This window comes from Bacillus sp. PPSBB_11 (assembly GCF_038023285.1).
In the GTDB taxonomy this organism is placed as follows: Bacteria; Bacillota; Bacilli; order Bacillales; family Bacillaceae; genus Bacillus; species Bacillus altitudinis.
In genome coordinates this window covers 959278-1074620 of the sequence record NZ_CP150633.1, presented here as the reverse complement: position 1 = coordinate 1074620, position 115343 = coordinate 959278, and the positions used below count along the sequence as shown (strand labels likewise).

Annotated in this window: 120 protein-coding genes (2 of these 120 only partly in view); 75 read left to right on the top strand and 45 right to left on the bottom strand. The window is 41.7% G+C overall.

The genetic code is table 11. The annotated features are described in order from the left end of the window. From rho to V7L95_RS05415, 5 genes are all read left to right on the top strand, one after another. Window positions 1-83: the final stretch of a transcription termination factor Rho gene (rho, locus tag V7L95_RS05435; RefSeq protein WP_007497667.1), read on the top strand. Its footprint begins 1201 nt before the window's first position; only the last 83 of its 1284 coding nucleotides appear in the window; the start codon falls outside the window, past its left edge; the stop codon is at window positions 81-83. A 130-nt stretch (window positions 84-213) separates the two neighbouring features. Then, window positions 214-414: a 50S ribosomal protein L31 gene (gene rpmE, locus V7L95_RS05430; RefSeq protein ID WP_003215407.1), complete on the top strand. Its 201-nt coding sequence runs from the start codon at window positions 214-216 to the stop codon at window positions 412-414. Window positions 415-501: 87 nt separating this feature from the next. Continuing rightward, a complete protein-coding gene (locus V7L95_RS05425) occupies window positions 502-1104 on the top strand; it encodes a thymidine kinase (RefSeq protein WP_007497666.1) in 603 nt (200 codons plus the stop codon). Window positions 1105-1383: 279 nt separating this feature from the next. Beyond that, complete coding sequence (gene malS / locus V7L95_RS05420; protein WP_017368215.1) at window positions 1384-3084, top strand: oxaloacetate-decarboxylating malate dehydrogenase; 1701 nt, start codon at window positions 1384-1386, stop codon at window positions 3082-3084. 91 nt (window positions 3085-3175) lie between these two features. Beyond that, a complete protein-coding gene (locus V7L95_RS05415) occupies window positions 3176-4132 on the top strand; it encodes an AEC family transporter (protein ID WP_017368214.1) in 957 nt (318 codons plus the stop codon). A gap of 35 nt (window positions 4133-4167) precedes the next feature. On the opposite strand, the gene racA is transcribed toward V7L95_RS05415, so the two are convergent. Further along, window positions 4168-4719, bottom strand: a complete 552-nt coding sequence (gene racA, locus V7L95_RS05410; protein WP_048001108.1) for a chromosome-anchoring protein RacA — start codon at window positions 4717-4719, stop codon at window positions 4168-4170. Between the two features lie 210 nt (window positions 4720-4929). Here racA and prfA point away from each other — a divergent pair, with 210 nt between their 5' ends. The 21 genes from prfA (at window position 4930) to V7L95_RS05305 (ending at window position 21910) form a co-directional block, all read left to right on the top strand. Continuing rightward, window positions 4930-5997 carry a peptide chain release factor 1 gene (gene prfA / locus V7L95_RS05405; protein WP_008343422.1) on the top strand — a complete coding sequence of 356 codons (1068 nt, stop codon included), beginning with the start codon at window positions 4930-4932 and terminating at the stop codon, window positions 5995-5997. Beyond that, window positions 5987-6874, top strand: coding sequence for a peptide chain release factor N(5)-glutamine methyltransferase (gene prmC / locus V7L95_RS05400; RefSeq protein ID WP_129547940.1), 888 nt, complete (start codon window positions 5987-5989; stop codon window positions 6872-6874). Before prfA ends, prmC begins: the two co-directional genes overlap by 11 nt. A gap of 137 nt (window positions 6875-7011) precedes the next feature. After that, complete coding sequence (locus V7L95_RS05395) at window positions 7012-7491, top strand: hypothetical protein (RefSeq protein ID WP_035389802.1); 480 nt, start codon at window positions 7012-7014, stop codon at window positions 7489-7491. Between the two features lie 157 nt (window positions 7492-7648). Next, window positions 7649-8302, top strand: a complete 654-nt coding sequence (spoIIR, locus tag V7L95_RS05390) for a stage II sporulation protein R (RefSeq protein ID WP_129547939.1) — start codon at window positions 7649-7651, stop codon at window positions 8300-8302. 63 nt (window positions 8303-8365) lie between these two features. Next, the gene (locus V7L95_RS05385) at window positions 8366-8809 is read left to right on the top strand and encodes a general stress acyl- n-acyltransferase (protein ID WP_007497650.1); all 444 of its coding nucleotides are present in this window, start codon (window positions 8366-8368) and stop codon (window positions 8807-8809) included. Window positions 8810-8970: 161 nt separating this feature from the next. After that, entirely contained in the window at window positions 8971-10023 is a 1053-nt protein-coding gene (locus V7L95_RS05380; protein ID WP_081298178.1) for an L-threonylcarbamoyladenylate synthase, read from the top strand. A 60-nt stretch (window positions 10024-10083) separates the two neighbouring features. Further along, window positions 10084-10638, top strand: coding sequence for a manganese efflux pump MntP family protein (locus tag V7L95_RS05375; protein ID WP_017368209.1), 555 nt, complete (start codon window positions 10084-10086; stop codon window positions 10636-10638). Between the two features lie 63 nt (window positions 10639-10701). Next, window positions 10702-11160: a low molecular weight protein arginine phosphatase gene (locus tag V7L95_RS05370; RefSeq protein WP_017360042.1), complete on the top strand. Its 459-nt coding sequence runs from the start codon at window positions 10702-10704 to the stop codon at window positions 11158-11160. 141 nt (window positions 11161-11301) lie between these two features. Beyond that, on the top strand, window positions 11302-11751 hold the full coding sequence (gene rpiB, locus V7L95_RS05365) for a ribose 5-phosphate isomerase B (RefSeq protein ID WP_003214714.1): 450 nt from the start codon (window positions 11302-11304) through the stop codon (window positions 11749-11751). Window positions 11752-11763: 12 nt separating this feature from the next. Beyond that, complete coding sequence (locus tag V7L95_RS05360) at window positions 11764-12303, top strand: TIGR01440 family protein (RefSeq protein ID WP_048001104.1); 540 nt, start codon at window positions 11764-11766, stop codon at window positions 12301-12303. A gap of 177 nt (window positions 12304-12480) precedes the next feature. Continuing rightward, a complete protein-coding gene (glyA, locus tag V7L95_RS05355) occupies window positions 12481-13728 on the top strand; it encodes a serine hydroxymethyltransferase (RefSeq protein ID WP_024718755.1) in 1248 nt (415 codons plus the stop codon). A 147-nt stretch (window positions 13729-13875) separates the two neighbouring features. Continuing rightward, a complete protein-coding gene (gene upp, locus V7L95_RS05350; RefSeq protein ID WP_003214553.1) occupies window positions 13876-14505 on the top strand; it encodes a uracil phosphoribosyltransferase in 630 nt (209 codons plus the stop codon). Window positions 14506-15002: 497 nt separating this feature from the next. Next, window positions 15003-15386 (top strand): ATP synthase subunit I, encoded by a 384-nt coding sequence (locus V7L95_RS05345; protein ID WP_007497639.1) that lies wholly within the window; start codon window positions 15003-15005, stop codon window positions 15384-15386. A gap of 7 nt (window positions 15387-15393) precedes the next feature. Next, window positions 15394-16128, top strand: coding sequence for a F0F1 ATP synthase subunit A (gene atpB, locus V7L95_RS05340; RefSeq protein ID WP_007497637.1), 735 nt, complete (start codon window positions 15394-15396; stop codon window positions 16126-16128). Between the two features lie 48 nt (window positions 16129-16176). Next, window positions 16177-16389 carry a F0F1 ATP synthase subunit C gene (gene atpE, locus V7L95_RS05335; RefSeq protein WP_003214968.1) on the top strand — a complete coding sequence of 71 codons (213 nt, stop codon included), beginning with the start codon at window positions 16177-16179 and terminating at the stop codon, window positions 16387-16389. A 120-nt stretch (window positions 16390-16509) separates the two neighbouring features. Further along, the gene (gene atpF, locus V7L95_RS05330) at window positions 16510-17022 is read left to right on the top strand and encodes a F0F1 ATP synthase subunit B (protein WP_007497634.1); all 513 of its coding nucleotides are present in this window, start codon (window positions 16510-16512) and stop codon (window positions 17020-17022) included. Beyond that, entirely contained in the window at window positions 17019-17564 is a 546-nt protein-coding gene (locus V7L95_RS05325) for a F0F1 ATP synthase subunit delta (RefSeq protein WP_007497632.1), read from the top strand. The genes atpF and V7L95_RS05325 overlap by 4 nt, the downstream gene beginning before the upstream one ends. A gap of 16 nt (window positions 17565-17580) precedes the next feature. Further along, window positions 17581-19089: a F0F1 ATP synthase subunit alpha gene (gene atpA / locus V7L95_RS05320; RefSeq protein ID WP_008343398.1), complete on the top strand. Its 1509-nt coding sequence runs from the start codon at window positions 17581-17583 to the stop codon at window positions 19087-19089. 88 nt (window positions 19090-19177) lie between these two features. Continuing rightward, the gene (locus V7L95_RS05315; protein ID WP_007497628.1) at window positions 19178-20044 is read left to right on the top strand and encodes a F0F1 ATP synthase subunit gamma; all 867 of its coding nucleotides are present in this window, start codon (window positions 19178-19180) and stop codon (window positions 20042-20044) included. Between the two features lie 24 nt (window positions 20045-20068). Next, the gene (atpD, locus tag V7L95_RS05310; protein WP_008343395.1) at window positions 20069-21490 is read left to right on the top strand and encodes a F0F1 ATP synthase subunit beta; all 1422 of its coding nucleotides are present in this window, start codon (window positions 20069-20071) and stop codon (window positions 21488-21490) included. 24 nt (window positions 21491-21514) lie between these two features. After that, window positions 21515-21910 carry a F0F1 ATP synthase subunit epsilon gene (locus tag V7L95_RS05305; RefSeq protein WP_008343393.1) on the top strand — a complete coding sequence of 132 codons (396 nt, stop codon included), beginning with the start codon at window positions 21515-21517 and terminating at the stop codon, window positions 21908-21910. A 42-nt stretch (window positions 21911-21952) separates the two neighbouring features. Here V7L95_RS05305 and V7L95_RS05300 read toward each other — a convergent pair whose 3' ends face one another. Beyond that, a complete protein-coding gene (locus V7L95_RS05300) occupies window positions 21953-22426 on the bottom strand; it encodes a hypothetical protein (RefSeq protein WP_019743250.1) in 474 nt (157 codons plus the stop codon). A gap of 170 nt (window positions 22427-22596) precedes the next feature. On the opposite strand from V7L95_RS05300, the gene V7L95_RS05295 reads away from it, so the two are divergent. From V7L95_RS05295 to V7L95_RS05270, 6 genes are all read left to right on the top strand, one after another. Continuing rightward, a complete protein-coding gene (locus V7L95_RS05295) occupies window positions 22597-22827 on the top strand; it encodes a DUF1146 family protein (protein WP_008343389.1) in 231 nt (76 codons plus the stop codon). 128 nt (window positions 22828-22955) lie between these two features. Next, entirely contained in the window at window positions 22956-23690 is a 735-nt protein-coding gene (locus V7L95_RS05290; protein ID WP_008343385.1) for a YwmB family TATA-box binding protein, read from the top strand. Between the two features lie 32 nt (window positions 23691-23722). After that, the gene (gene murA, locus V7L95_RS05285) at window positions 23723-25030 is read left to right on the top strand and encodes a UDP-N-acetylglucosamine 1-carboxyvinyltransferase (RefSeq protein WP_007497616.1); all 1308 of its coding nucleotides are present in this window, start codon (window positions 23723-23725) and stop codon (window positions 25028-25030) included. Between the two features lie 256 nt (window positions 25031-25286). Beyond that, a complete protein-coding gene (gene spoIID / locus V7L95_RS05280) occupies window positions 25287-26309 on the top strand; it encodes a stage II sporulation protein D (RefSeq protein WP_008343381.1) in 1023 nt (340 codons plus the stop codon). 324 nt (window positions 26310-26633) lie between these two features. After that, on the top strand, window positions 26634-27332 hold the full coding sequence (locus V7L95_RS05275; RefSeq protein WP_080964606.1) for a VWA domain-containing protein: 699 nt from the start codon (window positions 26634-26636) through the stop codon (window positions 27330-27332). Window positions 27333-27413: 81 nt separating this feature from the next. Then, on the top strand, window positions 27414-28088 hold the full coding sequence (locus V7L95_RS05270) for a VWA domain-containing protein (RefSeq protein WP_026050166.1): 675 nt from the start codon (window positions 27414-27416) through the stop codon (window positions 28086-28088). Window positions 28089-28139: 51 nt separating this feature from the next. Here the strand turns inward: V7L95_RS05270 and V7L95_RS05265 are convergent, their stop codons facing one another. Both V7L95_RS05265 and V7L95_RS05260 read right to left on the bottom strand, forming a co-directional pair. After that, entirely contained in the window at window positions 28140-30488 is a 2349-nt protein-coding gene (locus V7L95_RS05265; RefSeq protein ID WP_113746901.1) for an FdhF/YdeP family oxidoreductase, read from the bottom strand. 82 nt (window positions 30489-30570) lie between these two features. Next, on the bottom strand, window positions 30571-31836 hold the full coding sequence (locus V7L95_RS05260; protein ID WP_265784650.1) for an OFA family MFS transporter: 1266 nt from the start codon (window positions 31834-31836) through the stop codon (window positions 30571-30573). A 134-nt stretch (window positions 31837-31970) separates the two neighbouring features. On the opposite strand from V7L95_RS05260, the gene fdhD reads away from it, so the two are divergent. Then, window positions 31971-32759: a formate dehydrogenase accessory sulfurtransferase FdhD gene (gene fdhD / locus V7L95_RS05255; protein WP_340968354.1), complete on the top strand. Its 789-nt coding sequence runs from the start codon at window positions 31971-31973 to the stop codon at window positions 32757-32759. A gap of 10 nt (window positions 32760-32769) precedes the next feature. After that, complete coding sequence (moaA, locus tag V7L95_RS05250) at window positions 32770-33777, top strand: GTP 3',8-cyclase MoaA (RefSeq protein WP_048001100.1); 1008 nt, start codon at window positions 32770-32772, stop codon at window positions 33775-33777. Between the two features lie 254 nt (window positions 33778-34031). Here moaA and rpsN read toward each other — a convergent pair whose 3' ends face one another. From rpsN to V7L95_RS05230, 4 genes are all read right to left on the bottom strand, one after another. After that, complete coding sequence (gene rpsN, locus V7L95_RS05245; protein WP_265784654.1) at window positions 34032-34301, bottom strand: 30S ribosomal protein S14; 270 nt, start codon at window positions 34299-34301, stop codon at window positions 34032-34034. A 16-nt stretch (window positions 34302-34317) separates the two neighbouring features. After that, on the bottom strand, window positions 34318-35514 hold the full coding sequence (locus V7L95_RS05240; RefSeq protein WP_265784656.1) for a GTP-binding protein: 1197 nt from the start codon (window positions 35512-35514) through the stop codon (window positions 34318-34320). A gap of 80 nt (window positions 35515-35594) precedes the next feature. Continuing rightward, on the bottom strand, window positions 35595-35744 hold the full coding sequence (gene rpmG / locus V7L95_RS05235) for a 50S ribosomal protein L33 (RefSeq protein ID WP_003214771.1): 150 nt from the start codon (window positions 35742-35744) through the stop codon (window positions 35595-35597). Between the two features lie 140 nt (window positions 35745-35884). After that, window positions 35885-36307, bottom strand: coding sequence for a DUF5362 family protein (locus tag V7L95_RS05230; protein WP_007497598.1), 423 nt, complete (start codon window positions 36305-36307; stop codon window positions 35885-35887). Between the two features lie 288 nt (window positions 36308-36595). Here V7L95_RS05230 and V7L95_RS05225 point away from each other — a divergent pair, with 288 nt between their 5' ends. Both V7L95_RS05225 and V7L95_RS05220 read left to right on the top strand, forming a co-directional pair. Beyond that, window positions 36596-36790: a hypothetical protein gene (locus tag V7L95_RS05225; protein WP_072367358.1), complete on the top strand. Its 195-nt coding sequence runs from the start codon at window positions 36596-36598 to the stop codon at window positions 36788-36790. A gap of 33 nt (window positions 36791-36823) precedes the next feature. Continuing rightward, window positions 36824-37222, top strand: coding sequence for a hypothetical protein (locus tag V7L95_RS05220; RefSeq protein ID WP_007497596.1), 399 nt, complete (start codon window positions 36824-36826; stop codon window positions 37220-37222). Window positions 37223-37270: 48 nt separating this feature from the next. Here the strand turns inward: V7L95_RS05220 and V7L95_RS05215 are convergent, their stop codons facing one another. Beyond that, window positions 37271-37780, bottom strand: coding sequence for a hypothetical protein (locus tag V7L95_RS05215; RefSeq protein ID WP_017360027.1), 510 nt, complete (start codon window positions 37778-37780; stop codon window positions 37271-37273). Between the two features lie 98 nt (window positions 37781-37878). Between V7L95_RS05215 and V7L95_RS05210 the strand changes: the two genes are divergently transcribed. From V7L95_RS05210 to V7L95_RS05200, 3 genes are read left to right on the top strand one after another with little or no spacing between them, the layout of a single operon-like run. Beyond that, a complete protein-coding gene (locus tag V7L95_RS05210) occupies window positions 37879-39678 on the top strand; it encodes an ABC transporter ATP-binding protein (RefSeq protein WP_206115815.1) in 1800 nt (599 codons plus the stop codon). Window position 39679: 1 nt separating this feature from the next. Further along, entirely contained in the window at window positions 39680-40249 is a 570-nt protein-coding gene (locus V7L95_RS05205; RefSeq protein WP_206115813.1) for a MauE/DoxX family redox-associated membrane protein, read from the top strand. Then, window positions 40246-40776 (top strand): thioredoxin family protein, encoded by a 531-nt coding sequence (locus V7L95_RS05200; protein WP_340968344.1) that lies wholly within the window; start codon window positions 40246-40248, stop codon window positions 40774-40776. The genes V7L95_RS05205 and V7L95_RS05200 overlap by 4 nt, the downstream gene beginning before the upstream one ends. A gap of 33 nt (window positions 40777-40809) precedes the next feature. Here the strand turns inward: V7L95_RS05200 and V7L95_RS05195 are convergent, their stop codons facing one another. Next, window positions 40810-41307 carry a GNAT family N-acetyltransferase gene (locus V7L95_RS05195; protein ID WP_017360024.1) on the bottom strand — a complete coding sequence of 166 codons (498 nt, stop codon included), beginning with the start codon at window positions 41305-41307 and terminating at the stop codon, window positions 40810-40812. A gap of 127 nt (window positions 41308-41434) precedes the next feature. Between V7L95_RS05195 and V7L95_RS05190 the strand changes: the two genes are divergently transcribed. Further along, window positions 41435-42331: a M23 family metallopeptidase gene (locus V7L95_RS05190; RefSeq protein ID WP_035389779.1), complete on the top strand. Its 897-nt coding sequence runs from the start codon at window positions 41435-41437 to the stop codon at window positions 42329-42331. 86 nt (window positions 42332-42417) lie between these two features. Here V7L95_RS05190 and V7L95_RS05185 read toward each other — a convergent pair whose 3' ends face one another. The 5 genes from V7L95_RS05185 to V7L95_RS05165 all read right to left on the bottom strand — a co-directional run bounded on the left by V7L95_RS05185 (window position 42418) and on the right by V7L95_RS05165 (window position 46544). Beyond that, window positions 42418-42765 carry a P-II family nitrogen regulator gene (locus V7L95_RS05185; protein WP_007497589.1) on the bottom strand — a complete coding sequence of 116 codons (348 nt, stop codon included), beginning with the start codon at window positions 42763-42765 and terminating at the stop codon, window positions 42418-42420. Between the two features lie 19 nt (window positions 42766-42784). Next, window positions 42785-43993, bottom strand: a complete 1209-nt coding sequence (locus V7L95_RS05180) for an ammonium transporter (RefSeq protein WP_008343343.1) — start codon at window positions 43991-43993, stop codon at window positions 42785-42787. A 193-nt stretch (window positions 43994-44186) separates the two neighbouring features. Beyond that, window positions 44187-44927 (bottom strand): amino acid ABC transporter ATP-binding protein, encoded by a 741-nt coding sequence (locus V7L95_RS05175; RefSeq protein WP_008343342.1) that lies wholly within the window; start codon window positions 44925-44927, stop codon window positions 44187-44189. 10 nt (window positions 44928-44937) lie between these two features. Next, window positions 44938-45615 carry an amino acid ABC transporter permease gene (locus V7L95_RS05170; protein ID WP_007497584.1) on the bottom strand — a complete coding sequence of 226 codons (678 nt, stop codon included), beginning with the start codon at window positions 45613-45615 and terminating at the stop codon, window positions 44938-44940. A 41-nt stretch (window positions 45616-45656) separates the two neighbouring features. Then, a complete protein-coding gene (locus tag V7L95_RS05165; RefSeq protein WP_340968343.1) occupies window positions 45657-46544 on the bottom strand; it encodes a transporter substrate-binding domain-containing protein in 888 nt (295 codons plus the stop codon). 176 nt (window positions 46545-46720) lie between these two features. Between V7L95_RS05165 and V7L95_RS05160 the strand changes: the two genes are divergently transcribed. Then, window positions 46721-48112 carry an MFS transporter gene (locus V7L95_RS05160; RefSeq protein ID WP_046526712.1) on the top strand — a complete coding sequence of 464 codons (1392 nt, stop codon included), beginning with the start codon at window positions 46721-46723 and terminating at the stop codon, window positions 48110-48112. A 33-nt stretch (window positions 48113-48145) separates the two neighbouring features. Here the strand turns inward: V7L95_RS05160 and V7L95_RS05155 are convergent, their stop codons facing one another. The 3 genes from V7L95_RS05155 to V7L95_RS05145 form a co-directional block, all read right to left on the bottom strand. After that, window positions 48146-48745: an undecaprenyl-diphosphatase gene (locus V7L95_RS05155; RefSeq protein ID WP_008343330.1), complete on the bottom strand. Its 600-nt coding sequence runs from the start codon at window positions 48743-48745 to the stop codon at window positions 48146-48148. Between the two features lie 109 nt (window positions 48746-48854). After that, the gene (locus tag V7L95_RS05150; protein WP_340968340.1) at window positions 48855-50042 is read right to left on the bottom strand and encodes an MFS transporter; all 1188 of its coding nucleotides are present in this window, start codon (window positions 50040-50042) and stop codon (window positions 48855-48857) included. A 15-nt stretch (window positions 50043-50057) separates the two neighbouring features. After that, window positions 50058-50471 (bottom strand): MarR family transcriptional regulator, encoded by a 414-nt coding sequence (locus tag V7L95_RS05145; RefSeq protein ID WP_216099246.1) that lies wholly within the window; start codon window positions 50469-50471, stop codon window positions 50058-50060. A 347-nt stretch (window positions 50472-50818) separates the two neighbouring features. Here V7L95_RS05145 and spoIIID point away from each other — a divergent pair, with 347 nt between their 5' ends. From spoIIID to V7L95_RS05125, 4 genes are all read left to right on the top strand, one after another. Further along, on the top strand, window positions 50819-51097 hold the full coding sequence (gene spoIIID, locus V7L95_RS05140; RefSeq protein WP_008343327.1) for a sporulation transcriptional regulator SpoIIID: 279 nt from the start codon (window positions 50819-50821) through the stop codon (window positions 51095-51097). A gap of 185 nt (window positions 51098-51282) precedes the next feature. Next, a complete protein-coding gene (gene mbl / locus V7L95_RS05135; protein ID WP_007497573.1) occupies window positions 51283-52284 on the top strand; it encodes a cell shape-determining protein Mbl in 1002 nt (333 codons plus the stop codon). Between the two features lie 134 nt (window positions 52285-52418). Further along, on the top strand, window positions 52419-53258 hold the full coding sequence (locus V7L95_RS05130; protein ID WP_017360018.1) for a flagellar hook-basal body protein: 840 nt from the start codon (window positions 52419-52421) through the stop codon (window positions 53256-53258). A 30-nt stretch (window positions 53259-53288) separates the two neighbouring features. Continuing rightward, window positions 53289-54107: a flagellar hook-basal body protein gene (locus V7L95_RS05125; RefSeq protein WP_007497568.1), complete on the top strand. Its 819-nt coding sequence runs from the start codon at window positions 53289-53291 to the stop codon at window positions 54105-54107. 14 nt (window positions 54108-54121) lie between these two features. On the opposite strand, the gene V7L95_RS05120 is transcribed toward V7L95_RS05125, so the two are convergent. Continuing rightward, window positions 54122-55177, bottom strand: a complete 1056-nt coding sequence (locus tag V7L95_RS05120) for a tetratricopeptide repeat protein (RefSeq protein ID WP_165379176.1) — start codon at window positions 55175-55177, stop codon at window positions 54122-54124. Window positions 55178-55396: 219 nt separating this feature from the next. On the opposite strand from V7L95_RS05120, the gene fabZ reads away from it, so the two are divergent. After that, on the top strand, window positions 55397-55831 hold the full coding sequence (gene fabZ / locus V7L95_RS05115; RefSeq protein ID WP_007497564.1) for a 3-hydroxyacyl-ACP dehydratase FabZ: 435 nt from the start codon (window positions 55397-55399) through the stop codon (window positions 55829-55831). A 126-nt stretch (window positions 55832-55957) separates the two neighbouring features. After that, complete coding sequence (gene mscL, locus V7L95_RS05110) at window positions 55958-56353, top strand: large conductance mechanosensitive channel protein MscL (protein ID WP_007497563.1); 396 nt, start codon at window positions 55958-55960, stop codon at window positions 56351-56353. A gap of 224 nt (window positions 56354-56577) precedes the next feature. Here the strand turns inward: mscL and V7L95_RS05105 are convergent, their stop codons facing one another. Beyond that, a complete protein-coding gene (locus V7L95_RS05105) occupies window positions 56578-56988 on the bottom strand; it encodes a YwpF-like family protein (RefSeq protein WP_003215215.1) in 411 nt (136 codons plus the stop codon). Window positions 56989-57105: 117 nt separating this feature from the next. On the opposite strand from V7L95_RS05105, the gene V7L95_RS05100 reads away from it, so the two are divergent. From V7L95_RS05100 to V7L95_RS05090, 3 genes are all read left to right on the top strand, one after another. Beyond that, window positions 57106-57462 carry a hypothetical protein gene (locus V7L95_RS05100; RefSeq protein ID WP_008343305.1) on the top strand — a complete coding sequence of 119 codons (357 nt, stop codon included), beginning with the start codon at window positions 57106-57108 and terminating at the stop codon, window positions 57460-57462. A 400-nt stretch (window positions 57463-57862) separates the two neighbouring features. Beyond that, the gene (locus V7L95_RS05095; RefSeq protein ID WP_208970838.1) at window positions 57863-58723 is read left to right on the top strand and encodes a Cof-type HAD-IIB family hydrolase; all 861 of its coding nucleotides are present in this window, start codon (window positions 57863-57865) and stop codon (window positions 58721-58723) included. Window positions 58724-58876: 153 nt separating this feature from the next. Then, window positions 58877-59665: an STAS domain-containing protein gene (locus tag V7L95_RS05090; protein WP_035389764.1), complete on the top strand. Its 789-nt coding sequence runs from the start codon at window positions 58877-58879 to the stop codon at window positions 59663-59665. Window positions 59666-59738: 73 nt separating this feature from the next. On the opposite strand, the gene V7L95_RS05085 is transcribed toward V7L95_RS05090, so the two are convergent. Continuing rightward, complete coding sequence (locus V7L95_RS05085) at window positions 59739-62516, bottom strand: DEAD/DEAH box helicase (protein WP_340968335.1); 2778 nt, start codon at window positions 62514-62516, stop codon at window positions 59739-59741. Then, window positions 62503-64110, bottom strand: a complete 1608-nt coding sequence (locus V7L95_RS05080; protein ID WP_017360013.1) for an SWIM zinc finger family protein — start codon at window positions 64108-64110, stop codon at window positions 62503-62505. The genes V7L95_RS05085 and V7L95_RS05080 overlap by 14 nt, the downstream gene beginning before the upstream one ends. A 186-nt stretch (window positions 64111-64296) precedes the next feature. On the opposite strand from V7L95_RS05080, the gene V7L95_RS05075 reads away from it, so the two are divergent. Both V7L95_RS05075 and V7L95_RS05070 read left to right on the top strand, forming a co-directional pair. Continuing rightward, complete coding sequence (locus V7L95_RS05075; protein ID WP_003214884.1) at window positions 64297-64440, top strand: hypothetical protein; 144 nt, start codon at window positions 64297-64299, stop codon at window positions 64438-64440. A 114-nt stretch (window positions 64441-64554) separates the two neighbouring features. Continuing rightward, window positions 64555-65874 carry a UDP-glucose/GDP-mannose dehydrogenase family protein gene (locus tag V7L95_RS05070; protein WP_041091431.1) on the top strand — a complete coding sequence of 440 codons (1320 nt, stop codon included), beginning with the start codon at window positions 64555-64557 and terminating at the stop codon, window positions 65872-65874. Between the two features lie 40 nt (window positions 65875-65914). Here the strand turns inward: V7L95_RS05070 and V7L95_RS05065 are convergent, their stop codons facing one another. The 5 genes from V7L95_RS05065 to alsS form a co-directional block, all read right to left on the bottom strand. Beyond that, window positions 65915-66448 carry a chromate transporter gene (locus tag V7L95_RS05065; protein ID WP_007497548.1) on the bottom strand — a complete coding sequence of 178 codons (534 nt, stop codon included), beginning with the start codon at window positions 66446-66448 and terminating at the stop codon, window positions 65915-65917. After that, on the bottom strand, window positions 66448-67008 hold the full coding sequence (locus V7L95_RS05060) for a chromate transporter (protein WP_058337158.1): 561 nt from the start codon (window positions 67006-67008) through the stop codon (window positions 66448-66450). The genes V7L95_RS05065 and V7L95_RS05060 overlap by 1 nt, the downstream gene beginning before the upstream one ends. 37 nt (window positions 67009-67045) lie before the next feature. After that, window positions 67046-67522 carry an Lrp/AsnC family transcriptional regulator gene (locus V7L95_RS05055; protein ID WP_017360010.1) on the bottom strand — a complete coding sequence of 159 codons (477 nt, stop codon included), beginning with the start codon at window positions 67520-67522 and terminating at the stop codon, window positions 67046-67048. 154 nt (window positions 67523-67676) lie between these two features. Continuing rightward, on the bottom strand, window positions 67677-68429 hold the full coding sequence (gene budA, locus V7L95_RS05050; RefSeq protein WP_223255608.1) for an acetolactate decarboxylase: 753 nt from the start codon (window positions 68427-68429) through the stop codon (window positions 67677-67679). 53 nt (window positions 68430-68482) lie between these two features. Beyond that, the gene (gene alsS, locus V7L95_RS05045; protein ID WP_017368183.1) at window positions 68483-70183 is read right to left on the bottom strand and encodes an acetolactate synthase AlsS; all 1701 of its coding nucleotides are present in this window, start codon (window positions 70181-70183) and stop codon (window positions 68483-68485) included. A gap of 150 nt (window positions 70184-70333) precedes the next feature. On the opposite strand from alsS, the gene alsR reads away from it, so the two are divergent. Beyond that, window positions 70334-71221: an acetoin biosynthesis transcriptional regulator AlsR gene (gene alsR / locus V7L95_RS05040; RefSeq protein ID WP_025208109.1), complete on the top strand. Its 888-nt coding sequence runs from the start codon at window positions 70334-70336 to the stop codon at window positions 71219-71221. Window positions 71222-71280: 59 nt separating this feature from the next. Then, window positions 71281-71898 (top strand): flavin reductase family protein, encoded by a 618-nt coding sequence (locus V7L95_RS05035; RefSeq protein ID WP_024718717.1) that lies wholly within the window; start codon window positions 71281-71283, stop codon window positions 71896-71898. 232 nt (window positions 71899-72130) lie between these two features. Here V7L95_RS05035 and rbsB read toward each other — a convergent pair whose 3' ends face one another. From rbsB to V7L95_RS04990, 9 genes are all read right to left on the bottom strand, one after another. Beyond that, window positions 72131-73048 (bottom strand): ribose ABC transporter substrate-binding protein RbsB, encoded by a 918-nt coding sequence (gene rbsB / locus V7L95_RS05030; protein ID WP_079920191.1) that lies wholly within the window; start codon window positions 73046-73048, stop codon window positions 72131-72133. A gap of 13 nt (window positions 73049-73061) precedes the next feature. Continuing rightward, window positions 73062-74015 carry a ribose ABC transporter permease RbsC gene (rbsC, locus tag V7L95_RS05025; RefSeq protein ID WP_008343271.1) on the bottom strand — a complete coding sequence of 318 codons (954 nt, stop codon included), beginning with the start codon at window positions 74013-74015 and terminating at the stop codon, window positions 73062-73064. Window position 74016: 1 nt separating this feature from the next. Further along, window positions 74017-75498, bottom strand: coding sequence for a sugar ABC transporter ATP-binding protein (locus tag V7L95_RS05020; RefSeq protein ID WP_191218997.1), 1482 nt, complete (start codon window positions 75496-75498; stop codon window positions 74017-74019). 15 nt (window positions 75499-75513) lie between these two features. After that, window positions 75514-75906, bottom strand: coding sequence for a D-ribose pyranase (rbsD, locus tag V7L95_RS05015; protein ID WP_017360008.1), 393 nt, complete (start codon window positions 75904-75906; stop codon window positions 75514-75516). Further along, window positions 75903-76781: a ribokinase gene (gene rbsK / locus V7L95_RS05010; RefSeq protein WP_025208105.1), complete on the bottom strand. Its 879-nt coding sequence runs from the start codon at window positions 76779-76781 to the stop codon at window positions 75903-75905. The genes rbsD and rbsK overlap by 4 nt, the downstream gene beginning before the upstream one ends. Further along, window positions 76778-77764, bottom strand: coding sequence for a LacI family DNA-binding transcriptional regulator (locus V7L95_RS05005; protein WP_008343265.1), 987 nt, complete (start codon window positions 77762-77764; stop codon window positions 76778-76780). The genes rbsK and V7L95_RS05005 overlap by 4 nt, the downstream gene beginning before the upstream one ends. A gap of 117 nt (window positions 77765-77881) precedes the next feature. Next, window positions 77882-79024 (bottom strand): Ger(x)C family spore germination protein, encoded by a 1143-nt coding sequence (locus V7L95_RS05000; protein WP_008343264.1) that lies wholly within the window; start codon window positions 79022-79024, stop codon window positions 77882-77884. Beyond that, entirely contained in the window at window positions 79014-80111 is a 1098-nt protein-coding gene (locus V7L95_RS04995; RefSeq protein WP_008343263.1) for a GerAB/ArcD/ProY family transporter, read from the bottom strand. The genes V7L95_RS05000 and V7L95_RS04995 overlap by 11 nt, the downstream gene beginning before the upstream one ends. Further along, on the bottom strand, window positions 80101-81582 hold the full coding sequence (locus tag V7L95_RS04990) for a spore germination protein (RefSeq protein ID WP_048001903.1): 1482 nt from the start codon (window positions 81580-81582) through the stop codon (window positions 80101-80103). Before V7L95_RS04990 ends, V7L95_RS04995 begins: the two co-directional genes overlap by 11 nt. 747 nt (window positions 81583-82329) lie before the next feature. Between V7L95_RS04990 and pgsB the strand changes: the two genes are divergently transcribed. The 5 genes from pgsB to V7L95_RS04965 all read left to right on the top strand — a co-directional run bounded on the left by pgsB (window position 82330) and on the right by V7L95_RS04965 (window position 86658). After that, window positions 82330-83511: a poly-gamma-glutamate synthase PgsB gene (gene pgsB, locus V7L95_RS04985; protein ID WP_007497522.1), complete on the top strand. Its 1182-nt coding sequence runs from the start codon at window positions 82330-82332 to the stop codon at window positions 83509-83511. Window positions 83512-83526: 15 nt separating this feature from the next. Continuing rightward, window positions 83527-83976, top strand: a complete 450-nt coding sequence (gene pgsC, locus V7L95_RS04980) for a poly-gamma-glutamate biosynthesis protein PgsC (protein WP_007497520.1) — start codon at window positions 83527-83529, stop codon at window positions 83974-83976. 18 nt (window positions 83977-83994) lie between these two features. After that, window positions 83995-85161, top strand: coding sequence for a CapA family protein (locus tag V7L95_RS04975; RefSeq protein WP_017360004.1), 1167 nt, complete (start codon window positions 83995-83997; stop codon window positions 85159-85161). Continuing rightward, window positions 85158-85328: a hypothetical protein gene (locus V7L95_RS04970; protein WP_008343253.1), complete on the top strand. Its 171-nt coding sequence runs from the start codon at window positions 85158-85160 to the stop codon at window positions 85326-85328. The genes V7L95_RS04975 and V7L95_RS04970 overlap by 4 nt, the downstream gene beginning before the upstream one ends. Before the next feature lie 106 nt (window positions 85329-85434). Next, window positions 85435-86658, top strand: coding sequence for a C40 family peptidase (locus tag V7L95_RS04965; protein WP_017368176.1), 1224 nt, complete (start codon window positions 85435-85437; stop codon window positions 86656-86658). Between the two features lie 56 nt (window positions 86659-86714). Here the strand turns inward: V7L95_RS04965 and V7L95_RS04960 are convergent, their stop codons facing one another. Beyond that, window positions 86715-87596: a Cof-type HAD-IIB family hydrolase gene (locus V7L95_RS04960; protein WP_017360002.1), complete on the bottom strand. Its 882-nt coding sequence runs from the start codon at window positions 87594-87596 to the stop codon at window positions 86715-86717. 347 nt (window positions 87597-87943) lie between these two features. After that, on the bottom strand, window positions 87944-88909 hold the full coding sequence (locus V7L95_RS04955) for an LCP family protein (RefSeq protein ID WP_035389731.1): 966 nt from the start codon (window positions 88907-88909) through the stop codon (window positions 87944-87946). A gap of 271 nt (window positions 88910-89180) precedes the next feature. Between V7L95_RS04955 and V7L95_RS04950 the strand changes: the two genes are divergently transcribed. Continuing rightward, window positions 89181-90545 (top strand): sugar porter family MFS transporter, encoded by a 1365-nt coding sequence (locus V7L95_RS04950; RefSeq protein WP_100218329.1) that lies wholly within the window; start codon window positions 89181-89183, stop codon window positions 90543-90545. Between the two features lie 136 nt (window positions 90546-90681). Further along, window positions 90682-92079, top strand: coding sequence for a bifunctional glycosyltransferase family 2 protein/class I SAM-dependent methyltransferase (locus tag V7L95_RS04945; protein WP_108611042.1), 1398 nt, complete (start codon window positions 90682-90684; stop codon window positions 92077-92079). Window positions 92080-92268: 189 nt separating this feature from the next. Here V7L95_RS04945 and V7L95_RS04940 read toward each other — a convergent pair whose 3' ends face one another. From V7L95_RS04940 to kduI, 5 genes are all read right to left on the bottom strand, one after another. Further along, window positions 92269-93414, bottom strand: a complete 1146-nt coding sequence (locus tag V7L95_RS04940; RefSeq protein WP_340968319.1) for a Ger(x)C family spore germination protein — start codon at window positions 93412-93414, stop codon at window positions 92269-92271. Further along, window positions 93411-94511 carry a GerAB/ArcD/ProY family transporter gene (locus tag V7L95_RS04935; protein ID WP_072367375.1) on the bottom strand — a complete coding sequence of 367 codons (1101 nt, stop codon included), beginning with the start codon at window positions 94509-94511 and terminating at the stop codon, window positions 93411-93413. The genes V7L95_RS04940 and V7L95_RS04935 overlap by 4 nt, the downstream gene beginning before the upstream one ends. A gap of 3 nt (window positions 94512-94514) precedes the next feature. Next, window positions 94515-95981 carry a spore germination protein gene (locus tag V7L95_RS04930; RefSeq protein WP_340968316.1) on the bottom strand — a complete coding sequence of 489 codons (1467 nt, stop codon included), beginning with the start codon at window positions 95979-95981 and terminating at the stop codon, window positions 94515-94517. 103 nt (window positions 95982-96084) lie between these two features. Beyond that, complete coding sequence (gene kduD, locus V7L95_RS04925; protein ID WP_340968314.1) at window positions 96085-96858, bottom strand: 2-dehydro-3-deoxy-D-gluconate 5-dehydrogenase KduD; 774 nt, start codon at window positions 96856-96858, stop codon at window positions 96085-96087. Window positions 96859-96862: 4 nt separating this feature from the next. After that, window positions 96863-97690, bottom strand: a complete 828-nt coding sequence (gene kduI / locus V7L95_RS04920) for a 5-dehydro-4-deoxy-D-glucuronate isomerase (protein WP_048001909.1) — start codon at window positions 97688-97690, stop codon at window positions 96863-96865. A 257-nt stretch (window positions 97691-97947) separates the two neighbouring features. On the opposite strand from kduI, the gene V7L95_RS04915 reads away from it, so the two are divergent. The 12 genes from V7L95_RS04915 (at window position 97948) to V7L95_RS04860 (ending at window position 112200) form a co-directional block, all read left to right on the top strand. Further along, window positions 97948-98958 carry a LacI family DNA-binding transcriptional regulator gene (locus V7L95_RS04915; protein WP_098680714.1) on the top strand — a complete coding sequence of 337 codons (1011 nt, stop codon included), beginning with the start codon at window positions 97948-97950 and terminating at the stop codon, window positions 98956-98958. 86 nt (window positions 98959-99044) lie between these two features. Next, window positions 99045-100061 carry a sugar kinase gene (locus tag V7L95_RS04910; protein ID WP_340968313.1) on the top strand — a complete coding sequence of 339 codons (1017 nt, stop codon included), beginning with the start codon at window positions 99045-99047 and terminating at the stop codon, window positions 100059-100061. Beyond that, entirely contained in the window at window positions 100033-100641 is a 609-nt protein-coding gene (locus tag V7L95_RS04905) for a bifunctional 4-hydroxy-2-oxoglutarate aldolase/2-dehydro-3-deoxy-phosphogluconate aldolase (RefSeq protein ID WP_025208095.1), read from the top strand. Before V7L95_RS04910 ends, V7L95_RS04905 begins: the two co-directional genes overlap by 29 nt. A 109-nt stretch (window positions 100642-100750) precedes the next feature. Then, window positions 100751-101206: a GNAT family N-acetyltransferase gene (locus V7L95_RS04900; protein WP_025208094.1), complete on the top strand. Its 456-nt coding sequence runs from the start codon at window positions 100751-100753 to the stop codon at window positions 101204-101206. A gap of 70 nt (window positions 101207-101276) precedes the next feature. Next, the gene (locus tag V7L95_RS04895; protein ID WP_165379169.1) at window positions 101277-102278 is read left to right on the top strand and encodes a sugar-binding protein; all 1002 of its coding nucleotides are present in this window, start codon (window positions 101277-101279) and stop codon (window positions 102276-102278) included. After that, the gene (locus V7L95_RS04890; RefSeq protein WP_050826668.1) at window positions 102275-103717 is read left to right on the top strand and encodes a sensor histidine kinase; all 1443 of its coding nucleotides are present in this window, start codon (window positions 102275-102277) and stop codon (window positions 103715-103717) included. Before V7L95_RS04895 ends, V7L95_RS04890 begins: the two co-directional genes overlap by 4 nt. After that, window positions 103711-105132, top strand: a complete 1422-nt coding sequence (locus V7L95_RS04885; RefSeq protein ID WP_050826667.1) for a response regulator — start codon at window positions 103711-103713, stop codon at window positions 105130-105132. The genes V7L95_RS04890 and V7L95_RS04885 overlap by 7 nt, the downstream gene beginning before the upstream one ends. 99 nt (window positions 105133-105231) lie before the next feature. Beyond that, complete coding sequence (locus V7L95_RS04880) at window positions 105232-106500, top strand: ABC transporter substrate-binding protein (protein WP_050826666.1); 1269 nt, start codon at window positions 105232-105234, stop codon at window positions 106498-106500. A gap of 58 nt (window positions 106501-106558) precedes the next feature. After that, entirely contained in the window at window positions 106559-107530 is a 972-nt protein-coding gene (locus V7L95_RS04875; RefSeq protein WP_017359986.1) for a sugar ABC transporter permease, read from the top strand. Next, window positions 107527-108348, top strand: a complete 822-nt coding sequence (locus V7L95_RS04870) for a carbohydrate ABC transporter permease (protein WP_007499907.1) — start codon at window positions 107527-107529, stop codon at window positions 108346-108348. Before V7L95_RS04875 ends, V7L95_RS04870 begins: the two co-directional genes overlap by 4 nt. Before the next feature lie 147 nt (window positions 108349-108495). Beyond that, window positions 108496-109446: a mannose-6-phosphate isomerase, class I gene (gene manA / locus V7L95_RS04865; RefSeq protein ID WP_007499909.1), complete on the top strand. Its 951-nt coding sequence runs from the start codon at window positions 108496-108498 to the stop codon at window positions 109444-109446. Between the two features lie 123 nt (window positions 109447-109569). Continuing rightward, window positions 109570-112200 (top strand): N-acetylglucosaminidase, encoded by a 2631-nt coding sequence (locus V7L95_RS04860; RefSeq protein ID WP_326114925.1) that lies wholly within the window; start codon window positions 109570-109572, stop codon window positions 112198-112200. Window positions 112201-112217: 17 nt separating this feature from the next. Here the strand turns inward: V7L95_RS04860 and V7L95_RS04855 are convergent, their stop codons facing one another. Then, a complete protein-coding gene (locus V7L95_RS04855; RefSeq protein ID WP_340968302.1) occupies window positions 112218-113405 on the bottom strand; it encodes a CDP-glycerol glycerophosphotransferase family protein in 1188 nt (395 codons plus the stop codon). 11 nt (window positions 113406-113416) lie between these two features. After that, on the bottom strand, window positions 113417-114187 hold the full coding sequence (locus V7L95_RS04850; RefSeq protein ID WP_024719265.1) for a WecB/TagA/CpsF family glycosyltransferase: 771 nt from the start codon (window positions 114185-114187) through the stop codon (window positions 113417-113419). A 370-nt stretch (window positions 114188-114557) separates the two neighbouring features. Between V7L95_RS04850 and tagD the strand changes: the two genes are divergently transcribed. Together tagD and V7L95_RS04840 are read left to right on the top strand one after the other, a co-directional pair. Beyond that, on the top strand, window positions 114558-114947 hold the full coding sequence (gene tagD, locus V7L95_RS04845) for a glycerol-3-phosphate cytidylyltransferase (protein WP_008343212.1): 390 nt from the start codon (window positions 114558-114560) through the stop codon (window positions 114945-114947). 97 nt (window positions 114948-115044) lie between these two features. Beyond that, on the top strand, window positions 115045-115343 hold the 5' end (the start) of the coding sequence (locus tag V7L95_RS04840; RefSeq protein ID WP_035389701.1) for an alpha-glucosyltransferase N-terminal domain-containing protein. It continues 1168 nt past the right edge of the window; the window shows 299 of its 1467 coding nt (coding positions 1-299); its start codon is at window positions 115045-115047; its stop codon lies off the right edge, out of view.

Here is a 115343-nt window from a genome sequence, read left to right as displayed (position 1 = left end):
GAAAAACAAAGACAAACCAAGAATTTTTCGATATTTTAACGCAAGAGTGGAAACAAGCAAATATGTCTGCATCAAGAAGATAGCTTCCTGAAAAAATACATTTGCAATCATAGACTTACACTGTTATAATTTTATCATGTGCGTTTCAGAATTTATTCTGAGATATTAACTCTGTTTCCGAATTGGATTCAGGGCGGAAGGAGATGACAGTAGATGAAAACAGGAATTCATCCTAACTACAAAAAAGCTACAGTCAAATGCGCTTGTGGAAATGAGTTTGAAACTGGATCAGTAAAAGAAGAGGTACGCATCGAGATTTGCTCTGAGTGCCATCCTTTCTATACAGGCCGTCAAAAATTCGCTTCTGCTGATGGACGTGTTGACCGCTTTAACAAAAAATACGGTCTTAAGTAATAATAGATACAATAAACAGGCAGGAATCCGTTCTTGCCTGTTTTTTTACGTGGATTGATGGAACTTTAAAACGGGGGAGAAGACCTTATGTATGTGATGAAACAAAGCGGTTGGCTTGAAGTCATCTGCGGAAGTATGTTTTCTGGAAAGTCGGAAGAATTGATTCGGAGAGCCAAAAGAGCCACCTTTGCCAAACAAGAAGTAAAAATATTCAAACCAGCGATTGATAACCGGTATAGCACAAGCTCAGTTGTGTCACATAACGGTTCATCCGTCGATGGGATTGCAGTAACCTCACCAAAAGACATAATAACGCACATATCAGAACGAACCGATGTCATTGGCATTGATGAGGTGCAATTTTTTGATGAGACAATTATTGATATTGTCACTCAGTTGGCTGATAAAGGCTACCGAGTCATTGTTGCAGGCCTTGATCAAGACTTCAGAGGAGAGCCATTTGGTGTTGTTCCACATTTAATGGCATGTGCAGAGCTTGTAACAAAACTTCAAGCAGTTTGTTCGGTATGCGGCTCCCCAGCGAGTAGAACACAACGCTTGATCGACGGTAAACCCGCATCCTATGATGATCCCATTATTTTAGTAGGTGCGCAGGAATCATACGAAGCACGATGCAGACATCACCATGAAGTACCAAAACTAGATGTTGGTACAACACTTGACAATTAAAAAAATAGCAAATGCCGCTGTGTTTCGTTTTTCGAGTTTTTGGCTGAACACCCATCATTTGTACTTAAATAAATTAAATAACGCTACGAAAAAATTATCTAATTTTCAACGCTTGCGTTTTGGTATAAGCAGGCATAAAATGACTAACTGTAGTGTAAAGCATTTAAACGAAAAGTTCGATTTCTTGTCATAATTTTTTTGATTAAGGATTTTTCTCCTTGATCGTTCTTTGTATTAATAGTTCACTTTATTTATATTTTAGAAAGAGGGTAGTTTTTGATGAACAACGTGAAGAAAACAAAAGAAGGGTACCTCGAAACCACTTTGACAGGTAAAGATGTATTATCGATTCCAACGTTGAACAAAGGCGTTGCTTTCTCTGAAGAAGAAAGACAAGAGCTTGGACTAGAAGGATTACTCCCTCCAACTGTTCTGACTTTAGAACAGCAAGCAGAGAGAGCATACAAACAATTTCTAGCTCAGCCAGATCGTCTTCGTCAAAACGTATACTTAAGTGATTTGCAAAACCGTAACGAAGTATTATTCTATAAGCTTCTAACGGACAAGCTTCGTGAAATGCTTCCTGTTGTTTACACACCAACTGTTGGTGAAGCGATTCAAGAATACAGCCATGAATACAGAAGACCTCATGGTGTCTACCTTTCAATCGACAACATTGACGGTATTGAGAAAGCATTTGAAAACTTACATGCAACAGCAGGCGACATCGACCTCATCGTAGCAACTGACTCTGAGAGTATTCTTGGAATTGGTGACTGGGGTGTTGGTGGTATCAACATCGCAATTGGTAAATTAGCTGTTTACACGGCTGCAGCAGGGATTGATCCAAGCCGCGTGATTCCAGTTGTATTAGATGTTGGAACTAACAATGAGAAATTATTAAATGATCCATTGTACATCGGGAACCACCACAAACGTGTACAAGGTGAAAAATACGAAGAGTTCATTGATGCGTATGTAAAAGCAGCACTTAAATTCTTCCCGAAAGCATTGCTTCACTGGGAAGACCTTGGAAACAAAAATGCGCGTAACATCATGAAAAAATACAACGACAACATCTTAACATTTAATGATGATATCCAAGGTACTGGTGCCATTACTTTAGCGGGTGTTCTTGCAGCTGTCAAGAAAACTGGTACTCAATTGAAAGATCACCGTGTGATGATTTTCGGAGCTGGATCAGCTGGAATCGGAATCGCCGATCAAATGCGTGACACAATGGTTCTTGAAGGTCTAAGTGAAGAAGAAGCAAACAATGCATTCTGGACGTTAGACTACAGAGGATTGCTAACAGATCAGTTTGAAGATGAAGTGCTTGATTTCCAAAAACCATACCTTCGTTCTTCTGATGAAGTAGAAGGCTGGGCTCGTGATGAAAAAGGACAAATCTCATTTGCTGAAGCTGTTCGCAAGGTGAAGCCAACTATTCTTATTGGTACATCAGGTCAAGGCGGCGCATTCACTGAAGAAATTATTAAAGAAATCGCAGCTCATACAGAGCGTCCAGTGATCATGCCGATGTCTAACCCAACACCACTTGCTGAAGCAGTACCGGAAGATCTATTCAAATGGACAGACGGTCGTGCGCTTGTTGCAACTGGAAGCCCATTCGAAAATGTCGAGTATAACGGAATTGAACATGAAATCGGACAATCAAACAATGCGTTCGTTTTCCCTGGACTTGGTCTTGGTTCAATCGTAACGGAATCAAAAATCATCACAAAAGGCATGTTCGTTGCTTCAGCGGATGCGATTGCTGAAATGGTTGATCATGATAAACCAGGTGCTGGTCTACTTCCAAGCATTGATAAGTTACAAGAAGTTTCTATCAAAGTAGCTATTGAAGTGGCAAAAGCAGCAATTAAAGATGGTGTCGCAAGAAAAACACCTGAAAACATTGAACAAGCTGTGAAAGATGCTATGTGGATTCCTGAATATAAAAAAATTGTAAGAGCATAATAAAATGTGTAACGCGGCATTGTTTCGGGTAATGTAAGCAATGCCGCTATAAAATAAGAAACATGTAAAGGATTCAAGGAGGAATAGTAAGATGGACTTTTTAAATATTTTGATCCTCCTAGCACCGATTTTTTTCGTTATCGCGCTGGGTTGGTTCGCAGGGAACTTCGGCAGCTATGACGCTAAATCTGCAAAAGGTGTAAGTACACTTGTTACAAAGTATGCTTTGCCAGCGCACTTTATCGCCAGCATTCTGTCAACACCAAAAGATAAATTCTATAGTCAAATTCCATTTTTCGTTGCATTGATTTTCGGAATCGTAGGCTTTTATATCATTATCCTTTTAGTTACGAAATTTGCTTTTAAATATGATTTAACAGATTCATCTGTTTTCTCATTAAACTCAGCACAACCGACCTTTGCATTTATGGGGATTCCGGTCTTGGGCAGTTTATTTGGGGCTCAAGAAGTTGCAATTCCGATTGCTATTACCGGAATAGTTGTAAATGCATTGCTTGATCCAATTGCTATTATTGTGTCAACTGTCGGTGAAAAAACAAAAGGAAAAGCCAAAGACGGCGAAAGTTTCCTAAAAATGACGACGAAAGCGATTTTACACGGCTTATCAGAGCCGCTTGCGCTTGCACCGTTAGCAAGTATCATTCTTGTTCTTTTAGGATTTAAACTTCCTGAAATCGGACATGAAATGCTAGAGGAAATTGGAAGTGTGACATCAGGGGTTGCGCTCTTTGCAGTCGGTGTCACAGTCGGTATCCGCAAGATTAAACTGAGCTTACCAGCTTTCAGTATCGCATTGCTCAAAGTAGCTGTACAACCGTTACTTATGTATTTTATCGCCATTCTTATGGGTCTTTCGGCGGATGAAATTACAAAAGCTGTATTGCTTGTTGCCTTCCCAGGTTCAGCTGTTGCGGCCATGATCGCCACTCGATTTGAGAAACAGGAAGCAGAAACAGCATCCGCATTTGTGATCAGTGCGATCATGTCACTCATTACGTTACCGATCATTATTGCACTTACCGTATAATATAGTAGAAAGGCTGCCTCGTTAGGCAGCCTTTCTTAGCGAAATGAATGAAACAGAGGGAAGAGCGCACGCTTTTTTTTCATTTCGGGGTGTGCCTTTTCCTTTTCTTCTTCTTTTGATGGTTTTGGTTTTGTCAATGTGGCTGTGAGGCGTTCTAATTTTGCAGTTAATTCTTCAATTTCTCTTCTGTGCTGGAGGAGCTGGTAGGAAACGCCTTCATCTGCTTTCTTAGCGAGTTTCCGTTCCATTTCTTGAAAACGCGCTTCAATATGACTGACGTGTGATTGCTCTTGAAGGAGCTGTTTCATTTGTTTTTCTAAGGCTTCTATCCGTTTTGATGAGTCAGAAGTTTCTACAGTAGGTGATAATTGCTGGGCGGTTTCTTCATGGATCGGCAGTCTAATGTCATGGAGAATCACACCTTCGTTCATTTGGTGTTGGACCTCTTTGAGCAGCTGGACAATGTCATCATGAAATTCATAATGTCCTAGTTCATTCCGGGCGACAGGGATGTTGAGCTGTTTGACCCAGCGCTGAATGGTTTTTGAAGATACACCAATTTCCTTTGCAACCTCATTTGTATTCAAACCAAATGCCCTCCCTTTTTTCAATTACAAGTACCATTCTCTTTCGTGAGCATCCGTTCCTTCACGTTAGACAAAACAAGTAACCAATCGCCAAAGATCGTGTTTTCTAGTGAAAAATTGCAGAAAATCAATTGTTTTGGAAATTTTTTTGACTGTCATACCCCGCTATACTATAATTAGACTGTTACGCACAAAACAGAGGTGAAGACCATGTTAGACCGTTTAAAATCAATTGAAGAACGCTATGAAAAGCTAAATGAATATTTAAGTGACCCTGAAGTGGTGAACGACCCTAAGAAGCTTCGTGAATATTCGAAGGAACAATCTGATATTCAAGAAACTGTTGAGGTATATAGACAATATCGTGCGGCATATGATCAGCTAAGTGATGCGAAAGCCATGCTGGAAGATAAGCTCGATGCCGATATGCGCGACATGGTCAAAGAAGAAATTTCAGAGCTCACAGAGGAAACAGAACGTTTAGAAGACGAGCTGAAAATCTTACTCATCCCGAAAGATCCGAATGACGATAAGAACGTTATTGTGGAGGTTCGTGGTGCAGCGGGCGGAGAAGAGGCTGCACTGTTTGCAGGAAACCTGTACCGGATGTACAGCCGTTATGCTGAAATGCAAGGCTGGAAAACGGAAGTCATGGAAGCGAGTGTCACTGGAACTGGCGGTTATAAGGAGATCATCTTTATGATTAGCGGTAAAGGAGCATATTCTAAACTAAAGTTTGAAAACGGTGCACACCGCGTGCAGCGTGTTCCTGAAACAGAATCAGGCGGCCGAATTCATACATCAACAGCGACAGTTGCTGTATTACCAGAGGCTGAAGAAGTTGAAATTGATATCCACGAAAAAGATATTCGTGTGGATACATTTGCATCAAGCGGACCAGGGGGACAAAGTGTTAATACCACAATGTCTGCTGTTCGTTTGACTCACCTTCCAACAGGTGTAGTGGTTTCCTGTCAGGATGAGAAATCACAAATCAAAAACAAAGAAAAAGCGATGAAAGTTTTGCGTGCGAGAATTTATGATAAATTCCAGCGTGAAGCACAAGCTGAATATGATCAAACCCGTAAATCTGCTGTTGGAACAGGGGATCGTTCAGAACGTATCCGTACGTACAATTTCCCACAAAACCGCGTGACGGACCACCGCATTGGATTAACGATTCAAAAGCTTGATCAAATTTTAGAAGGAAAACTTGACGAGGTCATTGATGCATTAATTATGGAAGACCAAGCAAGAAAACTTCAAAATGCAAAATAAAGAGCGAACGATCTTTGAAGCCCTTAAATGGGCTTCTTCTTTGTTAACGGAAGCGGGCAGAGACCAAAACGCAGCAGAGTTAATGTTGATGCATGTGCTTGGATGGAGCAGAAGTGAACTTCTTGCCCGTTTTCATGATCCACTGCCAGAGGAGCAAGATTCACAATTCAGCGAGTTCGTCGCGCAGCACAAGCGTGGAGTGCCTGTGCAGCATTTAACGGGTGTTGAATTTTTTTATGGGCGTCCTTTTGAAGTAAACAAACACGTTCTGATTCCTCGTCCTGAAACGGAGGAAGTGGTGCTGGCGGCATTGAATATGATGAATCGTGTGTTTCCTGATGATCAACCGCTCAAAGCAGTTGATGTAGGAACAGGTAGCGGTGCAATTGCGATTACGTTAGCTCTTGAAAAAGAATCTCTCACTGTGACAGCGACGGATATTTCACATGAAGCACTTGAAGTAGCAAAGCGAAATCAAGAAGCGCTTGGTGCAGACGTTCATTTTGTCCAAGGGGATTTACTTGAACCGATTATGGCTCAAGGCATCAAAGTCGATGTGTTTATTTCCAATCCGCCTTATATTGCGGCAGAAGAAATGGATGGTTTATCAGAGGTTGTCACAAAGCATGAACCTGTCAATGCGCTGACAGATGGGCGTGATGGCCTGTGGTTTTATGAGCGTATCGCCTGTGATCTCCACAAGGTACTTCATCAGCAAGCGGTGGTTGTCTTTGAAATAGGACATACACAAGCACAAGATGTAAAAGCGCTTCTTTTGCAGGCGTTCCCTTCAGCTGATGTTCATATCATCAAGGACATCAACGGAAAGGATCGAGCAGTTTGCGCACACATTCAAAACGGAAGTCCGGCTGAATAAAGTCGGACTATTTTATTATGTAAAGATGAAACTTATGGTAAAAGGGAAACGTATATATAGAAGAATGAACATTCTGATCATGATTTTTTACATAAATTTGTTTTGAAGGAGCGAATGGTGTGAACAGAAGGTATGCGATGGTGTTGGTCATCGTCAGTGTACTATTGATTGTGAGTGCTTGCGGTAAACCGAGCTTTAAAAAAGAAGCAGCAGCATTTGGGGAAAACTATAAAAAAGCACAATACACAGTGAATCGAACGGATGACCTATCTGACATGAAGGAGAAGTTGAAGGATTATTTAACCGAGCATGAATATCAAGAATATACACAAGACAGCATGTTTCCAAGTGTATTAGAAGCGGCAAAAGATCAAGATTGTCAAATTAAACTGAAAAAAATTACGTTTACACCTTCAGATGAAAGCGATGACAGGATTGAATTTGACTATGAAATGATCATTCAATTTATTGACCATAAAGGAAAGGTCAAAAAGGAAATCGAGAAAAAAGGCGCAATGACAGTCATCAAAACAGATTCGGGTTTAAGAATCAGCCGAGATTGGGATGGGAGATTGTACCCTTCCGATTACCAATCCTCACTAAAAAGCCGTTCATAAGTTGAACGGCTTTTTGCGTGCAGGAGAAATGTTGATTCGCTCCCCTCATAAAGAGGCTGACCTCATAATCTATTAAAAAAATCATTTTTGCTGTTTACGAGATGCGTTTCCTGGACACAATGTTTGTAGCGAAGAGAAAAAGTGGGGGGAACACATCATGTTCAAAAGTAAAATGATGATTTGTCTTTATATGTTTCTATTATTATGTGGTGCTTTTGCAAACCTTGGAAAAGAGGAGACGGCTGCTGCTTCTGCCAATCAGCCTGTTGTGATTCCAGATGAAGCCATTCGGTTACGCATTTTAGCCAATAGTGACCGGTCGGCAGATCAAGATGTGAAACGAAGTATTCGAGATGAGGTCAATGCCAATATAACGGAGTGGGTGAAAGACCTCACATCCATTGAAGAAGCTAGACGTGTGATTCGTTCAAAGCTTCCAGACATCAATCGTATTGCCAAAGCAAAATTAAAGGAACAACACATTGATCAATCCGTATCGGTCAGCTTTCAAAAAGCCTCATTTCCAACAAAGCTATATGGCAACTTTGTTTATCCTGCTGGGAAATATGAAGCCATTTTGATTACGTTAGGGGAAGGAGACGGAGCCAATTGGTGGTGTGTGTTATTCCCACCTCTCTGCTTTATCGATTTTTCAAACGGAGAAGCGATCGCCTCACCAGAAGGAGATGATAAAGAGCAGGTAGCCGCAGAGCCATCAAATGAATCTGTCAATGAAGTGGTAAAAGAAGAAGAAGAGACGGGTGAAGTGAAATTCTTTCTGTTCGAATGGGTCTCTAGTCTTTTCTCTTAAAAAAGGTCTAAATCTGTTTTTGCCTCATAGAGTTGAAGTAAGAGAACAAAAAGAGGTGAAAGCATGTATTATCAATTAAGAATAGCGACAGAAGAAGATGCCCCGGCCATTAATGCTTTTCTTGAAAAAGGCCAAGCAAAAGGCGGGGTGACGATTGCAGAGCGTACGTCATTTGTGGTCATGGAAGATGCAGACGGTGAGCTTGCAGGCTGTTTAGGTCTTGAACGACTAAATGAACAAGAAGGATTGTTAAGATCACTTGTGATATCAGATAAACTCGGCCAAGGGCATATCGTTTCTTTGTTCCAAAGTGTTCAAACGCTAGGGGAAAAACAAGGTGTGGACACCTTTTATGTTGTAGCCAATCACTCCTCCTCGCATGATTTTTTAGCGCTGATGGGTTTTACGCCTATAGAGGAAATCCCAGAAAGTGTGTGGGTATCTGCGCATGCTAAAGAGTCGTTGGGAAAAGAGCAGGCGGTTGTGCTACAAAAAACAGCTAGTTAATCACAAAACACCGGACTTATTCACATACTTATCCACTGTAAAACAAGCGTTATCCACAAATTGTGGACAACGCTTGTTTTATTTAGCATCATCTTTTATACTTTCAAAAGGATAATTGAGATATATCAACAGTTTTATCTTTTTTAAAAGGAGTTTGTATGATGTTAAATACAAAAAGGTGGTCTGTGGATTTAAAAAAGGATTTATCCACATACTATCCACAAATTGAACAAGCAGCTCTGTTGTTGCGGCAGAATGAAGTGGTCGCTTTTCCGACAGAAACGGTTTATGGACTAGGGGCAAATGCAAAAGAGACAGAGGCTGTGAAGAAAATTTATGAAGCGAAAGGACGCCCAAGTGATAATCCGTTGATTGTTCACATTGCGGACGTTCAACAGCTTCATGAATTTGCGCAAATAGAAAATGAAAAAGTAACAGCGCTGATGGATGCCTTTTGGCCAGGCGCTCTCACCATTGTTCTACCTTGTAAGCCGGGCACATTATCAAAGCAGGTGACGGCAGGTTTAACGACAGTAGGCGTAAGAATGCCTGATCATCCTGTTGCGCTTGAACTCATCCGAGCAGCTGGTCTGCCAATTGCCGCACCAAGTGCCAACCGTTCGGGAAAACCGTCGCCGACACTTGCGGACCATGTCGCGAGTGATCTTGATGGGAGAATTGCTGGCATTGTCGATGGTGGTTCAACAGGTATTGGTGTGGAGTCAACGGTTGTATCCTGTATAGACGAGATTCCAGTGATCTTAAGGCCGGGCGGTATTACAAAAGAAGCGTTAGAAGAGGTCGTAGGAACAGTCAACATAGATCCAGGGCTGACGAAAAAGGATGAGGCGCCTGTATCGCCGGGAATGAAATACACACATTATGCACCTGAAGCACAAATGTATATATTTCATGGAAGTGATGAAGACATGCAGCTGCACATTCAGAAGTACCGAGCTGAAGGGCTAAAAGTAGGTGTGCTGACGACAGAAGAAAAGAAGGAATGGTTTGCGGCAGATGTTATCTTTAGCTGTGGATGGAGAGAAAAGCCTGAAACGGTTGCGGCAAACTTATATCGTGTGCTGAGACAATTTGATGAAACGGATGTAGACTTAATCATTTCAGAAGCCTTCTCAGAGCAGGGAGTTGGTTCTGCGATCATGAACCGTCTGCAAAAAGCGGCAGGAGGGCGCACTCTCTCTTCGTTCAAATAGTTCTAACCTCTCTTGGACAAACATAGGTTAAAGGAGAATGCGTGTCCAAGGGGGATTTACATGAATGAACTAGCTGGCGAATTGCTGACACTCAGTATCATGGCTTTTGCACTTGGAATGGATGCCTTTTCGGTTGGACTCGGCATGGGGATGATTCAGCTGAGATTCCGCCAGATCCTTTATATTGGACTTGTCATTGGGATATTTCATATGTTTATGCCTCTTTTTGGCATGCTGACAGGTCAGTTTTTATCTGGCTGGCTTGGGCTCCTAGCAACCTATATTGGCGGGGCGCTGCTTTTGGTGCTGGGTCTGCAAATGATCATCGCTTCTATCCGAAAAGAAGATAAGCCATTTATCGCACCTGTTGGGGCCGGTCTCGTTCTTTTTGCAACAAGTGTGAGTTTAGATAGTTTTTCCGTTGGCTTAAGCCTGGGGATTTACGGTTCTCGGGTGTTGATGACCATTTTATTGTTTGGCTTTTTTAGTATGATGCTCACATGGCTTGGATTATTACTCGGTAAACAGGTTCGGTCATGGGTAGGTTCATACAGCGGGGCGCTTGGCGGGTTTATTTTACTAGCCTTTGGAATCAAATTATTATTTCCGCTCTAGCCAGTCTCCTTACATAACATGTAGAATGAAATGCTATATAATAGAAGAAAAGGAGGTCGAAAGATGAATATCTTATTTGTTTGTACGGGAAATACTTGCAGAAGTCCGATGGCTCAAGCCCTTTTTTCCTCCATTGCAGATGAAAAAGGCTTACAGGTCACTGTAAAATCAGCGGGCATCTTCGCCTCTGATGCAGGGAAGGCTTCTCCTCAAGCAGTCGAAGCATTATTTGAGAAAAGCATTCCACTGAATCACTCATCGTCTAAACTAACAGAAGAACTTCTTCATGAAGCAGATTATGTCTTCACCATGACGATTCAGCATAAGCAGTTGATTGTGGAGCAATATGCTCATGTGAAAGACAAGGTCTTCACTCTAAAAGAATTTGCGACAGGATCAGAAGGTGACGTGTCGGATCCATTTGGAGGGAGTCTCTCCATTTATCAGGAGACACGAGATGAACTAGAAACGCTATTGTATCAACTTGCTAAAAAGCTTAAACAGGATCACAAATCCTCATAAATGGACAACCTGTAAAACCGTTGCGCAAACGGTTTTTCTGCTTTTGTTTGCAAATGACTAGGCAGAGGTTAAAATATAACTGTAAATAAAGAATGAATGTAAGACATGACAGATCAACTCACCCTTAGGAGGAATTGCCCGATGAAAGTAGCCATTGCATCCGATCACGGCGGAACAAATATTCGTGAAGAAATCAAACAACTAATGGATGAATTAAAGATTGAATACATTGATATGGGTTGTGAATGTGGATCAGGTTCTGTAGACTACCCAGACTATGCTTTTCCTGTAGCCAATATGGTGGCAAACGGAGAAGTCGATCGTGGCATTTTGATTTGCGGGACAGGTATTGGTATGAGCATTTCAGCAAACAAAGTGAAAGGCATCCGCTGTGCACTGGCGCATGATACATTCAGTGCAAAGGCGACGAGAGAACATAACGATACAAATGTTCTTGCGATGGGAGAACGAGTCATTGGACCAGGATTGGCAAGAGAGATTGCTCACATTTGGCTGACAACAGAATTTACTGCAGGACGTCATGCTGTGCGGATTGGTAAAATCGCTGATTACGAAGAAAAGCACCTGTAAGGAGCGCTTAACATGAACATTGGTCAAGATTGGCTTGAGATGTTAAAAGAGTTTCATCAAACAGTTGAACTGCGAGCCGGCCACATTTTAGTGATTGGCTGCAGTACGTCAGAAGTGGCTGGCGAGCACATTGGGACAGCGGGAAGTGAGCAAATTGCTGAAGCTATTTATCAAGAGCTCGATCAACTGAGGCGCGAGATAGGAATTGAATTGGCCTTCCAATGCTGCGAGCATTTGAATCGTGCCCTCGTTGTGGAAGAAGAGGTGGCTTACCGGCTTAACTTAGAGATTGTAGCGGCAGTACCTGTCCGTCAGGCGGGTGGTTCTATGGCGGCTCATGCGTATCAGCAAATGGAACACCCTGTGCTGGTTGAATCCATTTCAGCGCATGCAGGTATTGATATCGGTGATACATTCATCGGCATGCACTTAAAGCGGGTAGCCGTACCGGTCCGTCTCAGCCGTCATCAATTAGGACAAGCACATGTGACGTTTGCAAAAACTCGTCCAAAGCTGATTGGCGGAGAACGAGCCGTTTATACAAGATCATAGTTCGGATATATTTCTAATATAATGTTGAATGATGAAGACGCTTCACCCCTTGAATATTCGGGTTTTCATAAAAAAGAAGTCGATTTTCCAAAAAAAACTTTTACATTTTACTCAAAAACCGTGTACAATGAGATGGTGAAAACATCGAATGGAAATAGATTGGAGAGGATTTCGCTGATGAAACATTTACCTGAGCAAGACGCACAAGTATTCAAAGCAATTCAACTAGAGCGGAAACGCCAGCAGGACAAAATCGAATTAATTGCATCAGAAAACTTCGTAAGCGAAGCAGTCATGGAAGCGCAGGGCTCTGTCTTAACAAACAAATATGCAGAAGGTTACCCTGGTAAACGCTACTATGGCGGCTGTGAACATGTAGACGTTGTAGAAGATATCGCACGTGACCGCGCAAAAGAAATTTTTGGCGCTGAGTATGTGAACGTACAGCCTCACTCAGGAGCTCAAGCGAATATGGCCGTATACTTTACAATCCTTGAGCATGGCGATACAGTGCTAGGCATGAACTTATCACATGGCGGGCATTTAACACATGGAAGCCCTGTAAACTTTAGCGGCGTACAGTACAACTTTGTAGAATACGGTGTAGATAAAGAAACACAACATATCGACTACCAAGATGTACTTGAAAAAGCACGTGAGCATAAGCCGAAACTAATCGTAGCGGGGGCAAGTGCTTACCCACGTCAAATTGATTTCAAAAAGTTCCGTGAAATTGCCGATGAAGTCGGTGCTTACTTTATGGTGGACATGGCTCACATCGCGGGTCTTGTTGCAGCAGGTCTTCATCCAAATCCAGTTCCTTACGCTGATTTTGTGACAACGACAACTCACAAAACATTGCGCGGACCTCGCGGCGGAATGATTCTATGCCGTGAAGAGTTTGGTAAAAAGATCGACAAATCGATCTTCCCTGGTATTCAAGGTGGACCACTCATGCATGTGATCTCTGCAAAAGCTGTTTCTTTCGGTGAAGTATTGAACGGAGATTTCAAAACATATGCACAAAACGTGATTGATAACGCAAAACAACTAGCTGAAACCCTTTTATCTGAGGATATTCAGCTTGTATCTGGTGGAACAGATAACCATCTTGTTCTCATCGACTTGCGCTCTCTTGGCATTACAGGAAAAATTGCAGAAAACGTTCTTGATGAAATTGGTATCACGGTGAACAAAAATGCAATTCCATATGATCCAGAGAAACCATTTGTTACAAGTGGTGTACGTGTAGGTACAGCAGCAGTGACAAGCCGTGGCTTCGATCAAGAAGCGATGAAAGAAGTCGGTTCCATCATTGCGCTTGCTCTGAAACATCATGAAGATGAAGCGAAATTAGAAGAGGCGAAAAAGCGTGTATCTGATCTGACAGCTCGTTTCCCTCTATATCAAGAATTAGATTATTAAGATGTAGACCCATTTGCCTATTTTTGGCATGTGGGTTTTTTTTGTAGGATTTGCGAATCATATTGAAAGATGATGTCTTTTTATGTAGAATTGTAGGAAGTGTGCAAAGTTCACCGGAAGATGACAGAAAAGGAGTTGTAGCAAGCAATGGCAAAGGTTTATGTATTTGATCACCCGCTTATTCAGCACAAACTTACATATATTCGTGACGTTCATACAGGAACAAAAGAATTTAGAGAGCTAGTGGATGAAGTCGCAACATTAATGGCATTTGAAATCACAAGAGACTTACCGCTAGAAGAGGTAGATGTAGAAACACCTGTACAAGTCGCTAAATCAAACGTGATCTCAGGTAAAAAACTCGGAGTTGTGCCGATTTTAAGAGCAGGTCTTGGAATGGTAGACGGGATTTTGAAACTCATTCCAGCTGCCAAAGTGGGACATGTCGGTTTATACCGTGATCCGAAGACATTAAAGCCTGTTGAATATTATGTGAAGCTTCCATCTGATGTGGAAGAGCGTGAATTTATCGTAGTAGACCCAATGCTTGCAACGGGCGGATCAGCAGTAGAAGCATTAAACAGCTTGAAAAAACGCGGTGCGAAAAACATCCGCTTCATGTGTCTGATTGCTGCGCCAGAAGGTGTAGAAGAAATGCAAAAACATCATCCAGATGTTGATATCTACATTGCGGCATTAGATGAGAAGTTAAACGAAAAAGGTTACATCATCCCAGGTCTTGGTGATGCTGGTGACCGTATGTATGGAACAAAATAAGAATGATTCATGAAAAGCCCACATGCAAACGTGCATGTGGGCTTTTTTGAAAAATATGACAAACGGTTGATATCGTTCTTAGAAAAATCAATGTATACTGAACATTAGCAGTTTTTTTGAATGAATGTCACAGCTCTCCTAAAGTTTGATGAAATTGTGAACATTTTGTGTGCTCTCTCATTATAGAAAAGTTTTTTAACTTTCAACGGATTGACACATCATAGACGCTATTGTATGCTAAACGAGGGTATTATGGTAAGGTTTTCATAGCCTATAGCACTCTACTAATCCTCATTGTGAACCCTTTAATAATCAGGGTTTGTATCAGCGAATGAAGCAGAATCCCATAGATCTAAAGATTTCAAGTCTGATTGCACAATTAGACCGATGGGTGATTGATTTTTTCAAATAGGACGTCTTATCATAAGCGTCTTCTACGCAGTTTTCATCACCATTTATCACCTTTTTTACAATATTTTTCATCGGGAGTCAGATGAATGAACGATCCAAACGTCATTTTCCGCAGACAGAGTAAATATATGTTCTATTTATTGGCAATTTTTGTGTTTGGCTATGCCATGCCTGGTTTTAAACCACTGTTTCTTGGTTTCATTATCGGCACAATTTTTGCTTTCTTTAATTTATTCCTGCTTATTCGGAGAATGCATGCTTTTGATCGAGCAGTTAAAAAAGGAAAATCTATTCGTTCAATGGGAAGTACAGCCAGGTGGGCCAACGCAATTCTCGCAGTAGCGATTGCTTGGCGTTACCCTAACGAAGTTCATCTGGCAGGTGTTGTTATAGGATTAATGACAATATATCCTGTCATTATGATAGATTCCTTCATTCAACTTAAACGTTCTACTATGGAAGAGAGGTGAATACTCTTTGGGTCACAGTTCAAAAACTACAGAATTTTTAGGGTTAACGTTCAACTTATCCAATGTTCTCATGATTACGATTGCTAGTATCATCGTTCTTCTCATAGCGGTGCTGACTACTCGTGTTCTGGCTATTCGTCCGACAAAGGCGCAGAACTTCATGGAATGGATTGTTGATTTTGTTCGAAATATCATAGGTAGTTCGATGGACATGAAAACAGGAGCCCCATTTCTAGCGCTTGGCGTTACATTACTCATGTACATATTTGTTTCAAACATGCTTGGACTGCCATTCTCGATTACGGTCGATCACAACTTATGGTGGAAATCACCAACTGCTGATCCTGCAATCACAATGACACTAGCGGTTATGGTCATGGGATTGACACACTACTATGGTGTTAAAGCAAAAGGAGTCAAGGAATATACAAAAGACTACTTTAGACCAATCCCACTCTTAGTACCGCTGAAAATTATTGAAGAATTTGCAAACACATTAACACTTGGTTTGCGTCTTTATGGAAATATTTTCGCTGGAGAGATTCTTCTTGGTTTACTTGCAGGACTTGCGACTAATTTCTATTCGCAAAACCTTGCACTAGGTATCATTGGTACATTAGGTGCCATCGTGCCGATGATTGTATGGCAGGCATTCAGTTTGTTTGTCGGAACCATCCAGGCATTTATCTTCACCATGCTGACAATGGTGTATATCTCCCATAAAGTCAGCGACGAACACTAAAAAATTGAGAGTCCAAAATGGACGTTATTTTAAAGGAGGAGCTTTTTAATGAATTTAATAGCAGCAGCAATTGCAATCGGTTTAGGAGCACTAGGAGCAGGTATTGGTAACGGTCTAATCGTATCTAAAACAGTTGAAGGAATCGCTCGTCAGCCAGAGGCTGGTAGAGAACTAAGAACACTTATGTTCATCGGGGTAGCTTTAGTTGAGGCACTTCCAATTATCGCTGTCGTTATCGCATTCTTGGCATTCTTTGGTTAATATGTGAGAAGCGTTCTAATATGAATTTTAATGGCGAAGATCAGATTAGTTCGAAACTTCGCCATTCCTTTATGTTTTGTTTCTTAACATATTATTTAAAGAAGGGAGTTGCCGTACTAAATGTCTCAGTTACCAGTAGTTTTAGGAGCAGGTCTAAACACCGGAGATATCATATTCCAGCTGATCGCTATGCTCATCCTGCTTGCACTTTTAAAGAAATTTGCGCTTAAGCCTTTATTAGGGATTATGAAACAGCGTGAAGATTATATAGGAAATGAAATTTCAAGTGCTGAAGAAAAGCACGTTCAAGCTGAAAAGCTTCTTGAAGAACAACGTGTCTTATTAAAAGAAGCACGCGAAGAATCACATACACTCATCGAAAATGCGAAAAAGATTGGTGAGAAACAAAAAGAAGATATCATTCAAGCAGCGCGTCAAGAATCAGAGCGCTTGAAAGAGTCTGCTAGAACTGAAATCGTGAAAGAAAAAGAACAAGCTGTGGCTGCACTGCGTGAGCAAGTTGCATCACTATCTGTATTAATTGCTTCTAAAGTGATTGAAAAAGAACTTGATGAGCAAGCACAAGAGAAATTGATTCAAGAGTATCTTAAAGAGGCAGGCGAAAGCCGATGAGCGTGACTATTGTCTCTAAGCGTTACGCTTCTGCTCTTTTTGACATCGTTCTTGCTTCTTCGGCAGTAGACGAAACTGAAAAAGAGCTGAATGAGATCAAAAAAGTTCTGAAGGCTGACCAAGAATTAAATGACTTTCTTGTTCATCCGAAGATTACGGCAGACAAAAAGAAACATCTGATTGCAGAAGCTTTCAAAGGTGTTTCGACATATGTTTTGCACACAATGTATTTACTGATTGACCGCGGGCGCACGAATATTTTTCCTGAAATGGCGTCTGAGTTTGTGAAACTTGCAAACCGTACGAAACAAATAGACGATGCGATCGTGTATTCAGTTAAACCGCTCAGCGGAGCTGAAATTCAATCTTTATCTGAAGTATTTGCCAAAAAAGCCGGAGTCACATCACTGCGTGTTGAAAACGTGATTGACAAGGATCTAATAGGCGGAGTGAAAATCCGTATCGGAAACCGCATTTATGACGGCAGTGTCAGCGGAAAGCTTTCCCGCATTGAACGTCAGCTTGCAGGCGAAAATCGTTAGAAGGGGTGAAACCTTAGTGAGTATCAAAGCTGAAGAGATTAGCGCGCTGATAAAGCAGCAAATCCAAAACTATCAATCTGAAATTGAAGTAAAAGATGTCGGTACAGTCATTCAAGTAGGGGACGGTATCGCGCGTGTACATGGCCTTGACAACATTATGGCAGGAGAGCTTGTTGAGTTCTCTAACGGTGTAATGGGTATGGCTCAAAACCTTGAGGAGTCTAACGTAGGTATCGTAATCTTAGGACCTTACAAAGATATCCGTGAAGGTGACGACGTAAAACGTACAGGTCGTATCATGGAGGTTCCAGTAGGAGAAGAGTTAATCGGACGTATTGTGAACCCACTTGGTCAGCCTGTTGATGGACTAGGTCCAATTTTAACAAGCAAAACACGTCCAATTGAAAGTGAAGCACCAGGCGTTATGGATCGTAAATCGGTACATGAGCCGCTTCAAACGGGAATTAAAGCAATTGATGCCTTGATTCCAATCGGACGCGGACAGCGTGAATTGATCATTGGGGACCGTCAAACAGGTAAAACATCTGTTGCAATCGATACGATCCTGAACCAAAAAGATCAAGACATGATCTGTATCTATGTAGCGATCGGACAAAAAGAATCAACTGTTCGTGGTGTTGTTGAAACACTTCGTAAGCATGGTGCGCTTGACTACACAATCGTTGTCACAGCTTCTGCATCACAGCCAGCTCCACTTCTTTACCTTGCTCCATATGCAGGTGTAACGATGGGTGAGGAATTCATGTATAACGGCAAGCATGTGCTTGTAGTGTATGATGACCTTTCTAAACAAGCGGCAGCTTACCGTGAGCTTTCATTATTGCTTCGTCGTCCTCCAGGTCGTGAAGCATTCCCTGGTGATGTTTTCTATCTTCACTCTCGTTTATTAGAGCGTGCAGCGAAGCTTAGTGATGAAAAGGGTGGCGGTTCTATCACAGCATTGCCTTTCGTAGAAACGCAAGCTGGTGATATCTCTGCATATATCCCAACAAACGTTATCTCAATCACAGATGGCCAGATCTTCTTACAATCTGACCTCTTCTTCTCAGGCGTACGTCCAGCGGTAAACGCAGGATTGTCTGTATCTCGTGTAGGTGGTTCTGCACAAATCAAAGCGATGAAAAAGGTAGCAGGTACACTTCGTCTGGATCTTGCTTCTTATCGTGAGCTTGAAGCATTCGCTCAGTTTGGATCTGATCTAGACCAAGCGACTCAAGCCAAATTAAACCGTGGTGCTAGAACAGTTGAAGTCTTAAAACAAGACTTGAACAAACCGCTGAAAGTTGAAAAACAAGTAGCGATTCTTTATGCACTGACAAGAGGATACTTAGATGATGTAGCGATTGCTGATGTCAAACGCTTTGAAGCTGAGTTATTCATGTACATTGAAGAAAACCATAAAGACTTGTTTGACACAATCTCTCAAACAGGAAACATGCCTGCTGATGAAGAGTGGAAAGCAGCGATCGAAGGCTTTAAACGTACGTTTGCACCAAGCAACTAATTAGTAATCTTTCCGAGAGAAAAAGATTCTCTTTTTCTCTCTTTTCACGTAAATGAACACGGATTCCTGAAAAAAGGTGGTGAAATCTTTGGCCTCATTACGCGATATTAAGTCAAGGATCACGTCAACAAAAAAATCGAGTCAGATCACAAAAGCGATGCAAATGGTATCAGCTGCGAAACTGAATCGTGCTGAAAATAATGCGAAGTCCTTTGTTCCTTACATGGAGAAAATCCAAGAAGTCGTTGCGGCAATCGCAACTGGAACAAGTGCTAAGCACCCAATGCTTCTTTCAAGACCTGTTAAGAAAACAGGGTATCTCGTCATTACATCTGATCGAGGACTTGCAGGACCTTTTAACAGCTCGATTTTACGTGCCGCTTACCAAGCCATTCAATCTCGTCATCAGTCTGCTGATGAATATGCGGTGATTGTGATTGGTAAAATCGGACGCGACTTCTTCAAAAAGCGTGGTATTCCAGTTATTTCTGAAGTAACAGGGCTTGGAGACGAAGTAGCGTTTGCTGATATTAAAGAATTAGCAAGCAGTACAGTGCAAATGTTCTCTGATGAAGCGTTTGATGAGCTTTACATGTTCTATAACCATTTCGTCAGTGCCATTTCACAAGAAGTAACAGAGAAAAAATTATTGCCGCTAACGGACCTTTCGGCCGCAGCGACACCAAATAAACGTTCCGCATCTTATGAGTTTGAGCCTTCTGAAGAAGAAATTCTTGAAGTTCTCCTTCCTCAATATGCAGAGAGTTTGATTTTCGGTGCGCTTCTTGACAGCAAAGCAAGTGAACATGCTGCAAGGATGACAGCAATGAAGAGTGCAACAGACAACGCAAAAGAATTGATCGACAGCCTGACACTCTCTTACAACCGTGCTCGTCAAGCAGCGATTACACAAGAGATTACAGAAATTGTCGGCGGAGCAGCTGCCTTAGAATAGAAATAATTGTCAGGAGGGAATGCAATGAAAACAGGACGCATCAGTCAGATCATGGGACCAGTCGTAGACGTTCGTTTTGAAGACGGTCACTTGCCTGAGATTTATAATGCGATCAAAGTTTCGCATAAAGCGGAAAGCGAAAGTGAAGTTGATATCGACTTAACTTTAGAAGTAGCACTACATTTAGGTGATGATACAGTGAGAACCATCGCAATGGCATCAACAGATGGTGTGAAGCGCGGTATGGAAGCTGTAGACCTTGGAAAACCAATTTCAGTACCAGTTGGTAACGTAACACTTGGACGTGTATTCAACGTACTGGGAGATAACATTGACTTAGATGAGCCACTTGGTGTGGAAGCGCAAAGAGACCCAATCCACAGACAAGCGCCTTCTTTTGATCAACTTTCTACAGAAGTTGAAATTCTTGAAACAGGTATCAAAGTTGTAGACCTTCTTGCTCCTTACATCAAAGGTGGAAAGATCGGTCTATTCGGTGGAGCCGGTGTTGGTAAAACCGTTCTGATTCAAGAATTGATCAACAACATCGCACAAGAACACGGCGGTATTTCTGTATTCGCTGGTGTTGGAGAGCGTACACGTGAAGGAAATGACCTTTACTACGAAATGAAAGATTCTGGCGTTATCGAAAAAACAGCGATGGTCTTCGGCCAAATGAACGAGCCACCAGGTGCACGTATGCGTGTAGCTCTAACTGGTTTGACAATGGCAGAGCATTTCCGTGATGAACAAGGTCAAGACGTATTGTTCTTCATCGATAACATCTATCGTTTTACACAAGCAGGTTCTGAAGTATCAGCCCTTCTTGGACGTATGCCTTCAGCGGTAGGTTATCAGCCAACTCTTGCAACAGAAATGGGTCAGCTTCAAGAGCGTATCACGTCTACAAACGTAGGATCGGTTACATCGATTCAAGCGATCTATGTACCTGCGGATGACTATACAGATCCAGCTCCAGCTACAACGTTCGCTCACCTTGATGCAACGACAAACCTTGAGCGTAAGTTGACAGAGATGGGGATTTACCCAGCGGTAGATCCACTTGCTTCAACATCTCGTGCCCTTGCACCTGAGATTGTTGGCGAAGAGCATTATGCGATCGCGCGTGAAGTTCAGCAAACATTGCAACGTTATAAAGAATTGCAAGATATCATTGCCATTTTAGGTATGGATGAATTATCTGAGGACGATAAGCTTGTGGTACACAGAGCTCGTCGTGTTCAATTCTTCCTATCTCAAAACTTCCACGTAGCAGAACAGTTTACTGGTCAAAAAGGTTCTTATGTGCCATTGCAAGAAACTGTTAAAGGCTTCAAGGAAATCTTATCTGGTAAATACGATCACCTTCCAGAAGATGCATTCCGCTTAGTCGGTCGCATTGAAGAAGTGGTTGAAAAAGCCAAAGAGATGGGTGTAGAGGCCTAATCTGGTCCTTAGGAGGGTAAAAGCATGAAGACCGTTCAAGTCAATATCGTTACTCCCGACGGCCCAGTGTATGAAGCGGATGTGGAAATGGTCAGTGTAAGAGCAGAAAGCGGTGAGCTTGGAATTTTAGCTGGCCACGTTCCAATGGTTGCTCCGCTAAAAATCGGTGCAGTTCGCTTAAAACATAGTGGATCAACTGAATTGGTTGCAGTAAGCGGTGGATTTGTTGAAGTTCGCCCCGAAAAAGTAACCATTCTTGCTCAGGCTGCTGAAACATCAGACAAAGTTGATGTCGATCGTGCAAAGTCAGCGAAACAGCGTGCTGAAGAGCATTTGAACCACCCGAATGAAAGTGATGTACGCAGGGCGGAACTCGCATTAAAACGGGCATTAAACCGTTTAAATGTAGCAGGGAAATAAAACAGAAAATCCTTCTTATCATTGCGATAAGAAGGATTTTTTTTAGGATGACATGAGAGACTGATACATCGACACATACGGATGAGATGCTTGCTTTTCAAGATATAAATGCTCGCAAAAATGCGTACTATGCCACGTTTTATTGTTTCGGCGCAAGCCAAGGGTATATTGATGCGAAGAGTCCATATAAGGCCGCACGACCCAATCAGCATCTGAATGATGCTTGATGACAACCTCTCCCATGTACACACTCAACATCGCTTCCAATGCATCAATAGGCATTTTCCACTCAGCAAAAAGCTGCTGACGGAAGGCATCGAAGTATAATGACTCTAACTGATAAAGGCTTTCCTCTGAGTAATCCAAAGAAATGTTATGAAAATGACACAATTGTGCTAATTCTTCTAGCTGTGTCTGTCTATAATCAAAGTAGAAAGCAATGGCTTCCCATTCATGTTCAAATGAGGGAACCAGTTCTCCGTACAAATCAACAAAGTCAGGAAAAGAATCTTTCAAATATGATCAGCTCCTTCCACCGCAGTATATCATCTCCTTCGCATCAGAATAAGAGGGGATTCACTCTAAATGTAGCTCTTTTTTCCAAATGATTCATCTTTCCGATTTTGGAGGATATAATGAAAGGGAGTTTTCCTTTACAGAAATCAATAAAAGGAGGATTCAAGTGTATGGAAGACGTAGGACAACAAGCAATTGTCAGTATTGTGATCCACCTATTTTTTATCGCCATTACGTGGTGGGCATTGCTTGCGGTGAATATCGATCCACTGATTAAAAAAGGAAAAATTATTCAAGCTAGATTGCTCATGATGCTGCTCACGATTGCTATTGCATCGGCAGTCAGCAATTTCTTCCTTGATTATTTAAATTTCTCCAGACAAATCCCTTATATGTTTTAACATAAAAGGTTTGGTCACTGCCTTCTGCGGGAACGTAAAAAGAAGTGTCAAAAATATGGCCTTTGATGACTTTTCCACGTATGCATTGATCTCCTTGCGGCAACACTTGTAGCAAGGGGGAATGACAAGTGAGAAAGTATTTAAAAGGTTGGCCATTATTTGCATTTATTCTTTTTTTTGTTCTGATGATTCAAGGTGTTCGGGCGGAAGAAACATCCACGCTCGCCCAAATAGCAGAAGGTATGAAAAACCAGCAAATCGAAGTAAGTGGATGGACGCTTCATGCCAAAACAAATATAGACATTTCATCCGAACAATTTTCAAAAAAAGTGAAACGTTTGAAAGACGAACTACGACAGTATGAGTGGACCGAAAAAAAAGAGAAACATGTCACCAAAGTCACAGGAATTTACAAAGATGAAAAAAATGATACATTATCGAAAATTTTACTCGTGAAGACCGACACAAAATCAAACCAAAAGTCGTATTTATTATATGAGCAAAAAGGTGCTCGCCCACTGAATACCTGGGAGCATACATATGATCAGTTCGTACGTCATGCAAAAAGCATATTACAAGAAAAATTTGTGATTTTTACTTGTCTCGATGGTCATGTAAATGGTATGATGGATGTTGTTTTGCAAAAAAAAGCTGAAATGATAGCAAATGAATTTCAAGCAAAACCAGTTGAGTATCTCGTTGAGTCTAATTTTGTGTCGCTTTCCGCTTACACAGAGAAGTGGGAACAGTTCATTATGACTTCAAATGATAAAATGAATGTTCAAATTGCCATCAGAAGTTCGGAAATGAACGAAAATCATACGATTACGGTTGGCACACCAATCGTAACGACTGAATATTAATATAGAGAATTTGGGACGCGGAGGGGAAGACCTTGGAAAAAATCATCGTCCGCGGCGGTCAAAAGTTAAACGGCACAGTTAAAGTAGAAGGCGCAAAAAATGCCGTTTTACCAGTTATCGCTGCATCTTTGTTAGCAAGTACAGAAAAAAGCGTAATTTGTGATGTACCTACGCTCTCCGATGTATATACAATCAATGAAGTGTTACGTCATTTAGGAGCAGAAGTACATTTTGAAAATAACGAAGTATCAGTAGATGCATCTCATGCACTAGAAACTGAGGCTCCGTTTGAGTATGTCCGTAAAATGAGAGCATCTGTGCTCGTCATGGGACCACTTTTAGCTAGAACAGGTCATGCAAGAGTTGCATTACCTGGTGGTTGTGCGATTGGTTCAAGACCAATTGATCAGCATTTAAAAGGCTTTGAAGCAATGGGAGCTAAAATTCAAGTAGGTAATGGTTTCATCGAGGCTGAAGTAAATGGCCGTTTAAAAGGTGCAAAAATCTATTTGGATTTCCCAAGTGTAGGGGCAACTGAAAACATCATCATGGCAGCAGCATTGGCTGAAGGAACGACGATTTTAGAAAACGTAGCAAAAGAACCTGAAATTGTTGATTTGGCAAACTATATCAATGCCATGGGCGGTAAGGTTCGCGGTGCTGGAACTGGTACAATCAAAATCGAAGGTGTAGAAACACTTCACGGTGCAAAACACAACATCATCCCTGACCGAATTGAAGCTGGTACGTTTATGGTGGCAGCAGCCATTACTGAAGGAAATGTTCTTGTAAAAGGCGCTGTGCCTGAGCACATGACTTCACTTGTGGCGAAAATGGAAGAAATGGGTATTCAGATCATTGAAGAAGAAGAAGGTTTAAGAGTCATTGGACCATCTGAGCTCAAGCCAATCGATCTAAAAACAATGCCGCATCCTGGTTTCCCAACGGATATGCAATCTCAGATGATGGCGCTATTGCTTCGTGCGAACGGAACAAGCATGATCACAGAAACTGTGTTTGAAAATCGTTTTATGCATGCTGAAGAATTCCGCCGCATGAATGGCGATATTAAAATTGAGGGTCGCTCTGTGATAATCAATGGACCTGTTCAACTTCAAGGTGCTGAAGTGGCAGCGACTGATTTAAGAGCAGGAGCAGCACTTGTACTTGCTGGATTAGTGGCAGAAGGTCATACACGTGTCACTGAATTGAAGCATATTGACCGTGGATATGTGAACTTCCACCAAAAACTAGCAGCAATCGGTGCAGACATTGAAAGAGTAAATGATGAATCAGCAGATGTGACACAAGAACAAGTTGTATCAGATCTAAACGCATAATCATAAAAGAAATCAGTGTGTCCATTTGGGCATGCTGATTTTTTTTAGAATCATAGACTGGTTGCATTTTCAAAAGCTTATCATTAGTGTATCCAATCGTTTTAAATTTTATTCATAAAGACGAACAGTAAATCAAATGAAGAAGAGCACAAACATATCAGCAAAAGACTTGTCCAATGAATGAAAGAAGCTGTCATATTAGCTTGTCCTTGCCCATAGGATAAAAGAGATTCAATGACAAATGGGGGCAGCCAATATGAAACCAATGATATGGACAATCGCAGGAATTTGCATCATCATTTTAATGATTCCAACCTTACTCGTGTTGCCAACGTTCCAAGGAAAACCAGCAGCCAGCCAACACGTAGCAGCAGAACCATCAGTTAAAAAAGAAGTGAAAGGTTCAGTCAAATTGAAACAATCACCCGTCTCCATTCCCGTCTACCGTTCAGCGCATCAGCAGGTAGAAAACATCCCCTTAGAAGAGTATGTGATCGGTGTCGTCGCTTCTGAAATGCCAGCCGATTTTGAAATTGAGGCGCTCAAGGCACAGGCACTCGCCGCTAGAACGTATATCGTCAGACAAATGATCATTGATAAAACCGTCAAATCTCCACAAGGTTCTCTTGTAGATGACACTCAAATGTTCCAAGTGTACAAAAATAAACAGGAACTGAAGAAAATTTGGGGAAAAGCGTACAATTGGAAATTAAAAAAGGTCACAGAAGCGGTCGCCAGTACACAAGGGAAAGTACTGACGTATGACGAAAAACCAATTGATGCTTCCTTCTTTTCAACAAGTAATGGGAAAACCGAAAATGCAGAAGCTTATTGGAAAAATGAAATCCCTTATTTGAAAAGCGTCTCAAGCAAATGGGACGAAAAATCACCCAAATTCCAAAACAAGAAAACCATCACAGTGAGCGAATTTCAGCAAAAACTGGGTGTGACCCTTGGCCAGCAGCAGGTGGGAGAAATTGTAGAACGAACACCAGGCAATCAAGTAGCCAAAGCCGTCATTAACGGAAAAACATTGTCGGGCAGAGACATTCGCGAATCACTAGGATTGCACTCTGCAGACTTTACATGGGAACGAAAGGGTCAGCAAATCGTGATTACGACAAAAGGGTATGGCCATGGTGTGGGCATGAGTCAGTATGGTGCACATTATATGGCACAGTCAGGCAAAAAAGTAGAGGCGATCGTGAAACATTATTATCAAGGGATAAAAATTGAATCAGCTGATCGCTTTCTGAACACATATATGGCTAAGAAATAAAAGCAAAGGTGCCTCAAAATGGGGGCATCTTTTTTTATGTGTGAAGAGGTTTGAACAGAATGTGACAAATTGCGACTTAAGACGCACCTCAGGAAATCTTAAACATTTACATCCCGACAAGAACCGATGGCCGATACAAAGCCCCTCGAAAGAATGAGAAAACGTGGGTGACAAAAGAGTCGTTAGGTGAATATATCTAGACATCTGACAGAATTTTAGTGATTTTGATGAAAGAGAAAAAGGGATCGAGTCCTATACCATTCCAAGACAGAATATTTTACGATTAAGATGTTTCAATCAAATACATAAGGAGGAAGGAAAAGCATGTTGAAAAAAGTATTTACACTCGTAACCTTAGCTGTATTGACATTATCAATGTCAATCTCTTCACCAGTATTTGCAGAAGCAGCATCAGCCAAAAAACATAAGAAAGATGTAAGAGTGACGATCTTACTTGATGCAAGTGGAAGTATGGCAAGAAAAGTGGATGGAGAGCGTAAATTCGATTTAGCAAAACAAGAGGTATTTAAATTTGCTCAGTCTCTTCCGAAAGATGCTAAAATCCGTATGAGCTTGTTTGGATCTGAAGGAAACAACAAAAACTCAGGTAAAACTCAATCATGTGAAGTCATTAGAGGCGTTTATGGCGTTCAGCCTTACGAAAAGGATAGTTTCGAAAACTCTCTAAACGGTCTTGGACCAAATGGCTGGACACCGATTGCACGTGCTCTTGAAAGTGCAAAGCAAGCGGATAAGCAGCTTCATAAGGGAACAAAACACATTGTGTACTTAATTACTGATGGTGAAGAAACTTGTGGTGGAGATCCAGTGAAAGTAGCGAAAGAGCTTCATAACTCAAAAGGATCTACTGTAGTCAATGTGATTGGATTAGACTTTAACGATGGCTATGAAGGTCAATTGAAGCAAGTAGCTAAAGCTGGTAAAGGTCATTACTACCAAGCAAGCACTGGGAAAGAAATGGGTTCTATCCTTACAGCAGAATCATTAAAACTACACGAATAACTTGCTGAAGAAAAGGGAAACGATTGATTGATGCTTTCGTTTCTCTTTTTCTGTACAAATGAAAAAAAGGGAGATTTTTTAATGAAAAGAAATATTATATTAACCATTTTAGCGAGTCTTGTTCTGCTTCTTTCTTCACCAGCTCATGCTGTAACGAAAAAGGAGCCTGCTCATGTGGTGATTTTACTTGATTTAAGCGGAAGCATGGCACAATCGGTTGAAGGCGAAAAGAAAATCGATATCGCAAAACGCTCGATCCAAAGTTTCGCAAGTATTTTATCAGAAGATACACAAGTCTTGCTTCGTGTTTTTGGTCATGAAGGAACGAATAAAAATGCAGGAAAAGCCGTTTCTTGTGCAAGTTCCGAAGCAGTTTATGGATTTGGAACATATGAGCAAGCAGCCTTTCAACAAGCGCTGAATGTGTATGGTCCAACAGGCTGGACACCACTTGCCAAAGCATTAACTGATACGAAACAAGATTTTGAAGATCACCAAGCTGAAGGAAAAAATATTGTATATGTTGTCAGCGATGGTGAGGAAACATGTGGCGGAAGCCCATCACAAGCAGCGAAGCAATTACATGAAGAAGGTATTGACACAATCGTCAATATCATTGGCTTCGATGTAAATGAAAAAGAAGCAAAAAGTCTAAAATCTGTTGCCAAAGCTGGTGGTGGACAATATCAACCAGCAGCAAATGCAGAAGAATTGAATCATATTCTTCAAAAAGAAGCGAACTCTTTTGGTCAATAAGATGTGAATAGACAGCTGGGGAGAAACCCCCAGCTGTTTTTTCATAAAGGATCAATTTAAAGTCGTTTCTAATTCATCAATCCGTTTCTCCACGTAGTGCTGATCTTTTCTTGCATGAAAGGTTTCGGCTTTTTCTAATATCGCGGTGGTATTGTATTCTGGAATCTGGGAATAGCTTTCGTAAACTCCTTTTGGTATTAACACGTTTCCTTCAGGCCAATAAACTGCAATATTTCCACGTTTCAGCTCTCCGAATTGAGCAACTCCTTGGTAGGATCCATATTGATTGAAAAGGACAACAGGATCGCCTTCTTGGACGTAAAGCTCTTTCGCATCTTCTTCATTCATCAAGATAGAATGCCGCTTTCCGCCATTAAAGGCATCCTTTTCACTGTAAATCATAGAGTTGAATTGCTTGCCTCGTCTTGTCGTGATATTGAAATGCCCCTCAGTTTTTCGATATTGGGGAAGCTGTGCTGGGAGCAGGTGTCCTTTTCCATCCGGTGTTGGACACACCCCATCTTCGCAAAGCCATGCGCCACCCCATTGAAAGACATCCCCTTTATGACGCAAATGCTGGATCCCATCATAGTTCCGATTTGCGATGGCAATCTCACGACGAATGTCTTCAGCATGGTCAAAATGAATCAGCTTCGCATCTTCTGGGCGAACCCTTTTTGCTAGGTCAATATAAATGTCCCATTCAGCTCTAGCTTCTTCAATGCGAGGTCCTTCAATTTCCGGACTGAAATACACCATGCGTTCCGTACTGGTTGATGTACCGCCGCCTGGCTGTTCATATCTTGTCATGGCAGGCAGAACAATCACAGTCTCTTCTGCTTCTACCAGTGTAGAGGTGTTCAAAATAATATCTTGATGGACACGGAGTTCAAGCTCGGATAGTGCTTTTTCAATCGCTTCAGGATTTGGCATTGTTTCTAAAAAGTTTCCACCGCTAGTAAACAGCATCTTCAGCTTTTGCGGGTGTTCTTTTGGAAGAGCCATTTTTTCAAATGATTGCCCAATCGTGTCACCATGCCATTTTGGAATATCAAATCCCCATATCTTCTCGATTCTTTTAATATTCTCTTCATCAAAATCACTGCCGGGCAATACGAATGGATCGGCACCCATTTCGCCTGAACCTTGGACACCGCTATGGCCACGAATAGGCATAACGCCACAATGTTTTCTGCCAATAAACCCGCGTAACATGGCAAGGTTTGCGACTTGTGATATATTATCAGTGGCAAAGCGATGCTGAGTGAGACCCATACTCCAAATAAACACCCCTGAATTGGCATTGGCAAGCAGTACAGCGAATTCCTTCATTCTTTCTTTAGATAATCCTGACGATGCTTCGAGATCCGACCATTTTAACTGAGTGACATGCTGCTTTACATCTTTTATGCCGGTTGTATGCGCTTGGATAAATTCATGGTCAAGAGCGGAATGGGGCGCTTGCTCCTCCATATCAAACCAATGTTTGATGACACCATTCATAAACGCAATATCGCCGCCTATATTGACTTGATAAAAATCATCCGCTATTTTTGTGCCGAATAAAGCACTTTCTGGAATAGAAGGGACCCAATATTTTTCCATTGCAGGCTCTTTATATGGATTGATGACAATGATCTTGGTTCCTTTCTTTTTAGCGGCGTACATATATTTAGTGGAAACCGGCTGGTTGTTTGCTGCAACAGAGCCCCAAAATATCAATACATCTGTTCCAATCCAATCACTGTAATTACAGCTGGATGCACCTATACCCAGGGAGCGTTTAAGAGCGGTTTTGCTTGGTGAATGGCAAATACGAGAAGCATTATCGATATGATTTGTTCCAATAAATCGCGCAGCTTTCGCCGCAGTATAGTACACTTCATTCGTAATCCCTCTAGCCGTTAAATAGAAAGCAAGCTGACGTTTATCAATCGATTTGATTTTAGCGGCGATTTGATCTAATGCACCATCCCAAGAAATGCGTGTAAAGGCATTCTCACCTTTTTTTCGAATCAGGGGATAAGGAATACGCCCAAGTTTTCGAAGAGACGTGCTATCCATTTGTTTGAGCCGCTCAATATCTTCGAACCATTTTGGATCAATAGCTGGCATTGTGTTAAGCCGTAGCACATTCAGTCTTGTTGTGCATATATGGGGTCCTGCTAGTGTTTGATCGTATAAACCTGATACACCAAGAGCGCAGCCGTCACAAACGCCCTGAGTCAATATACGGTACGCATAGGGGAGGTTATCTTTGTTCTCCCATGCCACTTTCATTGTGTCTCGAATGTGTTTCGGTTTTACTTTTCCAAGCCCCATAGGAGCAAAAGAGGCCCATAGCTTTGGTGAGGGTTTTTTGTTGAGTTTAATAGGCCCCTTGTGTTTTGTTTTTCCCATGATATCGTCACCCTCCTATCACTTTGTAAAGCGTTTTCATATCTAAAAATTACCTGTAGATTGTCATTCTGTCAAATTCATCTTAAGAGCGGACCGTGACAGAAGAAGGAGCAGTAAGATTTGATTCACGAAGTTGTTTAATATCCTTCCGAATGAGAAGAGATATGATAAACGCAATGAAAAATAGGCCAGAGAAGACCATGAGACTTTGTGTGTAATTGCCTGTAATGTCACGAATAAAGGAGGAAAATAAAGGTCCTGCTAAACCAGCAGCGGCCCAAGCGGTGAGAATATAACCGTGTATGGCACCTAGCTGCTTCGTACCAAATAAATCTCCGATATAGGCTGGAATTGAAGCGAACCCTCCTCCATAGCACGTATAAATGATCGCCATCACGACTGAAAAGATGAGCGGATCTTTTAAGTAGGGAAGTAAGGGAAAAGCAATAAGCTGTATAGTAAAGAAAATCGTGTACGTATTTGGCCTTCCAATATAATCAGAGAAAGACGCCCATCCGATCCGTCCTAGCCCATTAAAGGCACCTAAAATTCCAACAAGAGTAGCTGCTGCACCGGCCGTGAAACCAACACTTTCTTGAGCAAGCGGTGATGCTACAGAAATAATGGCAATTCCGCATGTGATATTAATAAAGAGCATGACCCACAAATAATAAAAGCGCCGTGTTTTAATGGCTTCATTTGCTGTGAGCTGTGATAAATCTTGAGGAATTTTCCTTTGGTTTGTTTTTAGCACGTTAAATTGTTTGACATCATCAGGTGTTGGTGGTGATAAATAAAGAGATGAAACGACCATGATGATAAAATAAGAGATTCCGAGAATATAGAAGGTATTTGCAATATCAACTTTTTCAATGAGAAATTGAATAATGGGACTGCAAATCAGAGAAGCAAACCCAAAGCCCATAATGGCTAAACCCGTTGCGAGTCCTCTTCGATCTGGAAACCATTTGACTAATGTGGAAACTGGAGCAATATAGCCTACACCTAATCCGATTCCAGCGAGTACACCATAAAATAAATAGAGGAGAGGTAATGAAGACATATGGACAGCAAACCCTGATCCAGTCATCCCAATGCCGAAGAAAATAGCTGAGAAGAGCCCTGATGCCCTCGGCCCATACTTTTCAACGAAATGCCCCATAAAGGCAGCCGATAAACCTAAAAATAAAATAGCGATGCTAAATGTCAGGCTTATTTCTGTTAATGACCATTGAAAGGTTTGATGTAAAGGATTCGTAAAAACACTCCATGCATAAACAGATCCGATAGATAAATGAATCCCCACAGCACTTGTAGCGATCAGCCAACGATTTTTTGTTTTATTCATTGTGTTCCCTCCATATAAAGCAAACAAAAAGTTTGATAAGATAGAAATATGTTACATTTTTATGACTTTTTAAAATAATATCACAATTCGTCTGGTTCATATAACTAAATTTGTGTTGAAAGGAAGATCAGATCATGAATCCTTCTGTTAAAACGAAACGACGCATACACCAATATCGCAAAGGTCAAATGACATGTAAAACAGATGAAGTTGTAGAAGAATTCCCTTTAACCGTGCTGGTGAATGGTGAAGAGTTTGTCACACTCGTTTGTTCACCGGATCATTTGAAAGAATTGGTGATCGGTTTTTTAGCTTCAGAAGGAGTCATTCGATTTGAAAAAGAGATTAAAAGGTTTACAATAGATGAAAGTATGGGTTTTGCATATGTTGACTTACATCACTCAACTCAGTTCCAATCCGCAGATTTTACAAAACGAGTGATCGGATCTTGCTGTGGGAAAGGAAGGCATTTTTATTTTCTCCAAGATGTGAAGACAGTAAAAACAGCCATTGACCGAATCAGTATTTCTGCTGAAACTTGTATTCATTTAATGAAATGTTTACAGGAGGAAAGTCAGTTATTTCAACATACTGGTGGTGTCCATAATGCTGGACTGTGTGATACAGAAAAGCTATTCATCACTAGGACGGATATCGGACGGCATAATGCGTTGGATAAAATCTATGGATATTGTTTACTTCATAAAATCCCACTGAGAGATAAAATCCTTGTATTTAGCGGCCGGATATCATCTGAAGTTCTGTTGAAGGCAGCAAAATTAGGAGTATCAATCGTCATATCAAAATCAGCTCCTACTGAGTTAGCACTTAAAATGGCAGAAGAATTAAATATAACAACAGTTGGATTCGTAAGAGGAGAATCTTTTAATATCTATACTCATTATCAGCGTATTACAGAATAGGAGGCTAAGTATGGTCAGTATTTTGGATAAAAGACATCGACCATTGCGCGATTTAAGAATATCCGTAACAGATCGCTGTAATTTTAGATGTACGTACTGTATGCCTGCTGAAATCTTTGGACCAGATTATCCTTTTTTAGATAAAGAAGAGCTGCTTAGCTTTGAGGAAATTGAACGACTTGCTGCGCTTTTTGCAAAGGAATTAGGTGTGGTGAAATTACGTATTACGGGTGGTGAACCTTTAATGCGTAAAGATTTGCCCGTTTTGATAGAAAAACTCGCAAAAATTCCAGGTATTGAAGACATCGCGATGACAACCAATGGAACGCTGTTACCTTTGTACGCAGATAAGCTAAAGAAAGCAGGTCTGAATAGAGTCACCATTAGTTTAGATTCTTTAAATCCAGATCGTTTTAAGCAGATGAATGGAAGACACATTTCTATCCAAAAAGTATTTGATGGGATAGAGGCTGCAAAAAAAGCTGGACTTGCTATTAAGATCAATATGGTTGTCCAAAAAGGTGTGAATGATCAAGATATCTTACCAATGGCAGCCTATTTTAAAAAAGAAGGACACATTCTACGATTTATTGAATTCATGGATGTTGGCAATACGAACAAATGGAATCTCAAGCATGTATTGACGAAAAAAGAGATTATGGAGCTAATTCATTCAAAATACCCTATCAAACCAGAACCCCCTCGATATCAAGGTGAAGTAGCCAAGCGTTATTTTTATGAGGATGGGTCAGGAGAGATTGGCATTATTTCTTCCGTTTCAGATGCTTTTTGTGGATCGTGTAATAGAGCTAGACTATCTGCACGTGGCGAATTATTCACCTGTCTTTTTGCATCATCGGGCTTTGATCTGAGACGATTCACCCGTAATTCAGAAAATGATGAATATCTAGTGAACATATTGAAGGAACTTTGGTCAAACAGACAGGATCAATATTCAGCTGAGAGAGAGCAAAAGAAAGATCAGAAAAAAGTTGAGATGTCCTACATCGGCGGGTAATGACAACAAAGTATCATGATCATCGATTTTTGAAAAGAAGAGAAAATGCTATAATCACTGTTGAAAATCTTCTTTTAACATCAGGACAATCTTTCCTATAAGCTCATCCCCATAAAAAAACAGCAGAGATTCTGCTGTTTTTTTAAAATGCTATTTTGTACCTCAAAATTGACGGAGTAAGGATGAAAAAAAGATTTTTATTCATTTTGTCCTGCTTTACATTTACAGGAACTATGCTAAGATCAAATCAATCTTTACCAACTCGATTTTTTCACTCCTGGAATCTGTCCTTTATAGGCAAGCTCACGAAAAGCAATTCGAGACATTTTAAATTTTCTCAAGTAACCTCTAGGACGGCCAGTTAATTCACAGCGGTTTTTTAAGCGAGTGGGTGAAGAGTCTCTAGGTAGTTTCTGCAAAGCTTCATAGTCACCTTTTTCTTTTAGCTCTTTCCATAATTGTGCATATTTCAAAACGAGCTGCTGCCGCTTTTTTTCTTTTGCTATTTTTGATTTCTTTGCCATTTAAAACCCTCCTGGTTTAAGTGTGTATGTTCCATTGAAAGGGGTCTTCAAACGTTGTCCAATCTTGATCAAATTCTTCAGGTGTGAGTAAGCATTGATCTAGTGTACGAATAATATCTGCTTTAGGTAAATCTACACCGATAAAGACAAGTTTTGTATGTCGATCACCAAACTCTGCATCCCACTCATCTAAAATTTCTGGTTCCTGATTTAAGATCCGTGATCGTTCTTGCTCAGGCAAGGCAGCAATCCAGTATGCGATTGGTTCAATTGCAACAGATTTTCCGGCTTGTGAAATTAAAATGGTTAAATCATGATGTGTCGCTAGCCATGTAAATCCTTTCGCTCGAACAATCTGCTCTGGCATTTGATCTAACCATGCATTCAGTCTGCCAGTATGAAAAGGAAGCCTTCTTTCATAAACAAAAGATGAGATTTGGTATTCTTCTGTTTCAGGCGTATGCTGAGAGTGTCCAGCATTAATTTCTTTGATCCAGCCCGCAGAAGCACTAGATTTTTCAAAATCGAATAAACCAGTATTCAAAATATCACTAGGATGTACGTTACCTTTAGAGGTTCTAATAATGGCTGCTTCTGGTTGAAGTTTGGTTAACACGTGCTCAAGCCGATCTAGTTCTGATGCTGATACAAGATCACATTTATTGATAATGAGCACATCACAAAATTCAATTTGATCAATAAGTAAATCGGAAATCTCTCGTTCATCATCATCTGAAACTGCTTCTTTACGATCCAATAAACTTTCTCCTGACTGGAAATCTGTCCAGAAACGGTTTGCATCTACCACCGTTACCATCGTGTCTAATCTGCAAAAACGTGTCAAATCTATGCCCATTTCTTCATCAATGTAAGAGAAAGTTTGAGCGACAGGAATTGGTTCACTAATACCTGTAGATTCAATGACAATATAATCGATATTCCCAGCCTTACAAAGGCGTTCTACTTCAATTAATAAATCTTCTCTCAATGTGCAACAAATACAACCATTAGATAGTTCAACCAGTTTCTCATCTGATCGAGAGAGTTCTCCGCCTTGCTTAACTAATTCTGCATCAATATTTATTTCGCTCATGTCATTGACAATAACAGCTACTTTTAGCCCTTTACGATTCTGTAGAACATGATTTAATATCGTGGTTTTTCCAGCTCCTAAAAAGCCGCTTAGAACTGTGACAGGTATTCTCTTATCCATTCGGTTTAGTCCTTTTGAACATAATCATTTTGTATGCCGCCTCTCTTAAATAGTAATTGTTACGATTTGAATCCCAAAAATTATTTTGTTTCCCGATGAAGGGTGTATTTCTTTAATCGTGGAGAATATTTTTTTAACTCCAATCTGTCTGGGTTCGTTCGTTTATTTTTTGTAGTGATATAGTTTCTGTCACCTGTTTCTGTACAGGCTAAGGTGATTTTCACGCGCATAAGTGCTATAACCCTCCTTTATTCCGTAATGATTACGATTTGTATTTTAAAATGATAAAGGCTGATTGTCAAGTTTAGTATCAAGGCTATGCCAACTCAAATAAAAAAGGGGTATCGCATTTTATTGATACCCCTTTCTATTAATAAAAGTCACCAAGTTCTTCTTCGTAATAATCTTCGTACTGTTGGACATCGGTAGGAAGCTCTTGGAGAAAGGCTAGCCCGCCTAGTATAAACATCAAAACGATAGCGATGAATGAGAGAATAACTGCGGCAATACTTGAAATGGCAAAAAGTGTCTGCATTTTCATCATCTTAGCATATTGTTCCAATAATTCTTCGTAAGAAGTATCAGGCGCTTGAATCAATTGTTCAGCTGCTTTCACGGATTTTTGGACATGAATTCCCATCATAATCAGAAAAACGCCAATGGCAGCAGGAAGAACAAGCCAAAATCCACTGAGGATGGATAGACCACCTGAAATATAAAGAAAGATGCTCCCAACCTTTCCCCACTTTGTTATTGAATGAAGAGATTGAATGATTTTCTCAGTTTGTTGCAATTGTGTTCACTCCTTTATGTATTCACTCTATATCATACTTGAGCAAGTAGTACTTTAGGAAGAGTGAATTGACCTTATTTCTATCTTTTATTTACTTTTTATGGATAAATAAATTATTTTCGAATAAGAAAAAAGTAACAATTACTACAATTATAATCGAAAAATTTTGTCATAAATAAGAAAAGTAGTTTGAAGTAATTAGAAAATTTATCAAAATATGTTGTTAGTTGTCTATCAATTGGTTATTATTGTATTGTATTACCATAAAAATTGGAAGGTGGAATTCATATGTTAGATCGAATTTTAAACAAAATGACCAATGTTCAACCTGCAGCTGCTAGATGTATTTTGCAAAGATTGGTCACTTCTTGCCAATCAGCACCAACTTGTTTCCTTCAAGGCGTTGGAACTTTCCGTTACTATGTGGATCGTGACACAGGTGAGATTTGTACTAGCCAAGAACGCGTTAAATGTGGCTGCTAAATTTAAGTATCTTATTTATTAGGGTGTGAACGCATGAGCATAACTCCAATTTCATTAGTAACAAATGCTATGCAGACGTCAAATAAGCGTCAAGCTGGCCATACATCAAATTCTTTTTTGACCCAAGCAGCGCAAATTGTTCAAGGCGACCATTCTCCAGAAGAGAGAAAGGCGTTATTTCAACAACTGACTTTAGTTCAGCAAGGAAAAGATTTAGAGCTTCATGTTTCTAAATTAAAGGAACTAGAGAAAGAGGTTCAAAAAGAGGGGTCTTCTTCCGTTACTGTGAATCAGCACGGTGATCAAGTTGACATTTCAAATGAAGCTCGCAGTGAGTTTGAACAAGCTGAGGAACAAACATCCGCTTCAAGCGAAGCTAATGAAATCGCTGCAGAGGAAAAAGGGAAGGATGTTCAGCCAAATTCACAGTAATAAAAAATGAGGCATGTGTTTGATGCTCTTCACATGCCTCATTTATCTTTAGTTTGCAGCTAGTCTTGAATAAAGACCGTCTGGAAAAGGTGCTGCATATGAGATGGTATCATTGTCTTCTACCATGATGTAGAACGGAAACTCCTGAATTTGGAATGCGTTTATCAATTGTTCGTCTACCGGAATAATTCGCAAGTTTGTTTCGTTATCACGATATAATTCTTGGTCCTTTTTTTGCCCGTTTTTCAACAAAATACTCAATGAAACGTTTAGTTTACGCTGCTTTTTTGTTTCTAGGAATTGTTCGAGTGATGGAATGCAGTGCGGACATGCTGTGTCAGTGAAGATCAGTAATTGTTGTGTACGATTTGTTTGCAGCAGATCATTCATGTGAATGGGTGATGGCTGTTCGAGAAGTGGATGCGCAAGTTTCTGCCCCACGTGTTCTATAGGTAAGATGATAAGCTGCATCTGTTGTTTTAAATAGATGATAATTCCAGCCGTTAATAGAAGACTGCAAATCATAAGAGCGAGCTGTATAAGAAAAATTGAATTCATCGTATATCGTCCTCTCAAAGTGAAGTTACGCAAAGCTATCATATTACAAATATCAAAAATATGTCAATTATACTAAATGGTGTAAGGTGGAGCATCTCATGAGTACAGTGAACCATTGTTTATATGCAATCTCCTATACTTGGAAAAAAAGTCGTTCTTATCTTCTTTTAACTTTGTTCATTCAAGTGATCGTTGGTTTTATGCCTTTGGCTAGTGTCTGGATTATTCAAACTTTGATTAATGAAATTATTTTATTTATGACGTCTTCAGGTGACATCCAAAAGGTTTTGTGGTTATTTGGACTGCAAATGGTCATTGTGATTTTAGGATATGGGCTTCAATTTATTCTTCAGCTTAGTCAACAGAAAGCAACAAATCTGATTGGTCTCCATTTGAAAGGTGAATTGCTTCAAAAAGCGATAAGACTGCCGTTTATTACGTTTGAGCACCCGTCCTTTTACAATGAAAGTCAACGTGTGATGAACAGTCATCAGCATGTTCTCAGTATGGTGAGAAGTATTTTTACAATGATGAGCGCGTTGATTACTGTTGTATCACTTCTTATTTATATGATCGGTATTCATTGGGGCTTAGCGGTCATATTGTTCTTGTTTACCTTGCCTGTATTATGGATTGAACTTTTCTTTGGAGGCGCACGTTATCGATTAAATCGTTTGTTAACGGCTAATGATCGAAGAGAAATGTATGTATCTGATCTCGTCGCACAGCGAGATTCTTTAAAGGAAGTTCGTTTATATGGAATAGGGAATTATCTTCTTCAAAAGTGGAGAGGTCACTACATTAAAAGTGCAGATGAAAAATATAATTTGCTGAAACGCCAAGTGCGCTGGGAGATGGCAGGCGGGTTGCTCATGACATTGGCCTATGTGTGCTGTGGTTTATTGATTGTCTTTCTTATTTTTCAAAAAAAATTAGCAGCGGGTACGTTTGTTGCAGTGCTACAAGCTGTACAAAACATTCAAAGTGGGTTTCAAGATTTAACAAGGGAATGTTCTAGTTTATATGAAACAAGCCTATATGTTGATGAAATGAGAGCTTTTCAAAAGAGAGAAGAGGAAATGCATGAACAGACGGAAGAGGCAGCGTCGCTTGAGGGAATTGAGCATATCCAGTCCATTACATTAGACAATCTCTCTTTTACTTATCCGAATATGAAAAAACCAGCGATTGAGCATATTCATTTTCATATGAATAGAGGTGAACGAATTGCATTAGTAGGAGATAATGGGTCCGGTAAAACCACTTTAATCAAATGTTTAACCGGCTTATATGATCCAGATCAACAGAATATGCACAAAGTCAATGGAGAGGATATTTCCACCATCCATAAAAAGACCTATCATGCGAGAATGGCTGTTCTTTTTCAAGATTTTATGAAGTACGAATTCACTGTGAGAGAAAACATAGGGTTTGGCCGTATTGATGATATAGAAGAGGAAGAGCGGTTGATTTCAGCCGCCCGCCAAGCAGGTATAGAGAAAAGAATTAATCAAATGGAAGACACATATGATGCGCAGCTAGGTCGCTTTTTTGAAGAGGGACATGAATTGTCTGGCGGACAATGGCAAAAGCTTGCGATGGCTAGAACCTTCTTTAGAGAAAGTGATTTTATTATTTTAGATGAACCGACCTCTGCTCTCGATCCATTGTCGGAGATCTCACTCATTCGAAAGTTGTTCGATCATACGCAGGATCAAGGGGTTTTGTTTATTACACATCGTATGGGAGCGGCCCGCTTAGCAGACCGTATCATCGTCATGAAAGATGGTGCTTTCATTGAAGAGGGCAACCATGATGAACTGATGGCGTTGCACGGAGAGTACAAAAGGCTTTACGAGGCACAATCTCAACTATTTCAACAAAAGGAGATGGTGTAAGGTGAGTGTCTTTTATTTCATAGGCGTCTATTTACTAGGAATCATTTTTGCGGGTGCATGGCTCGATAAAGCAAGGAAACAGAAGGCACATGTCCAGCAGATCAATGCTTATCGGCTGCTGCCGCCTTCTTTCGCGGCACCTATGTTTTATTTATTTTTGTTGATTGAATTGGTTTGTACGGTTTATTTGTTTATATGGAACATGTCTGTCCTGCCTGCAATTGGCTTTACAGCCCTGTTATGTATTTATACTGGAGCGGTTACGTTCAATTTAATGAGGGGGCATCGTGATGTTTCGTGCGGTTGTGGAGGATTACTGGAAAACGATCGCCTGCATTGGGGGATTGTGATTCGTAATCTGCTGATGCTTACTCTTGTGGCTGGGTTATTTTATGTACATCCTAGTGTTGAAATGATTTCATTGCGGTTGAAAATGATTTGTTTTCTCATTGCAGCGGCTGTCTGTTTGATCATAGCGGTCAGCCAAGAAATTGTGCTATTGAAGCGAAAGTGGATCGACTCATTCCAGATTGCAGATGGATCAATTATAGAAGGAGATAAAATGAAATGACAGATATTTTATTAATCATTGTGTTATTAATTGTCATTACCCAGCTGGCTGTCGTGTTTTTGCTTGCCCGTTTTATCGGGAGATTTATGAATAAAATAAAATCTCTTGATGGAATTGAATTGAAGGAAGCGGATATTGGTGACCCGGCTCCGTTATTTCGCAGTTATTCGCATGTAGGTGAAAAGGTGATCTTGAAGGAGTATTTGCAAAATGGGCGAGCTGTGATGCTGTTATTTGTGAATTCTACTTGTATGACTTGTAAAAGTATTTTGTCTGATGTGCAGCCTCAAACTTCACATGATGATGCTCATGTGATTGTTATTAATGGAGATGAACAAGCCGATGATGCCTCGCTTCTTCAATTGCTGCCGGAGCAAGCTGTTTATATGCGCTCATCACAAATTATGGAGTTGTATGGAGTAACAGTTGTTCCGCAAGCGCTTCTGATTGATGAACATGGTATCATTCTGAAAAGAAAATCGCTTCAAAATGCGAAGCAATTTGAGCAGTTGGTGCATGCTTCATAAAAAAAGCGTCTCTTTCTTCAAGAGACGCTCAGTTTATAATTCTTTTCCTAAAATATCTAAGTCGTACCGATTGCCGTCCATTTCTGCGATGCGTGGCAAATGTCCCCAAGTCTCAAATCCGTGCTTCTTAAATAATTTGATGCTGGCTTCGTTGTGGCCGAAAATAAAGGCAAGTAACGTTCGGATGCCTAATGAGGGTGCCAATTCGAGCGCCTCTTGTAAGAACAGTGACCCTAAACCTTTTCCTCGATAGTTTTGGTTCAAGTAAATACTCATTTCAACAGTACCGTTGTATGCAGGTCTGCCGTAAAACGTTTCAAAACTGAGCCAGCCGTAGATATTTCCTTCCTCATCTGTTTTCACATAGAGAGGACGTTTCTCTGAATGATGCAAAAACCACTGACGGCGGTCTTCTACTGTAACAGGTTCTGTATCGGCCGTTACTTCTCTTGAAGCAATCGTTGAATTGTAGATATCGACGATCTCTTTGAGGTCATCTTCTGTTGCCATGCGGTTGAAAGTTTTCACCATATGTACCCCCATCTTTTTTCATTCATCATACATATTATTGATGCGATTGCGCAAAATAAAAAGAAAAATAATTTCGTGTGTATATATTTTTTGAAAAGTGTTCAGAATGTTGCTGAGGTGATGAAAAATGAGAGAGGAAGAAAAGAAACGTACTTCCAAAATCACAAAAGTTCAGCAATTTTTCCGTAAGCGCTGGGTATTCCCTGCTATTTACTTGGTCAGCGCAGCGGTCGTGTTAACAGCCGTTCTTTGGTATCAAGCTGTATCGAAAGATGTGAAAGACCAACTATCTGATGGAAATCAAACAGGACAAGAACAGCGTGATGATGCCGTTGAAGTTGGAAAGCCAATTGAAAATGTTGCTATGCCGGTCCAGAATTCTGAGAATGTTTCTGTCGTGAAAAAGTTCTATGAAGCAGATGCTGATCAAAAAGAAAAAGAAGCAGCACTTGTAAACTATAATAACACCTATACCTTAAGCAAAGGTATTGATCTTGCAGATAAAGATGGCAAAGTGTTTGATGTCACAGCTGCTCTTAGTGGAACAGTCGTTCAGGCGAAAAAAGATCCAGTTCTCGGTCACGTTGTTGAAATTGAACATGAAGATGGATTGTCTACTGTTTATCAATCGTTGTCTCAAGTGAGTGTAAAAGAAGGCGATGAAGTGAAACAGAATGATGTCATCGGTGCTTCTGGTAAGAATCTATATGGTGCTGAAAGCGGCAACCATGTTCACTTTGAAATTCGTATGGAAGGTTTAGCGCTTAATCCACTTAGCTTCATTGATAAGCCTGTTTCTTCCATTGAAAAAGCAGCGCAAGAAGTGACGGAAGAAGCAAAAGAACCTGCTCAGCCAAAAGCTGATGACAAAATGAAGGAACCTGCTGCTGACGATAAGGCAAAAGAGCCGGCTGAAGAAAAATCTGAAGATAAGTCTGATGAGAAGGGGAAATCCTCTGATCAAGAAAAGTCTTCTGATTCCTCTAAAGACCGCAGTCAGTCAGAAGAAACAAAACAATCTTAATGTCATGTCAGATCCTCTGTGTAGATAAATGCACAGAGGTTTTTTTCTGTCTTTAAAAAAACCTCCGCCATATGGCGGAGGGGATGCTATAAGGCGGCAGGTCCTTCTTCACCTGTCCGAATGTTGATTGTATTTTCTATCTCATATATAAAAATCTTCCCATCCCCTGGTTCGCCTGTACGCAGTACTTTCTGTGCTGTTTCCACGACCTGTTCAACAGGTACTTTGCTTAAGACGATTTCAATCTTTAAACGTTCGTACACATTGCTTTCCTTTTTGACGCCACGGTATAGTTCCGTATGTCCCTTTTGTAATCCGCAGCCGTGCACATTGGAAAAGGTAATCGAGGTGACACCAATCTTTCCAAGCTCCACCTTTAATGTTTCAAAATTAGCTGGACGTGTGACAATCTCCACTTTATACATTTTGCTCATAGAGACACCCCTTTTTTCTTTAATCTTGATATGCTTTTTCGCCGTGCATCGTTAAATCAAGACCGACTGATTCTTCTTCTTCAGTTGCGCGGATCTTGAAGAAAATGTTGACGACTTTGATGATCACGTATGTGACAACTGCAACAAAGACGTATGTGGCCACGATGGCGACAACTTGTTTCCAAAGTAAGCTTGGATCGCCGTAAAATAAGCCGTTGGCTCCGCCATCATTGACAGATGTAGTGGCGAAAAGGCCTGTAGCAATGCCTCCCCACGTACCGCCGATTCCGTGGAGACCGAATGCATCCAGTGCATCGTCATAGCCGAACTTGGCTTTGAGTGAATAGACGCCCCAGAAACAAACGATTCCGCCGATGATTCCGATGATGATCGAAGCGAATGGTGTGACAAAGCCTGCGGCAGGTGTAATCGCTACTAGGCCTGCAATGGCTCCAGAGATTGCACCTAGCATCGTTGGTTTTTTGTTGATCATCCATTCGACTAACAGCCAGCCGATGATTCCTGCAGCAGCTGCTGTATTGGTGTTAATAAAGGCATACATGGCGACACTGTCTAATGTGAGGGCACTTCCTACGTTAAACCCAAACCAGCCAAACCAAATCACAGCTCCACCAAGAAGTGTGTAGATCAAGTTATGCGGAGAAGAACTTGCCGCTTCTTTTCGCTTCCCGAGAACAATGGCTACGACTAGACCAGCCACACCGGATGATATGTGGACGACGTTTCCACCGGCGAAGTCAAGTGCTCCCATTTCTCCAATCCAGCCGCCGCCCCATACCCAGTGTGCGACTGGAGCGTATACAAATGTGACCCAAAGGAGTGTAAACACGACCACCGCTGAGTAACGAATACGTTCAGCGAAGGCACCAGAGATAATGGCTGTTGTGAGGACGGCAAAGGTCATTTGGAACATCATGAACAATGAATGTGGAATCGTGTCACTATATGAACCAGGTTCAAAGCCAACGCCTTTTAGTCCAACCCAGTCAAAGCCTCCGATCCATGCATTGCCTGGCGCAAAGGCGAGTGAATACCCAAACACGATCCAGACGATAGAGACAATGGCTAGTGAGGTTAAGCTGTGCATTGTCGTACTTAACACGTTTTTACTTCTCACAAGTCCTCCGTAGAATAAGGCTAAACCCGGTGTCATTAACCACACGAGTAGTGCGCAGAAGAACATAAATACTGTATCACCCATTTGCATGCTGCATTCCCCCGAATCATTCAGAATTAATAGATTTCTTAATTCTTCATTATAGAGAGAAAAGTCATATATAACATATTCATGTAAGTTTATCTAACATGGTTTTTTGGTCATTATCAATATAAATGGATGAAAAGTTCGTAAAAAATGAGAATAAACGTGCATGAATCACGAAAAATAAAGGGCGTTTGACCTATAAAATCGAACTGAGAAACAATTTGGTTCGCTCCTCTTGAGGAGAATCAAATAATTCTGATGGGGTACCTTGTTCGACGATTCGTCCTTCATGCATATAAACAACTCGGTCAGCTACTTCTTTTGCGAAGCCCATTTCATGAGTGACGATGACCATTGTCATGCCTTCTTTGGCAAGACTTTTCATGGTTTGCAGCACTTCGCCTACAAGCTCTGGGTCCAGCGCAGAAGTAGGCTCGTCAAATAACATGACATCGGGCTTCATGGCGAGAGCTCGTGCGATGGCAACGCGCTGTTTTTGACCGCCTGATAGCTTTGAAGGGTACACTTTTGCTTTATCCGCTAGTCCGACTTTCTCTAATAAGACATTGGCTTCAGTTATCGCTTGTGCTTTCTTTGTTTTTTTCACCATGACCGGTGCTTCGATGATGTTTTCAAGCACGGTTTTGTGCGGGAAGAGATTAAAATGCTGAAACACCATGCCTATTTTCTGCCTCATTTCGTTTAATTGATCTCGTTTTGGATGAACGGGACTGCCATCAATGATGATCTGACCGTCATTTTTTATTTCTAAAAAATTCATACAACGGAGCAAGGTGCTTTTCCCAGAGCCGCTTGCACCAATTAAGACGACGACATCATTTTCATATACAGTGAGATCGATATCTTTTAAGACATGCAGCTCTCCAAAGTATTTATTCAGTTTTTCAACACGAATGATCTCTTTTGATTCTGTCATGCTTCTCCTCCTAATGATCACTGACTGAAAGTTTCTTCTCAACGGTTTGCACAGCGAATGTTAACAGCAGGACAAGAACTAAGTAATAGACAGCCACGACAAGTAAGTACGTCATGTTGTCAAAACTGTTGGAACCTTGAGTGGTGGCTATGTTAAAGAGTTCATTGACGCTGATGAAGGCGGCAAGTGATGAATCTTTTAAGCCGATAATAAACTGATTGCCGAGAGGGGGAAGGGCACGCCGCATCGCTTGCGGGAGAATGATACGTCTCATGGTTAGAAATCGCCCCATGCCAAGAGAACGTCCTGCTTCTTTTTGACCTTGATCGATTGATTGAATCGCACCTCTAAATATTTCTGCTATATAGGCACCGTTATGGAAGGCAAGCGCAATAGAGGCTGCCCAAAAGTCGGGTATATTTAATTCTGTAAGCCCAAAATACAGGATAAAAATCTGCACAATGAGTGGTGTCCCGCGTACAAGGAAGATATAGGCATTTGCGATATAACCGAAAACGGCTACGCGGGATATTTTTAGTAAGGCAAAGAAAAGCCCGATGAACATGCCGATGAAAATACTGATGACAGTGAGTTGTAAGGTAAGCAGCATTCCTTCTAAGAAAACGCCTCTAGAATCAATCAGCGTTTGAAAAAAGTGTGATAAGGTAGGCAAAACAATCATCTCCATTTGAAGAAAGTGCGCCTAGAGAAAGGCGCACAATCGTGGTTTTAATCCTGTTTGACGGTAATATCTTCGTCAAAATACTTTTCGCTAATTTGTCTTAATATTCCGTCTTTTTTGAGTGCATCAATCGCATCATTGATCTCTTTCATGAGCTCTTTATTGTCTTTAGAGACAGCGATTGCTTGCTCACTTTGCCCGAGTCTTTCTTGTGCTTCAATTTTAAGTTTTTTCTTCATGGCTTCTGCACCCGTGGCAAAATCAGTGACGACCGCATCGTGTTTGCCGTTGGCTAGTGCTTCTAAAGCGACAACATCACTGTCGTAATATTTTGGTTCCTGCCCGCTATGTTCTTTGGCAATATCCGCATAGGACGAACCTTTAGAGACAGCGATTTCCTTGTCTTTTAAGTCATCTGCACTGTGAATGTCTGCGCCGGGTCTTGTGAAGATTTGCGGACCGGAGTAGTAATACGGTTGAGAAAAAAGGACGTGTTTTTTTCGTTCCTCGTTGATGGTATGACTTGCAACGGCCGCATCAAATTTGCCTGCTTTGACGCCTTCGACGATGCCTGCGAATTTATATTTTTTCTGTACAGGCTCGAGGCCCATCTTGTCGCTAATCGCATTGCCGACATCAATATCAAAGCCGGACATCTGGTTTCCATCCATGTAACTGAATGGATGGAATTCACCTGATGCTGCAAAAATAAATTTCCCATCTTCCAAAATCGGCGACCCTTTCGCTGTAGAATTACGTTTATCTCCGTTCCCATTTGTTTCATTTGAACCGCACGAAGACAGAAGTAATACTGCAACCGAGAAAAGGGCTGGGACCCAAAACCGTCTTTTTTTAATAATAAGCTTCTCCTCCTTTTCAGCCGTTCTCCGTATAAGGAGAAAGTAGGCTTTTAAATATGTGTAGCATCTTACCATTTGTTCCTCATATTCTCAATTTTATATGCGCTTTTCCAACACTTGCCCTTTTTAGAATGTATGTCTTGCTTTTCGGAGAGAGAACTTGAATTGCTAAGGGTAAAAAAGGGAAATGAATCTCATAATAACGAGGAGATAGACAAAGAACGTGTATGTCAAAAGAAGGGGGCGGGTGTATGATCAAATGGAAAGACAACCGGAATGTTTTTTTAACGGCGATTGCTTTTGGCACGATGTTAAATCCACTGAATTCCTCGATGATTTCTTTAGCCTTGCATCAAATTCAGCATGAGTTCGGTTTGTCGTTTACGACGGTATCTTGGCTCATTTCAACCTTTTATTTGGCCAGCGCGGTCACGCAGCCGGTGAGTGGACGAATTGGAGATCATGTGATGAGCCGGAGAACCTTATTTTTATTTGGACTAGTTCTAGTGGCAGTCTCAGCCATTTGTGCGCCGTTTGCCCCGACTTTTGCGGTGCTGATTGTGATCCGGCTTCTTCAGGCGATTGGAAGCAGTGCGATCTATCCTTCAGGTGTTGGACTGATTCGGGATCATGTGAAGGAACGACAAGCTTCTGCTTTAGCGGTATTGTCCATCTTTGCTTCAGCGATGACAGCACTCGGGCCGACACTTGGCGGGTTTTTGATGACGATCGGCAGCTGGCCGGCGATCTTTTTAGTAAATCTGCCATTCATATTGATCAGTTTTTTTCTAGGCTTTTCCTTATTTCCTAAGGAGAAGAAGAAAAAATTGCGTATAGGAGACACTGTCCGAAAGCTTGATTTGCCAGGGATGTTGCTATTTACAGTTTGTATTGTCCTTTTGCTTTCTTTTTTATTATCACTATCTGATGGTATTCAGTATGTACAGGGCATTCTCTGTCTTGTGAGTGCGGGTGCTTTTATATGGTGGGAGCATCAGGTGGATGAGCCATTTATCCAAATTCGGATGTTCAGGCAGGAGAAACGGCTTTCACTTGTGTATGTGCAATTTATCATTTTAAATATTTTCTTCTATTGTCTCTTTTTTGGCTTGCCAAGTTATTTTCAGGATGAATTGGGCTGGCGTGTGGAGATGACGGGTCTCTTTATGCTTTGCATGTCTGGAGTGAGCATTATGGTATCGCCGCTGACTGGCAAGTGGGTAGATCGCGGCGATGAACGGCATCCTGTTTTGGCAAGTGCTGTGCTCATGCTGGCCGGCGCTTCCGCCATGACTTTCTTTTTTATTCCTGCGCCATTCTGGGGGAAAGGACTGGTTCTTGCTTTGCTTGGACTCAGTTACGGGATTGGAAATGTTGCGCTTCAAGCTGCGATGTTAAAAGCGAGCCCTCAACAAATGATTGGCACGACCTCTGGGCTTTTTCAAACATGCAGGTACCTTGGTTCCATTCTGTCATCTGCCGTGCTTGGCATGCTGTTTGGTGAGGAAATTGCAGGTTCTCATTTTGACCAATTAGGCTGGACATTGATCATGATTTCTCTTGTCGGCATTAGCGTCAGCCTTTATTTTTCGAGTATGGTCAGAGGAAAACAAACAATGAAAAAAGCGGCTGGGATAAAGTAGAAGAGAGGTCTTCCATACTTTATCGCAAGCCGCTTAAGAGTTGGACAGGTCTGACCCTTGGTCCTTTTGCTTCCTTCTGAAAATTTTGCCCACAATGTTCTCGTAAAATGTCACGATACGGTCAATTGGAGAGTCAAAGAACTTCCATAATTTATTCATGATAAAGACAACCACAATCGATACGATTAAGCTGCCTAATACATCAAATGGATAATGATGGCCGACCCAGATGCGGGAGAACCCTGTCAGTAATCCAAAAACAAGCAAAATATTGCCGAGTTTTTTATTACGGGATCGAATGGCTAGTGAAAGAGCCAGTGCACCTGTTGTATGGTCACTTGGGAAGGAAGCGTCTGCTGAGTGCGGGATGAGTGTGTCGACTTTGTGCGCCACAAACGGCCGCTCTTCATAATAAAACAGCGTAATGGCAAAATTGACGATGAGTGCCACGATGCCTGTTACACCAGAAAAGAAGACATGCTTCTTAAATTTGTGATTACCTAAAAACCAACAAATCAATAAGACGAGGGCATATACGAGAATGGCCTTTTTCGTAATGAAAATCATGGCCTGATCTAAAAACTCAGAATGATGAGCCATCCCGTGTATGACTTTAAACAATTCGTAATTCAAAACATCACCTATACTTTCGCTTAACGCCAACTATTTTTCAAAAGACCTATCTGTTCATTTGAAATATCCTATATTTTAGCATGTTTTCAGTGAAGTTTAAAACAGTATCCTATTCTGATAGGGAAACCTTTTGTGCTTTTGCTTCTTGCGGTTTTCGTTCGCTCCAATAAAAAACGCCCATGCTGAGTAACACGACAACGCCAGCAATGAGATATACATTTGAAAAATCTGTGAAGCTGACAAGCAGTCCGAAGACAAAGGATCCAGCGGCAATCCCCGTATCATACAAGGTAAAGAAAGTTGCTGTGGCGTAGCCTGTACGGTGTGCTGGTGAGTGCTGTATCGCAAGTGTTTGTAGACATGGCACCAAAGAGCCGTAGCCAAGGCCGATGACAGCGCCGGATAAAAGAAGCATGGTGGCTGTTTGTGTAGCGGTCAGCATCCATAAACCAATCGCAAAGAGAGCAATAGATGGATAGATCACAATATGAGGCCCGACTCGGTCAAACAGTCTGCCTGTAAATGGACGTGATCCAAGCATTGCAGCTGCAAAAACAATGAAGAAATAACTGCTTGCACCCATTAGGTTCAGGGAATTGGCATAGACTGAAATAAATGAAATGATCGGCGAGTAACAGAAGGAGATAATGATTCCAACTGCTGCCGTTTTTAAAGCACCTTTTTCAAACAGGTGACAAAAAGTGAATCGAAAGATGACACTTCCGCCGTTTTCAGGCTCTGGCTGTCTAATCAGCATCGTGAAAGCTGCACCGATGGAGACGATGATCGAAAAGAGCAGAAATAAAGAATGGAATCCTACTTTTCCGACTTGATTCAGTGCGATAAACGGACCGATAACCACAGCGAGGTTCATTGACATGACAAAGTATCCAAGACCCTCTCCTCGTTTATGTTTCGGAATCATATCAGCTGCAATAGCACTTGCTACGGTTGTCAAAATGCTGAAGAAGATTCCTTGCACGAAACGCAGCATGAGAAGTGTTTGGAATTGATCAATTGGAATGTATAAATAAGTGAGCAGGGCAAAAGCTGTTGAAGAAAACATCGCCATGCGTTTCTTGCCGAATTTCTCAATAATGGCCCCTGAAAATGGCCTTGTCACAATTGCTGATAATAAGAAGACCGTCACAAGGAGGCCGCCCTGTGATTCTGTTCCATTTAATTCATCCATTGTGTAAATGGGGAGTAGTGTCAAAAGGGCATAAAAAGAGGTGAATGTAAATAAATTCACCAGGACAATCATGATAAAGTCTTTTGTCCAAATGCGTTCGTTCATGGTGTAAGTCACTTCCTATTCAGTTGATAATTTGTGTAAAAGTGTATGGAGGAGTTGTTTTTCTTCGTAGGTAAAATTTGAAAGACATTCTTCTTCAAATTGTTCCATCGTCTGTTTGATTTTTTGAAACTTTGCTTTTGCATCGTCTGTCATGACGATGAGATTCTCACGTTTGTCTTTTCCTTGGACTCGTTTCACCCAGCCGTTTGCTTCTAGACGCGTCACGGTTCTTGTAATCGTCGGTGCTTCGACGTTCAAATAGGTCCAAATGTCTTTTTGCGTTTTAGGACCGAATGTATCCAAACAAAAAAGTACAGTCCACTGGGACATGTACAAGTCATAAGCAGCAAGCGCTTCGTTCGCTTTTTTAGACAGCAGCCGCGCGCTTTGATGTATTTGATGTAAACACTCTCTGTTTAACGTATCCATAGGCTCACCTTTATTCATTATTTATCTAGGTAAATAAATTCACCTTTCCTATTTTACGTGTTACACCGATGCTTGTAAAGTGAAAATTTTCGCCACTCGAAATGATTTTTTGTTTTGTCTTTTCTGATAAATCCCTTGTCCCATCTTCATTTTTAGCATATTCCCTATGCAATGCTAATACACTGTTACAAACCTGACAAAGAGAGTGTTTGAGGTGAGGGATCGTGTTTGGCATTTACTACCTAATGGATGAGAAATTAAGACGAACAAGCGCCGCTGAAAATGGATAATATTGATACGGATCTCATTTCACACTTCTCACATCCATTTTAGGGAGGTCGAGTGGTGTGCACGATTACATCAAAGAGCGAACAATCAAGATAGGAAAGTATATCGTGGAGACAAAGAAAACCGTTCGTGTAATTGCGAAAGAATTTGGAGTCTCTAAAAGTACTGTACACAAGGATCTAACAGAAAGACTGCCAGAAATTAATCCAGATCTGGCTAACGAAGTGAAGGAGATACTGGATTATCATAAATCAATCCGCCACCTGCGAGGGGGAGAAGCCACAAAGTTAAAGTATAAAAAAGAAGAAATTTTAGAAGGTGAGCCTGTAAAACAGTAAGCTTTAGTTCTTTGTTCATAAACATGATATATATATCTTCCTCTTATCGGTAGTTTCTAACCACAAATTTTGTAAAGACTTTTGTAAAGAAATATCTTTTTTTCTGCAAATTATGATAGAATATATAATTAGGGCAGAATGTGGTATTTGCTATGGAAACAGATTTTCAAGGAGGATATATATAGATGTTTGCTAGGGATATTGGAATTGATCTTGGTACTGCAAATGTACTGATTCATGTCAAAGGAAAAGGAATTGTGTTAAATGAACCATCTGTTGTCGCTCTTGATAAAAACAGCGGGAAAGTATTAGCTGTTGGAGAAGAAGCGAGACGTATGGTTGGACGTACGCCTGGGAATATTGTTGCGATTCGTCCATTAAAAGATGGCGTAATTGCTGATTTTGAAGTAACTGAAGCGATGCTCAAGCATTTTATTAACAAATTGAATGTGAAAGGGCTGTTCTCTAAGCCGCGTATGCTCATCTGCTGCCCGACAAACATTACATCTGTTGAGCAGAAGGCAATCAAAGAAGCTGCTGAAAAAAGCGGCGGGAAGCATGTATTTCTTGAAGAAGAGCCAAAAGTAGCAGCAATTGGTGCTGGTATGGATATTTTTCAGCCAAGTGGAAACATGGTCGTAGATATTGGAGGCGGAACGACAGATATCGCTGTCATCTCGATGGGTGACATTGTAACCGCCTCTTCTATTAAAATGGCTGGAGACAAATTTGATCTGGAAATTCTCAACTACATCAAAAAAGAGTACAAGCTGTTGATCGGTGAGCGAACTGCAGAGGACATTAAGATCCAAGTTGCAACGGTATTCCCAGACGCACGTCACGAAGAGATCTCGATTCGTGGACGAGATATGGTGACAGGATTACCAAGAACGATTACCGTCACAAGCAAAGAAGTAGAAGAAGCATTACGTGAATCTGTATCTGCCATTGTTCAGGCTGCGAAACAAGTTCTTGAAAGAACACCACCTGAATTATCAGCTGATATCATTGACCGCGGCGTCATCATTACTGGTGGCGGAGCGCTTCTAAACGGGCTTGATCAATTGCTTGCAGAAGAGCTGAAAGTACCAGTTTTCGTTGCAGAAAATCCAATGGATTGTGTAGCAGTTGGTACTGGCGTGATGCTTGATAATATGGACAAGCTGCCAAAGCGTAAACTCAGCTAATGATTTCCCTCATTCTTTTTAGAAAGAATGGGGGATTTTTATTAAAGAAGCCTGCCAATATGCCGATATATTTCATAGAAGATTGTGTACTGATGATTTTAGGTCATGTGAAAGAATTTGAATGAGGTGAGCACGTGTTAAAAGGACTATACACCGCAACATCTGCCATGATCGCTCAAGAGCGGCGGACAGAAATGCTTTCAAATAATATCGCAAATGCGAATACTCCAGGCTATAAAGCAGATGAAGGGGCCATGCGCGCATTTCCAGAAATGCTGCTAAGCCGAATGGAATCAGGACGTTTCCAAACATCTTCAGGCAAAGGCTTTAGTATCCCGCAGCAAACGGCGATTGGCGGAATTAATACGGGAACATACATGCAGGAGTTAATTCCTCAATTTACACAAGGAACATTAAAAACAACGGATCAAACAACGGATATCGCATTAGTAGAAAATAATGTACCCATCAACCCAGAGACAAATCAAAAGTCAGCGCTTTTTTATGCTGTGAATACACCAGAAGGCGTTCGTTATACGAAAAGCAGTTCCATTACATTGAATGATCAAAATCAGTTGACGATCAATGGACGTGCCCTTCTTTCCGTGACGGGCCAGCCGATTACCGTTCAAAGTGAGAATTTCAAAGTGAACGCAGATGGAACCGTGAGTGAAAACGGACAAAACCTTGGACAAATTGATGTACGTGTTGCAATGGATACAAGAAACCTTGCGCGTGAAGGAAATGATTTATACCGTACAGCTGATAACCAGCCTCTTCCAAGTGCGGTCAATAACGGTCAAATGTCCTATACATTAAGCCAAGGTGTATCAGAGCTGTCGAACGTTGATGTGACGAAATCATATACAGAAATGACAACAGCCTACCGCGCATTTGAAACAAACCAAAAAGTGGTTCAGGCATATGATAAAAGTTTAGAAAAAGCAGTGAATGAAATCGGAAGAGTGTATTAATGAAGAAATGAAAGAGAGAGGAGGATTCTCATGCTTAGAACGATGATCAATGCAGCTGTGTCGATGAACGAGGTGCAAAAGCAGCTTGATATCATTAGTAATAACATCGCAAACAGTGAAACAACAGGGTATCGTGCGAAAAACACCCGTTTTTCAGAGCTGGTGAGACAACAGTTTAATCAGGTAGATGAAAAAAATGAGCAGGTGGCAAACAGTCGTCTGACACCTGCTGGTTTAAGGCTTGGAACTGGAACGATGGTCAATGCATCCATTAACTCATTGCAAGGGTCTATTAAAGAAACAGGTCGTGACCTTGATGTTGCATTTGGTGCGCCATCTCAGTATTTGCAGGTCAATGCTGGCGGTAACATCCGGTATACAAGAGATGGCTCTCTTTATTTACAGCCAGGAAATAATCGGAATCAAGTCCAGCTGGTGACAAGCGAAGGCCATCCGATTCTTGACGAAAACGGGAATGAGATTGTCTTAAATGCGAATTTTCGTGATATTTCTATCGATAAAAATGGCCGGCTTACAGCTATTTCTCGAGGCAATCAACCGAATCAGCAGGTGAATCTTGGGGTTGTTCAAGTGAATAATTCTTCAGCACTCATCTCTGAAGGAGAAAATTTGTTCTCAGTCGACGGCAACTATCAAGGCGCTTTAACGGCACTGAATGGGGCAAACCGTCAGGCCATTCAACTTCAGCAAGGTGCACTTGAAACGTCGAATGTGGACATGTCTAAAGAATTAACAGACCTCATGACAACACAGCGTTCGTATCAGATGAACTCAAGAACCATTACGATGGGCGATCAGATGCTTGGACTCATTAATACCATTCGATAATGAGCAGGCGGATGTCAGCCTCTCATGATAAAAAAGGCGGCTCGCTCAAAGTCGCCCTTTTTTTTATAAAAATCTGAGACATCTGCAAGCAGATCTTCAAGATCAATCCAGGCTTCTTTTCGTTCAAGACATGTGACGAGTGTAGCAATCTGTTCATCTGCCTTGGGCGTTTGGCTGTAGAGAAGGAATAAAATTTGGAACTTGATTCTTAATAGATCAAATTGGGCATCAACGGCTTCTTTTAGCCCTTTTTGAATATACTTCATTCCTTCATCAGTTAAATTCTCTTTAAAGCAGGAACGCACAGTTTCATAGAGACACGATACATAGGAGTGGGCAGATTTCCGGTATGCTGGGAGCCGAAGCGCTTTTTTAAAGTATTCTAGTGCTTCCTTATGACGATTCTGTCTCGACTTGATAAAACCAGCGTCATAATACACGATACCAAGCAGTTCTTGGTCATCAATCATTTTCACGTATTCGATAATTTCAATAAAAATAGATTCTGCTTCTTCATATTTTTTTTGATCACTAAAGTTAAGTGCGAGCACAATTTTGCACCGATAAATGCTGTGGATATCCCCGTGCTTTGCAAAGATATCCATGGCTTTTTCAACATGTCGAATGGATAACAGTGAATAGCGGTTGTTATAATAAACACCACTTGTACGGAAATGAAACTCCGCTTCCTCTAGCTCATCGTCTAGCAGGGGAAGTTTTTCTTCTGCTTTTTCAAGATAATGAATGGCATCATTTTGATCGCTCTTTAAAGATTCGTATAAACCGAGAAAAAAGTAAAAATAATATTGCAGTTGATCATTCATTTGATCTTTGTGGAGCATGAGTTCATGCTTCAGTTTTTCTAAGTCTTCTGTTTGATTCATCCAGAGCTGGTGCCGAAAAAGTATAAGCTGATAATGTAAATGAAGCTCCTGTTTCTTTGATAATCTACGTTTATATTTGGTTAAGGACGTTTTGATCTCTTCAGCCTTCGAAAAATGTCGATGTTTTAGCATTGTATACCACGAATGGAGAAGTTTTTTAATGGATTTATCGCTTATAAAATTCATTTTTACCCTCTTATTCAATCAATGATGTAATATATATTACCATATTTGTGAAAAAACGATGAGTGTAGAGTGGATTATATTTCATGACAATAGGTAATGATAGATTCTATTTTTTACCATAAATGTTGGCTGGACGTTGAAAAATGATTGCATTCATAATATACTTCAATAGGAATCAAATGAAGATCAGCGATATAGAAAAGAAGGAGAGATCAAGATATGCTTGATGCTCAGCAAATTCAAGACATTATTCCACACCGTTATCCATTTTTATTGGTTGACCGTATTCTAGAAGTTGATGGTGAGAAAAGAGCGGTTGGAATCAAAAATGTCACAGTAAATGAAGAATTTTTTAATGGCCATTTCCCAGGATACCCCGTCATGCCGGGTGTGCTTATTGTAGAAGCGCTTGCTCAAGTTTTTGGGGTCATCATGTTAGGTAAAGAAGAGAACAAAGGGAAAATTGGTTTGTTTGCAGGGATTGACAGCTGCCGATTCAAAAGACAGGTCAAGCCAGGCGATCAGCTACGTTTAGAGGTTGAAGTCACACGTCTTCGCGGTCCAGTTGCCAAAGGAAAAGCAGTTGCAACAGTAGATGGCGAAGTGGCATGTGAAGCAGAACTGACATTTTCTATCGGTCCGAAAGTATCGTAATGTGTCTGACGGTTCATCTTGTATGAACCGTTTTTTATATGGAAACATTCATCCAGATCGGATGAGGACTTGCTTTTTTGACAAAAAAACGTCATATTAGACAAAAAAAGATGAAGGTGATAAACAATGCTGAAAGAATTTAGAGAGTTTGCCGTCAAGGGGAATGTGATTGACCTGGCTGTCGGTGTCATCATCGGGGGAGCATTTGGCAAAATTGTCACTTCTCTTGTGAATGATTTAATTATGCCGCTTGTTGGTATTATTGTCGGGGGGCATGATTTTAGTGGATTGTCTATTAAAATCGGTTCTGCTCAAATTTTGTATGGAAGTTTCATTCAAACAGTGGTCGATTTCTTGATTATCTCCTTTTCCATTTTTATCTTTATTCGTTATTTAAATAAATTAAAACGGAAAAAGGTAGAGGAAGAAGAAGTGGTTGAAACGCCAGATCAAACGGAAGTGTTGTTAACCGAAATTAGAGATCTTTTGAAAAATCAAAGCCAATCGAAAGATGTGCAATAGAAAAAGAGCGGCTCATCCCGCTCTCAGCGTGTAGACAAACCCTCGCATTCTTTGTCAGGGCTGTGCTCCGGTGCTCACGAATATTAAATTCGCTCTGCTCCGGTGCTCGCCCTTCCTCGACTTCAAAGGTTTTCTATCACGCTGAAAAGGAAGACAAAGGGCTAAAATAAAGTTCATTTTAGCCCTTTGTCAACCATCTAAGAGCGGCTCATCCCGCTCTTTTTTTATGTGTTCTGTTTAAAAGCATCCAGCAGTTTTTCTCCTGACAGCCCCTCTTTGACGAGGTCTTTTAATACTTCTTCGGTTTCTGTTCTGTAACGATTTGTGATCATTTTACCGTCGAGTAATACAGATATGTTTTCTTCTAAGGCAACGATGTTTTTGACTTGGACCGATAGATGAACAGGGCGGTTGTTTTCTTTTGTAATCGTCACGAGAATCTTTACTTCTGTATGCTGCTGGAAGAGCACCTCAAACACTTGTCTATGCTTCTTTGGAATCAGTGCCTCGATCATCCAGTGATTTTCGCCATCTTCTTTATTAATGATTAAGCCGTCACGAAGGGGAATGCTGGACATTTTATCTTGCTTTGGATCAAGTTCGATTTTTAAATCAATCAGCCTAAAGGTTTTCATATTTATCACCTCACAAGCGTTCATTATTCGTAAGTATCATTATAGCATACAACATCTGTATAAATGAAACCGCTGCCTACTCAGAACTAGCTGCATATAAGTGAAAGGAGATGTTTTATGGAGTCCTATCAACTTCGAAACATACATATTGGTGAGGAAAAGGAAAGCAATGTGAGGGTCTATACATGGGGAGATATTCTCTCATTTTGTGATGTGTATATGGAAGAAGGGGAGTCCCTCACTTTTCAATACGTGACAGACGATCAAATGGACTGTTTTGAATTTCAGTTGTCAATTCATGATGGAAGGCTTTGTTTTTATTGGTTTGCGTGGGACGGGTCTGACTATATTCACATGCCTTCTAGTAATTGGATTCATTCAGATGTTTTTTATCAATTTATGAAAAATAAGTATTTCGTCAAACAAAATAAGATGATGTTTTATACGCAAGCGGTAAAAAGTAAAAATGATTGAGGAAATAAAGAATTTGAAGAACGATTTTGTCATTTTCGTTTTTTGTCTCTTGTGCTATTTCTCAGTAGACTAGGGTTAGCTGAAAGGAAAGGAGGCCGGTTTTGAATCAAAAGGCAAAGGTCCATCTGACAGCCCCCCTCTAGCTATAGCTGATAGACTTTGCCTTGTACACATATCCACTGCGTAATAGTAGAACCAAGATTTCTTTGTATCAGTCATGTGTCCCCTGTGAATCCCCTTATGCGTATCCGGTCATGTAGCGTGACCGGGTACTCTTATATTCATTGATAAGCCGATCATCCCTTGCAAATAGTGGATACTCATTTCATAATGATGATGGATTTGATAAACGGAAGGTCAACTGAAAATGAAGGCAAAAAAGGAGAGACCGATGACAAACATTCAATTAATCGCAACGGATTTAGACGGAACTTTATTGAACAGTGAGCACAAAGTGAGTCAGGAAAACGAGCAGGCGTTAAAGGAAGCAGCAGCGAGCGGGATTGAGGTTGTCGTTTCAACAGGAAGAGCGTATTTTGATGTGAAATCTATTTTTGATCAGCTTGGGATGAATACGTGGGTCATCAGTGCAAATGGAGCTGTGATTCATGATCCAGAAGGTCAGGTATATCATTCGGCTGTTCTAGAAGAAGAAAAAGCAAAACACATCTTATCATGGCTTGAGGAGCGTGATTATTATTATGAAGTGTTTACGAATGAAGCCATTTACACACCAAACCGCGGCAGAGAGCTTCTGGCGATAGAAATGGACCGCTTAAAGAGTGCAAATCCAGAAACGGATCAGCGTGTTCTTGAGCAAGCGGCTGAAGTTCAATACAGCCAGTCAGGTTTTGCTTATATTGATACATATCAAGAATTGTTTCGTGAGGATCAGAAGCTTTCATTTTATAACATCTTAGGTTTCTCATTTTTTCAAGACAGATTGAAAGCCGGATGGGATGCGTTTGGACATGATTCTGAATTAACATTGGTCAGTTCGGCTGATCATAACTTTGAAATTGGTGCAAAGGAAGCGTCGAAAGGGCAGGCGTTAACCAGGCTGGCGGAAAAGCTCGGTATTCCATTAAGCCAAACAGCGGCTGTAGGAGACAGTTTAAATGATGAATCGATGATTCGGGCAGCTGGGGTTGGAATTGCAATGGGGAATGCGAGAAAGGATATAAAAGAATTAGCTGATCACGTCACGTTAACAAATGATGAACATGGTGTGGCACATATGATTCAACATCTTTTGAAATAATTGAATCGTATGTATTTGTATAAATGACATAGGATGAAGCGCATTCTACAAAAGAGGAATTCAGAACTACTTCTATTTACACCTGCTATGGAACATCATATAATTTAATTATGAATATAACCCGCTTGTAAGGAAGTTAAGGAGAGTAAACGAATGGCGCTGGAATCTTATAAGTCCGACAATCTGCATTTAATCAAGGAAGCCTTAGACTATACTCAGGTTGGCCTGACGGTGACGGACCCGTCTTTACCTGATAATCCTTTAATATATGTGAACAAGGGCTTTTTAGATATGACAGGCTATCAAGAAACCGAAGTATTAGGAAAGAACTGTCGTTTCCTTCAAGGAGATGAAACTGAACAGATTGCTCTCAAACAAATTAGGGCAGCCATTGAAAACAAAGAGGCTGTCACTGTACAGTTGAAAAACTATAAAAAATCTGGTCAAATGTTTTGGAACGAGTTAAGTGTGGCGCCTCTATGGATTGATGAAAATGGAGGGAAACGCCTTTATTTCGTTGGTCTGCAAAAGGATGTTACGAAAGAGAAGGAACAGCAAGAGCTTCTTGAGCAATCTATTGATGAAGTATTGAATATTTCTGTCCCGATTGTTCCGGTGAAGGATGGTATTTCTGTCCTGCCGATCATTGGTACGTTAACAGCACCAAGATTTGATAAAATCATCTCAACGGTCTCCACTTATATCTCTCAATCCAAAGACGATTACTTCATTGTGGATCTGTCTGGTTTATTAGAGGTGGATTCATTTGTGGCGGATGCGATTTTTAAGCTGAACGATTTAATTTTAATGACTGGCACTGAACTGATCGTGACAGGTATTAAACCAAATCTTGCGATGAAAATGGGAGAAATGAGAGAGGACTTCCGTGAGTTGAATACGTATATGAATGTGAAATCTGCATTGAAAAAGCTGCAAATTTAAGCATTCCTTTATATGAGATTAAAAAAAAGAGGACTTTTCATCAAGTTTGAGAAAAGTCCTCTTTTTGCTGTCATTAAGATGATTGAGCGGCTGCACTTAACGTGAATAAATCTTCTAGTTCGTTCGTTGACAGCTCTGTAATCCAGCTTTCACTTTGGATAATTTGATCATTTAACGTTTGTTTTGTTTCGAGCATTTGATCAATTTTTTCCTCTATCGTGCCGGTTGTGATCATCTTATGGACGTGAACAAACCGCTTTTGCCCGATGCGGTAAGCACGGTCTGTTGCTTGGTTTTCTACAGCAGGATTCCACCATCTATCGTAGTGAATGACATGATTGGCGGCGGTTAAGTTTAGTCCGGTTCCTCCTGCTTTTAAAGAAAGAATTAAGATGTTGAACTCTTTTTTCTGGAAGCGTTCCACCATTTTGTCCCGATCATGTTTTGATAAGCTCCCATTTAAAAATTGAACTGGTTCTCCAAACATCTTTTCAGCCAGCTGTTTGATCATGTTGCCCATTTCAATATACTGCGTAAAAATGAGACAGCTTTCTCCTTGTTCGTGTATGGCTTTTAACAGCTCTGCTAATTTATCCATTTTTAATGAACGTTTCAACAATTTCACATCTGTTCCGCTCTCTTTTAAATAAAGAGCAGGGTGATCGCAAATTTGTTTGAGTCTGCCAAGCATACTTAAAATGATGGCTTTCCGCTGCATCCCTGTTAATGAGGCCATATGTTCGAATGTATCTTTGACCAGCTGTTCATATAAAGATGCCTGCTCTGCGGATAACGGGATGAATTCTTTTTCTTCTAGTTTCTCTGGCAGATTGAGTGCGACTTCTTCATCTTGTTTTGTTCGTCTTAATAAGAATGGCTTGATCAGCTGCTGCAGCTGTTGGATTCTTTTTTCTTCACGGTCTTTTTCAATCGGAAGGACGAACTTTTTATGAAAACTGGTCAGGCTGCCGAGATATCCTTTGTTCACGAAGTCGAAAATAGACCAAAGCTCTGTCAAGCGGTTCTCCATCGGTGTCCCGCTGAGGGCAATGTGGTGCAGTCCTTTTAATTGCCTAATGGCTCTCGATTGTTTCGTATGGGCATTTTTAATGTTCTGGGCTTCGTCTAAGCAAATGGTATTCCATTTGGCTGCTGTTAATTCATCACGGTCAGAATGTGAGAGACCATACGAAGTGAGGACGATATCTGTTGACTCGTATGCTTTTGTAAAGTTCTCACCTTGTGGACGTGACGGTCCATAATGCAGAGCGACATTTAAATGTGGTGCGAATGTTTCAAGCTCTCTTTGCCAGTTCCCTAATACGGAAGTCGGTGCAATGATGAGAGATGGAGCGGCGTCTTGTTGATGCTCCTTCAAATAGGTGAAATAAGCGATCATTTGAATCGTTTTTCCAAGTCCCATATCATCTGCTAAACAAGCCCCGAATCCATGAGACCTTAAGAACAGAAGCCAGTTGACACCGTGCTGCTGATACGGGCGCAGTGTGCCCTTAAAGGACTCACTCATCTCGTAGGATGGTAGCTCCTGTGTATCATTTAACTGATGAACAAGCCCTCGTAATTGAGACGAAAGTTCAAATTGAATATGGGCAAAGGCCGAACTGTCTAGCAGCTCAGGAATCGACTCAGAAGAGGCCTCTTGGTCTGCGAGTTCACGTGACAAAATATCCGACATATGAAGTCCTTCGTTCTCAGCGCGCTCCATCCATTTCTTCATTTGCTGGATAAAGGTCGGATCGATTTTAATCCATTGTCCACGAATATTGACAAGACGACGTTTACTTTGAACAAGCTCGTTGAACTCATCTTCTGTCAGCTCAATACCGTTTGTGGCAAAGCGCCAATTAAAGTCCATAAGGGCATCCATTCCAACGTGCGATTCGCCTCGTGGTGTGGAGGAAATCCGTGCTTTTAGCATCATGGTGCTTTCTTTGACGATTTGCCACCATGATGGAAGCAGGATCTCAATCCCCATGTTCACAAGTGTTTCACTCGCTTCAGATAGGAAGAGCCACGCTTCTTCTTCTGACATGAGGGTGGTACCAGATGTAAATGAGAGCCAAGGGACAATCTGACCGAACCGCTCTAGCTCTCTGGTGATTTTTTCTTGAAACGGACGCCATGATTTTTTTAAAGAACGGATGCCTTCAAAGAAATGCAGATCACTGTTTTTCTTATCACGCAAAAACAATTCAATTTTCCAATCATCTCCGTCGAAATCAGGCTCATTTAAACGCAAGCCGACAGTGAAAGGCGTCTCATCATCAATCCAGCCGATCGTTTCCAAGAAATCCTGTTCATCTAAAAAATGACCTTGGAAGGAGGAAAGAGCAGGCGATTGTGCAGTCATTCGGTTCCATTTGTGCTGCAAGGCATCATCATATTGAATGTAATCCTGTACGGCAAAGGAGAACCAATCAGCTGTGTAGCCATCTAACAGGCCTTCTTTGTCTTTAAAGCGAAGCATCCCTTTTGTCCAAGCCTCGAAATCTGGGACAAAATCTTCATCCTCGATGAATTCGTAAATGGTTGAGGCTGTTTTCATAAGCGGCTCTGTTTCATCCGTTAACGTCACATGGCTGAAAGTATTAAATGAATTTTTCCCTAACAATTCAACGGTCATCCAAGGACTTAACAGGAAGGCAGGTGTGCCAATAAAGCTCACATCTTCTAAGAATGTTCCGTAAAAAGATGATTCGTGCCATTGGAAAAGCTGCCTCTTCATTTCATTTAGCGGTACAGGCTGTCCGTCCTCTGCTTGCGCTGAAATGGTGAAAGAGAAATCTTCGGTTTGTTCTGCATGAATGACAATTTGTTTATGGCGTGTCATCAATTAATTTTCCTTTCTTCATTTCCTCTTGGAACGCACGCAGCCGTTTTGTTGAATCTTGCAGCTGCTGTACATATCTTTCCCACACCGCGGTTTTTTTCGTTTTATGATAAAGCGTACGCAGTTTTTTGAGCATTTTCACAGATTCCCGGTAAGCACTTCGATTCTTTTGATCGAGAAGCAGTGAGATTTCCCGGTGGTATGAAGGAATGAGTGCTTCAGGCTCTTCCTTTGCAATCTGTTTTATTAATTCTTTCTCCAACTCACTGATAGAGAAACCAACGAGGCTGTGTATTTCAATCCATTCTGCATAGCGTTCTTGTGCATATAAGAGCTGACTATATTCAGTAAAGGCATAAGGCATACAGATTTGGAGATAGCGTTCATACAAGAAATGATCTTTCGTCTGTTTAAAGTACGCGTCTAAATAAAAGAAGAAATCGCTGACGGCTCCACGCAGTTCTCTATAAGATAGGTCAAGCTGGCAATATTCTTCTAATACATATGTGATCTCTTGATACCAAAGTTTGAGACGCTTCCAGTCCTTGCGGTTTGTGAGATCCTTTAGCCAATTGAGCACATTCGGCAGCATATCTGCATTGAGCAATTTTAATTGCTGGAAGAGTCTTTCGTCTTCTTTTAGCAAATAATCCATATGCATCAGCCCAATGGTGCGCTCAACCGTTTGCTCCTGCTGTTGGGCGCTCTTGAGTAATTCTGTTTCTTTTTTGACCCATTTCCCTCTATTTAATATAGTTCCCCACATTTCCATAAAGACCGCAACTCGTTCATGCTGGAAAGGTCCGCTGATTTGAAGAAGTGTCCGAACGGCAGTTGGTGTGTTTTCAAGAAACGGATCGAGGGAAAAGGAAAGGGCGTATGTCCTCAAATGATCCACTGAATCAAAAATGGTGTTCATGAGCTGTTCTACATATGGATTCATCGAATAAAAGTCTTTTTCGGCATCAAGACGGCCGAGATCGATTAGCTCATGGAGCCTTAACCACACATCGATGGACGTATGAATCGCATACAAACTCTTGAATTCAGGTGAAGTGGGTGCGTGTTTTTTCAGGATCGATAAATAGCCGTAATACAAATGCTGTGGTGTTTGCTGGTGTTTCGGTGTCCGTTTCAGCCAGAGGTGAAATTCCTCCTGGAAAAAATTCAGCCAGCTCTGAAGTGATTGTTCATCTGGGCGCTTCACTTGGAAGTGCTGACGAATGAGTTCTTTGCTGCGCTGTAATTCATCCTTCTCTGACCAATTTTCTGTAAAACCGGTCACACTCTCTACTTGAGCGTAAAGTGAAAAGAAGACAGCGAGGATGTGTTTACATAGTCCATCAGCTGGACATGAGCAGCTGCTTCTCACTGGAAACAGCACATGAAGGTGGACTCTTGCTGCCACGACATCATGTACATAAGCTGACCATTCGGTATCAGACTCTTGCTTGAGCCGATATACGCTGTCCTGTCTATAAGTAATCAATGCTTTTTTGATGAGTTGCTTGTTTTCATCTGTTGCAGGAAGAAGTTCTTTGATCTGTTCGGCTGTTTGTTTGATTTCTTCTTCGTTGATGTTGTGCTGAAGCATTTGATCCGCTCCTAACCAAGTAAAAGATTCCAATTCTTTTATTATAGCTCAATGGTGATTTATAAAAAAGTTTTTCATGAAAATGGTCATAAATTTCAAAAGCTGTCGAATGATGTATTAGAGTATTGCATAAACCAACCATACAGCATATAATAATGAAATTAGTGGAATCGAAAGGATACAGACATGGATAATAAGGGTTTAAATCAAGAAGAGTTTTTAAAGATTTTGATGTACGCTCATGATATTGGTGAAAATTCAAATGATGTCACAACAAAAGAAATGCTTGAAAATTTGATTGCTCATATTCGAAATGGCCTTGTTTCATAAAAGTAGCCCCCTGCTCTCTCAGCAGGGGGTTTTTGTATGCTTTTATGAATGGAACGAAAATCCCCGGCATACGATGACATTACAAGCATAAGGAGTAGGGGGAGCTGATGTGTCATGAAGGTTGCGATTGCAGGCTGTGGGTATGTAGGGCTTGTCACAGGTGTGTGTTTAGCAGAGGCGGGTCACGACGTGACATGTATGGATATTGACCGGCGGAAGGTCATGCAGCTGAAGCAAGGGAATCCTCCGATGTACGAGCCGGGATTAAAAGAACTGCTCAAACGGAATATGGAGCAAGGACGCATTCGTTTTCAAATTAATGGAGCGTCAGCCTATTCGCAGGCTGACGTGTTAATGATTGCTGTCGGTACCCCGCAACAGGCAGACGGTCAAGCTGATTTGCAGTATGTCTTTCAAGCGGCAAAGGAGATGGGCTTACAAGCAAAGCCAGGCGCAGTGCTTGTCGTGAAAAGTACAGTGCCTGTCGGAACGGGCGATCAAATTGATCATTTGATTCATCACGTGTTAGGTCGTAAGGAGCCATTATCTATCGCATCTAATCCAGAATTTTTACGAGAAGGGTCTGCTATCTCAGATACGCTGCGAGCGGATCGGCTGGTGATTGGAGCCGAAACAAAGAACGGATTAGATCAGCTAGAGTCTATGTATGCGGATTTCCACATTCCATTCGTGAGAACAGATCGGAAAAGCGCAGAGATGATCAAATACGCATCAAATGCATTTCTTGCCACAAAAATCAGCTTTATGAATGAAATTGCTTCGATTTGTGGAAAAACGGGAGCTGATGTTGAGAGAGTTGCAGAGGGGATGGGACTCGATCAGCGGATTGGTGCTTCGTTTCTTAGGGCAGGCATTGGTTACGGAGGTTCCTGTTTTCCGAAGGATACAAATGCCCTTGTTCAAATTGCAGGGCATGTGTTCCATGATTTTGAGCTATTGAAGGCTGTCATCAAAGTCAACAATGAGCAGCGGGCTACTTATATTCGAAGTGTGAAGGAGCGAATGGGAGAAAACTTGGAAGGGAAGAGAATGGCCCTTCTTGGCCTTTCATTTAAGCCGAATACTGATGACATAAGAGAGGCGCCGTCGATCCCAATCGCTCATCAGCTCCATCAATTAGGAGCGGAGATCGTGGCCTATGATCCTGCTGCCGCCCGCAATGCAGCTCAAGAACTGCCTGATCAAGTCTTTTTTGCTCAAACGATTGAAGAGGCGATAAAGGATGCTGATGCTGTCTGTATACTAACAGAGTGGGCGGATATTCAGTCCTTTCCACTTTCAGCTTATAAAGATTTCATGAGGCAGCCGATCATTTTTGATGGCCGGAATTGTCATACGCTTGAAGCGGCAGAAGCAGCTGGGGTCGAGTATCATTCTATTGGGCGCAGGCCTGTCTCTCCTATTTATATGTAATGAGAAAAACCGATAACTTCACGTGTTATCGGTTTTTGCGTTAATGCGGAAGAATGAATCCGCCATATAAAAATGCAGCCACTATTAGAAAAGCAGGGTGCAATTTGAATTTGGTCATAAAGAAAAATGAAATGGCGGCAATGGCAAGTGATTGCGTCCAGCCAATGGCTTTCACGGCATCTCCGCCAATTTCCCATGTTAATAAAAGCATCATCATCGCAATGACAGGCTGTACAGATAGAGTCATGCCTTTGACGACAGAAGATTGGCGAAAACGATCAATGAGTTTTAGCAATAAAATCAATCCAATAGCAGACGGTAGGACCGTCGCAAGCAGTGCAACGATAAAGCCTGGCCATCCCATGACATCATAGCCTACATAAGCCGCAATTTTCGTAGCGATTGGACCTGGAAGTGCGTTGGCTAATGCGAGCATATTGGAGAACCCTTCGTTTGTCATCCAATGAAAATGATTGACGATTTCTTCATAATTGAGTGGAATGGAGGCAGGTCCTCCACCATACCCTAACAGATTGGATAAGAAGAATGCCCAGAATAAAAAGAGAATCAGCATCACGAAGACACTCCTTTCTCTTTATTTGTTCGATTCCAGCGATCTTTCAGTCTAAAATGAAAGGCACCATAACATAAAAAGATGATGACAATGATTCCTGGATGAATCGAGAGTACTTGAAGACCGACAAATGCCAAAAGGAATAGGGCGATTCCGAAGATCATGCCGAAGCCCTTCAACGCTTTTTGTCCAAATTCATATGCCATCATTCCTAACAGAACGGCAATCACTGGTGTCACAGCACCGATCATATTTTGAATGATGACTGAAGAGCTTAAGACGCTGACAAGTGTAACAAGTGCCACCATAGCGAGACATGTCGGTAAAATATGTGCAGCTGTTGCAACAATGGCGCCAGATACACCTTTTAATCGATAGCCGAGGTATGCCGACATTTTCGTAGCAATCGGTCCAGGTAATGCGTTGGCGATGGCGAGTGTTTCTCCAAATTTGTCATCATTGATCCATTTGTATTTGACGACCGCTTCATGGCGAATGAGCGGGATCACAGAAGGTCCTCCGCCAAATCCCAGAATACCGGTTCGCACCATGGCGATCATGAGTTCAAGATATGATTGCAAGTGGTTCAACTCCTATCTACAATTTCATGCCCATTCGGCTTTTGTATCGTTTAATGAGCATTTGACAGTCAACACTGACGACGCCTTCAAGCGGGTACAGCTTCTTTGTCAGGAACGTCTCCATTTCCTGTTCATTTTGAAAAATGCCATGCATATGCAGCTTGCTTGGTCCTGTCATATGATAAAGGCTTGTGACGGCTGTTTCCTGCTCAAGCTGAAGGGCGACTGTTTCTAAACATTTCGGCTCAACCTCTACGTTAAAAAAGACAGAGACATGAATGCCGATCTTTGCTGGATTAATGACAGCGGTGAATCGTTCAATGACACCTGCTTCAATGAGCTGCTGAATACGGGCTTGTACAGCAACACGGGAAAGGCCGACTTGTTTCCCTAGATCCGTGTAGGACATACGCCCGTCCTCGTGTAATAAGGAAAGAATTTGTTTATCTCTTTCATCTAATGTTAAGTTTGGAATGCGATATTCATGTGCCACCGTATAACCACCTTTCTTCTGTTGATATTCTATCATATTTTATTACGGATAGAATGTTTGATTTTTAATTGAGTAACGAAATGAAATAATAAAAGAAGATAACATATCTTTTTGCATAAAAAAAACACCCCGGCATCACCGGGGTGTGTTCATTTTATTTTTCTGGGCTACTTTCCGCACTGGCAATTTGTTGTGCAAGGTCAGCACGATCAATGTCTGCTTGGAAGAACTCCTGCGTATTTGGAAGGTGTAAATTCATGTGACGTTTTTGGGAAATTCGGATGGTCACTTGATCCACAATGTAATCAAATACATGCCCGCCTACGCTGCGATCATCATCAATAAAGTGGAGATGATATCCGCTTACCGCAATGCCATGTGCGTACTGTGGTGTACGGAAGCCTGCGATCGTCCCGCGAATATTTTCAAAATCGAAAATAGGCTGTGACTTGACTGCTTCCACCATCGGAACGTAAGGTTTTTCCTGTTTTTCAACCGTACGGGTTTGAACCTTTTTGAATGACCCATCGATGCGGATCGCATAAAAGACATTTTTGCTTGGTAAGATTCGGTCGATTTCTTCCTCTAGCTCTTTGGACGTCATCGGTGCATCAATTCGATGAACGATGTCCGTTTCAAAGAATGCTAGAGAGCAGAATGGTGAATAATCTTGATCGGTTACTGGTGTGGCTGTTCCATCAGAGCGCAGTCGATAAAAAGCGCCATCAAAGCCGATTAGTTCCCCATCTAATTGATTGAATGTGCCAATGCCAAAATCACCGTGCTCGGGAATATGTGATAGGGAGAAATCTCCATCGTATACGGCTTCCAGCAAGGAGGTCATGGTTGATACTTGATAGACCTCTTGCTTTTTGTCCTGCGGTATTGTGTTGTTTTGTTGATTCATTGGGTGCATCATACCCATATCCGCTCACTCCTTTAAAGTAATGTATCGAAGTCTTATCTGACGTTCGTTGTGTGTTTTTCACGAAAGACTTCTGGCCATTTTTGACTGGCGAGGTCTGGGTTGTCTTGATAGTCTATCGGAATATCAATAATAACGGGTCCTTCTATGTTTATACCCTTTTGAAGGACAGTTGAAAGCTCTTCAGGTGAGTTGACACGTAATCCAGTTGCTCCAAAGCTTTCTGCATATTTCACTAAGTCGATCTGACCGAACTCAACACAAGACGTACGGTCATACTTCATTTCCTGCTGGAATGCCACCATATCGTATGTGCTGTCGTTCCAAACGAGATGAACGAGATTTGTTTTCATGCGCACGGCTGTTTCTAATTCCATGGCGGAGAAGAGAAAACCGCCATCACCTGAGACTGAAATGATCTTTTCATCTGGATTCAATATGGAGGCTGCAATTGCCCATGGTAATGCCACGCCAAGTGTTTGCATTCCGTTACTCACTAGGAACGTGTTCGGTTCATAAACACGGAAGTGGCGAGACATCCAAATGGCATGAGATCCGATATCACATGTCACTTTCGTGTCATCTGGGATGATACGTCTCAACGTATGAATGACATCCAGCGGGTGTGATAAATGACTTTCTCTTTCTGGTGCTTTTTCGATATCACTTAACAGCTCTTGTAATTCTGTGACCAGATCTACGTTCTTTTTGCATAATGAAAGTGGAACGCTGTCGTGGGCTAGATGTTGCACCGTTTCAGATATATTGCCCACAAGCTCAAGCGTCGGTTCATAGAAATGGTCAATATCTGCCTGCATGTCATCTACATGGATGATGTGACGCTGCTGCGGTTTCAAATTCCAATGCTTCGGATCGTATTCGATTGGATCAAAGCCAATAGTTAAAATCACATCCGCTTTCTCAATGAGAAGGTCCCCTGGCTGATTACGGAATAAGCCGATTCTGCCCACATATTGAGGCTCAAGCTCTCTTGAGAGAACGCCGGCTCCTTGGTACGTTTCGACAAATGGGATACCAAGTGTTTTTAATAATGTTCTTGTCGCATTTGCCGCAGCTGGACGGCTAGCTTTCATTCCCACAATTGCAACAGGTAAGTGCGCATTTTGAATTTTGGCGATGGCCGAACTGATGAGAGCATCCGGTGCAGGACCTAGTTCTGGAGAAGGGTGAGCAGACACTGGTGTTTGTGTGGTGTGTTCGGTCACGACATCTTGTGGAAAGCTGATAAATGCTGCTCCAGCTTGACCTCTTTGTGCCGCGCGAAAAGCATTTGTTAAGGCTTCTGGTATATTGTTTACGTCTTGTACTTCAACGCTATATTTTGTCACTGGTTTGAATAATGCCGCATTGTCGAGTGATTGATGTGTTCGTTTGAGCCGATCCGCACGGATGACGTTTCCAGCGATTGCAACAACAGGGTCACCTTCTGTATTGGCTGTTAATAGACCTGTCGCTAAATTGGATGCCCCAGGACCTGATGTGACGAGACAAACGCCTGGTTTGCCAGTTAAACGACCGACAGCTGCTGCCATGAATGCCGCATTTTGTTCGTGTCTGCATAGCACAAGCTCTGGACCTCTGTCTTTTAATACATCAAATACTGCATCAATTTTTGCGCCTGGAATCGCAAAAACATGGGTCACACCTTGGGCAATGAGCGTATCGACAATTAACTCTGCTCCTCGTTTTGTTAGGGGTTGTGTTTGAGAATTCATTTACCCCGCACTCCTTTCGGCAAGTAAAATTTTTTATGAAAATATATTTTCATGATATGATTTACTATACATTTCACAAAATAAATTTTCCAATATATGTTTAACGTAGTTTTAATATGTTTCACGAATAAGTGTTTGAGGAGTGAAAGGATGGAACTGAGACATTTGCAGTATTTTGTCACAGTCGCGGAGGAGCTGCATTTCGGCAGAGCGGCCGCACGATTGAACATGACACAACCTCCACTTAGTCAGCAAATTAAGCAGTTTGAGGAAGAATTGGGATTTCCTTTGTTTCACCGGTCTAAAAGAGTGGTGGAGTTAACAGCTGCTGGAAAGGTTTTTTTACATGAGGTCCGGGGGGTGCTGCATCAGCTTGATAAAGCCGTTGATCATGCCCGGCATACGGCAAGAGGGGAGCTTGGGAAGATTATCATCGGTTTCGTTGGTACAGCGACATATGATATTCTGCCGCCAGTTGTCCGTGAATTCAGAGAGCTGTACCCCTCTGTCAGTATTGAACTGCAACAGCTCTCTGTCCCGCAGCAGCTTGAGGCGCTTTTGAATGGTGAGATTGATATTGGTTTTTTGCATCCTACATCACCGCAAGAAGAGTTGGTCAGTCGTTTAATGAAGCAAAGTGAATGTATTTTTGCGATTCCGAAAAACCATCCGCTGGCGGAAAAAGAAGCGGTCACGATTGAAGATATTCGTGATGAGCCGATTATTTCTTTATCAAAGGAATCATGGCCGTCCCTTTATCAGCATTTTGTCCTACTTTGTGAACAGTATGGATTTTCACCTAATATCGTGCAGGAAGCAGCAGAATATCAAATGGTCATTGGGCTTGTCACAGCGGGAATCGGAATTGCTATCATTCCAACATCGGCCCGGCGTTTATTTAATTTAGATGTGGTGTATCGGTCAATTGAAGGTGAGCAGCTACTCGCGGAATGGACCATTTCTTATAGACGAGAAAATCATAATCCGGCATTGTTTCATCTTGTCCATCATATTCTCCATCGCGCTGAGCCGGAATAAGGGAAGAGAGAACGGGGTATGGTATGATGTCGTTACATACAAGAGGAGGCATGTCTGAAGTGATTACATTACAAATGGATCAGTTGTCACGAAAAGAAGCATATAAAGTATTATCTGGTTCCGTCGTTCCAAGACCCATTGCATTTATTACAAGCCTTTCTAAAGAAGAAGTCGTCAATGCTGCACCATTTAGTTTCTTTAATGTCATTAGCGGCCATCCTCCGCTGATCGCTGTTTCTATTGGACGTCGTCAAGGAGAGATGAAAGATACAGCAAAACATATCATCGACAGGGAAGAATTTGTTGTCCATGTGAGTGATGAAGCGATGATTGAAGATATTAATGAAACAGCTGCTACACTGCCAGAGGAAGAGAGTGAGCTGACTCGTACCGGTCTTCATCAAGTGAAGAGCAGCGTGGTGTCAGTGCCAGGAATCAAGGAAGCACGCATTCGCTTTGAATGTCAGCTGGAAAAACATCTGACCTTTCAAAATGATGAAGGGGAGATCACAGTCGATCATATCATTGGCCGGGTGGTGTGTGCGCATTTAGATGAATCCGTCTATGATGCGGAAAAAGGATATATTTTTACGAATGAATTAAAGCCAGTTGCACGTTTAGCGGGGAATGATTATGCCCATTTAGGTACGCCATTTGTACTGAAGAGACCGGAATAACATCTATAACCCCGAGGCTATCGGGGGTCCAGCGTGTAGACAAACCCTCGCATTCTTTGTCAGTCCTGCGCTTCGGTGCTCACGAATGTCAATTCGCTCTGCTCCGGTCCTCGTCCTTCCTAGACTGCAAAGGTTTTCTATTACGCTGAAAAGAAAACAAAGTGCTAAAATAAAGTTCATTTCAGCCTTTGTCTACAATCTAAAACCCCCGAGGCTATCGGGGGTTTAGTGTTTATTTCTTTTGTTCTAGTTTCAATGGAGCGGCGATATTTTTTTCTACCTTTTTTCCTTTTAATACATCGTCCGCAGCGCCGACTGCCAGTTGACCGATCAGCTCTGGCTGCTGCGCGACTGTTGCAGATAGTTTTCCTGCTTTGATCGAGTTGAGTGCATCTTCGTTACCGTCGAAACCGACGACAAGAATGTCTTTTCCAGAGCTTTGGATGGCCTCTAGTGCGCCAAGCGCCATTTCATCATTGTGGGCAAAAACGGCTTTGATGTCAGGGTTTCCTTGAAGAAGGTTTTCCATCACGTTGAGCCCTTTTGTCCGGTCGAAGTCAGCGGCTTGTTTTGCTGTGACATCTAACTTTTTGTCTGCTATTTGATGGAAACCTTTTCCTCGTTCACGTGTCGCAGAAGCACCTGGTACACCTTCTAGTTCAGCCACTTTTGCATCTTTACCAACCTTGTCGATAATAAAGTTAGCTGCCATTTCGCCGCCTTTGATGTTATCGGAAGCAACGAGCGCTTCAACCTTTCCGCTTTCTGCCGAGCGGTCTAATGTGATGACCGGTATGTCTGAAGCATTCGCAGATTCGACAGCCGTTGATATGGCAGAGGAATCGGCTGGGTTAATGAGTAATGCATCAACCCCTTGTTGAATTAAATCTTCTACATCACTCGTTTGTTTCGCTGAATCATTTTGTGCATCGGCAATGACAACTTCGATGCCAAGCTTTTTTGCTTCTTTTGTCACGCCGTTTTTAAGAGAAACGAAGAATGGGTTATTTAAAGTCGAGATCGACAGTCCGATTTTTATGTCTTTTTTCTTGCCATCCTTTGTTGATTTGGCCCACTCTGGCGGTTCGAGCGAGCAGGCAGAAAGCATGAATAATGAGAGAGTCATGATCAGGATTACATATTTTTTCATAGCAGCTGCCTCCTTAAGCAGATTTCTTTCTGTCGAGTAGGACTGCAATCAAGATGACAATCCCTTTCACAACAGACTGATAGAATGATGAAACACCAAGTAAGTTCATACCATTGTTCAAGACCCCAATAATGAGTACCCCGATGAGTGTGCCGACAATTCGCCCTCTTCCACCGGATAGGCTTGTCCCGCCAAGTACAACGGCAGCAATTGCATCAAGTTCATACGACGTACCAGCTGTTGGCTGGGCTGAGTTGAGACGAGATGTTAAGATCGCACCTGCTAAAGCAGACATAAAGCCGGCTAATGAGTAAATCATGATTTTGACGCGTGGTACTTTAATACCTGAGATGAGGGCTGCTTTTTCATTTCCGCCAATGGCATACGTTCTTCTGCCAAAAGGTGTTTTATGAAGCAAGACCCAAAGTACGATAAAGGTGAGAAGCATGGTGATCGCTGGAACAGGAATGCCTAAGAAATATCCACGGCCAAATAGCTGAAATGCATAGTTAGAGCCAAGCCCTGTAATTGGATTTCCGTCTGTATAAACAAGCGTCAATCCTCTGAAAATCGTCATCGTCGCAAGTGTTGCGATAAAAGGAGCCATTTTTCCTTTTGTGATTAAAAGACCGTTGATCATTCCAAGGATGGCACCGATGATACATCCAACGATGATGGCAAGAATTGGGTCCAAACCAGATACAATAAAGCCGGCAGTCAGAGCACTAGACAGCGCTAGAATGGCACCGACAGACAAATCAATTCCTCCGGTTAAAATAACAAATGTCATGCCAAAGGCAATGAGGGCGTTAATGGAGATTTGTCTGAGTAAGTTTAAAATGTTTAATGGTTCTAAAAAGGCCGGATTTAAGATAGAAACAATGGCGACAAGGATGATGAGTCCTAAGAATGGCCCAAGCTTTTGCATGATGTGATCAAATCGTCCATTTGAAGTAAGTGGTTTCATGTTACTTCCCTCCTGTAGCTAGTGTCATAATTCGTTCTTGTGTAGCTTCTGTTTTACTTAATTCTCCGCTGATGGTTCCTTCATGGATGACAAGCACTCGATCGCTCATCCCAAGAACTTCTGGGAGCTCAGAGGAGACCATCAAAATGGCAACACCTCGATCTGTCAGCTCGTTCATGAGCTGATAAATTTCTCGTTTCGCCCCGACGTCGACACCTCTTGTCGGTTCATCTAAAATCAGCACCTTCGGTTGAATGCCGATCCATTTGGCGATGACGACCTTTTGCTGATTTCCACCGGACAGGCTGCGTGCAGAGATTTCAGATGAAGCGGTTTTAATCGTGAGTCGTTTGATAAGCAGGTCAACAAAATCCTGTTCGTTTTTCTTATCAATCAGCCCCTTTGGAGAGAAGCTATCTAAGTTAGGTAACCCGATGTTTTCCCGAATGGATGCATCTAGCATCAGTCCTTCATCTTTGCGATCCTCCGTAATAAAACCGATGCCAAGCTTGACCGCATCACTTGGTTTTTTAATAACAGCCTTTTTCCCATGAACCCAAATTTCTCCTTGATCCAGGGGATCGAGTCCAAAGAGCGACCGCATCATTTCCGTCCGGCCAGCGCCCATTAAGCCTGCAACACCGACAATTTCTCCAGCTTTGACGGAAAAACTGACATCTTGAAAGCGGCCTTTCCTCGTTGCTTGCTTCACTTCTAGGACGGTATCACCAGTAGAAGGTGTGCGTTCAGGGTAACGATCGGTTAATTCGCGGCCGACCATTTTTTTGACGACTTCATGGAAATTCGTGTCCGGTATCGCTTTCGTATCGACCGTTTTTCCGTCACGCATGATCGTAATCCGGTCACAAATGGCGAAGATTTCTTCCATCCGGTGAGAAATGTAGACGATGGAAACGCCTTCTTTTTTGAGTGATTCAATGACCTGAAATAGCTTTTCAATCTCACGGTCTGTGAGAGCGGCCGTTGGTTCATCCATAATAATGACCTTTGCATCGGTCATTAACGCTTTCGCAATCTCAATCATCTGCTTTTGGCCGACAGAACAGCTTCCTGCCTCTTGATCGAGCGATAAGTTGACAGACAATCGGTCGAGCTGCGCTTGGGCGAGTGTTTTCATTTTTTTGGTGTCTAGGAGACCAAGTTTTGTATAGATTTCTTTCCCGATAAATAAATTCTCGAGTACCGTCATATCAGGCCATATATTCAGCTCCTGATGAATGAAGGCAATCCCGTTCTGCTCGGCTTCTTTTGGATTATTGAAAGCGGTTTCTTTTCCGTCGATTTGAATCGTTCCTTGATCCAAGGAATAGAGTCCTGTCAGCAGATTCATTAACGTTGATTTTCCTGCCCCGTTTTCACCCATAAGTGCATGGACTTCACCTGTGACGAGGTCAAAGGAGACCCCGGCGAGAACGGTGTTTTTTCCAAAGGCCTTATGGATGTTATGCATTTCAATGTTCATAAGTGGCTCCTCCTTTTAAAAGATGACACCGGCATGAAGAATGCAGTTTGCGTATGGGGTGGCTTCACCCGTGCGAATCACTGCTTTTGCCTGTTTGGTCATGTCTTTGAACGTCTCGTGATCGACTTCATCTAACGGATGTGAGAACGCTTTCTTTAGAAATAAATGATCTCTCTCATTGGCTTCTTTGATTTCACTGGCGATTGTGATGTGTTCAACGGCCATTTCCTCAAGAAGGAGGGAAGTAACCTCCTGAAAGGATGGTGTGCCGATGGATAATGCAAGGTCGATCTTGACCGGGCCTTCTGGAATGGGCAGGCCGCAGTCTGCGATGACAATCGTATCTGTATGACCAAGATCAGCAAGCACCTTGGCGATATGACTATTTAAAATACCATTTTTCTTCATTTCTTATTCTCCAATTCTTCTCTTGCTGGCATGCCGCCTTGGGCACCAAATTTTGTGACTGAGATAGATGCGGCTAAGTTGGCAAAGGCAAGTGCGTCGAATAGGGATTTTCCTTCTGTCAGTGCTACAGCTAGAGCGCCGTTAAAAGTATCACCAGCGCCTGTAGTGTCGACGGCTTTCACAGGATAGCCCGGTACCAACACTTCTTTTGATCCATCAAAGTAACGAACCCCATTTTTTCCTTCTGTAATGAGTAATTTGTTTGGATATTGGCGCAAAGCTTCTGCTATGGTGAGTCCATCAAACATAAGAGCTGCTTCGTGTTCGTTTGGCGTGATATAGGCAGCTTGATCTAATATTTGCTGAGAGACTTTGCGAGCTGGTGCGGGATTTAAGATGACAGGAATCCCTTTTTCGCTGCAAATGGCGCAGACGGCTTCGACTGTTTCTTCAGGAATTTCCTGCTGGATGAGGACGATTCCGATATTTTCAATAGAAGAAAGAGCATCTTTTACATAATGAGGTGTTACCTCATTGTTTGCTCCTTTGACGACAACAATGCTGTTATCTCCTTCAGCTAAAATGATATGAGCTGTTCCGCTTTCCATTTCGGTAACCGGTTTCATATAGGTGGTGCGAACACCTTGTGCTTGCAAATTGCTCATAATGTCCTGACCATACGCGTCATCACCAACTCGGCCGATCATATATACATCTGCACCGAGCCTTGCGCTTGCTACTGCTTGATTGGCTCCTTTTCCCCCAGGAACCGTTTTAAATGATTCGCCTAGGACGGTTTCTCCGGCACTAGGACGTTTATTCGATGTAACAACTAAATCCATGGAACAACTTCCTACGACAACAATTTGACTCATTGTGAATCCACCTTTCTTGTGGTCTCTCGTTCAATAAAAGAGACGGGCATTTGAATAACTGCTTGATCTATAGGCTGTTTTTGAATGGCTTTAATGATCAGCTTTGCGGCTTCTTTCCCCATATCATAGGCAGGCTGCCGGATCGTTGATAAAGAAGGGAAGAGCAGTTCGCTTTGCGGAATATCATCAAATCCAATGATTTGGACGTCTTCTGGAATGGCTTTTCCAATTCGAAGTGCTTCGTGTACGACGGCTGCTGCGACGATGTCATTGCTGGCAATGATGCCATCTGTTTCAGGGTACAGCTTGAAAAGAGCCTTGGCGCTTTTTCGGGCTTCCTGAAAAGAAAAAGAAGCGTTAGACATCACATGAAAGTTAGCACCTTCTTCAGTCAGAACATCAAGTGCGCCTTTGAATCTTTGCCGCGCCGTTTGAAGATGAGCGGGCCCTTTTAGCAATGTGATCTGCTGACTGCCGCGTTTGATTAATTCCATTGCAGCCATTTTCCCGCCTGCCGTAGCATCTGCAAACACAGAAGGCGCATTTGGAACGGTACGATCTAAGAAGACAACAGGCAGTTCATCATCATTGTACAAATCCGATTCAGGTTCGTTTGTGACAGCGATGACACCGACCACCTGGTTTTGCTTAAAGGTTTGTAAATAGGCCATTTCCTTCTCCCGATCTTCATCACTGTTTCCGAATAATAAGCGAAAACCGTTTGCATGAATCTCATCCTCAACGCCTCTAGCCAGCTGAGGGAAGAAGGGGTTTGTGATATCAGGTAAGATGAGACCAACTAATCTTGATTCTCTTTTAAAAAGGGATCGTGCCACTTCATTGGGGAAGTAGTTTAGCTCCTGCATCGCTTGTGTCACACGGGTTTTCGTATCAATATGGACGTATCCAGTATCGTTAAGCACGCGTGAAACAGTCGCAACAGACACTTGAGCAGCTTTTGCAACATCTTTAATTGTAGCCAATGGAGTGCCTCCCTTCTTTGATGTGTAACCGTTTACATAGATAGATTATCACGAAAGCATTAAAAAGACAATCTTAAAAAAATAAAAAAAGAAAAGAAAGAGGGCGTCTTCCTTTTCTTAACTAATAATGCCCGTTTGGGTAATGTTCACTTTGATTTTTGGGATGATCTTCACTTTTGGATAATCGGTGACCCAATTCATTTTCATATACTCATCATAATGTCTGACTCTGTATTTTCTGCCGAGGCTTAAGACGTCAGAATTTGCTTCTTGTAATGTAGCAACAATTTTTTCTGCTTCTTTTGTTAAGATGGTTGAAAGTCTTTTGTTCAGCATTTCAATTTTTTTGTCTGTATCTAGATTATCTTTTGGGTACTCAAGGACAGAAGTATTAAATTCAAATTTGAGTGAGTATGTTAAGTTTCGATGATCAGGATTCAGAATCTCGATGTCTCTCTTCACATCAGTGACTTGGATGGTGATGTAATTGTTTTCTTTTGACTTCATGTCGCTTCTCACTTTTTTTGTGAAGTTGGCATATTTGCCCATTTTTCCGTCCATGACGGTGAGCAGAATTGCATCTTGACCGTACAACTCGCCTTTCTTCTTCTCATTATCAAATAGAGCAACCCCTTTTACACTGATTAATTTCTTCGATTGATCGAAATGAATCAACGGCAGTGTGAAGTCTTCTCCAGTTTGGAGCATTTTAGATCGAATACTTTGAATGTTTTTAGGTGCTACTTGGGAGGAGCGGGATGCGGTTGTGATCAAGTTATTTAAATAGTCACTCACGATGAGTTTCTCCTTGAGCAGCGCGTTTATCAATTCTTCACAGGTTCCCCCTTGAACAACGGCAAGGTTTGCAAGGAGAGGGCTTTTTGGATCACGATAAAACATATCTAAGTAGGGCAGAAGACGCTTTTGCGCAAATTCATCACCGATCAGCATCACCCGCATTTTCGACATGTCTATTTTTTGATCCACTATCCGGCTGAAGTTGGTTCTCGCTTTTCTTAAAGTAGGGGCTTCCGTTGTGAGAAGAGTGGTTAAAAAGCTACCTGTATTTCCTTGTTCCATACTTTGAGACTGCTGCACCTTTCGATAAGTAATCGAGTATCTTGCATTTTCATCCTCTCCCTGATCAACAGCGGAGGTTAACACAAGAGAGATGTTCTTTAATAAATTTTGATCCCAGCAGCCAGGCATGAATATGAGAGAAACACACATGAGCAACGTCAGTATGTACTTATGACGCATGTGATTTCACCTTCCCTTTGCGATGTTTGATAAAGATGATAATGGCCATAAAGATTGGGAGTGTGTAAATAAATGAATATTGAGCGATGGTGGTAAAATCATTAAAACGCTGAATTCTAAAATTATCGGTTGCAAGATAACAGCTAGCCGCATAAATCAAAATGGCAAAATATAAGACATATTTTTTGTGTTCTTTTTTCTTAAGAATACTTGCCACGCCATTCGCACAAAAGTAAAGGTAATTACTGAGTGTAGCTAAAATGACAAATACCCAGAAACTAAGGAAAATTAAATCCGTCCGTTCAATCACACCGAACGAAATGGTTTTTAGTAGATAAAGAACTGGGTTGGGAATGATATTGAGCTCAATCGGACTGAAGAACATAAAACAAATCAATGTAATAAATAGGTAGTAAAGCGTCGTGCATATATTGGCAATGGTCATGACTTTATATCGTTCCTTAATGGTTCCTTTCATCAATGGAGAGATAATGAGGATCATCTCGAACCCATTCATAGATAGAACGACGTCCTTTAATCCGAGTGAAACTTGAGAAACGTCCACTTGGAAAAAGGGCATGAGGTAGTCGATATTGGTTCCTTTTAATGAATAGAGCATTAAGAGAGACAGCATGAGCAAAAAGGGCGTCAAAATGAAGTTAAACCTGACAATCGCCGTAATTTGCTCCTTTGCAATGTAAATGATGGAGATCATCAGTAATAGATTAATGACCCAATTTGGTGTGAGCGGCAGCACCCAAATGCCAAGAATTCTTGTGAAAATGGATAAAACAACAATGCAGACGGAGGCGAAGTATAACGTATATAGTGCCACCAATGTCCGGCCGATCCATTTTCCGAACACTTCAATTAAGGCTTGGAAAAATGATGTATCAGGATACTTCTGAATGATGTAAATAAAAATGGTGTTAATGATTTGAATGAAAAAACAGGCTAAGATAATCGCCATCCACCCATCGTGTCCCATGTCTTTCATCAGCAAATGGGGGAGAGCTAAAATACCGACACCAATTTGAGATTGAATGATAAAAAAGACAGCTTGAGGTGGAGATATTTTATTTTTCATCTTTATTTTTCCATCCTCTCAAATTTTCAATTTGCTCTTTCTTTTTTGGATTTAAGTAAACAGGGCGCTTTTTGTACATCCACATCGGTAATCGAATCACAGTATCTTTTAAGTCCTGCCAGTTAAATGGAGCCACTGGTGATAAGTACGGGACACCTAGTGATTCGAGGCGGCATAAATTCATCAATACGATCGACAGGCCGAATGAAATGCCAATAAACCCAAACATCGATGCCATAAACATGAGAGGGAAACGAAGCATACGAATGGTGGACGTCATTTCAAAGGATGGGAGGACAAAGGATGCAACAGCTGTCACGGCAACAACAATGACAAGGACATTCGAAATGAGTCCAGCTTTTACCACAGCGTCTCCAATCACCAAACCGCCTACAATCCCAATCGTCTGACCAATTGGCTTTGGCAGTCGCACCCCTGCTTCTCGTATGAGCTCAATCGTAATCTCCATCAGCATTGCTTCAATTAACGGCGGAAAAGGAATGCCGATAATGGAATTTTTCATCGTAATCGCTAATTCATCCGGGACTACCTCATAATGAAAGCCGATGACTGCAATATAAAAAGAAGGCAAAATCACAGCGATGATACAGGCAATATAACGAAGAATACGAATAAATGTAGCCGGAATCCAGCGGCTATTATAGTCATCTGGTGATTGAAAGAAGCTAAAGAACGTAATAGGCAAAATGATAGCCATTGGGCTGCCATCCATTAAGACGACAATTCTTCCTTCAAGAATGGCAGATCTCACTTTGTCAGGTCGTTCTGTGTCAATAAGCTGCGGGAAGATGGAATACGAATCATCTTCAATCGCCTCTACAATAGAACCGGGGCTAAGCAGCGTGTCTACTTTAATAGAAGAAATTCGTTTGTTAACCTCATCTATCTTTTCTTGATTGGCAATATCAGAAATATAAACCGTTGCAACCTTTGTTTCAGATTTTGTACCGACCTTATGATACTGGATTGCAAGTTTTCGATCATTTAAGTGTGAACGCAGCAAATATAAATTGGTATCTAAACTCTCAACAAACCCATCATGTGCGCCTGCAATAATACTTTCAGAAGAAGGTTCAGAAATGGAACGCAGCGGCGGCTGCCCAACAGCAAATATTTTGATCTGTGCGGATTTTTCATCAAGGAAGGCAATACTTCCGGCAATAATGCTGTCGACAATCAGCGTCAAGTCACCTGTTTCGAGTGAACTAAGAGATTTTGCATAGTCCTGTTTTCCAGGAGGACCGAGCAAGTTGCCGATAATGAAGTCGTTTAATTTGCTTTCATCGACTCTAGTTTTAATAAAAAACAGCACTGATTTCGTTTCATTCACCATCAATTCCCGGTATTCAAAATCAGCGCTTTGTTGAAATGCTTTGTTCAGAATCCGAATCTTTTCCTCAAAACCGCCTGATAAAAAGTGTAAGCGTGTTTGCTCATTCGTATTTGGCATCTTTAGCCTCCTCTCACAGATTTTTTAACCATAGTGTAAGCCGAGAAGATGATTTTATGCGTCATCTTTGGGGAAAGCATGACACGAACCGACAACTTTCAACTAAAATCACATTAAAAATGTTAAGAAATGATGAATCTTGATAAAAAGAAATGAATAATGTTTCATTGTTTAGGTCATAAGGAGTGAATATCGTAAAGAGAGGCTATAACAAAATGATTAATCTTTGACATCTTATCCCAATTTTTTGTGACCTGAAAATAAGCAGATGACTTGATTTTTTGACAGGTGACCTTTGTCATAGGTCAACACATAGCGTTCTGACCGATGAGGATGACTTTCTAACCTGTTCATTTAAAAATATAAAATATTCTAAAACACGCACTATTCATTTAAAGCGCTGATATGACTGATTTCGTAGAGATGAAAGGGCTTTAAAACATTGATTCAAAATACATCTTAATAATTGTCGAAAAATTTAGGGAGAAAAGGACAAAAGATTTTTCACTGTTTGATGGTAACGCTTTCTCTTGTTCTGAGCAGAAAATCAGGCGTCATTTTGTCCGTCTTTTGGCCTTTTCATTTGAGCGTGAGATAGGCAATTACGCCTTCTGTTTAGAGGAATTTGGCATACGAGGAAGTGAAAGATTATGTTACATAATACCGATTGTGATTTTATGCTGAACCTATATACTGTTGATTGAATTTACATATCACACTCATAAAAAAAGGAGATGTAGATAAGCGATGTGGTTAATCGTTATAGCCTGTGTCATCATGTTAGGGATTGGCTTTATTGAAAAGAAGCGTCATCAGAAAAATATCGATGCCCTGCCGGTACGCGTCAATATTAATGGTATACGCGGAAAGTCTACCGTTACAAGATTGACAACCGGTATCTTAATGGAGGCAGGTTATAAAACTGTCGGCAAAACAACAGGAACGGATGCAAGAATGATTTATTGGGATACGCCAGAAGAGAAACCGATTAAAAGGAAACCGCAAGGACCAAATATCGGAGAGCAGAAAGAAGTTATGAGAGAAACCGTTGAAAGAGGAGCAAATGCCATCGTCAGTGAATGTATGGCGGTGAATCCAGATTACCAAATTATCTTTCAGGAAGAGCTGCTTCAAGCGAATATTGGCGTGATCGTAAACGTTCTTGAAGATCATATGGATGTGATGGGGCCAACTCTTGATGAAATAGCTGAAGCCTTTACAGCGACAATTCCTTACAATGGGCACTTGGTTATTACGGATAGTGAATATACAGATTTCTTTAAAGAGATTGCGAAAAAACGCAATACTGAAGTGATTGTTGCAGATAATTCCAAGATTACCGATGAGTATTTACGGAAATTTGAGTATATGGTGTTCCCGGATAATGCTTCACTTGCACTTGGTGTCGCACAAGCATTGGGAATTGATGAAGATACGGCATTCAGAGGCATGTTAAATGCGCCGCCTGATCCAGGAGCGATGAGAATTCTTCCATTAATGGATGCAAAAACACCTGGACATTTTGTAAATGGATTTGCGGCTAATGACGCAGCATCTACGTTGAACATTTGGAAGCGTGTGAAGGAAATTGGGTATCCAACAGATGAACCGATTATTATCATGAACTGTCGTGCGGATCGTGTAGATCGAACGATCCAGTTTGCGGAGGATGTACTTCCTTATATTGAAGCAAGTGATCTTGTCTTAATTGGTGAAACGACAGATCCAATTGTGAAGGCATTTGAGGATGGAAAAATTCCGGCTGACCACTTACACAACCTTGAATATCAATCTACAGAACAAATTATGAACATGCTTGAGAAAAAGCTTCATAATCGAGTGGTTTATGGAGTCGGCAATATTCACGGCGCCGCTGAACCTTTAATCGAAAAAATTCAAGAATACAAAATTAAGCAGCTTGTCAGCTAGGAGGAAATATAGAAAATGTTCGGATCAGATCTTTATATCTCGTTAATTTTAGGTGTTCTACTCAGTTTAATTTTTGCAGAAAAAACAGGAATCGTACCAGCTGGGTTGGTTGTTCCAGGTTATCTGGCACTCGTCTTTAACCAGCCAGTCTTCATTTTAGTTGTTTTATCTGTCAGCTTGCTGACATATGTGATCGTTCGTTTTGGTCTATCGAAATTTATGATTTTGTACGGACGCAGAAAGTTTGCGGCGATGCTGATTACAGGGATTGCCTTAAAGCTCATATTTGATTTCTTCTATCCAGTGGTTCCGTTTGAAATAGCAGAATTCCGCGGAATCGGAATCATCGTGCCTGGATTGATTGCGAATACGATTCAAAAGCAAGGTCTTACGATTACCCTTGGAAGCACATTACTTCTAAGTGGTGCAACATTTGCCATCATGTATGTTTACTATCTATTTTAAGATAAGGTGTGTCCAATGATGAATAAAAAATTGAGCTTTCAGGAAAAGCTGCTGAAAATCACAAAGAACCAAAAGAAAAAGACGAATAAACACGTACTGATTGCTTTACCGATTGTCATTGCTTGTACATTTCTATTTACATTTATCGGGAAAGCACAAGTACCAACTGTAGAAAAGAATCCAGAAAACATCCTGACCGCTTCGTTTGTCGGAGATATTATGTTTGGAAGAAATGTAGAGAAAGTAACAGACCGTTATGGAAAGCAGCACCTGTTCCGCTATGCGAAGCCGTATTTTGATGTATCAGATTATGTAACTGGGAATTTTGAGCATCCAGTGGCTTCAGATAAGGAACAGGCAGCACAAAAGAATATTCATTTGAAAACAGATGAAGATTCTGTACAAGCGTTAAAGGATTTGAATTTCTCTGTACTAAACTTTGCGAATAACCATGCAGCAGACTACGGTGAAAAAGGCTTAAATAACACGATTGATGCCTTTGAAAAAGCTGACATGGATTATACAGGGGCAGGGCGCAACGTCAATGATGCGAAGCAGAACATTTCATACAAAGAAGTGAATGGCGTTAAAATCGCTACCCTTGGTTTTACAGATGTATATGGAAAAGATTTTAAAGCAACAAATCGCAAGGCAGGTATTCTACCAGCTGATCCATCTATCTTTATTCCGATGATTTCACAAGCTGCTGAAAAGGCAGATATCGTTGTCGTTCATGCGCACTGGGGACAGGAATATAACAATGAAGTAAACGACAGACAAAGAGAGCTGGCAAGAGCGATGTCAAAGGCTGGTGCTGATATCATTATCGGTGCACACCCGCACGTTCTTGAGCCGATGGAAGTCTATAACGGAACAGCGATCTTCTATAGCTTGGGGAACTTTATTTTTGACCAAGGCTGGTCAAGAACACGTGATTCTGCCATTGTTCAGTATCATCTGAATGAAGATGGAAAAGCGACATTTGAAGTGGTTCCAATGTACATCAAAGAAGCGACACCTGCTCCAGTCAAAGCAGGATCTCTTGAATCAAAATCGATTATCCGTATGCTGACAAATGGCACGAATGCGGATTGGAAAGAAAAAGACGGACATATTTTCTTTGAAGTCGATCATTCTGATAAAGTTCAAACATTAAAAGAAAACGAGGGGAAGGATAAAAAATGAAATTCCTTAAAGCAAGCTGGCCGTTTGTTGCGTTAATTTTAGTCTTTGTCTTTATGTCTGCTTTTAAATTTAGTGACAGCCTCACCGATCATGAGAAACAAAAGATCTCGGTTGAAATGCAGAAAATCGAACAGCAAAAGCAGTCAAAAGCAGAAGCAAGTAAATAAAGAAATGATGATGAAAAGAGCACGCGAGGCGTGCTCTTTTTTGACGGAAAAAGGTGTAAAATGAAAGGGGTCATGTCGAAACTATAAAAGAAAGGAGGAAGAGAGGATGAAATGGAAAGGAATACTGCTTGGAGGATGTGCCATTGTAGGACTCATGTTTATTTCCCAAACAGAGGTGTCTGCTCAAACAACATCTCCTTTAAAACAAGCGGAAACGCTGATAGGCACGCCTTATCATAAAGGAGGAATCAATCCGAAAACGGGCTTTGATGCGTCTGGCTTTATACAATATGTATACAAAACAACAGGTGCATTTGATTTGCCGCGAAAGGTGATTGATCAATACCAAATCGGTGAAAGCGTATCATGGGAAAAAGCGAAGCCCGGAGACCTTGTCTATTTTCGCAGTCTTGAAGAAACAAAAGACATCCCAACACATGTTGCTTTGTACGCTGGAAATGATCAGGTGATCCACATCACACTCAGTCAAGGGGTGGTGAAAACAGATGTCAGCAAAAGTAAATATTGGACCGATCGGTTCTATGCGGTCAAACGGCTGCCTGTCTCCCAAGAGATGTCGGATGATCAACTGGTGAAAGATGCGATGAAATATTTAGGAATCCCTTATGTATTCGGGGCATCAGATCCAAAAGTAGGATTCGATTGTTCAGGTTTTTTACAATATTTATTTGAAAAATCACTTGGGATTTATTTGCCAAGAAGTGCTGAGCAGCAATGGATGGTTGGAGAGAAAGTGGCACGAGACGATATTCGCCCTGGAGATTTTGTTTTTTTTAGCAACACGTATAAAAAAGGAATTTCACATGTAGGCATGTACATCGGAGGAGACCGCTTTATTCATGCGAGCCGTTCGGAAAGTGTGACGATTTCTTATTTGTCTGAATCGTATTGGCGTGAGAAATGGACAGGTGCGAAACGATTAACTGAGCTGAAACTAGCGAAAGAAGACCCAGTCGTATCAAAAGCCGCTACGTATATTGGAGAAGTACCCTATGTAAAAGGTGGTGCGAGCCCAAAGCAAGGCTTTGATACAGCAGGATTCACGCAGTATATCTATCAAGAAGTGCTTGGAATGGAGATGCCTCGCTATGCGCCGGGACAAGTTAAAGCAGGTACACCTGTGAAACGATCGGAACTAAAGCCAGGAGATCTTGTCTTTTTTAAAGGGACTTCGTTGATGCCAGCCATTTATGCTGGTTCAAATCAAGTCATTCATGTGACGGTTTCAAATGGCGTTGTCATTACCAATATGAAAACAAGTACGTATTGGAAGGATAAATATGAGACGGCTGTTAGAATTAAAAAATAAAGAAAAAGCCCGATCGATGCTCAGATCGGACTTCTCGACTTCTCACTAGGCGCTGATCAGACAAGCGTCTTTTTTTCTTGAAATTGATTCTGCAAAAGCAGATCAATAAAATAGGCGACGCCATCTTCATGGTTGCCTTTTGTGATATAGGTGCTTTTTTCTTTAATGACATCCACCGCATTCCCCATCGCTATCCTGTGTCCTGCTTCATCGAACATGGATAGATCATTAGGGCTATCACCGATCGCATAAATATTGGATCGGTCTACGCCATAATGGGCTGCAAGTTTCTTGAGGGCATGTCCTTTGCCTGACTCTTTTGGCAATACCTCAATGATATGTTCTCCAGATGAGGTCAATGAGAGCTCAGGCATCTTAGAAAGAAGATCTCGTGCTTCTTGCAGCTTATTCATATCAAATGAGAAGCATAGTAATTTATAAGTTGGTTCATTCGACTCAAAAATTTGACGGATGTCATCGACAGGTTTGATGCCAAACTGTTTAAATTGAGTCATCGCCCCTGCCCATAAATCAGCTACATCCTCGTTAGGATTGGCGCTTTTGATCATATCAAATTCAGCTTTGAGCTTTTCTTTTCCATCAAATGGGGAAAGGAGGGCATCGTCTGTATACACCTCGAAATAAATGTTCCGTTCCACTAATTCCTTTGCAGCACGTCTTCCAGCTTCTTGATCAAGGGTGATTCTGCTGAAGAGCTTGTACCCTTCTGTATGGACAGTTCCTCCATTTGCCGCAATAATGGGAATGTCCAAATCCCCAAGAAGCTCTTTTACATCAAAAGTCGCGCGCCCTGTACAAATGGTCACAATATATCCAGCTTCCTTCGCACGAATCAATGCTTGCCGGTTTTGAGCGGATATTTCACTTTTCGTATTTAAGAGTGTACCGTCTAAATCAATCGCAATCATCTTTTTCATTGCTGTTATATCCTCCTTCATTCATGCAATAGCCTCTTCAAAGTATGTACGATTTCCTTCATTCTCATGAAAGAGTCGGATTGTGGATTCCTCTCTTTAAGGCTAAACAAAAATGGTCAATTGATCAAGGATATAAGAAAAAGCGCCCAAAAGGACGCTTTTAGCGTGTAGACAAACCCTCGCATTCTTTGTCAGTCCTGCGCTTCGGTGCTCACGAATGTCAATTCGCTCTGCTCCGGTGCTCGTCCTTCCTAGACTGCAAAGGTTTTCTATCAGGGTGAAAAGAAGAAAAAGGGCAAACACCTTTTTCAACACATAAAAAGCGCCCAAAAGGACGCTTTCTGTTTTTATGATAATTCAAGCTGTTTCTTCAATTCCGTTTTGACTTCGTTCAGTTGGTTTTGATCCAATTGGTAATAATAAACGCCATTTGGCTGGTAATCAGATCCTTTTAGTTGAATCGTATCAACAGATTTCAATGAAGTGAGTAGTGGGAAAAGACCGACTAGTTCTTTCATTGACAGGTTAGTTGAGACGTTATCACCTAGAGTATCTATGATATTGTCATAAGACGGAATGGACGTTACTGATTTTGATTTATCGAAAATGGCTTTTAAAACTTCCATTTGACGCTGTCCGCGCATGAGATCACTGTCTGCTTTTCTTGTTCTCACATAAGCGAGAGCTTGATTACCATCTAGTGTGTGAGTACCCGTTTGCAGCTGAACTTTGCCCTTTGTATCTTTAAGAATCTGTTTCACAACATATTCATCTTTAATGTTAACGGAAACACCGTTTAATTCGTTCACAATTTCCTTAAACGCTTTGAAATTACTTTCAATTACAAAGTCGACAGGGATATCTAGTAAATTCTCAACTGTACTCACCGTGAGGTCTGCATCACCAAATGCGTGTGCATGTGTAATTTTGTCATAACCATGACCTGGAATATTAACATATGAGTCCCTTGGAATACTTAATAATTTCACGGTTTTATTCGTACGATTTACTGTCGCTAATACCATTGCATCGCTTCGTGCTTGTTTGACGGTTTCGCCTGGTCTGCTGTCAATGCCAAGCAGCAAGACAGAAAAGCTGTCTTTCCCAGGATCAAATGCTTCAATCCGTTTGACAGATTGTGCACCGCGGTCTAGAGAGACTTGTGCTTTTTTAGCAGCTGTTGTCACTTTATAGTAGGCATAGCCGGTGACAGAAGCGGTTGTCAGTAAAAGAATACCAAAAATAAAAAGAGTGACTTTCACCCATGGTTTTAAACGCTTTTTGCCTTTGCGTTTACTTCTTGTTTGATCCATATATTTTAAACCCTCGCTATGATTTTATAGTAAAGATGTCCTTCTTCATGCTTACAAACTAAAACAAATATACCTTAAAACGGGATATAGTGCGACATTTTTTTCACTAACGCTTAATTGACGTTTCCTTATCTAAAAAAGTTTCAATGATACGCAAATGAAATATATTTGTCATAAAACATCGAAATGTTTGAAATGACAGGAAGTGAGGAAAATGATTTTTCATAGAGAAACATCCAGTCATTACATAGATAAAAGAGGGGTTATGATCATGAAAAATCGGAATGGGTGGCTTTATTTCTTCGGCGCACTTGGCGGCGCCTTATATGGTTACGATACAGGTGTCATTTCTGGCGCTATCTTATTTATGAAAGAGGATTTAGGTTTAAATGCATTTACAGAGGGACTTGTGGTCAGCTCGATTTTAATCGGGGCGATGCTCGGGTCTTCTCTTTCTGGAAAACTGACAGATCAATTCGGACGGAAAAAAGCAATTATCGCCGCAGCCATTTTATTTATTATCGGCGGATTTGGAACAGCCCTTGCACCGAATACGGAGGTCATGGTCTTATTTCGAATCGTGCTAGGACTTGCTGTCGGATGCTCGACGACGATTGTTCCATTGTATTTATCTGAACTTGCGCCAAAGGAATCAAGAGGGGCACTTTCCTCATTAAACCAACTCATGATCACATTTGGTATTCTTCTTGCCTATATTGTGAACTACGTTTTAGCAGATGCAGAGGCATGGCGTCTGATGCTTGGAATTGCCGTTGTTCCTTCTGTGCTCTTGTTATGTGGTATTTTGTTTATGCCAGAAAGTCCTCGCTGGCTGTTTGTCCAAGGACAGGCGGACCGGGCGAAAGAAATATTGTCAAAACTTAGACAAAGTAAGCAAGAAGTTGAAGACGAGATTGCGGATATTCAAAAAGCAGAAAGTGAAGAAAAGGGCGGTCTTAAGGAATTACTCGAACCATGGGTGCGCCCGGCTTTAATTGCTGGTGTCGGTTTAGCCTTTTTACAGCAGTTTATTGGGACAAATACGATCATTTATTATGCACCAAAAACATTCACAAGTGTCGGCTTTGGCGATTCAGCAGCCATTTTAGGAACTGTAGGAATTGGTGCAGTCAATGTTGTCATGACGTTTGTTGCGATTAAAATCATTGATCGTGTCGGGCGGAAAGCGTTACTCCTATTTGGAAATGTAGGGATGGTTCTTAGTTTGATAGTTCTAGCAGTGGTCAATCGTTTTTTCGAGGGATCAACAGCTGCAGGGTGGACGACGATTATATGTTTAGGACTTTTCATCGTCATTTTTGCTGTCAGCTGGGGCCCGGTCGTATGGGTGATGCTGCCGGAGCTGTTCCCAGTACATGTCCGGGGAATCGGTACGGGGGTATCGACCTTCCTACTGCATACAGGGAATTTGATCATCTCGCTCACATTCCCAGCCTTGTTAAGTGCAATTGGCATCAGTAACCTTTTCCTTATTTATGCAGCCATCGGCATAGGTGCCTTCTTATTTGTGAAATATTTAGTCACAGAAACGAAAGGGAAAAGTCTTGAAGAGATTGAAGAAGATTTAAAAAAGAGAAACCGTGCCGTCGTGAATGACGAAGGGGAAACGGTATGAAAAAAGACCAGCTGCATGAGGCCGCTGGTCTTCCTTTGTTAAACAAACGTTTAATCAAGAAAGGACAATCACTCATCTTCTGAACGTGCTGCCTATGACATACATATGGAAAAGGCGGGCGAAAGGTGGAAATGAGATGAAAGGAAAAACGAGCATTGTGATGCTGACGTACAATGAACTGCACCTAACGAAAAAATGTATCGACAGTATCAAGAAGCATACTCGGCGTGATGAATATGAACTCATTATCGTGGATAATGCTTCATCAGACGGAACAAAGGAATATGTGAGACAACTGGAAGATGTCGTGTTGATTGACAACGAGAAGAATCAAGGCTTTGCCAAGGGCTGTAACCAAGGGGCGAAAAAGGCAACAGGAGATAGTCTTCTTTTTTTAAATAACGACACGATTGTGACCGAAAACTGGCTTTTGCCTTTAAGAGAAGCCCTTTTTGCATCAGATCGTATTGGCATGGTAGGCCCTGTCTCCAATTATGTGAGTGGTCCTCAGCTCGTTCAGCCATCTTACACAGATGTGAAGGAGCTTCCTGCCTTTGCGAAGGCATATACGGCTTCGAAAAAAGGTCAAAGAACATATGTGCACAGACTTGTTGGTTTTTGTTTGCTGGTCAAAAGAGAGCTGATCGAGGATGTAGGGTTATTTGATGAGCGGTTTGTATTTGGATCATTTGAGGATGATGACCTTTGTCTGCGTTCGTTGCTGAAGGGATACCAGCTGCAAATCGTCCATGATTCATTTGTACATCATCACGGTCATGCCACATTCAATGCCAATGAAGAAACGAATATCTCTACATTGTTTGCGGAGAACAGGCTTCGATTTTTAGATAAATGGGGTATTGATTTAAACCTGATCTCCCCCCATCCATATTTTGCAGCACTGCTCCCTGAGGATGCCAGATGTGTGCTGGATGTTGGCTGCGGTGCTGGGGCGACAGGGCTTGAACTGATCAACCGGCAGTCCGCTGACATGTACGGAGTAGAGGCGGATGCATTAAAAGCAGAGATGGCAAAGGCGTATTACAAAGAAGTGATTGAGACAAAAGCGGATGAGTATCCTTGGTCAGAGAAAGAAGCTTTTTTTGATGCTGTGATCTTTTCTGATGTGTTAGAGCATGTGTCAGATCCATGGCAGATGATTGCTCAAGCGCATGCGTCTTTAAAACCAGAAGGCGTCATCATTTGCTGCTTACCTAATATGATGCATGCGGAAGTGCTGCTTCCTTTAATGGCAGGTGATTTTACGTATCAAGATGTGGGGATTTTAGATCGAACACATATGAGATTTTTCACACCAAACACAATGCGGGCGCTCTTTCCAGACCATTTATTTCATCGCGTGATCGAACAGCCCATCAATGTGCCAATTGATCAAAACGTTCAATTGTTTTTTGACGAAGTGGCGAGAGTAGGAGAGTCACTTGGCTTTCAAACAAAAGCATTATCTGATCAAGTGACGCTCTATCAGCTTTTGATCGTTGCACGTAAAAAAGGCGGTTCCCCCTCCGGGTAATCCGCCTCAGCGTGTAGGCAAACCCTCGCATTCTTTGTCAGTCCTCTGCGCCGGTGCTCGCGAATCCTTCATTCGCTCTGCTCCGGTACTCGTCCTTCTTTCTATCACGCTGAAAAGAAGACAAAGGGCTAAAACAAAGTTCACTTTAGCCCTTTGTCAACCATCTAAGGCGGATGACCGCCTTTTGTGCTACCATTTAAAGTTTTTCGTTGCGCCTTCTGCACCAAAGTTCAAAATGCTCACTTTTACGTCATATGCAATGTCTACTTCTTGAAATAGTGTATCCCATTCGTTGCGGTGCTGATCCCAAAAGTCTGGATACTTGATGCGCACCTGCCGGTTTAAAAAAATCGGGTCAACACCCACATCTATTTGCATGTGATTGACAGCTTTTTGAATGCGCTCTTTGATTTTGCGTTCAAAAATGCGCTCAAATCGTTTGATGTATTGCTCATCGTATGAGTTTTCAGGGGGATATTGATCTTCTGATAGTTTCCCGTTTGTTTGTACACTAATTTTAAAGGAAATCTTTCCGTTCTTCAGATAGGGTTCAATCTTGGACTTTGCTTTCTTGATTTCATACGTAATCGGAAAGCCTTTGTAGGTGGCAGGTACGACTCCGCCTGAGATACGATTCATGACCCAGTTTAAAGATTGGACATCCTTTGCTGGTATGAATCCTATCAGCTTTCGTGTTTTCCCATGGATAATGCCTGCACCATCATAGGTGAGTTCTCCGTTTACGACATCCACACTTTGGACAAGAAAGCTTGTACCCATCTGAAAGTAATCCGACGCTCGGCCAATACGTGTTGGCAGTAAAATCTTCCCGTTAAAGCTCCGGTTTTTTGATGTTTCAAAAATATGCTCGACTGGAACCCTTTGCTGTGATTTTAATTTTTGATTGATGACTTTTGAAGCCTCATGGCGTGACACTAAGAGGTAGCTGCTTCTTCGAACCTCATCATCTCGTATAAAGTGGTTGAGTGTTCCTTGAATATCATGATGCTCGGCTTGATTTTTGCCAAACAAAAAGATTTTGAGGTGATCACTGTAAATCGGCGGGTCCTTCAAAGCGACATTGCTGACTGCTTCCAGTACATTTTTCCCCTTTGAGACGACATTCACATAGCCAGGGGAATCTGCTTCTTGTGTTCCGCCCATTTTAGGGACAAGGTTTTGATAGGTGAGTTTGACTCCGTTATCATCTTCCTCGTCAATGCCAACACCGCGCACAAACGATAATTTCTCAATATCCTTTAAGTCCCAGCAACCTGTCGATAAAAGCAAAAGACAGAAAGACAAAAAGATGAGCAATAAACGCCACCCTTTCATGCAGATCGACCTCCCCATTTTTTACGTATCATGAGTAGAATAGCTGTTATAAAAGGAATCGCTAAAACAGCGAATAATGCATAGCCGAGTAAAGTCGAGTAGTAAAAGACTTCATTGATATTTCTCGGAAAAAGAGAGAGAGCTGAGGTCAGCAAAAACAGCAACCATAGCAGTCTCGTTAAATTGGTCGTCTTAAACACCGTTTGACAGCCTTTAATCGCAAATTGGAAAAAGCCAAGCATACAAATAAACTGCTGGCACGTCCAGATCGTCAGTAAGAAAATATCAAAGCGTTCAATGAAGACCCCTTCTAGTTCTAGCGCTTGAATGAGTGAGACAGTGGGCCAGGTGAGTGATTTCGTTTCTCCAACCGTCATGGAACCAATCACAATAAAGAGCGTGAGGGAGTAAATAAGTGTGGTGATCCCTACACCGATCGCTGCGGCCCATTTCGCTTTTGACCATTTGTCTTTATAGATAAGCGGTACGACAAACAAAATGACTTCAAAGCCTGTAAATTGAATAAATGTTTGAGAGAACAAATTACTAAAATCTTTAAACCCGTGAGCCATTACCGGGCGTAAGTAATCAAAATCAAATATTTTCAAACTAAACAGCATGAGCCCAATGTAAATGATCATGGTCATCGGATAAATATATGTCACCATTTTCACTACCGGAAAAATTCCGCTTTTCAAATGATAGGTGGCCACCAGTAAAAAAATCATCACAATCACGGTCATCGGGGTCGATTGCAGCAGGAAAAATTGAACCACTTCCCCCAGTACACGCGCCTCAAAACCAACAATGGCTAGTAAATAACCGATCAGCATTAGGTTAAAAATCGTGCCAAAGAAGGCACCGGCTCCTTTTGTATTCGATTCAAAAATGGTATCCGGTGCATTTTTCTCCGCAATCCAACCTAGCAAAAAAGCAACGAAAGCAAAGATGACTCCCTGTATCAATACAATGATCCAGCCATCAGGGAATCCTGAATTGGCAGAACTGCGTGGAATGGTTAAAATTCCAGCGCCTATCATTGTAGAACTGCACAGAATGGTGACTTGTAACAATGATAGCTTCTCAGCTCTGTACATCGTTTACTCTCCTTGTCTTTTGAGATTTTTTGTCTTGGCTGTTTTCGGTCTCGTACTAAATAGCCCTATTGGTAAACGAACGTACGTATCTTTTAAATCTGAAAACGGTGAAGACAAAACAGGTGTGAAATAGTCAAAACCAAAGGTCTTTAGCTGCATCAAGTGACAAAGTACAAATAAATAACACATGATGAGGCCGTATAATCCAAACATGGCTGAACTGAAGATCGCCATAAACCGCAGGATGCGTAAGGGAAAGCTGAAATCATATGATGGAGCAGTGAAATCGGCTAGTGCCGTCAGAGACACAATAATGACCATTAAGGCACTGACGATATTGGCTTGGACAGCCGCCTGTCCAATAATGACGCCGCCAATCAGTCCAATCGTCTGCCCAATCGCCCTAGGAAGACGAAGTCCAGCTTCCCGCAGCAGTTCAATCGTAAACGACATCAAAATGGCTTCCACTACAGGAGGAAAGGGCACATTTTGCCGGCTGCCTGCGATGGTAAGTGCCATTCGTGTTGGTAATAAACCAGGATGATAGGAAACAAGGGCGATATAGAGTCCCGGTAAAAAGATCGTCAAAAGCACGGCAATATAACGGAGCAAACGCAAAAGAGTCGCACTTGTCCATCTTTGATAATAATCCTCCGGTGATTGCATCAAGGCAGTGAGAGTCATCGGCATAATGAGGGCAAAGGGCGTCCCATCGAGCAAAATAGACACCTTTCCTTCTAGCACAGAGGCAATCACCCGATCAGGACGTTCTGTATTTTGAATCTGCGGAAAAATAGAGACATGACTGTCTTCAATCAACTGTTCAATATAGCCGGACTCAGGAATATCATCCATTTTGATTTGCTTCATACGAGAGAATACATCATCTACTAGTTTGGGGTCTGCGATATCACGAACATACACAAGAGCAGCAGATTTCTTGTTGCGAGTACCTATGTTTACCTTTTGAATGACAAGGTTCGGGTCGTTTGCTCTTTCACGAAGCAATGCCGTGTTTTTTTCAAGATTTTCAATAAATCCAATCCGGGGTCCTCTTACAAGGACTTCTGATTGCGGCTCCTCTACTTCTCTAAATTGAAAAAGATTCGTATGGAGCGCAAGCGCTTGAGTGGCTCTATCCACAAATAAAATAGCCCTGCCGCTGTATAACTGCTCGATGGCAAGGTTCATATCTTCCAGCACATCATTTTGAATGCCAAAGAACGTTTTAGAAAGGGAAGAAAGTGTGGTGTGGTCGACCTCAGTGATGGTCAGTTCCTTTTGCATAGGTGAAATGATTTGTTTGGAAAGCATCTCAAATTCTGTGAGTCCTTCAACGTACACGAGACATGCAGAGACAGCGGAAGGACCAAATGAAAAAGAGTGGAACACGATATCATCACTTTTGCCAGCAAAGCTTTTGACACGCTGAATGACGGACTCTATATCTTGTTCAATACGACTTTTCATAATACCTCACCCTCATGTCTTTTTTTATAGAGTGACTCGGAAGGAGAAGAATTATGCAAATAGAAAAAAGAGAATCCCTAAAATAGGAATTCCCTTCACATGTTTATCTCGCCAGCCAGCCGCCATCTACGGCTAAAATATGACCGTTCATATAATCAGAGGCAGGGGAGCTGAGAAAGACGGCGGCACCTGCTAGATCTTCAGGCCTTCCCCAGCGTCCAGCTGGGATTCGTTTCAGAATCTCTTCATTCCGGTTCGCGTCGTCACGAATGGCTTGCGTGTTATTGGTTGCTATATAACCAGGCGCGATCGCGTTCACCTGAATATGCTGACTTGCCCATTCGTTTGCAAATGCTTTCGTCAAACCTGCGACAGCATGCTTACTTGCTGTATAAGCGGGAACAAAGACACCGCCTTGAAATGATAGAAGGGAAGCGATATTGACAATTTTCCCTTGCCCTTTTTGCAGCATCTGCTGTCCGACCTTTTGCGTGAGGAAAAAGAGACTGTTGATATTCACATCCATCACAGTATGCCAGTTTTCCTCTGAATATTGAGCGGCCTCTTCTCTTTTAATGGTCCCAGCATTATTGATCAAAATATCAATTGTGTGCTGCTTTAAAAGGGCATCAACATCCCGCTTTGCGGACTTAGGATCTGAAAAGTCTACTTGAATCGCATGAAATGATCTGCCGGTCTGTTCGACAAGTTCTTTTGTTTCATCAAGCGGCGTATGGTGGTAGGTGCCGATGATATCTGCACCTGAACGAGCAAGCGCTACGGCAATCCCTTGCCCAATTCCAGTTCCAGGACCTGTGACAAGAGCTGTTTTGCCTTCGAGGGAAAAGAGGGACGCTACATAGGATGTCGTCGTCATCTCATTACCTCAGCTGGTCCATCGGGACAAAGTCCATATCTTTAAACGTATAGTTTTCTCCCGCCATTGCCCAAATAAATGAATAATTTGCGGTACCTGAGCCTGAATGAATGGACCAGGCAGGTGAGATGACGGCTTCTTCATTTGCTACAACGAGATGTCTCGTTTCAGATGGCTCCCCCATAAAATGAAAGACACGTGCGTCTTCCTCTATATCAAGATATAAGTACACTTCCATCCGCCGGTCATGTATATGAGCAGGCATCGTGTTCCATGTGTTATTGGTTTCAAGCTGAGTGATGCCCATCATAAGCTGGCAGCTTTGGATGCCGTCTGCATGAATGACCTGATACAGATTCCGTACGTTCGAGGCGGATGCTTCCCCTAAATGATTCGGTGTTAATTCAGCGATCGCAGCCTTTTGTGTCGGATACGCTCTATGAGCGGTGGCTGACACAAGATAAAATTTGGCCTGCTCACCTGATGAACTAGCAAACTGTACATGTTCGTGTCCAAGTCCAATATATAAGAAATCTTTATGCTGCAGCACAAATGACTCACCATCGACTGTAACCGTACCTTGGCCGCCGACATTCACAATGCCAATTTCCCGTCTTTCAAGGAAATATTCTGTACGTAAAAAGTCGCCGGCATCTAGCTTGATCGATTCTGATGTCGGCATAACGCCGCCAATCACCACACGGTCCTCATGCGAATAATACAGCTTCAATTCACCACTGACAAAAAGTGTCGGAATATGAAAATGACGACGAAGTTCCTCTGTTGTAAAACGCTTGACCTGCTCAGGATGTACAGCATAACGATTTTCCATTTGAGATAAGCCTCCCTTTCCATCTGAAACATATGATTGTTTTATTTGGTATCGGTTTCAAGGAAAATTCTAGAGGAAAAAGAGAGCGGCGTCAACCGTTAATTTGAAATCGCTTTCTTTAATTTTATAAAAGCTTTTTTTCTTCATTTTCATGAAAAAAATCTTCTGATACAGTTCAACTTGTGGTATGCTTTTTTTAAGTTTATTTGAAATCGGTTTCGAAACAAATGAGAAGATCGATCTTGGGAGTTTTTTGTATGAAAGAGAAAAAGCAAACGAAAGTCACCATTAACGAAGTTGCTGCATATGCAAGTGTCTCAAAATCAACGGTATCCAGATACATCAATGGCAGAACAAATGAAATTTCTCCTGAAAAGGTAAAAAAGATTAAAAAAGCCATTGAGGAGCTCCATTATCGTCCGAGTCAGCTTGCCCAAGGATTGAAAGTAAGAAAGAGCAAGGTCATTGGTTTTATTGTGGCTGATATTACGAACCCATTCTCTGTTGCGACACTTCGTGGTGTGGAAGAGATTTGTGATGAATATGGATACAGCATCATGGTGTGCAACACAGATAATCGTCCAGAAAAAGAACGAGAAATGCTTCTGAAGCTGCATGCGCATTATATTGAAGGGCTGATCATTAATACGACGGGTCAAAACAATGACATTTTGCAAGACTTTAAGCAAAATGGTGTACCGATTGTTCTTGTTGACCGTAAGTTACCTGAACTCAAGGTCGATACCGTCACAACGAATAACCGTGACATCACGGCTCGTCTACTTCATCAAATGGTTGAAAAAGGCTACGAACATATCGCTTTCTTTACTGAGCCGGTTGATGGGATTAGTCCTCGTGAAGAACGAAAAGAAGCCTATGAACAGACGGCCATGAGTCAACATAAGACACCTATGATTGCAGAAATCAATTTAAAGCAAAAGGAACAAATGCGAGATGAGATTTGTCGTTTTTTACAATCAAACCATCAGAAAAAAGCGATTTTAGCAGGCAATGGATTACTCATGCTGAAGCTCATCAGTGAACTCGTCGATCTTGGGGTGAAGATTCCTGAGGAGATAGGCATTGCCGGATTTGATGATACAGAATGGTATAAGCTGATCGGGCCAGGCATCACTACGGTGGCGCAGCCATCTCATGAGATGGGGAGAGCGGCGATGCAAAAAATCAAGACGCGTCTTGAAGGGGATAAGAGTGCACCCCAGACCATTCAACTTGATGGAGAAATCATTGTGAGAAAATCTTTATAAACGTCAGGCAGAGAAGAGTATACATACGTGCATGCTCTCTCTTTTTCAACTGTTTTGAAACCGGTACCAAGAAAGGGGAGAAATCAGTGAAAGCATTGGATGTGATCACATTTGGGGAATCAATGGCGATGTTTTATGCAAAAGAAATTGGCGAGCTTCACCAAGTGCATACGTTTCAAAAAGCACTTGCTGGTGCAGAGAGTAATGTTGCGGTCGGCTTGGCAAGATTAGGCTTTAGCGTTGGCTGGATGAGCAAGGTCGGGGCGGACTCACTTGGTACATTTATTTTAGAAGAGCTTCAAAAAGAAGGGGTCGATACGAAGGCAGTACTCCGTTCAAATGATGGAGCCAAAACAGGGATATTGCTTAAATCAAAAGTCATCGATGGAGACCCTGATGTGACGTACTACCGAAAAGGCTCTGCTGCGAGTACATTGAACCCAAGCGATTTCCCGTCCACTTATTTTCAGCAGGCAGGACATCTTCATATGACCGGAATCCCGCCTGCTGTGTCTAGTGAAATGAGAGCGTTTTCTTTTCATGCCCTTAAAGAAATGAAAGAAGCAGGAAAAACCATTTCCTTTGACCCGAACCTTAGACTTCAACTATGGGAAGAGGAAGAAGACATGATTCATACGGTGAATCAGATGGCTGCTCAAGTAGATTGGTTTTTCCCAGGGCTTGCAGAAGGTCAAAGACTCACGGGATGTGATGATCCGGAAGCAATTGCGGATGTTTATTTACAAAAAGGCGTCAAGCTTGTGGTCATTAAACTGGGAGCGGAAGGAGCCTATTTCAAAAGTGCATCCGGCCAAGGTGTAGTGGATGGTTTCCATGTGTCTCATGTCGTGGATACAGTCGGAGCTGGTGATGGATTTGCAGTGGGAGTGATGAGCGGTCTGCTGGACGGTTTATCATATGAAAAATCGGTAGCAAGAGGCAATGCCATTGGAGCACTTGCAGTCATGTCCCCAGGAGATCACGAGGGACTGCCGACTCGAAAAGAGCTTCAGGCATTTATAAAAGAAGCCAAACGATATCAAAGGCGACACGATATGAAGGGAGATGAGAGGTATGGGAAAGTCAGCAAGTATGAGCGTTAAAGAGAAGCTCGCAGCTTGTAAACTCATTGCGGTGGTCAGAGCAGCTAGTGAAGCAGACGGGATAGAGATGATTGGTCGTTTAAAGAAAAAAGGGGTGCGGGCCATCGAAGTGACATATACCACGCCTAATGCAGAGCGGATCATTGCATCTTACCAGCATGACCACGACTTGATTGTCGGAGCCGGAACGATTACAACGCTTGAGCAGGCACAATCAGCCATTGAAGCCGGCTCTCAATTTATCGTCAGCCCGGGATATCTTCCTGTCATCGGAGAGCACCTATCTTTTCACGATACACTTTACGTTCCAGGTGTTTTGACCCCGAGTGAAATTATGCAGGCAAAAGCAAATGGATACAGCGTGTTAAAGCTTTTTCCGAGCGGCTCCTTCGGTTTGTCCTATATGAAAAATTTGCAAGGTCCGTTTCCAGAGATTGAGTTCATCCCAACAGGAGGCATTCATCCAGTCGATGTGCCAAAGTGGCTTGAAGCAGGAGCCGTGGCAGTAGGTGTCGGCAGCCAGCTTGAAAGCAGTACAGCAGAAGAATTACAAGCTGTTCTTTCTTCCACCATCATGTAGTTCACATAAACAACCGGCGGATGACTGCTGGTTGTTTGTTCGTTTATCTGACAAAAAAGCTCAGAAGACGCATCTTTTCACGTAAAATGAGCATAAAGGAGAGGTCGATATGTACATTCAACAAGATGAACTAAAAGATGGTCAAATTGAACAATTGATTCAAGCTCATTTAGAAGAGATGAAAAAACATTCACCGCCAGAAAGCATTCATGCCCTTCCGTTAGACGATCTGAAAAAACAAGATGTCACAGTATGGAGTGCAAGGGATGGCGAGGTGCTTCTTGGCTGCGGAGCCATCAAGGAGCTATCAAGTGAACATGGTGAACTCAAATCGATGAGGACGGCAGCAGCCCATATGCGAAAAGGGGTGGCGAAGCATCTGTTGACCCACCTTCTCCAAGAGGCGAAGCGGCGGGGGTATAAAAGAGTCAGCCTTGAAACAGGTGCGATTGCTTTCTTTGAACCGGCAAGAAAATTATATGAAAGTTTTGGATTTCAATATTGTCCGCCTTTTGGTTCATACCAAGAAGATCCGAACAGTTTATTTATGACAAAGGAATTATAGAGGTCGAGAGAGTATGCTTTTATAAGCAGCTCTTTTTTTATGCGGCAACAATGGAAGGAGGCGGATGTGAATGAAAAGGTCGAAGTTGTTCGGAATAGGCGCATTTCTCACATTTTGTGTCGTATCTGTTCTTTTTTTATCTGTATTAGGTCAAGATTTAGTTAAAATTGAAAGCGCTTCCGATGAGACGGTATCAACTTACCAATATCACTTTGTTCTTGTACCGGAGGAACTTGATAATGAATATTGGCAATTGGTGCAAAAGGGAGCTGCTGATGCGGCAGAAGTTCATCGGGTGTATCTTGAATACCTAGGTCCAAAGCAGGCTGATTTGGATGATCACCTGAAAACCATTGATATGGCGATTGCTGGTCATGTGGACGGCATTATGACACAAGGGCTTGATGCAAAGAAATACAAACCGCTCTTTCAAAAAGCAAGAGAGAAAGGCATTGATGTCGTCACAGTCGATACGGATGCAGAGGGGAGCAAGCGTCAAGTGTATGTCGGAACAGATAACTATTATTCTGGCTTTATCGCCGGACAGGCACTCATCGCCGATACAAAAGGCGAACAGTATGTGGGCATTGTGACGGGACGGCTTGATGCGATTCACCAGAAGCTTCGCGTGAAGGGGTTTCGAGATGCCGTTTCTGGTGAAAAACGCATTCATATTGCTGGAATAGAAGAGTCGGCGATTACGAAATCAGGTGCTTCCGGTGCTGCGTATAAATTGTTGAATGATCATACGCAGCTCACCGCATTTTATGGAACAAGTGCATTAGACGGTGTCGGCATTATTCAAGCAACAGAGCAATATCATTCATCTAAAGATGTTTATGTGCTCGCATTTGATACTCTGCCTGATACGATTCAAGCGCTGGATGATGGGAAAATTGATGCAGTGGTTGTACAGCACCCTTATGAAATGGGCTATCAAGCGGTTGAATCTCTTGTTCGTTTGCAACAAGGGGATAAACAAGAACCGCTTCAGTACACAGGGACGAGTGTGATTCGGCGAGGAGACCTGCCCCTTCATCAAACAGAAAGACCACAGGGGGTTCAGCCATGAGAAAAATACGAAGTAAATTATTATTGGCATTTTTAATTCTTGTGCTCCTTGGTAATGTGGCCGCTTTTTTTGTGTATTGGAGCAGTTCAAAAATCACATCAGAATATAGCAAGAGCTTTCGTTCCTTTCTCCTGCTGAATGATATTTCGACAGAGGCAAAAACGATGTATGAAAAGGTCAACGCCTTTGCCATCGAAAAGGATCAGGCGTTTGCCAAGGGCTATGCTAAATCAAAACGGAAAATGACATCATATGATCAAGCATTACTCAAAGATGCTGGGCTTCATGCCGCCATCCCGTCCATTGAAAAATATCAATATATGATGCGGACGCTCATAAACGAAAGTGATGCGACAATGAATCATGTCAAAAAAGGGAAAATCAAAGAATATGCTGCAAGTGTGAAAGAAGTAAGAACCGTGTCCTCTTATATCCAAGAACAGACAATGACTCTTTTGGATGATGAATTATCTGAGTATCAAGTACTCTACCAATCCCTTCAAAAAAGACATCAAACGTATGCGCTTTTTACTCTATGTCTGTTTACATTATCGATAGGAATCGCTTTATGGATGGCCTATATCATTGCGGGTGGAATTTCAAGACCGATCGTTCATCTGTCTCGAAGTGCCAAAGAAGTATCAGAAGGAAATTTTGATGGTCCGAATTTGCATGTGTCATCAAAGGACGAAATCTCTGTGTTAAATCATGCCTTTGAGCGAATGCGGCGAGAGATGAAGGTCATGATTGAAGAGATGAAACAAAAGGCTGCTTTAGATCAGAAAATTAAAGACATGAAGCTGAAAACACTACAAAACCAAATGAATCCACATTTTTTATTTAATACATTAAACATCGTTTCACGTATGGCGTACTTAGAATCAGCTGATGCGACATCGAGATTGATACAATCCGTTTCTACGCTGATGCGGTATTCGCTATCTCCTCTCAGCGCATCTGTTACGTTAGAACAAGAAGTGAAAGTGGTAAAAGAATATTTTCATATACAAGAAACAAGATTTTCCGATCGTATTACATGCAAAACGACCATAGATGCGTCGTGTCTATCTGTTCACATTCCGAGCCTTACATTGCAGCCGCTTGTTGAAAATGCCTTTATTCATGGGGTAGAACCAAAAGAGGAGGGGGGGCTTGTAGAGCTCTCTATTGATCGAGATGATCGCTTTGTCATGATTCGGATTCGGGATAATGGACTTGGCATCAGTGATCAAGAGAAAAAGAGATTGCTATCGCAAGAGGAAGAAGATCTTTCAGACACACGTAGTAAAGGTCACTCGACAGGAATTGGTCTTCGAAATGTGATGTCGAGGCTGCGTTTGTTTTACGGAGTGCAGGATGCCCTTCAAATTGATTCAAAGCCAAACGAAGGGACCACGATTCAATTGACAATACCAATCAAGGAGGAACGAGCATGCTGAACGTGCTGATTGTGGATGATGAAAAAATTGAACGAATGGCGATGCGTAAGTTCATGACCGAATGGCTGCCAGACTGTCATATTGCAGGGGAAGCTGCGAATGGAAAAAAGGCGGTGGAATTGGCGCGGTCTAAGCCAATTGACCTTGTGCTCATGGATATTCAGATGCCAGGCATGGATGGGCTCACAGCGATCAAACAGATCAAAGCAAGCTGCCCTTATACTAAATTTATTATGCTGACAGCCTACGATACATTTGATTATGCCAAGCAAGCCATGCAGGAAGGGGTCAAACAATACCTTGTCAAACCAGCTGATAAAGACGAAACCATTACAGCGATTCGTTCTGTTGCGGCAGAAATTCAGCAGGAGGTCTCCCTGCGGCAGGCGGAGAAAGTCAATCAGCAGTCAAAATGGCTGGAAGCCCATGTGTTGAACGGTCAATCTTATACTTCAACAGCGTTTGAGCGGCTGTTTCAGGATTTTCAAGCAGGTCTAGTGATCGCTGTTCAGCGGACAGGCGGGGATCAACTCCTGAATCATTTGCAGGAGTCTGCTCTTTTTCAAGCAGTGCCTATCCAAGTGAGCGGTGAGCTGTTTACATGCTTGATTTACAGCTGTCAATCACCTGGTCATCTAAAGGCGAATGTACTGCAAGCCATTCGCGCTGCTATGACAAGCGAGCAGGATTCCCCTGTCATTGTTGGCATGGGTCATCCTGTCTCAAATCCACTTCAACTTCAGAAAAGTGCGGCAGAAGCGAAGCTTTCCTATTATCAGCGAAAAAAAGATGACGGTGCGGTTCGTTATGGCTTTTACTATACAGATAGACAATCTTACGTATTGATCAACTTGCCTGAGCTTGCCGATGACATGATGCTGGCACTAGAAGAAGGGAGAAGAGATGATGCTCTTGCTTACTATGATGCCTTCCAATTAGAAGGGGCAACCATTTCTCATGTGAAAGAGCTGCTCATTTTACTCAAATCACGACTTCGTGCAGATGTGCCAATTCTAGCTATCACCACAGAAACAGAATGCCGCCAATGCTGTGAACATTTATTTGATCTGTATGAAGCAAGAACCCAGACGGTGAATGATATAGAACGGGCGAAACGATACATTCAAACACATTTTTGCGAACATATCACGCTGGAGCAAACGGCCGCCTATGTTGATTTAAGCCCGACGTATTTCACCAAACGCTTTAAGGATGAGACAGGTCTAACGTTTAAAGAATATGTGACGACCTGTAGGATGGATAAAATGAAGAAGCTACTGAAAGAGAGTTCGCTTAGTTTAAAAGAAATCACCTATCAAGCTGGATATACTGATCCAAATTACGTCAGTCGTGTGTTTAAAAAAATGGTTGGCTGTTCACCGAAGGAATATCGAAAACAGGTCGTAAAAAAATGAAGAATTTCATAAAAAAGTGAAGAAGTTTGCCTGAAAAAAGGAAAGGATCTGCCAGTATACTTATTTTGATAACGCTTACAAAATAGGGATGGGGGATCCATGATGAAGTTTAAATTAGGCTTTACTTTATTGGCACTCTGTATGCTGGTCGTCTCTGCTTGCAGTTCATCGACGAACTCAGATGCAAAAAAAGAGAGCGGAGCGGAGAAACTAGAAATTTTCTCTTGGTGGACTGGTGCAGGTGAGGAAGACGGGCTGAAGGCACTCATTCAATTGTTTGAAGAGAAAAATAAAGACATTCCAATTGAAAATGCAGCTGTCGCTGGTGGCGCTGGTACGAATGCGAAAGCTGTTCTAACAAGCCGGATGCAAGGAGATGATCCGCCAGCTACTTTCCAAGTACACGGGGGAGCAGAGCTGAATGAGAGCTGGGTAGCCGCAGGCAAAATGGAGCCGCTGGATGATCTATATGAAAAAGAAGGCTGGAAGGATAAATTTCCAGAATCACTGATTGACCTTGTGAGCAAAGACGGGAAAATCTATTCCGTTCCAGTGAATATTCATAGAGGCAATGTGCTTTGGTATAACAAAAAAGTATTTGAAGAACAGGGCTTACAGCCACCAACGACGTTTGATGAATTTTTCAAAACAGCCGATGCCTTAAAGAAAAAAGGGATTACACCACTTGCGCTTGGGGATAAAGAACCTTGGGCAGCGACTCATTTGTTTGAAAGCGTTCTTCTAGGTGTACTAGGTGCAGATGACTATCAAAAACTTTGGGCGGGCGACTTAAAAATGGATGATGCAAAAGTGAAGGAAGCGGCAGACATCTTTGGACGTATGCTCGAATACGTCAACGACGATCATAGCTCGCGTAACTGGCAGGATGCCTCACAGCTCGTGGCAAAAGGGGAAGCTGCAATGAATGTCATGGGCGACTGGGCAAAAGGATACTTTGTAAATGATCTAGATTTGAAGGTGAATAAAGACTTTGGATACGTGGCAACTCCTGGTACGGAGGGCAGCTTTATGGTTATCACGGATACATTCGGACTGCCGAAGGGTGTCAAACAGCCAGAAAACGTGAAAAAATTCTTATCTGTCTTAGGATCTGTGGAAGGACAGGATGCGTTTAATCCGCTGAAAGGGTCAATTCCGGCTCGTGTGGATGCAGACGTATCAAAATATGATGAATACGGAAAATCAGCAATGAAGGCGTTTAAAGAGTCAAAGCTGGCACCGTCTCTTGCGCATGGCTCAGCTGCTGAAGAAGGTTTTGTCACGAAGGCGAACCAAGCCGTCAATATTTTCGTGACACAAAAAGACAGCAGCCAGTTCGTTTCTTCTTTAAAAGATTCAATGAAATAAAGATGAAAGAGGCGGCCGTTAGGCACCGCCTCTTTTTTAAAAAAAGGAGTGTAGCTTCATGCGCATGGACACATCGCCGACCACAAAAACACCAGCAGCAAAAGTGAAACGTGTTCGGAAAAAATGGAATGGAGACCAGCTGCTTGCCCTGCTATTTTTAGCACCGTCAGCTGTTTTATTATTCATTTTTGTTTACGGCTTTATTGGCTGGACAGGATATGTTTCATTATCGAACTGGACCTCGCTTGTTCCTGATTTTTCTTTCGCAGGTATGAAAAATTATGTCATGCTGTTTCAAGATTTTCGCTTTCAGTCAGATCTTCGAAACACGGTCTTTTTTACATTATTCTTTATTGGAGCAGTCATTGCTTCTGGGCTTGTACTGGCCATTTTACTAGACCAGAAGATCAAGGGGGAATCACTTTTTCGGAATCTCTTTTTCTTTCCGATGGCCCTTTCCTTTGTTGTCACAGGTGTTGTGTGGCAATGGATCCTAAATCCATCTACTGGGGTGAATCTGTTTTTAAAAACACTCGGCATCCAGCCCAAGTGGTACACGGATACGAACATTTTAGCTGGATTTGTCTGGGGAAAAATTGAGTTTGGTGTACCGGCAGCAATGATTGCAGTTGTCATCGCTGCTGTGTGGCAGATGACAGGGTTCTCACTTGCGATGTATTTGGCTGGTCTTAGAGGCATTCCAGAGGAAGTGAGAGAGGCTGCTAGAATGGATGGCGCAACCGAGTGGCAAATCTACTGGAAAATCATTTTTCCGCTGTTAAAACCAATCACAGCAAGCGTCGTCATTATCATGGCACATATTTCTTTAAAGATCTTCGATTTGATTTACTCGATGACAGGACCAGGTGCAAACTTTGTCACCGATGTGCCAGGTGTTTATATGTTTGAAATGACCTTTAGAGGAAACCATTATGCAGGTGGTGCCGCCATTGCGATCGTTATGCTGATTTCTGTTGCAGTCTTTATCGTGCCGTATCTCCTGTCTAGTCGGAAGGGGGCTTCATCATGATCGCAAGAGGGTTTGTCCGTCCAGTTCTTTATGCTTTATTAATACTGTGCAGTTTGTTTTTTCTCATGCCTGTTTATGTCATGCTCGTCACAAGCTTAAAGCCATTAGGTGAAGTGACCCTTGAGCGAATGTGGTCGCTCCCATCTACACTAGATTTCTCAAGCTACAAAATCGCTTTTGAAAAGTTATCACCCAATTTAATGAACTCTCTTTATCTAGTCATTCCTGCTACCTTATTGTCAGCTGTATTAGGTGCGATGAATGGCTATGTGCTGTCTAAATGGCGCTTTAAAGGATCAGAAGTGGTGTTTACCTTCATGTTGTTTGGTATGTTTATTCCATATCAAAGTATCCTCATTCCACTTATTCAATTTTTACGTGAAATCGGCTTGTATAACTCCATTCCGGGACTTGTGCTTGTCCATGTCGTATACGGCCTGCCAATCACAACACTCATGTTCCGCAATTTTTATGTGAGCATTCCTGATGAAATGATTGAATCAGCGAAGATGGATGGGGCCGGATTTATCGGGATCTTCAGACATATGATTCTTCCGCTTTCCATCACAGGGTTTGTCGTGGTTGCCATTTGGCAATTCACAAATGTGTGGAATGAGTTTCTATTTGCGGTTACTATGACCACGGCAGAGAATCAGCCGGTCATGGTTGCACTGCAAAATTTATCAGGCAGTCAAATTGTGCAATGGAATGTTCAAATGGCAGGTGCCATCTTGGCTGCGCTGCCGACACTTTTGGTCTATATTCTACTCGGGAAATACTTCGTGAAAGGGCTTCTTGCAGGCTCAGTCAAAGGGTAAATTGATTTTCTTGTTATCGTTTTCATTCGGTGTACTGAAAGGATTGACTTCTCTTTAGATAGCGTCATAATAAAAGTTGAGACTTGCTAGTTTTCATCATGCTAGGCAAGGATTATCAAAGGGTAGCAAAGGGAGGAGTCATCCTGAATGAAGCAGTCACCAATTTTTTTACTGCCTGAATTGAAGGAGAGAATATGGGGAGGTACAGCCTTAAGGGATCAATTTGGCTATGATATTCCTTCTGATCAAACGGGAGAATGCTGGGCAATTTCTGCTCATCCAAACGGACCAAGTGTCGTGCAAGACGGTCCATATAAAGGGAAAACGCTGATCGAACTATGGGACAATCACAGAGAATTGTTTGGGGGAATAGAAGGCGATCGCTTCCCGCTCTTAACAAAAATTTTAGATGCAAACCAAGATTTATCCGTTCAAGTTCATCCAGATGATGATTATGCGGAAAGACATGAAAATGGCGAGCTTGGGAAAACAGAGTGCTGGTATATCATTGACTGCAAAGAAGGCGCAGAAATGATCTACGGTCATAATGCACGGACGAGAACTGAGCTTGTGACCATGATGAACAGCGGAGATTGGGAAGGCCTTTTGCGGCGAGTGAAAATTAAGCCGGGCGATTTTTATTATGTGCCAAGCGGTACCATTCATGCACTATGTGAAGGCACACTGGTTCTTGAAACGCAGCAAAGTTCAGATACGACCTATCGGGTGTATGATTATGAACGAAAAGACCAAAATGGCCATGAACGTGAACTTCACTTCACGCAGGCCATTGATGTCACAACGGTTCCTCATGTAGACGGTTATGCAGATGAATCAGTAGAAACTCGTCCAGGGGTGACCATTAGAACATTCGTAGAAGCAGAATATTTCTCTGTGTATAAATGGGAAATTGATCAAAAAGTAGAGCTATCGCAAGATTATCCGTTTTTGCTGTGCAGCGTTATTAATGGGGAAGGGTCCTTAGAGCATAATGGACATACATATCCGCTGCCAAAAGGAGCCCATTTTATCCTGCCGGCTGAAACTGGGAACTTCACCATTGAAGGATCTTGTGAACTGATTGTGTCACATATATAAAGGTAAAGAGGACTTCGAGAGGTCCTCTTTTTTTCTAATGCATAAATGACTTGAAAGAGACTTGTTTTTGTCGATAAAGAGATTAGTAGACTATTATGCAAAGTTAAGAGAGGGACAGGGACCGTGAAAAAAACCATCAAGATTATGTTACTCGCAGCTGCCTTTGGTATGACATTACACACAGGCAAAGAAGTGCAAGCAGCCTCCTATGTCGATCAATCCATTTATACGATTAGCACCTCAAAAGTATTTACAACAGAAGCAGAAGTGAAAAAAGCGGTTGACACGTTGAAAAAGGATAAGAAATGGACAGCCACTTATCAAACGTCAGGAAATACATCGACCTATCAGCTAACTGCCTCAGGATATGACTCACAAGTAGCAGCTAATGCAAGTGCCGCTGCATTAAAAAAAGAGTTAGGCATGAGCGGTACGGTGTCTCCAGTAGGTGACCGCCTTCCTTTACAGAAAATCGTATCTGATCCAATCAACGATGAAAGTCAGGCGAAAAAACTGACGCTCGAGCTGACGAAAACATCAGGACTCAATAGCACGTATGAAGCTATCAATCAAAGCAGACCATCTTATCAGGTCATTTCAGGAGCCATTGATTCTGAAACGAAAGTCAAAAATATTCAAACCGAACTACAAAAACAGGCCGGAGTCACTAGTACATATCAAACCGAAAACAAAGCGGGCACTGTGTATCAGCTGATCTCAGGCAATTTGGTTGGACAGAGTAAGGCAAATACCATCCTGCAAGGTTTTCAAAAGGAATCTGGTTTAAAAGCAGTACTCCAAACGGTAGCAGCAGGCAAACCGTATTACATCGTCACATCTGCTGCACAAACGAATCAGTCTAAAGCGCAAACCCTTCTGACCCAGCTGCAAAAAGAAGCGAAAATTAGCGGAAAGATTCAGAAGGCTGGAGCTGTTAAAAATGTATATAGCATGGAATCAGGCTATTTCAAAGACAGTAAGCAAGCAGCCTCAGCGGCGGCTCAGATTAAGAAACAAGCTGGTGCGTCAGGTACTGTGCAGCGAGTAGGAAAAACGAAAAATTATATCGTAAAGCTCAATCAATTAAATGACACAACTTACGCAAAAACAGTTGCCTTTTTCAAGAAAAAGAAATGGCGCTATACGTCTAAAAAGATCTCCTCTACACAGCCATATCAAGTAGTGACTGGGAATCTTTTGGGCGATGATCAAGCGAAAAAAGCAACGGCATTTTTCCAAAAGAAAAAAGTATCCGCCACAATGAAAAAAACAGGCAAAGCATCTGACAGCACGTATCGACTTGTTGTGAATCAAGCAACGGATCAGACAAAAGTAAATAAAGGTGCTGCATACTTAAAAGCACAAAAGGTGACAAGCAGCATCACAACAGGCAAGGGACAAGCTGTCAGTAAAGCATACAGCCTAATGACAACCCCTGTATATGATCAAAGCAAAGTAAAGCAAGCGCAAGAGATCATCAAGAAAAATGGAGTTGCCAGCAGTACAAAAACATTAACAGAAGCTGTTAAGCAATACCGTATTACGACAGAGGCGACTGTGAATCAGACAAAACTGAATCAAGCCTTAAGTTATTTAACCAAACAAAAAATGAAAGCAGCCGCTCAAAAAACGGGAGCAACTGATTATGGTCAATATCAGATCAAAACAGGGGTCATTTCGACTGCTACGTTAAGAGATCAAGGCATGACATTCTTCAAAAAGCGAAATGAACCAGCTGCTTATACAACAACGACAAAACCGGCATATAAAATCAACATCACACAGCAGTTTACAGGTTTACCAAATGCGAATGCGGCCATTGCTTTTGTGAAAAGCCAATACGGCTGGACAGCCACAGCGACAAAAATCAAAAATGGTCCAATGGTGATGCAGACGAATTATAACCTCACAGTCAATGAGATGGTAAACAAACAAATGAAGGTGTCACCGCAGACAGATGGTGCAGCCTATGTCTATGCGACATATGTAGACCCAGCGACGTCCACAGTGAATACAGACGGGCTAAATGTACGTTCTACACCTGATTCAAGTTCGGCTAGCAACATCGTCGCACAGCTGAACAAAGGGACAAAAGTGAAGCAGCTTGGAAAAGAAGGCAACTGGATCAAGATCAGCCTCGGCTGGAGAAATGCGAGTTCAGCAGAAGTATTAAAATATGTAGACCCAGCGAATATCGCGGAGGGCACTCAATCTTATTTTCAATTTCTCAAACTCTCTGAAGCTGCAAATCTCAACCCGACTGAAGTGAATACGAAGATTTTAGCAGGGAAAGGCATTCTTGCCGGAAAAGGACAAGCCTTTATCACAGCAGCGAAAACGTATCATATTAACGAAATCTATCTCATTTCACATGCATTGCTTGAAACAGGCAACGGCAGTTCCATTTTAGCGAACGGTACGAAGTTTAATGATAAAATCGTGTACAACATGTATGGCATTGGTGCATATGACAGTAACCCGAATTACCTCGGTGCAAAGTATGCGTATGAACAGCAATGGTTCACACCAGAGGCAGCCATTATTGGCGGGGCAAAATTCATTGGCAACAGCTATATCAATAACGCCACATACAAACAAGATACCATTTACAAAATGCGGTGGTCTGCGACAGCGACTCACCAATATGCAACAGATATTGGCTGGGCTTCTAAACAGGTCACTCGTATGTATAGTTTGTATAACTTACTTGATAACTATACGCTGTATTATGATATCCCCGTGTATAACAAATAAAAAAACGTCCGTGCTTCTTAATGAGAAGCCGGACGTTTTTTGTGTAAGAGCTGATGTTCAATAAAGGAAAGAAGCTGCTGACTTGATTTCCCTTTTGAATATTGGTTCCATTCCTCAGCAAAGGTTTTCAATAAGTCTTGATTGGCTGATTCGTTTAGCCCCTTAAGCTCCTTTAAGAGCATATCTTGTGTGACGCAAGCCTTTCCTGGAATAATGTCTTCATAACGTTCGACTAAGCCGCGTTTTGTGCGATAAGTCTCTAGATCGTAAGTGAAGAACAGCACAGGCTTTTGGAGCAGCGCATATTCAAACACAATGGACGAATAATCTGTAATCAGGACATCGCATACAGAGAGCAATGGAAAGAGCGGCTGATCGGACACATCAAATATCCACTCACCATCTGTTTCTGCTTTGGCTAGGTGTTTCACTGCAGGATGAAGTTTGACGAGCAGAATATAGTCACCATTCAGCTCTCTCTGCAATTGTTCTTTAGAAAAAGGTAAGACAAGACCGTCCATTGCAAAGTCCCGGTAGGTCGGCGCATACAGCAGTACTTTTTTGCCTTTTGGAAAAATATCCGTCTGAAAGGAAATAGGGCGCTCATCATAGTAAACATCTGTGAAGGGGACACCTGTTGGCAAAAAACGATCGTCGTTGACGCCAAATGAAGTTTTGAAAATCTCGCGCATGTGATCTGAGCCAGTAACGATATAATCGAAAGACGCATAGACCCGCTTGAAACGCTGCAGATCACGAGAACTACGGTGATGATTTGAAGCGTCTTCAAGACCGAACTTTTTCAAAGCACCATTGGCGTGCCACACTTGAATACAAGTGGTAGAAGGTCTATTTCTTAGCACACTTGTCATCAGAAAATAATTATCTGTGACAACGACTTTGCTTTTTAGCATCGTATAGATACATTGAATGAGATGGATGGGATTTTTTTCATGAAAATAGCGAAATGACACATGAGGCACGTCCTTTTCTATCACAGAAGCATGCTTCGTATAGAGGACAGTGAGCCTCATTGTCATATTCGCCTGTTTTTGATAAGTATCAATGAGAGCAGCTGCATTCTCTTGGAATGAAACAAGCAGCGTCACCTGATTGTCACGAGGTTTCACGCCGCTCATGAGCCATCCAGCAAAAGAAACAAAAGCTGCATAGCATGAGATGATCATTGAGCGTATATTCATCATGTATCAGTCTCTCACAGCTGCTTCGTCTGATCTTTTACTTGCTCAGGATAGTAGCGCTTTTTCCCTTTGTTTTCTTTTAATACGGCAAAAGCGTACTTTGGGATATTCAGCATTCGTTTCCATCTCCACGGATTGACAATGAGTCTGTACAGCCATTCCGTATTTGTTTTAATCATCCAGCGTGGTGCACGCTTCACCGTTCCGCTAAATACATCAAAGCTTCCGCCTAAACCGATGCAAACAGCTTGCGGGAACAAATGACGGTATTCATAAATAAAGTTCTCTTGGTTTGGATAACCTAAAGCAACAAACACCATATCTGCTTTTGAACGAGCAATTTGTTTTGCCACAAATCGTTTATCCGCTTGATAACCATCACAGCTGCCTGCAATCACCACATTCGGATATTCCGTATCAATTCGCTGTTTGACAGCCTCGAGCACTTCTTTTTTCGCCCCATATAAAAAGATACTTTTAGATTGCTTGTTTGCGAGATCAAGCATAGACATGAACACATCAAAACCTGCAATTCTTGATTTCAATGGACTTTGCGTCATGCGTGACATCAACACAACACCTACACCATCCGGCAGTACATAATCCGCGGAAGAAACCACTTGATGATATGCATCATCCTTCATGACAGCATAGCCGATCTCTGGATTCACTGTCGCAATCATGGCGCCTCTTCTCTGGGAAATATGATGCTGGTTGATATAGCTAATAAATTCATCTAAGTCACCATTAACATAAGAAAGGTTAGAGACCACTTCTGTTTGCATTGTTCAGACCTCCTTTTTCATTTTGTTATCTATGAAACGTTCATTGTAAATTCATTCTTCGCCTACTCATCATTTTATCACAGTTGCTCCATGAAATATTAACAATAACTTTACAATCCTTTAAATTTCGTGACATTTTGATAACTTCATATGGAAGGTGCTTCATAAAACATTGATTTTTCGGACTTTACGTTCCGTGCCCATTAAATTGGAAATAGTTTGTCTTTACATCTGCTTAACGTTTGTTAGGCGCTGTGATATAATGAGGTTCCGAAGAGCGAAAAACACGATCGAAGATAATAGGATTACGGATAAACATTACTGCTTGAAGCAGTCGAATAAGGAATGAAGAAAGGAGTTTATGTTTGCAATGAAGAAAGTTATTACTTACGGTACATTTGATTTATTACACTGGGGGCACATTAAGCTGCTAGAGCGTGCAAAGCAGCTTGGAGATTACTTAGTGGTAGCCATCTCGACAGATGAATTTAATTTACAAAAATCCAAAAAGGCTTATCATAGCTACGAGCATCGAAAGCTGATTTTAGAAACCATTCGTTATGTAGACGAAGTCATTCCAGAAAACAGCTGGGATCAAAAAGTCCGCGATGTACAAGAGCATGACATTGATGTCTTTGTCATGGGAGATGACTGGGAAGGTAAATTCGATTTCTTGAAAGAGCATTGCGAAGTCGTTTACTTGAAGAGAACAGAAGGTATCTCGACAACTCAAATTAAGGAAGAAATTGCGGGACTTTAATAGATCGAAAAAAAGTACTTCTTATCTTTTGGTGAGAAGTGCTTTTTCATGTAAAATACAATGAGCAAGTTATCATGATTTTTAAGGAGAGCTTCCTTTGTTTCAAAATTGGATGAAGAAAAAAGTTGAAGATACATTGGATCAACCTGAACAAAATGAAACGATGACATTAGTTGAAATTCCTGACATGGACTACTACTTTATTGTAGGTGACGTACCAAATGAGGAAGACGGCTTAACGAAGTCTTTAAAAGCAAGAATAGAGCCATTGGCTGAGAAACATAAACGTACTGCGATGTTAACTTTGAATTTCGATGTAAATGTGAAGGAACGTATTCGCCGCTTGGAGGAGACCTTTCATCCTCAAATTGACATCCTGAATGTATTTGAACATTA

Excerpts from the sequence above, each read along its gene's own strand:
- rpmE (WP_003215407.1), top strand. The coding sequence starts at position 214 with ATGAAAACAGGAATTCATCCTAACTACAAAAAAGCTACAGTCAAATGC.
- V7L95_RS05425 (WP_007497666.1), top strand. The coding sequence starts at position 502 with ATGTATGTGATGAAACAAAGCGGTTGGCTTGAAGTCATCTGCGGAAGT.
- malS (WP_017368215.1), top strand. The coding sequence starts at position 1,384 with ATGAACAACGTGAAGAAAACAAAAGAAGGGTACCTCGAAACCACTTTG.
- V7L95_RS05415 (WP_017368214.1), top strand. The coding sequence starts at position 3,176 with ATGGACTTTTTAAATATTTTGATCCTCCTAGCACCGATTTTTTTCGTT.
- prfA (WP_008343422.1), top strand. The coding sequence starts at position 4,930 with ATGTTAGACCGTTTAAAATCAATTGAAGAACGCTATGAAAAGCTAAAT.
- prmC (WP_129547940.1), top strand. The coding sequence starts at position 5,987 with ATGCAAAATAAAGAGCGAACGATCTTTGAAGCCCTTAAATGGGCTTCT.
- V7L95_RS05395 (WP_035389802.1), top strand. The coding sequence starts at position 7,012 with ATGGTGTTGGTCATCGTCAGTGTACTATTGATTGTGAGTGCTTGCGGT.
- spoIIR (WP_129547939.1), top strand. The coding sequence starts at position 7,649 with ATGTTCAAAAGTAAAATGATGATTTGTCTTTATATGTTTCTATTATTA.
- V7L95_RS05385 (WP_007497650.1), top strand. The coding sequence starts at position 8,366 with ATGTATTATCAATTAAGAATAGCGACAGAAGAAGATGCCCCGGCCATT.
- V7L95_RS05380 (WP_081298178.1), top strand. The coding sequence starts at position 8,971 with ATGTTAAATACAAAAAGGTGGTCTGTGGATTTAAAAAAGGATTTATCC.
- V7L95_RS05375 (WP_017368209.1), top strand. The coding sequence starts at position 10,084 with ATGAATGAACTAGCTGGCGAATTGCTGACACTCAGTATCATGGCTTTT.
- V7L95_RS05370 (WP_017360042.1), top strand. The coding sequence starts at position 10,702 with ATGAATATCTTATTTGTTTGTACGGGAAATACTTGCAGAAGTCCGATG.
- rpiB (WP_003214714.1), top strand. The coding sequence starts at position 11,302 with ATGAAAGTAGCCATTGCATCCGATCACGGCGGAACAAATATTCGTGAA.
- V7L95_RS05360 (WP_048001104.1), top strand. The coding sequence starts at position 11,764 with ATGAACATTGGTCAAGATTGGCTTGAGATGTTAAAAGAGTTTCATCAA.
- glyA (WP_024718755.1), top strand. The coding sequence starts at position 12,481 with ATGAAACATTTACCTGAGCAAGACGCACAAGTATTCAAAGCAATTCAA.
- upp (WP_003214553.1), top strand. The coding sequence starts at position 13,876 with ATGGCAAAGGTTTATGTATTTGATCACCCGCTTATTCAGCACAAACTT.
- V7L95_RS05345 (WP_007497639.1), top strand. The coding sequence starts at position 15,003 with ATGAACGATCCAAACGTCATTTTCCGCAGACAGAGTAAATATATGTTC.
- atpE (WP_003214968.1), top strand. The coding sequence starts at position 16,177 with ATGAATTTAATAGCAGCAGCAATTGCAATCGGTTTAGGAGCACTAGGA.
- atpF (WP_007497634.1), top strand. The coding sequence starts at position 16,510 with ATGTCTCAGTTACCAGTAGTTTTAGGAGCAGGTCTAAACACCGGAGAT.
- V7L95_RS05325 (WP_007497632.1), top strand. The coding sequence starts at position 17,019 with ATGAGCGTGACTATTGTCTCTAAGCGTTACGCTTCTGCTCTTTTTGAC.
- atpD (WP_008343395.1), top strand. The coding sequence starts at position 20,069 with ATGAAAACAGGACGCATCAGTCAGATCATGGGACCAGTCGTAGACGTT.
- V7L95_RS05305 (WP_008343393.1), top strand. The coding sequence starts at position 21,515 with ATGAAGACCGTTCAAGTCAATATCGTTACTCCCGACGGCCCAGTGTAT.
- V7L95_RS05295 (WP_008343389.1), top strand. The coding sequence starts at position 22,597 with ATGGAAGACGTAGGACAACAAGCAATTGTCAGTATTGTGATCCACCTA.
- spoIID (WP_008343381.1), top strand. The coding sequence starts at position 25,287 with ATGAAACCAATGATATGGACAATCGCAGGAATTTGCATCATCATTTTA.
- V7L95_RS05275 (WP_080964606.1), top strand. The coding sequence starts at position 26,634 with ATGTTGAAAAAAGTATTTACACTCGTAACCTTAGCTGTATTGACATTA.
- V7L95_RS05270 (WP_026050166.1), top strand. The coding sequence starts at position 27,414 with ATGAAAAGAAATATTATATTAACCATTTTAGCGAGTCTTGTTCTGCTT.
- V7L95_RS05265 (WP_113746901.1), bottom strand. The coding sequence starts at position 30,488 with ATGGGAAAAACAAAACACAAGGGGCCTATTAAACTCAACAAAAAACCC.
- V7L95_RS05260 (WP_265784650.1), bottom strand. The coding sequence starts at position 31,836 with ATGAATAAAACAAAAAATCGTTGGCTGATCGCTACAAGTGCTGTGGGG.
- fdhD (WP_340968354.1), top strand. The coding sequence starts at position 31,971 with ATGAATCCTTCTGTTAAAACGAAACGACGCATACACCAATATCGCAAA.
- moaA (WP_048001100.1), top strand. The coding sequence starts at position 32,770 with ATGGTCAGTATTTTGGATAAAAGACATCGACCATTGCGCGATTTAAGA.
- rpsN (WP_265784654.1), bottom strand. The coding sequence starts at position 34,301 with ATGGCAAAGAAATCAAAAATAGCAAAAGAAAAAAAGCGGCAGCAGCTC.
- V7L95_RS05240 (WP_265784656.1), bottom strand. The coding sequence starts at position 35,514 with ATGGATAAGAGAATACCTGTCACAGTTCTAAGCGGCTTTTTAGGAGCT.
- rpmG (WP_003214771.1), bottom strand. The coding sequence starts at position 35,744 with ATGCGCGTGAAAATCACCTTAGCCTGTACAGAAACAGGTGACAGAAAC.
- V7L95_RS05225 (WP_072367358.1), top strand. The coding sequence starts at position 36,596 with ATGTTAGATCGAATTTTAAACAAAATGACCAATGTTCAACCTGCAGCT.
- V7L95_RS05220 (WP_007497596.1), top strand. The coding sequence starts at position 36,824 with ATGAGCATAACTCCAATTTCATTAGTAACAAATGCTATGCAGACGTCA.
- V7L95_RS05215 (WP_017360027.1), bottom strand. The coding sequence starts at position 37,780 with ATGAATTCAATTTTTCTTATACAGCTCGCTCTTATGATTTGCAGTCTT.
- V7L95_RS05210 (WP_206115815.1), top strand. The coding sequence starts at position 37,879 with ATGAGTACAGTGAACCATTGTTTATATGCAATCTCCTATACTTGGAAA.
- V7L95_RS05200 (WP_340968344.1), top strand. The coding sequence starts at position 40,246 with ATGACAGATATTTTATTAATCATTGTGTTATTAATTGTCATTACCCAG.
- V7L95_RS05195 (WP_017360024.1), bottom strand. The coding sequence starts at position 41,307 with ATGGTGAAAACTTTCAACCGCATGGCAACAGAAGATGACCTCAAAGAG.
- V7L95_RS05190 (WP_035389779.1), top strand. The coding sequence starts at position 41,435 with ATGAGAGAGGAAGAAAAGAAACGTACTTCCAAAATCACAAAAGTTCAG.
- V7L95_RS05185 (WP_007497589.1), bottom strand. The coding sequence starts at position 42,765 with ATGAGCAAAATGTATAAAGTGGAGATTGTCACACGTCCAGCTAATTTT.
- V7L95_RS05180 (WP_008343343.1), bottom strand. The coding sequence starts at position 43,993 with ATGCAAATGGGTGATACAGTATTTATGTTCTTCTGCGCACTACTCGTG.
- V7L95_RS05175 (WP_008343342.1), bottom strand. The coding sequence starts at position 44,927 with ATGACAGAATCAAAAGAGATCATTCGTGTTGAAAAACTGAATAAATAC.
- V7L95_RS05170 (WP_007497584.1), bottom strand. The coding sequence starts at position 45,615 with ATGGAGATGATTGTTTTGCCTACCTTATCACACTTTTTTCAAACGCTG.
- V7L95_RS05165 (WP_340968343.1), bottom strand. The coding sequence starts at position 46,544 with ATGGTAAGATGCTACACATATTTAAAAGCCTACTTTCTCCTTATACGG.
- V7L95_RS05160 (WP_046526712.1), top strand. The coding sequence starts at position 46,721 with ATGATCAAATGGAAAGACAACCGGAATGTTTTTTTAACGGCGATTGCT.
- V7L95_RS05150 (WP_340968340.1), bottom strand. The coding sequence starts at position 50,042 with ATGAACGAACGCATTTGGACAAAAGACTTTATCATGATTGTCCTGGTG.
- V7L95_RS05145 (WP_216099246.1), bottom strand. The coding sequence starts at position 50,471 with ATGGATACGTTAAACAGAGAGTGTTTACATCAAATACATCAAAGCGCG.
- mbl (WP_007497573.1), top strand. The coding sequence starts at position 51,283 with ATGTTTGCTAGGGATATTGGAATTGATCTTGGTACTGCAAATGTACTG.
- V7L95_RS05125 (WP_007497568.1), top strand. The coding sequence starts at position 53,289 with ATGCTTAGAACGATGATCAATGCAGCTGTGTCGATGAACGAGGTGCAA.
- V7L95_RS05120 (WP_165379176.1), bottom strand. The coding sequence starts at position 55,177 with ATGAATTTTATAAGCGATAAATCCATTAAAAAACTTCTCCATTCGTGG.
- fabZ (WP_007497564.1), top strand. The coding sequence starts at position 55,397 with ATGCTTGATGCTCAGCAAATTCAAGACATTATTCCACACCGTTATCCA.
- mscL (WP_007497563.1), top strand. The coding sequence starts at position 55,958 with ATGCTGAAAGAATTTAGAGAGTTTGCCGTCAAGGGGAATGTGATTGAC.
- V7L95_RS05105 (WP_003215215.1), bottom strand. The coding sequence starts at position 56,988 with ATGAAAACCTTTAGGCTGATTGATTTAAAAATCGAACTTGATCCAAAG.
- V7L95_RS05100 (WP_008343305.1), top strand. The coding sequence starts at position 57,106 with ATGGAGTCCTATCAACTTCGAAACATACATATTGGTGAGGAAAAGGAA.
- V7L95_RS05090 (WP_035389764.1), top strand. The coding sequence starts at position 58,877 with ATGGCGCTGGAATCTTATAAGTCCGACAATCTGCATTTAATCAAGGAA.
- V7L95_RS05085 (WP_340968335.1), bottom strand. The coding sequence starts at position 62,516 with ATGACACGCCATAAACAAATTGTCATTCATGCAGAACAAACCGAAGAT.
- V7L95_RS05080 (WP_017360013.1), bottom strand. The coding sequence starts at position 64,110 with ATGCTTCAGCACAACATCAACGAAGAAGAAATCAAACAAACAGCCGAA.
- V7L95_RS05075 (WP_003214884.1), top strand. The coding sequence starts at position 64,297 with ATGGATAATAAGGGTTTAAATCAAGAAGAGTTTTTAAAGATTTTGATG.
- V7L95_RS05070 (WP_041091431.1), top strand. The coding sequence starts at position 64,555 with ATGAAGGTTGCGATTGCAGGCTGTGGGTATGTAGGGCTTGTCACAGGT.
- V7L95_RS05065 (WP_007497548.1), bottom strand. The coding sequence starts at position 66,448 with ATGCTGATTCTCTTTTTATTCTGGGCATTCTTCTTATCCAATCTGTTA.
- V7L95_RS05060 (WP_058337158.1), bottom strand. The coding sequence starts at position 67,008 with ATGATCGCCATGGTGCGAACCGGTATTCTGGGATTTGGCGGAGGACCT.
- budA (WP_223255608.1), bottom strand. The coding sequence starts at position 68,429 with ATGAATCAACAAAACAACACAATACCGCAGGACAAAAAGCAAGAGGTC.
- alsS (WP_017368183.1), bottom strand. The coding sequence starts at position 70,183 with ATGAATTCTCAAACACAACCCCTAACAAAACGAGGAGCAGAGTTAATT.
- alsR (WP_025208109.1), top strand. The coding sequence starts at position 70,334 with ATGGAACTGAGACATTTGCAGTATTTTGTCACAGTCGCGGAGGAGCTG.
- rbsB (WP_079920191.1), bottom strand. The coding sequence starts at position 73,048 with ATGAAAAAATATGTAATCCTGATCATGACTCTCTCATTATTCATGCTT.
- rbsC (WP_008343271.1), bottom strand. The coding sequence starts at position 74,015 with ATGAAACCACTTACTTCAAATGGACGATTTGATCACATCATGCAAAAG.
- V7L95_RS05020 (WP_191218997.1), bottom strand. The coding sequence starts at position 75,498 with ATGAACATTGAAATGCATAACATCCATAAGGCCTTTGGAAAAAACACC.
- rbsD (WP_017360008.1), bottom strand. The coding sequence starts at position 75,906 with ATGAAGAAAAATGGTATTTTAAATAGTCATATCGCCAAGGTGCTTGCT.
- rbsK (WP_025208105.1), bottom strand. The coding sequence starts at position 76,781 with ATGAGTCAAATTGTTGTCGTAGGAAGTTGTTCCATGGATTTAGTTGTT.
- V7L95_RS05000 (WP_008343264.1), bottom strand. The coding sequence starts at position 79,024 with ATGCGTCATAAGTACATACTGACGTTGCTCATGTGTGTTTCTCTCATA.
- V7L95_RS04995 (WP_008343263.1), bottom strand. The coding sequence starts at position 80,111 with ATGAAAAATAAAATATCTCCACCTCAAGCTGTCTTTTTTATCATTCAA.
- V7L95_RS04990 (WP_048001903.1), bottom strand. The coding sequence starts at position 81,582 with ATGCCAAATACGAATGAGCAAACACGCTTACACTTTTTATCAGGCGGT.
- pgsB (WP_007497522.1), top strand. The coding sequence starts at position 82,330 with ATGTGGTTAATCGTTATAGCCTGTGTCATCATGTTAGGGATTGGCTTT.
- pgsC (WP_007497520.1), top strand. The coding sequence starts at position 83,527 with ATGTTCGGATCAGATCTTTATATCTCGTTAATTTTAGGTGTTCTACTC.
- V7L95_RS04975 (WP_017360004.1), top strand. The coding sequence starts at position 83,995 with ATGAATAAAAAATTGAGCTTTCAGGAAAAGCTGCTGAAAATCACAAAG.
- V7L95_RS04970 (WP_008343253.1), top strand. The coding sequence starts at position 85,158 with ATGAAATTCCTTAAAGCAAGCTGGCCGTTTGTTGCGTTAATTTTAGTC.
- V7L95_RS04965 (WP_017368176.1), top strand. The coding sequence starts at position 85,435 with ATGAAATGGAAAGGAATACTGCTTGGAGGATGTGCCATTGTAGGACTC.
- V7L95_RS04960 (WP_017360002.1), bottom strand. The coding sequence starts at position 87,596 with ATGAAAAAGATGATTGCGATTGATTTAGACGGTACACTCTTAAATACG.
- V7L95_RS04955 (WP_035389731.1), bottom strand. The coding sequence starts at position 88,909 with ATGGATCAAACAAGAAGTAAACGCAAAGGCAAAAAGCGTTTAAAACCA.
- V7L95_RS04950 (WP_100218329.1), top strand. The coding sequence starts at position 89,181 with ATGAAAAATCGGAATGGGTGGCTTTATTTCTTCGGCGCACTTGGCGGC.
- V7L95_RS04945 (WP_108611042.1), top strand. The coding sequence starts at position 90,682 with ATGAAAGGAAAAACGAGCATTGTGATGCTGACGTACAATGAACTGCAC.
- V7L95_RS04940 (WP_340968319.1), bottom strand. The coding sequence starts at position 93,414 with ATGAAAGGGTGGCGTTTATTGCTCATCTTTTTGTCTTTCTGTCTTTTG.
- V7L95_RS04935 (WP_072367375.1), bottom strand. The coding sequence starts at position 94,511 with ATGTACAGAGCTGAGAAGCTATCATTGTTACAAGTCACCATTCTGTGC.
- V7L95_RS04930 (WP_340968316.1), bottom strand. The coding sequence starts at position 95,981 with ATGAAAAGTCGTATTGAACAAGATATAGAGTCCGTCATTCAGCGTGTC.
- kduD (WP_340968314.1), bottom strand. The coding sequence starts at position 96,858 with ATGACGACGACATCCTATGTAGCGTCCCTCTTTTCCCTCGAAGGCAAA.
- kduI (WP_048001909.1), bottom strand. The coding sequence starts at position 97,690 with ATGGAAAATCGTTATGCTGTACATCCTGAGCAGGTCAAGCGTTTTACA.
- V7L95_RS04915 (WP_098680714.1), top strand. The coding sequence starts at position 97,948 with ATGAAAGAGAAAAAGCAAACGAAAGTCACCATTAACGAAGTTGCTGCA.
- V7L95_RS04905 (WP_025208095.1), top strand. The coding sequence starts at position 100,033 with ATGGGAAAGTCAGCAAGTATGAGCGTTAAAGAGAAGCTCGCAGCTTGT.
- V7L95_RS04900 (WP_025208094.1), top strand. The coding sequence starts at position 100,751 with ATGTACATTCAACAAGATGAACTAAAAGATGGTCAAATTGAACAATTG.
- V7L95_RS04895 (WP_165379169.1), top strand. The coding sequence starts at position 101,277 with ATGAAAAGGTCGAAGTTGTTCGGAATAGGCGCATTTCTCACATTTTGT.
- V7L95_RS04890 (WP_050826668.1), top strand. The coding sequence starts at position 102,275 with ATGAGAAAAATACGAAGTAAATTATTATTGGCATTTTTAATTCTTGTG.
- V7L95_RS04885 (WP_050826667.1), top strand. The coding sequence starts at position 103,711 with ATGCTGAACGTGCTGATTGTGGATGATGAAAAAATTGAACGAATGGCG.
- V7L95_RS04880 (WP_050826666.1), top strand. The coding sequence starts at position 105,232 with ATGATGAAGTTTAAATTAGGCTTTACTTTATTGGCACTCTGTATGCTG.
- V7L95_RS04875 (WP_017359986.1), top strand. The coding sequence starts at position 106,559 with ATGCGCATGGACACATCGCCGACCACAAAAACACCAGCAGCAAAAGTG.
- V7L95_RS04870 (WP_007499907.1), top strand. The coding sequence starts at position 107,527 with ATGATCGCAAGAGGGTTTGTCCGTCCAGTTCTTTATGCTTTATTAATA.
- manA (WP_007499909.1), top strand. The coding sequence starts at position 108,496 with ATGAAGCAGTCACCAATTTTTTTACTGCCTGAATTGAAGGAGAGAATA.
- V7L95_RS04855 (WP_340968302.1), bottom strand. The coding sequence starts at position 113,405 with ATGATGAATATACGCTCAATGATCATCTCATGCTATGCAGCTTTTGTT.
- V7L95_RS04850 (WP_024719265.1), bottom strand. The coding sequence starts at position 114,187 with ATGCAAACAGAAGTGGTCTCTAACCTTTCTTATGTTAATGGTGACTTA.
- tagD (WP_008343212.1), top strand. The coding sequence starts at position 114,558 with ATGAAGAAAGTTATTACTTACGGTACATTTGATTTATTACACTGGGGG.